The sequence below is a fragment of the Rhodococcus sp. 06-156-4 genome (assembly GCF_002259345.1).
Taxonomy (GTDB): domain Bacteria; phylum Actinomycetota; class Actinomycetes; order Mycobacteriales; family Mycobacteriaceae; genus Rhodococcoides; species Rhodococcoides fascians_E.
Genome location: NZ_NPGB01000031.1, coordinates 173015 through 287042, shown reverse-complemented (window position 1 = coordinate 287042; position 114028 = coordinate 173015). Strand labels below are relative to the sequence as shown.

At 64.8% G+C, this 114028-nt stretch carries 116 protein-coding genes and 1 pseudogene (2 of these 117 cut by a window edge); 70 read left to right on the top strand and 47 right to left on the bottom strand.

Features of this window, described 5'->3' with window-relative positions:
- The 4 genes from CH290_RS23890 to CH290_RS23870 all read right to left on the bottom strand — a co-directional run.
- On the bottom strand, positions 1–50 hold the beginning of the coding sequence (locus CH290_RS23890; RefSeq protein WP_033189363.1) for a DUF5926 family protein. 856 nt of this gene lie to the left of the window's left edge; the window shows 50 of its 906 coding nt (coding positions 1–50); the start codon lies at positions 48–50; its stop codon lies off the left edge, out of view.
- A gap of 188 nt (positions 51–238) precedes the next feature.
- Positions 239–1018 carry a glycerophosphodiester phosphodiesterase gene (locus CH290_RS23880; RefSeq protein ID WP_019667078.1) on the bottom strand — a complete coding sequence of 260 codons (780 nt, stop codon included), beginning with the start codon at positions 1016–1018 and terminating at the stop codon, positions 239–241.
- Positions 1015–2052 (bottom strand): DUF4328 domain-containing protein, encoded by a 1038-nt coding sequence (locus CH290_RS23875; protein ID WP_196250054.1) that lies wholly within the window; start codon positions 2050–2052, stop codon positions 1015–1017. The genes CH290_RS23880 and CH290_RS23875 overlap by 4 nt, the downstream gene beginning before the upstream one ends.
- A complete protein-coding gene (locus CH290_RS23870; protein WP_020111775.1) occupies positions 2052–2372 on the bottom strand; it encodes a rhodanese-like domain-containing protein in 321 nt (106 codons plus the stop codon). The genes CH290_RS23875 and CH290_RS23870 overlap by 1 nt, the downstream gene beginning before the upstream one ends.
- Positions 2373–2570: 198 nt before the next feature.
- Between CH290_RS23870 and CH290_RS23865 the strand changes: the two genes are divergently transcribed.
- Positions 2571–3488, top strand: a complete 918-nt coding sequence (locus CH290_RS23865) for an LLM class F420-dependent oxidoreductase (RefSeq protein WP_026348126.1) — start codon at positions 2571–2573, stop codon at positions 3486–3488.
- 31 nt (positions 3489–3519) lie between these two features.
- Here the strand turns inward: CH290_RS23865 and CH290_RS23860 are convergent, their stop codons facing one another.
- Entirely contained in the window at positions 3520–4650 is a 1131-nt protein-coding gene (locus tag CH290_RS23860) for an acyltransferase family protein (protein ID WP_033189365.1), read from the bottom strand.
- Between the two features lie 236 nt (positions 4651–4886).
- On the opposite strand from CH290_RS23860, the gene CH290_RS23855 reads away from it, so the two are divergent.
- The 6 genes from CH290_RS23855 to CH290_RS23830 all read left to right on the top strand — a co-directional run bounded on the left by CH290_RS23855 (position 4887) and on the right by CH290_RS23830 (position 10341).
- A complete protein-coding gene (locus CH290_RS23855; RefSeq protein ID WP_019667073.1) occupies positions 4887–5510 on the top strand; it encodes a superoxide dismutase in 624 nt (207 codons plus the stop codon).
- A gap of 163 nt (positions 5511–5673) precedes the next feature.
- Positions 5674–6201 carry a hypothetical protein gene (locus tag CH290_RS23850; protein WP_019667072.1) on the top strand — a complete coding sequence of 176 codons (528 nt, stop codon included), beginning with the start codon at positions 5674–5676 and terminating at the stop codon, positions 6199–6201.
- A gap of 236 nt (positions 6202–6437) precedes the next feature.
- Positions 6438–7130 (top strand): TMEM165/GDT1 family protein, encoded by a 693-nt coding sequence (locus CH290_RS23845; RefSeq protein ID WP_033189366.1) that lies wholly within the window; start codon positions 6438–6440, stop codon positions 7128–7130.
- Positions 7131–7170: 40 nt separating this feature from the next.
- Entirely contained in the window at positions 7171–8376 is a 1206-nt protein-coding gene (locus CH290_RS23840; RefSeq protein WP_033189367.1) for a sensor histidine kinase, read from the top strand.
- Complete coding sequence (locus CH290_RS23835; protein ID WP_019667069.1) at positions 8373–9431, top strand: DUF8320 family protein; 1059 nt, start codon at positions 8373–8375, stop codon at positions 9429–9431. Before CH290_RS23840 ends, CH290_RS23835 begins: the two co-directional genes overlap by 4 nt.
- Positions 9432–9573: 142 nt before the next feature.
- Entirely contained in the window at positions 9574–10341 is a 768-nt protein-coding gene (locus tag CH290_RS23830) for an SDR family NAD(P)-dependent oxidoreductase (protein WP_033189368.1), read from the top strand.
- A 28-nt stretch (positions 10342–10369) separates the two neighbouring features.
- Here CH290_RS23830 and CH290_RS23825 read toward each other — a convergent pair whose 3' ends face one another.
- Complete coding sequence (locus tag CH290_RS23825) at positions 10370–11953, bottom strand: TM0106 family RecB-like putative nuclease (protein ID WP_033189567.1); 1584 nt, start codon at positions 11951–11953, stop codon at positions 10370–10372.
- A 170-nt stretch (positions 11954–12123) separates the two neighbouring features.
- Between CH290_RS23825 and CH290_RS23820 the strand changes: the two genes are divergently transcribed.
- From CH290_RS23820 to CH290_RS23775, 10 genes are all read left to right on the top strand, one after another.
- Positions 12124–12774, top strand: a complete 651-nt coding sequence (locus CH290_RS23820; protein WP_033189369.1) for a DUF6474 family protein — start codon at positions 12124–12126, stop codon at positions 12772–12774.
- A gap of 13 nt (positions 12775–12787) precedes the next feature.
- Positions 12788–13309: a hypothetical protein gene (locus CH290_RS23815; RefSeq protein WP_033189370.1), complete on the top strand. Its 522-nt coding sequence runs from the start codon at positions 12788–12790 to the stop codon at positions 13307–13309.
- A 48-nt stretch (positions 13310–13357) separates the two neighbouring features.
- Complete coding sequence (locus tag CH290_RS23810) at positions 13358–14029, top strand: YcnI family copper-binding membrane protein (RefSeq protein WP_033189371.1); 672 nt, start codon at positions 13358–13360, stop codon at positions 14027–14029.
- Positions 14026–14544 carry a copper resistance CopC family protein gene (locus tag CH290_RS23805; RefSeq protein ID WP_033189372.1) on the top strand — a complete coding sequence of 173 codons (519 nt, stop codon included), beginning with the start codon at positions 14026–14028 and terminating at the stop codon, positions 14542–14544. Before CH290_RS23810 ends, CH290_RS23805 begins: the two co-directional genes overlap by 4 nt.
- 24 nt (positions 14545–14568) lie before the next feature.
- Entirely contained in the window at positions 14569–15501 is a 933-nt protein-coding gene (locus CH290_RS23800) for a CopD family protein (protein WP_033189373.1), read from the top strand.
- Positions 15502–15625: 124 nt separating this feature from the next.
- On the top strand, positions 15626–16627 hold the full coding sequence (locus tag CH290_RS23795; protein ID WP_033189374.1) for an ABC transporter substrate-binding protein: 1002 nt from the start codon (positions 15626–15628) through the stop codon (positions 16625–16627).
- Between the two features lie 7 nt (positions 16628–16634).
- Positions 16635–18251: an ABC transporter permease gene (locus CH290_RS23790; protein ID WP_033189375.1), complete on the top strand. Its 1617-nt coding sequence runs from the start codon at positions 16635–16637 to the stop codon at positions 18249–18251.
- Positions 18251–19303, top strand: coding sequence for an ABC transporter ATP-binding protein (locus CH290_RS23785; protein ID WP_020112319.1), 1053 nt, complete (start codon positions 18251–18253; stop codon positions 19301–19303). Before CH290_RS23790 ends, CH290_RS23785 begins: the two co-directional genes overlap by 1 nt.
- 146 nt (positions 19304–19449) lie before the next feature.
- The gene (locus CH290_RS23780) at positions 19450–19923 is read left to right on the top strand and encodes a MarR family winged helix-turn-helix transcriptional regulator (RefSeq protein ID WP_019667059.1); all 474 of its coding nucleotides are present in this window, start codon (positions 19450–19452) and stop codon (positions 19921–19923) included.
- A gap of 4 nt (positions 19924–19927) precedes the next feature.
- Complete coding sequence (locus CH290_RS23775) at positions 19928–21886, top strand: MDR family MFS transporter (RefSeq protein WP_019667058.1); 1959 nt, start codon at positions 19928–19930, stop codon at positions 21884–21886.
- Between the two features lie 143 nt (positions 21887–22029).
- Here CH290_RS23775 and CH290_RS23770 read toward each other — a convergent pair whose 3' ends face one another.
- Positions 22030–23583 (bottom strand): succinic semialdehyde dehydrogenase, encoded by a 1554-nt coding sequence (locus CH290_RS23770; RefSeq protein WP_019667057.1) that lies wholly within the window; start codon positions 23581–23583, stop codon positions 22030–22032.
- A 179-nt stretch (positions 23584–23762) separates the two neighbouring features.
- Between CH290_RS23770 and CH290_RS23765 the strand changes: the two genes are divergently transcribed.
- A complete protein-coding gene (locus CH290_RS23765) occupies positions 23763–24980 on the top strand; it encodes a lipase family protein (RefSeq protein WP_033189376.1) in 1218 nt (405 codons plus the stop codon).
- Between the two features lie 59 nt (positions 24981–25039).
- Positions 25040–25789, top strand: a complete 750-nt coding sequence (locus CH290_RS23760) for a MerR family transcriptional regulator (RefSeq protein WP_019667055.1) — start codon at positions 25040–25042, stop codon at positions 25787–25789.
- 66 nt (positions 25790–25855) lie between these two features.
- On the opposite strand, the gene CH290_RS23755 is transcribed toward CH290_RS23760, so the two are convergent.
- The 4 genes from CH290_RS23755 to CH290_RS30800 form a co-directional block, all read right to left on the bottom strand.
- Complete coding sequence (locus CH290_RS23755; protein ID WP_019667054.1) at positions 25856–26221, bottom strand: hypothetical protein; 366 nt, start codon at positions 26219–26221, stop codon at positions 25856–25858.
- The gene (locus CH290_RS23750; protein WP_230620994.1) at positions 26218–27015 is read right to left on the bottom strand and encodes a hypothetical protein; all 798 of its coding nucleotides are present in this window, start codon (positions 27013–27015) and stop codon (positions 26218–26220) included. The genes CH290_RS23755 and CH290_RS23750 overlap by 4 nt, the downstream gene beginning before the upstream one ends.
- 70 nt (positions 27016–27085) lie before the next feature.
- On the bottom strand, positions 27086–27427 hold the full coding sequence (locus tag CH290_RS30805) for a hypothetical protein (RefSeq protein ID WP_230620995.1): 342 nt from the start codon (positions 27425–27427) through the stop codon (positions 27086–27088).
- A gap of 15 nt (positions 27428–27442) precedes the next feature.
- Positions 27443–28210, bottom strand: coding sequence for a DUF8017 domain-containing protein (locus CH290_RS30800; RefSeq protein ID WP_230620996.1), 768 nt, complete (start codon positions 28208–28210; stop codon positions 27443–27445).
- Between the two features lie 69 nt (positions 28211–28279).
- On the opposite strand from CH290_RS30800, the gene CH290_RS23735 reads away from it, so the two are divergent.
- From CH290_RS23735 to rraA, 3 genes are all read left to right on the top strand, one after another.
- The gene (locus tag CH290_RS23735; RefSeq protein WP_230620997.1) at positions 28280–28729 is read left to right on the top strand and encodes a hypothetical protein; all 450 of its coding nucleotides are present in this window, start codon (positions 28280–28282) and stop codon (positions 28727–28729) included.
- A 10-nt stretch (positions 28730–28739) separates the two neighbouring features.
- Positions 28740–29111, top strand: coding sequence for a DUF5313 family protein (locus CH290_RS23730; protein ID WP_033189378.1), 372 nt, complete (start codon positions 28740–28742; stop codon positions 29109–29111).
- Between the two features lie 146 nt (positions 29112–29257).
- Positions 29258–29734, top strand: a complete 477-nt coding sequence (gene rraA, locus CH290_RS23725) for a ribonuclease E activity regulator RraA (RefSeq protein ID WP_230620998.1) — start codon at positions 29258–29260, stop codon at positions 29732–29734.
- An 82-nt stretch (positions 29735–29816) separates the two neighbouring features.
- Here the strand turns inward: rraA and CH290_RS23720 are convergent, their stop codons facing one another.
- The 4 genes from CH290_RS23720 to CH290_RS23705 form a co-directional block, all read right to left on the bottom strand.
- Positions 29817–30164, bottom strand: a complete 348-nt coding sequence (locus CH290_RS23720) for a DoxX family protein (RefSeq protein WP_033189380.1) — start codon at positions 30162–30164, stop codon at positions 29817–29819.
- Entirely contained in the window at positions 30161–30757 is a 597-nt protein-coding gene (locus tag CH290_RS23715) for a TetR/AcrR family transcriptional regulator (RefSeq protein WP_020112317.1), read from the bottom strand. Before CH290_RS23715 ends, CH290_RS23720 begins: the two co-directional genes overlap by 4 nt.
- Before the next feature lie 36 nt (positions 30758–30793).
- On the bottom strand, positions 30794–31492 hold the full coding sequence (locus CH290_RS23710; RefSeq protein ID WP_033189381.1) for a YoaK family protein: 699 nt from the start codon (positions 31490–31492) through the stop codon (positions 30794–30796).
- A 65-nt stretch (positions 31493–31557) separates the two neighbouring features.
- Positions 31558–32397: an alpha/beta fold hydrolase gene (locus tag CH290_RS23705; RefSeq protein WP_026348123.1), complete on the bottom strand. Its 840-nt coding sequence runs from the start codon at positions 32395–32397 to the stop codon at positions 31558–31560.
- Between the two features lie 93 nt (positions 32398–32490).
- Here CH290_RS23705 and CH290_RS23700 point away from each other — a divergent pair, with 93 nt between their 5' ends.
- From CH290_RS23700 to CH290_RS23690, 3 genes are read left to right on the top strand one after another with little or no spacing between them, the layout of a single operon-like run.
- A complete protein-coding gene (locus tag CH290_RS23700; protein WP_033189382.1) occupies positions 32491–33057 on the top strand; it encodes a TetR/AcrR family transcriptional regulator in 567 nt (188 codons plus the stop codon).
- A gap of 32 nt (positions 33058–33089) precedes the next feature.
- Positions 33090–33788, top strand: coding sequence for a 3-keto-5-aminohexanoate cleavage protein (locus tag CH290_RS23695; protein ID WP_033189383.1), 699 nt, complete (start codon positions 33090–33092; stop codon positions 33786–33788).
- A 26-nt stretch (positions 33789–33814) separates the two neighbouring features.
- The gene (locus CH290_RS23690) at positions 33815–34945 is read left to right on the top strand and encodes a serine hydrolase domain-containing protein (protein ID WP_230620999.1); all 1131 of its coding nucleotides are present in this window, start codon (positions 33815–33817) and stop codon (positions 34943–34945) included.
- Between the two features lie 3 nt (positions 34946–34948).
- Here the strand turns inward: CH290_RS23690 and CH290_RS23685 are convergent, their stop codons facing one another.
- Complete coding sequence (locus tag CH290_RS23685; protein WP_170947523.1) at positions 34949–35863, bottom strand: aminotransferase class IV; 915 nt, start codon at positions 35861–35863, stop codon at positions 34949–34951.
- A 64-nt stretch (positions 35864–35927) separates the two neighbouring features.
- Between CH290_RS23685 and CH290_RS23680 the strand changes: the two genes are divergently transcribed.
- From CH290_RS23680 to CH290_RS23670, 3 genes are all read left to right on the top strand, one after another.
- The gene (locus CH290_RS23680; protein ID WP_033189385.1) at positions 35928–36890 is read left to right on the top strand and encodes an aldo/keto reductase; all 963 of its coding nucleotides are present in this window, start codon (positions 35928–35930) and stop codon (positions 36888–36890) included.
- 101 nt (positions 36891–36991) lie between these two features.
- Positions 36992–37174, top strand: a complete 183-nt coding sequence (locus CH290_RS23675; RefSeq protein ID WP_051104983.1) for a hypothetical protein — start codon at positions 36992–36994, stop codon at positions 37172–37174.
- Positions 37175–37248: 74 nt separating this feature from the next.
- Positions 37249–38625, top strand: coding sequence for a serine hydrolase domain-containing protein (locus tag CH290_RS23670; protein WP_033189386.1), 1377 nt, complete (start codon positions 37249–37251; stop codon positions 38623–38625).
- 19 nt (positions 38626–38644) lie between these two features.
- On the opposite strand, the gene CH290_RS23665 is transcribed toward CH290_RS23670, so the two are convergent.
- From CH290_RS23665 to CH290_RS23640, 6 genes are all read right to left on the bottom strand, one after another.
- Complete coding sequence (locus tag CH290_RS23665; RefSeq protein ID WP_033189569.1) at positions 38645–39868, bottom strand: reverse transcriptase family protein; 1224 nt, start codon at positions 39866–39868, stop codon at positions 38645–38647.
- A 228-nt stretch (positions 39869–40096) separates the two neighbouring features.
- Positions 40097–41458, bottom strand: coding sequence for an FAD-binding oxidoreductase (locus CH290_RS23660; RefSeq protein WP_212555962.1), 1362 nt, complete (start codon positions 41456–41458; stop codon positions 40097–40099).
- A gap of 2 nt (positions 41459–41460) precedes the next feature.
- Positions 41461–42243, bottom strand: coding sequence for an SDR family NAD(P)-dependent oxidoreductase (locus tag CH290_RS23655; RefSeq protein ID WP_020112308.1), 783 nt, complete (start codon positions 42241–42243; stop codon positions 41461–41463).
- The gene (locus tag CH290_RS23650) at positions 42240–43121 is read right to left on the bottom strand and encodes a PCC domain-containing protein (protein WP_019667033.1); all 882 of its coding nucleotides are present in this window, start codon (positions 43119–43121) and stop codon (positions 42240–42242) included. Before CH290_RS23650 ends, CH290_RS23655 begins: the two co-directional genes overlap by 4 nt.
- Complete coding sequence (locus CH290_RS23645) at positions 43118–44707, bottom strand: acyl-CoA synthetase (protein WP_080748721.1); 1590 nt, start codon at positions 44705–44707, stop codon at positions 43118–43120. The genes CH290_RS23650 and CH290_RS23645 overlap by 4 nt, the downstream gene beginning before the upstream one ends.
- Positions 44704–45873: a thiolase domain-containing protein gene (locus CH290_RS23640; RefSeq protein ID WP_033189388.1), complete on the bottom strand. Its 1170-nt coding sequence runs from the start codon at positions 45871–45873 to the stop codon at positions 44704–44706. Before CH290_RS23640 ends, CH290_RS23645 begins: the two co-directional genes overlap by 4 nt.
- A 257-nt stretch (positions 45874–46130) precedes the next feature.
- Between CH290_RS23640 and CH290_RS23630 the strand changes: the two genes are divergently transcribed.
- Positions 46131–47213 carry a zinc-dependent alcohol dehydrogenase gene (locus CH290_RS23630; RefSeq protein WP_033189390.1) on the top strand — a complete coding sequence of 361 codons (1083 nt, stop codon included), beginning with the start codon at positions 46131–46133 and terminating at the stop codon, positions 47211–47213.
- Here CH290_RS23630 and CH290_RS23625 read toward each other — a convergent pair.
- On the bottom strand, positions 47200–48411 hold the full coding sequence (locus CH290_RS23625) for a PucR family transcriptional regulator (protein WP_019667029.1): 1212 nt from the start codon (positions 48409–48411) through the stop codon (positions 47200–47202). The two genes, CH290_RS23630 and CH290_RS23625, sit on opposite strands and share 14 nt — an antisense overlap.
- A 178-nt stretch (positions 48412–48589) precedes the next feature.
- On the opposite strand from CH290_RS23625, the gene CH290_RS23620 reads away from it, so the two are divergent.
- On the top strand, positions 48590–49960 hold the full coding sequence (locus tag CH290_RS23620) for an MFS transporter (RefSeq protein ID WP_019667028.1): 1371 nt from the start codon (positions 48590–48592) through the stop codon (positions 49958–49960).
- A 54-nt stretch (positions 49961–50014) separates the two neighbouring features.
- Here the strand turns inward: CH290_RS23620 and CH290_RS23615 are convergent, their stop codons facing one another.
- Positions 50015–50563 (bottom strand): helix-turn-helix domain-containing protein, encoded by a 549-nt coding sequence (locus CH290_RS23615; RefSeq protein WP_019667027.1) that lies wholly within the window; start codon positions 50561–50563, stop codon positions 50015–50017.
- A 69-nt stretch (positions 50564–50632) separates the two neighbouring features.
- Here CH290_RS23615 and CH290_RS23610 point away from each other — a divergent pair, with 69 nt between their 5' ends.
- The 3 genes from CH290_RS23610 to CH290_RS23600 are packed head-to-tail and all read left to right on the top strand — an operon-like array spanning position 50633 to position 52103.
- The gene (locus CH290_RS23610) at positions 50633–51301 is read left to right on the top strand and encodes an AzlC family ABC transporter permease (RefSeq protein WP_033189391.1); all 669 of its coding nucleotides are present in this window, start codon (positions 50633–50635) and stop codon (positions 51299–51301) included.
- Positions 51298–51609, top strand: coding sequence for an AzlD domain-containing protein (locus CH290_RS23605; protein WP_019667025.1), 312 nt, complete (start codon positions 51298–51300; stop codon positions 51607–51609). The genes CH290_RS23610 and CH290_RS23605 overlap by 4 nt, the downstream gene beginning before the upstream one ends.
- A gap of 11 nt (positions 51610–51620) precedes the next feature.
- Positions 51621–52103: an SRPBCC domain-containing protein gene (locus tag CH290_RS23600; protein ID WP_329955236.1), complete on the top strand. Its 483-nt coding sequence runs from the start codon at positions 51621–51623 to the stop codon at positions 52101–52103.
- Here the strand turns inward: CH290_RS23600 and CH290_RS23595 are convergent.
- Together CH290_RS23595 and CH290_RS23590 are read right to left on the bottom strand one after the other, a co-directional pair.
- Positions 52079–52543, bottom strand: a complete 465-nt coding sequence (locus CH290_RS23595) for a MarR family winged helix-turn-helix transcriptional regulator (protein ID WP_033189393.1) — start codon at positions 52541–52543, stop codon at positions 52079–52081. The genes CH290_RS23600 and CH290_RS23595 overlap by 25 nt on opposite strands.
- Positions 52540–53148: a DJ-1/PfpI family protein gene (locus tag CH290_RS23590; RefSeq protein WP_033189394.1), complete on the bottom strand. Its 609-nt coding sequence runs from the start codon at positions 53146–53148 to the stop codon at positions 52540–52542. Before CH290_RS23590 ends, CH290_RS23595 begins: the two co-directional genes overlap by 4 nt.
- A gap of 118 nt (positions 53149–53266) precedes the next feature.
- Here CH290_RS23590 and CH290_RS23585 point away from each other — a divergent pair, with 118 nt between their 5' ends.
- Both CH290_RS23585 and CH290_RS23580 read left to right on the top strand, forming a co-directional pair.
- Positions 53267–54271, top strand: a complete 1005-nt coding sequence (locus CH290_RS23585) for a Rieske (2Fe-2S) protein (protein ID WP_019667021.1) — start codon at positions 53267–53269, stop codon at positions 54269–54271.
- A gap of 7 nt (positions 54272–54278) precedes the next feature.
- A complete protein-coding gene (locus CH290_RS23580) occupies positions 54279–54740 on the top strand; it encodes a DUF1990 domain-containing protein (protein WP_080748730.1) in 462 nt (153 codons plus the stop codon).
- 7 nt (positions 54741–54747) lie between these two features.
- Here the strand turns inward: CH290_RS23580 and CH290_RS23575 are convergent, their stop codons facing one another.
- Genes CH290_RS23575 through CH290_RS30360 form a run of 5 tightly spaced genes read right to left on the bottom strand, consistent with a single transcriptional unit; the run spans position 54748 to position 59508 of the window.
- The gene (locus tag CH290_RS23575; protein WP_033189395.1) at positions 54748–56229 is read right to left on the bottom strand and encodes an FAD-dependent oxidoreductase; all 1482 of its coding nucleotides are present in this window, start codon (positions 56227–56229) and stop codon (positions 54748–54750) included.
- On the bottom strand, positions 56222–56950 hold the full coding sequence (locus CH290_RS23570; RefSeq protein WP_019667018.1) for a class I SAM-dependent methyltransferase: 729 nt from the start codon (positions 56948–56950) through the stop codon (positions 56222–56224). Before CH290_RS23570 ends, CH290_RS23575 begins: the two co-directional genes overlap by 8 nt.
- On the bottom strand, positions 56947–57180 hold the full coding sequence (locus CH290_RS23565) for an RNA-binding S4 domain-containing protein (protein ID WP_019667017.1): 234 nt from the start codon (positions 57178–57180) through the stop codon (positions 56947–56949). The genes CH290_RS23570 and CH290_RS23565 overlap by 4 nt, the downstream gene beginning before the upstream one ends.
- Before the next feature lie 14 nt (positions 57181–57194).
- On the bottom strand, positions 57195–59375 hold the full coding sequence (locus tag CH290_RS23560; protein ID WP_019667016.1) for a heavy metal translocating P-type ATPase: 2181 nt from the start codon (positions 59373–59375) through the stop codon (positions 57195–57197).
- On the bottom strand, positions 59368–59508 hold the full coding sequence (locus tag CH290_RS30360) for a hypothetical protein (protein ID WP_167336905.1): 141 nt from the start codon (positions 59506–59508) through the stop codon (positions 59368–59370). The genes CH290_RS23560 and CH290_RS30360 overlap by 8 nt, the downstream gene beginning before the upstream one ends.
- A gap of 168 nt (positions 59509–59676) precedes the next feature.
- Between CH290_RS30360 and CH290_RS23555 the strand changes: the two genes are divergently transcribed.
- The 9 genes from CH290_RS23555 (at position 59677) to CH290_RS23510 (ending at position 70062) form a co-directional block, all read left to right on the top strand.
- Positions 59677–61365, top strand: coding sequence for a cutinase family protein (locus CH290_RS23555; RefSeq protein WP_033189396.1), 1689 nt, complete (start codon positions 59677–59679; stop codon positions 61363–61365).
- A gap of 155 nt (positions 61366–61520) precedes the next feature.
- The gene (locus tag CH290_RS23550; protein ID WP_019667013.1) at positions 61521–61934 is read left to right on the top strand and encodes a VOC family protein; all 414 of its coding nucleotides are present in this window, start codon (positions 61521–61523) and stop codon (positions 61932–61934) included.
- A gap of 60 nt (positions 61935–61994) precedes the next feature.
- Positions 61995–64373, top strand: a complete 2379-nt coding sequence (locus CH290_RS23545) for an ATP-binding cassette domain-containing protein (protein WP_033189397.1) — start codon at positions 61995–61997, stop codon at positions 64371–64373.
- Positions 64374–64406: 33 nt separating this feature from the next.
- Positions 64407–64898, top strand: a complete 492-nt coding sequence (locus tag CH290_RS23540) for an alpha/beta fold hydrolase (protein WP_033189398.1) — start codon at positions 64407–64409, stop codon at positions 64896–64898.
- 47 nt (positions 64899–64945) lie between these two features.
- A complete protein-coding gene (locus CH290_RS23535; RefSeq protein WP_052083167.1) occupies positions 64946–66787 on the top strand; it encodes an HNH endonuclease signature motif containing protein in 1842 nt (613 codons plus the stop codon).
- Positions 66672–68114 (top strand): recombinase family protein, encoded by a 1443-nt coding sequence (locus CH290_RS23530; protein ID WP_033189399.1) that lies wholly within the window; start codon positions 66672–66674, stop codon positions 68112–68114. The genes CH290_RS23535 and CH290_RS23530 overlap by 116 nt, the downstream gene beginning before the upstream one ends.
- A gap of 496 nt (positions 68115–68610) precedes the next feature.
- Positions 68611–68823 carry a hypothetical protein gene (locus CH290_RS23520; RefSeq protein ID WP_033189401.1) on the top strand — a complete coding sequence of 71 codons (213 nt, stop codon included), beginning with the start codon at positions 68611–68613 and terminating at the stop codon, positions 68821–68823.
- Between the two features lie 157 nt (positions 68824–68980).
- Positions 68981–69691 (top strand): hypothetical protein, encoded by a 711-nt coding sequence (locus CH290_RS23515; protein ID WP_033189402.1) that lies wholly within the window; start codon positions 68981–68983, stop codon positions 69689–69691.
- Positions 69688–70062 (top strand): hypothetical protein, encoded by a 375-nt coding sequence (locus CH290_RS23510; protein WP_033189403.1) that lies wholly within the window; start codon positions 69688–69690, stop codon positions 70060–70062. The genes CH290_RS23515 and CH290_RS23510 overlap by 4 nt, the downstream gene beginning before the upstream one ends.
- A 141-nt stretch (positions 70063–70203) precedes the next feature.
- On the opposite strand, the gene CH290_RS30965 is transcribed toward CH290_RS23510, so the two are convergent.
- Entirely contained in the window at positions 70204–70332 is a 129-nt protein-coding gene (locus tag CH290_RS30965; protein ID WP_254924980.1) for a hypothetical protein, read from the bottom strand.
- A 148-nt stretch (positions 70333–70480) separates the two neighbouring features.
- Here CH290_RS30965 and CH290_RS23505 point away from each other — a divergent pair, with 148 nt between their 5' ends.
- The 5 genes from CH290_RS23505 to CH290_RS23485 all read left to right on the top strand — a co-directional run bounded on the left by CH290_RS23505 (position 70481) and on the right by CH290_RS23485 (position 73754).
- Positions 70481–70687: a hypothetical protein gene (locus CH290_RS23505; protein ID WP_033189404.1), complete on the top strand. Its 207-nt coding sequence runs from the start codon at positions 70481–70483 to the stop codon at positions 70685–70687.
- Positions 70688–70880: 193 nt separating this feature from the next.
- The gene (locus CH290_RS23500) at positions 70881–71123 is read left to right on the top strand and encodes a hypothetical protein (protein WP_033189405.1); all 243 of its coding nucleotides are present in this window, start codon (positions 70881–70883) and stop codon (positions 71121–71123) included.
- Between the two features lie 404 nt (positions 71124–71527).
- On the top strand, positions 71528–72091 hold the full coding sequence (locus tag CH290_RS23495) for an HK97 family phage prohead protease (RefSeq protein ID WP_141216151.1): 564 nt from the start codon (positions 71528–71530) through the stop codon (positions 72089–72091).
- A 14-nt stretch (positions 72092–72105) separates the two neighbouring features.
- Positions 72106–73398 carry a phage major capsid protein gene (locus tag CH290_RS23490; protein ID WP_033189406.1) on the top strand — a complete coding sequence of 431 codons (1293 nt, stop codon included), beginning with the start codon at positions 72106–72108 and terminating at the stop codon, positions 73396–73398.
- Between the two features lie 14 nt (positions 73399–73412).
- Positions 73413–73754, top strand: coding sequence for a hypothetical protein (locus tag CH290_RS23485; RefSeq protein ID WP_141216152.1), 342 nt, complete (start codon positions 73413–73415; stop codon positions 73752–73754).
- Between the two features lie 459 nt (positions 73755–74213).
- Here CH290_RS23485 and CH290_RS23480 read toward each other — a convergent pair whose 3' ends face one another.
- The 3 genes from CH290_RS23480 to CH290_RS30355 all read right to left on the bottom strand — a co-directional run bounded on the left by CH290_RS23480 (position 74214) and on the right by CH290_RS30355 (position 75962).
- Positions 74214–74762 carry a hypothetical protein gene (locus CH290_RS23480; RefSeq protein ID WP_141216153.1) on the bottom strand — a complete coding sequence of 183 codons (549 nt, stop codon included), beginning with the start codon at positions 74760–74762 and terminating at the stop codon, positions 74214–74216.
- 511 nt (positions 74763–75273) lie between these two features.
- Positions 75274–75663 carry a hypothetical protein gene (locus CH290_RS23475; RefSeq protein ID WP_033189409.1) on the bottom strand — a complete coding sequence of 130 codons (390 nt, stop codon included), beginning with the start codon at positions 75661–75663 and terminating at the stop codon, positions 75274–75276.
- A 125-nt stretch (positions 75664–75788) separates the two neighbouring features.
- Complete coding sequence (locus CH290_RS30355) at positions 75789–75962, bottom strand: hypothetical protein (protein ID WP_155295540.1); 174 nt, start codon at positions 75960–75962, stop codon at positions 75789–75791.
- Positions 75963–76464: 502 nt separating this feature from the next.
- On the opposite strand from CH290_RS30355, the gene CH290_RS23470 reads away from it, so the two are divergent.
- Positions 76465–77622, top strand: a complete 1158-nt coding sequence (locus tag CH290_RS23470; protein ID WP_033189410.1) for a DUF1444 domain-containing protein — start codon at positions 76465–76467, stop codon at positions 77620–77622.
- A gap of 1 nt (position 77623) precedes the next feature.
- Here the strand turns inward: CH290_RS23470 and CH290_RS23465 are convergent, their stop codons facing one another.
- A complete protein-coding gene (locus CH290_RS23465) occupies positions 77624–78208 on the bottom strand; it encodes a dihydrofolate reductase family protein (RefSeq protein ID WP_026347770.1) in 585 nt (194 codons plus the stop codon).
- Between the two features lie 79 nt (positions 78209–78287).
- On the opposite strand from CH290_RS23465, the gene CH290_RS23460 reads away from it, so the two are divergent.
- Positions 78288–78854: a TetR/AcrR family transcriptional regulator gene (locus CH290_RS23460; protein ID WP_019664988.1), complete on the top strand. Its 567-nt coding sequence runs from the start codon at positions 78288–78290 to the stop codon at positions 78852–78854.
- Here CH290_RS23460 and amaB read toward each other — a convergent pair.
- Complete coding sequence (gene amaB, locus CH290_RS23455) at positions 78847–80382, bottom strand: L-piperidine-6-carboxylate dehydrogenase (protein ID WP_020112292.1); 1536 nt, start codon at positions 80380–80382, stop codon at positions 78847–78849. The genes CH290_RS23460 and amaB overlap by 8 nt on opposite strands.
- Before the next feature lie 121 nt (positions 80383–80503).
- Here amaB and lat point away from each other — a divergent pair, with 121 nt between their 5' ends.
- Entirely contained in the window at positions 80504–81892 is a 1389-nt protein-coding gene (lat, locus tag CH290_RS23450) for an L-lysine 6-transaminase (RefSeq protein ID WP_052083178.1), read from the top strand.
- Here the strand turns inward: lat and CH290_RS23445 are convergent.
- Positions 81889–82539 carry a class I SAM-dependent methyltransferase gene (locus CH290_RS23445; RefSeq protein ID WP_019664991.1) on the bottom strand — a complete coding sequence of 217 codons (651 nt, stop codon included), beginning with the start codon at positions 82537–82539 and terminating at the stop codon, positions 81889–81891. The genes lat and CH290_RS23445 overlap by 4 nt on opposite strands.
- A gap of 166 nt (positions 82540–82705) precedes the next feature.
- Here CH290_RS23445 and CH290_RS23440 point away from each other — a divergent pair, with 166 nt between their 5' ends.
- The 4 genes and pseudogenes from CH290_RS23440 (at position 82706) to CH290_RS23425 (ending at position 87205) form a co-directional block, all read left to right on the top strand.
- Positions 82706–84070 carry an MFS transporter gene (locus CH290_RS23440; RefSeq protein ID WP_033189411.1) on the top strand — a complete coding sequence of 455 codons (1365 nt, stop codon included), beginning with the start codon at positions 82706–82708 and terminating at the stop codon, positions 84068–84070.
- Positions 84067–85524 (top strand): pyridoxal phosphate-dependent decarboxylase family protein, encoded by a 1458-nt coding sequence (locus CH290_RS23435; protein WP_033189412.1) that lies wholly within the window; start codon positions 84067–84069, stop codon positions 85522–85524. The genes CH290_RS23440 and CH290_RS23435 overlap by 4 nt, the downstream gene beginning before the upstream one ends.
- Before the next feature lie 8 nt (positions 85525–85532).
- A pseudogene (locus tag CH290_RS23430) lies at positions 85533–86786 on the top strand (lipase family protein).
- 59 nt (positions 86787–86845) lie between these two features.
- Positions 86846–87205, top strand: a complete 360-nt coding sequence (locus tag CH290_RS23425) for a PLD nuclease N-terminal domain-containing protein (RefSeq protein ID WP_019664995.1) — start codon at positions 86846–86848, stop codon at positions 87203–87205.
- A 9-nt stretch (positions 87206–87214) separates the two neighbouring features.
- Here CH290_RS23425 and CH290_RS23420 read toward each other — a convergent pair whose 3' ends face one another.
- The 4 genes from CH290_RS23420 to CH290_RS23405 form a co-directional block, all read right to left on the bottom strand.
- Positions 87215–87997, bottom strand: coding sequence for an ABC transporter ATP-binding protein (locus tag CH290_RS23420; RefSeq protein WP_020112286.1), 783 nt, complete (start codon positions 87995–87997; stop codon positions 87215–87217).
- A complete protein-coding gene (locus CH290_RS23415) occupies positions 87994–89031 on the bottom strand; it encodes a FecCD family ABC transporter permease (RefSeq protein ID WP_019664997.1) in 1038 nt (345 codons plus the stop codon). Before CH290_RS23415 ends, CH290_RS23420 begins: the two co-directional genes overlap by 4 nt.
- A gap of 23 nt (positions 89032–89054) precedes the next feature.
- Positions 89055–90086, bottom strand: coding sequence for an ABC transporter substrate-binding protein (locus CH290_RS23410; protein ID WP_033189413.1), 1032 nt, complete (start codon positions 90084–90086; stop codon positions 89055–89057).
- Positions 90087–90363: 277 nt separating this feature from the next.
- The gene (locus CH290_RS23405) at positions 90364–91575 is read right to left on the bottom strand and encodes an MFS transporter (protein ID WP_033189414.1); all 1212 of its coding nucleotides are present in this window, start codon (positions 91573–91575) and stop codon (positions 90364–90366) included.
- Between the two features lie 46 nt (positions 91576–91621).
- Between CH290_RS23405 and CH290_RS23400 the strand changes: the two genes are divergently transcribed.
- From CH290_RS23400 to CH290_RS23385, 4 genes are all read left to right on the top strand, one after another.
- Complete coding sequence (locus tag CH290_RS23400) at positions 91622–92671, top strand: LacI family DNA-binding transcriptional regulator (protein WP_033189415.1); 1050 nt, start codon at positions 91622–91624, stop codon at positions 92669–92671.
- A 112-nt stretch (positions 92672–92783) separates the two neighbouring features.
- Positions 92784–94835 (top strand): putative bifunctional diguanylate cyclase/phosphodiesterase, encoded by a 2052-nt coding sequence (locus tag CH290_RS23395; RefSeq protein WP_033189416.1) that lies wholly within the window; start codon positions 92784–92786, stop codon positions 94833–94835.
- Between the two features lie 19 nt (positions 94836–94854).
- A complete protein-coding gene (locus tag CH290_RS23390) occupies positions 94855–95268 on the top strand; it encodes a TIGR03668 family PPOX class F420-dependent oxidoreductase (RefSeq protein WP_033189417.1) in 414 nt (137 codons plus the stop codon).
- 186 nt (positions 95269–95454) lie between these two features.
- A complete protein-coding gene (locus CH290_RS23385; RefSeq protein WP_033189418.1) occupies positions 95455–95991 on the top strand; it encodes a GNAT family N-acetyltransferase in 537 nt (178 codons plus the stop codon).
- On the opposite strand, the gene CH290_RS23380 is transcribed toward CH290_RS23385, so the two are convergent.
- The 3 genes from CH290_RS23380 to CH290_RS23370 all read right to left on the bottom strand — a co-directional run bounded on the left by CH290_RS23380 (position 95976) and on the right by CH290_RS23370 (position 99862).
- On the bottom strand, positions 95976–96953 hold the full coding sequence (locus CH290_RS23380; RefSeq protein WP_033189419.1) for a hypothetical protein: 978 nt from the start codon (positions 96951–96953) through the stop codon (positions 95976–95978). The two genes, CH290_RS23385 and CH290_RS23380, sit on opposite strands and share 16 nt — an antisense overlap.
- Before the next feature lie 211 nt (positions 96954–97164).
- The gene (locus tag CH290_RS23375) at positions 97165–99171 is read right to left on the bottom strand and encodes a YhgE/Pip domain-containing protein (RefSeq protein WP_033189420.1); all 2007 of its coding nucleotides are present in this window, start codon (positions 99169–99171) and stop codon (positions 97165–97167) included.
- 4 nt (positions 99172–99175) lie between these two features.
- Positions 99176–99862: an ATP-binding cassette domain-containing protein gene (locus CH290_RS23370; protein ID WP_019665007.1), complete on the bottom strand. Its 687-nt coding sequence runs from the start codon at positions 99860–99862 to the stop codon at positions 99176–99178.
- Between the two features lie 308 nt (positions 99863–100170).
- Here CH290_RS23370 and CH290_RS23365 point away from each other — a divergent pair, with 308 nt between their 5' ends.
- The 6 genes from CH290_RS23365 (at position 100171) to CH290_RS23340 (ending at position 107741) form a co-directional block, all read left to right on the top strand.
- A complete protein-coding gene (locus CH290_RS23365; RefSeq protein ID WP_033189574.1) occupies positions 100171–101412 on the top strand; it encodes a fatty acid desaturase family protein in 1242 nt (413 codons plus the stop codon).
- Positions 101413–101633: 221 nt separating this feature from the next.
- Positions 101634–104873 (top strand): bifunctional lysylphosphatidylglycerol synthetase/lysine--tRNA ligase LysX, encoded by a 3240-nt coding sequence (lysX, locus tag CH290_RS23360; protein ID WP_371828333.1) that lies wholly within the window; start codon positions 101634–101636, stop codon positions 104871–104873.
- Positions 104874–105788, top strand: a complete 915-nt coding sequence (locus CH290_RS23355; protein WP_033189421.1) for an alpha/beta fold hydrolase — start codon at positions 104874–104876, stop codon at positions 105786–105788. It abuts the gene before it with no gap.
- 78 nt (positions 105789–105866) lie between these two features.
- Positions 105867–106871, top strand: coding sequence for a beta-ketoacyl-ACP synthase III (locus CH290_RS23350; protein ID WP_026347775.1), 1005 nt, complete (start codon positions 105867–105869; stop codon positions 106869–106871).
- Positions 106872–106992: 121 nt separating this feature from the next.
- Positions 106993–107394 (top strand): PPOX class F420-dependent oxidoreductase, encoded by a 402-nt coding sequence (locus CH290_RS23345; protein ID WP_019665012.1) that lies wholly within the window; start codon positions 106993–106995, stop codon positions 107392–107394.
- A 47-nt stretch (positions 107395–107441) separates the two neighbouring features.
- Positions 107442–107741 carry a DUF4190 domain-containing protein gene (locus CH290_RS23340; protein ID WP_033189422.1) on the top strand — a complete coding sequence of 100 codons (300 nt, stop codon included), beginning with the start codon at positions 107442–107444 and terminating at the stop codon, positions 107739–107741.
- On the opposite strand, the gene CH290_RS23335 is transcribed toward CH290_RS23340, so the two are convergent.
- Positions 107666–108934, bottom strand: a complete 1269-nt coding sequence (locus CH290_RS23335; protein WP_033189423.1) for an MFS transporter — start codon at positions 108932–108934, stop codon at positions 107666–107668. The two genes, CH290_RS23340 and CH290_RS23335, sit on opposite strands and share 76 nt — an antisense overlap.
- 40 nt (positions 108935–108974) lie before the next feature.
- On the opposite strand from CH290_RS23335, the gene CH290_RS23330 reads away from it, so the two are divergent.
- The 3 genes from CH290_RS23330 to CH290_RS23320 all read left to right on the top strand — a co-directional run bounded on the left by CH290_RS23330 (position 108975) and on the right by CH290_RS23320 (position 112150).
- The gene (locus tag CH290_RS23330) at positions 108975–109919 is read left to right on the top strand and encodes a LysR family transcriptional regulator (protein ID WP_033189424.1); all 945 of its coding nucleotides are present in this window, start codon (positions 108975–108977) and stop codon (positions 109917–109919) included.
- 4 nt (positions 109920–109923) lie between these two features.
- On the top strand, positions 109924–110520 hold the full coding sequence (locus CH290_RS23325) for a histidine phosphatase family protein (protein WP_033189425.1): 597 nt from the start codon (positions 109924–109926) through the stop codon (positions 110518–110520).
- Positions 110521–110635: 115 nt separating this feature from the next.
- Complete coding sequence (locus CH290_RS23320) at positions 110636–112150, top strand: phage infection protein (protein ID WP_033189426.1); 1515 nt, start codon at positions 110636–110638, stop codon at positions 112148–112150.
- On the opposite strand, the gene CH290_RS23315 is transcribed toward CH290_RS23320, so the two are convergent.
- Positions 112133–112429: a putative quinol monooxygenase gene (locus CH290_RS23315; protein ID WP_019665018.1), complete on the bottom strand. Its 297-nt coding sequence runs from the start codon at positions 112427–112429 to the stop codon at positions 112133–112135. The two genes, CH290_RS23320 and CH290_RS23315, sit on opposite strands and share 18 nt — an antisense overlap.
- A 101-nt stretch (positions 112430–112530) precedes the next feature.
- On the opposite strand from CH290_RS23315, the gene CH290_RS23310 reads away from it, so the two are divergent.
- Positions 112531–114028 carry the 5' portion of an MFS transporter gene (locus tag CH290_RS23310; RefSeq protein WP_033189427.1) on the top strand. It continues 8 nt past the right edge of the window, so the window shows 1498 of its 1506 coding nt (coding positions 1–1498); its start codon is at positions 112531–112533; the stop codon falls past the right edge of the window.

Below are 114028 nucleotides of genomic sequence, written 5' to 3'. Positions count from 1 at the left end.
GCGCGGTTACTGTCCTGCTTCGGACCACTGTTTCTTTTACTCTTACCCACGCCCGAAACCTACAGGGTCACCCCACCTGCACGTCCAGCAAGCCCAAAGCTCCAGCTCACTCCGCAGGCTCCGCTCCTGCCTTACCCGGTCACTCCGCAGGCTCCGCTCCTGCCCCACCGAGTCACTCCGCAGGCTCCGCTCCTGCCCCACCGAGTCACTCCGCAGGCTCCGCTCCTGCCCCACCGAGTCACTCCGCAGGCTCCGCTCCTGCCAACCAAGCACGGGTGCGCGCTGGGTTGTTGGTGGCAATCCACCCGACGCCCAGTTCACGGCACAGGTCGACGTCGGCCTTGTCGTCGACGGTCCATACGTACGTCGCGCGTCCCGACGCCGCCGCGCGGTCGACGATCGACGGGTGCTCGCGCAGGCTTTTGATCGACGGTCCGACTGCCGTGGCTCCGACGGTGGTCGCGGCACCTCCCCCGAGGTAGTGCGACGAGTCGCCGAGAAGAACTGTCGGCAGCATCGGCGCGGCTCGTCTGATTCGCCAGACAGCGGTGGCCGCGAAGGACATGATCACTGCGCGCGAATGGTCGGCGGACGCAGGTTGGCCGATGCCGAAGCGGTGCAGCTCCGCCAGCACCTTGCTCTCGATGAGCGACCCGTAGCGCACCGGATGCTTGGTTTCGATGAACAGCTTCGTCGGTTTGGACGTCCAGTCCAGCACCAGCTGAATCAGGTCGCTGAGTGTCAGCAGATCGGCGGGCTCGGCGCCGTCGCCGTAGTCGTAGCCCTTGAGGGTGTCGTAGTCCAGCTCGCTGACGATTCCGGTACCGGAGGACGTGCGGTCGATTCTCCGGTCGTGCACGCACACGATGTGGCCGTCGCGGGTCAGCCGAACATCGCACTCGAGGCCGTCGGCTCCGTCGCGTAGCGCAAGGTCGTAGGCAGCCAGCGTGTGCTCTTTCTTCTCCGCCGACGCTCCGCGATGCGCAACGACGAACGGTCCGCGACGATCTCCGCTCACGACGCCGCCGCCTTCTCCGTTTCGGTTACCGAACGTGACGTTCGGTCACTCTGAGTGACCGAACGGTTCATTCGGTCCGGGAGGGGGGCGTCGGCGACGGTTTCACGTGGAACCGACATGACCCATCGCGTCGGCGAGGGTTTGTGGGTGCCGCGCCAGCCGAGGCCGTCGATGCTGTGGAGGAGGTGGACGGTCCAGAGGGCGGTGAGGACGCCCACCAGGGCGACGATGGCGGAGAGCAGTACGCCGTCGGCCTGAGCTTGGAGGGAGTCGCGCAGCCGCCAGAGGGATGCGGCGACGACGAGTGCCCAGTTCAGGACCCACAGTCCCCACCAGATGCGGATGTCACGGACCAGGCGTGGCTTGTCGACGCCGGCTTTGGCGTCGGCCAGCTCGGTGAGAAAGACTCCGGGGAGTGCGAGAGACAGCACCGGAACGAGTGTTCCGACGAAGAGGGTGCGCGACGAGCGTGGGTCACGTGTTCCGGCTCTCTCGAAGAAGATTCGTCGTCGATCCACCAACCAGCATGCGGAGCCGACGGCGGCGGCGATTCCGATGACGATCGACGCGGTCTCGGCGAACAGCACCACCGCGTCGGACGTCACGAGCGTCGTCTGCCCGACGAGGCGTGTGCGGTTGTACAGCAGGATTCCGTACCGAAACAGCTCCGCTGCTGCGGCGAGGCCGAGTAGCGATGCGGCGAGCACCAGCAGACCGGGTGCGGCGCCTGCCCAGCGTCGAAGTCGCGGTTCCCGTTCCTGGACGTTCGATACGGGCTGGTCGATGAGACCCCAGCGCGGGATCTCGTCGTACTTCGGTGTCGCGGTGCGGCGTGGATGCGACGAGCCGGCCGGCCGCGAGGTCTTGTTCCGCGGCTTCTTGGCGACCCAGCGGAAGTTGCGGGTTCCGGTTGCGGGCGCTTGCGCCGACACCGGGGACAGCAGCACGCCGTGGCAGCGCGGACACCACACCGCCGGTCGCGTTCCGACGGGCCACCGCGTCGCGCAGCGGGCACAGACCTGAAATGCGGACACTAGACGATTCTCGCCTCGGCGCCGTCGTCGCGCACGAGTGGACGGCCTGCGTGCTGCCACGCCGACATGCCGCCGTCGACGTTGGTGGCTTCGTATCCGATCTGCGCGAGGTATTCGACGACGCGGAGCGAGCGCCCCCCGGCCTTGCAGACGACGTACAAGTCGGCGTCGGCGTCGATCTCGCCGATGCGGGACGGCACTTCGGCCATCGGAATGTGCACGGCGCCGGGAGCGTGTCCCTGCTGCCATTCCTCGTTCTCGCGGACGTCGAGCAGAATCACCGACTCGCTCAGCTCGGTGGGCAGCTGGGCGACGGTCACTGAGGGCAGATCCGGGGCAGACACAAAACGATCTTGTCACGCAATCCACCGGCCCTGCCACCCGTTCCCTGTGGATAGAGCAAGGAAGTTATCCACACTATCCACAGACCGATCCACAGAAACCGGGCATCTGCCGGTTTCATCCACAGGCGCGGAGCGCTCCCGGCTCGATTCCCTAGACTCGAATCCATGGCCGCAATCGAACTTCGAATCTTCACCGAACCTCAGCAAGGCGCCACCTACGACGATCTTCTTCGCGTCGCCCAGACCGCTGAAAGTCTGGGCTACGGCGCGTTTTTCCGCTCCGATCACTATCTGGCGATGAACTCCGACGGCCTACCCGGTCCGACGGACGCGTGGATCACGCTCGCCGGAATTGCTCGCGAGACGAAGACGATCCGCCTCGGCACTCTCGTCACGTCGGCCACCTTCCGTTATCCCGGCCCACTGGCCATCAGCGTCGCGCAGGTCGACGCGATGAGCGGGGGCCGCGTCGATTTCGGTCTCGGCGCAGGCTGGTTCGAGGAGGAGCACACGGCGTACGGCATTCCGTTCCCACCGCTGGGAGAGCGTTTCGACAAGCTCGAGGAGTCCCTGGCCGTGATCACCGGACTGTGGGAGACCCCCGTCGGCGAGACGTTCTCGTACGACGGTAAGCACTACCCCATCGTCGACTCACCTGCGCTTCCCAAGCCGGCGCAGTCCCCGCGGCCCCCGATCCTGATCGGCGGTGGCGGCAAGAAGCGCACCCCGGCACTGGCTGCGAAGTACGCCGACGAGTTCAACATTCCGTTCGCCTCGCTCGAGGCCACCGGAACGCAGTTCGATCGAGTGCGGGCCGCGGCGTCCGAGACCGGACGCGAGTTGGCGTATTCGAGCGCGCTCGTGCTGTGCTGCGGCAAGTCCGAGGAGGAGATCGCCCGCCGCGCTGCCGCGATCGGTCGTGACGTGTCCGAGCTGCGGGAGAACGGTGCGGCCGGTTCCCCCGCAGAACTGGTGGACAAGATCGGACGCTACGGCGAGCTCGGAGCATCCCGGGTGTACCTGCAGGTCCTCGACCTGGCCGACCTGGACCATCTGGAACTGGTGGCGTCGGAGGTCATGCCTCAGCTCTGATTCGTCGGCCCCGGCTCGCGCACGCCTGCCCTCAGGCGTGCGCGGGTCGACGCAACCGGGCGCCCAGCCAGCGTGCAGCGGGAGTCTCGACCCAGCGGTAGACGATTTCCGACACGGCGGCCGTGGCGACGAGAAACGCGACGACCGCGCCCGTCGGTCCGGTGTACGGAACGACGTTCTCGTACACCCGGTAGAGAACCAGCGTATGGACCAGGTAGATCGCGTAGCTGCGGGTGCCCGTCCAGCGAACGATCGCCCAGTGCGCGATCCTGCCGTCGTACCGCGCGAGGAGCAGGACCAGACCGGTGACGACGACGATGGTCCACATGTACTGGTCGCCCGCCCAGTAAGCGTGGACGTCGGTTGCCAGTCGCACCACCTCGGCCTGCGCGACGACCGAGACGACGACCCATCTCCAGCTGATGATCCGGGCCCAGCCGAGGTAGATGATCTGCCCGAGGAACAGCGTCGGGAGCGTCGCGGCGATCTTCGACAGCATCGGCACCGACCACGGCTGCGGGATGTAGAGGTTGTAGATCAGCACGGCCGCGCAGAGGAAGGCCCCGACGAGGGGAACGACGACGGGCCACTTCCGCAGGATGTCGCGGGCCGCGATGCAGTACAGGTAGAACATCAGCTGGACCGTCAACGTCCAGGTGACGCCCAGTACGGCGACTTCGGGCTTCAGGAAGAACCCGCCGAGCACGAAGCTGAGCGCGGCTTCGGAGTTGCTGATCCCGTTCTGACCGCTGAACATGCCGTTGATTCCCAGACGTACCAGCAGAATGGCCAGCGCGACGGACACCCACAGCGCCGGGACCAGGCGAGAAAGCCTGCTGACTGCGAAATCGCGTCGCGACTGCCGCATCGCCGAGCGGGTCACCAGCAGGCCGGTCAGGAGCATGAAGATCGCGACGCCGACGAACGAGAGATGGTTGTTGAGGCCGGCTTCCTGGACGAACACCCGGTAGACGACGTCGATCATCCACCAGCCTTCGCCGCGGTCGTCGATCAGGTAGAACGAGATGTGCGAGTAGAGAACGGCGAGTACCGCGATCAACCGCAGCAGGTTCGCGCCGTCGAGTTGGACCCTCGGCGCATGGACGTCCGTGACCGCCTGTCGGGCGTCGACCGCATCGGTCGACCTGCGATGGGGGCTCACGGCGGCCAGTCTAGATTCCTGTTCACCTGCCGGACCAATCGTGACGCCGAGCCGTGACCTCGCCGTGACCTCCCGAGGCTGCCGCGGCAGCGCGGTTTTATTCCGAGAAATGAGTCTCGAGTACAACAGTTGCACTGGGGGTAGTAATGAGATTGGGTTGAACCCGAGAGAAGATCCGCAGCACTACGCGCCGCGCTTCGATCGATGAAGCCGGCGTCGACAAAGAAGGGAACCACGTGTCCGAGTACACCTTGCCCGACCTTGATTTCGATTACTCCGCCCTCGAGCCACACATCTCGGGCGAGATCAACGAACTGCACCACTCCAAGCACCACGCAACGTACGTCGCCGGCGCCAACACTGCGCTCGAGAAGCTCGCTGCAGCCCGCGAAGCCGAGGATCACGGCTCGATCTTCCTGCTCGAGAAGAACCTCGCGTTCCACCTCGGCGGCCACGTCAACCACTCCATCTGGTGGAAGAACCTCTCCCCCAACGGTGGCGACAAGCCCGAGGGTGAACTCGGCGCAGCCATCGACGATCAGTTCGGTTCGTTCGACAAGTTCCGCGCACAGTTCACCGCGGCGGCCAACGGTCTGCAGGGCTCCGGCTGGGCCGTTCTCGGCTACGACTCGCTCGGCAAGAAGCTGCTGACGTTCCAGCTCTACGATCAGCAGGCCAACGTGCCGCTGGGCATCATCCCGCTGCTCCAGGTCGACATGTGGGAGCACGCCTTCTACCTGCAGTACAAGAACGTCAAGGCCGACTACGTCAAGGCGTTCTGGAACGTCGTGAACTGGGCCGACGTTCAGGCCCGCTTCGAGGCAGCCACGTCGAAGACCCCCGGTCTGATCTTCCCGTAAGTCTTCCGCACCGCAGAGGGCCATCACGCATCGTCGTGATGGCCCTTTTCGTGTTTCCCTTCGTTAGCACTCGACACGTCTTGTGTGCCAGCACGTTTCTGGTTCATATTGGGGTGTACCCAGCGTGGCGTACCGGATATTTCTGGGCGAACGAGGAGTGCACATGAGCGATCGCGATCTGATCGGCGTTTCCCCTTTCCATGCCGCTGGGCTTCTGCGCGGGTTCGTGATCTCCGGGCGGTGGCCGGACACGACGAAGGAATGGGCGCAGTTTCTCGTGCTGGCCGTCCAGGTCGCATCGATGCCGGGCCTGCTCACAACGTCGACGGTCTTCGGGGCTCGCGAGGAGCTTCCCGACGATCCGGCCCCGGGAACGATAGGGCTGGTCCTCGCCGAGGGGCCCATCGTGGGTGAGACTGCTGTCACACCCGAGCGGTTCGCGCACCACCAGCCGGCGGCGATTCTGATGCTGCATCCGCCGTCGGAGACCACCCCGTCACTCCCCGAATGCGCCGGCGCGGCGTCCGGGTGTGTCCTCCTTCCCGGCCTGCCGCATCTCGGTCTCGATCATCGCGCTGCCTGGGTGGAAGCGGAATCCGACGGCACCGTGACCTCGATGGTGAGCCGCATCGGCCTCGACCCGATCAGCGATCCCGACACTGCAGTTTTGGCCATGCTCCTCGCGTCCTGAACGTGGCCCGTACAAGAGTTTTCGGGTTCCCAAACTTGCTGCGGCATTGGACTTTTCGACTACCTCCTCCTACTGTGGAGTGCAGCGAAGGGGAGTAGCCCCCAATCATCGTGTCGACATACTGGTCCGCAATCGGGCCCGGCACCGTGAACCGATACCGCTCACGCACAGGCTGCGTGCTCGGCGCCGGTGGGCGAGACCTTCGGTCATTCAGACGACCGAAGGAGTGCCTCCACATGCTGTCCGCGCTGCTGTTGAGTTTCGCAGTCATCTTCGTCGCCGAACTCGGCGACAAATCGCAGCTCATGGCCATGACGTTCGCCTTGCGCTACAAGTGGTACGTCGTCATCGGCGGCATCACGATCGCCACCACCGTCACCCACCTCGTGTCGGTCGCCGTCGGGCACTTCCTCGGACTCTCGATTCCCACCCACCTGATCTCGATCGTCGCCGGAGTCGCTTTCGTCGTCTTCGGACTGTGGACCCTCAAGGGAGACAAGCTTTCCGACGACGAAGGCGACAAAGCCTCCAAGGTCACCCGCTCGGCGTTCATCGCAATCGCGTCGGCATTCTTCCTGGCCGAGCTCGGCGACAAGACCATGCTCGCCACCGTCACCCTCGCCGCGGACAACAACTGGGTCGGCGTCTGGATCGGCTCTACCGTCGGCATGGTCGCAGCCGATGCCCTCGCCATCGTCGTGGGCGCGGTCCTGGGCAAGCATCTTCCCGAACGCATCATCCAGTTCGGTGCCGCAATCCTCTTCTTCGTGTTCGGCGTCTCGCTGTTCTTCGAGGGCGTCATGCCCGGAACGTCCGCGCCCGTGATCTCCGGCGGCGTCGTTCTCGTCCTGTCGGCAGCGGTGTGGGGAGCAATCGCAACCGTCCGGCGCCGTCGCCCGACGCCGGTCGAGGTATTGAACGACAAGTAAGAATCGACGTATCATCTGCCCCGATCAGAACCAGGGGCACATGACAACCATCGACCACGATCCCAGCAGGACGCGCCGCGCCACCCACGACGACAACACGTCGTCGGATCGGCTTCTCCGGACGGTAGCGCGCTTCGTCGCCGCCGGTTACCTCATCTATTTCGCGATTCTGCTGCCGGATTTCCTCCGCACCGCCTACGTGACGGAATCCTGGTGGACGCCCGCAGCGATGGTCGCCGTGTTCGGAACAGGTCTGTCCATGGGAGTGGCTTCCCTGGCCACGGACACCAGGTGGATCCGCGTCACCGGTGCCGTAGCGACCTTCACCTTCCTGGCCGCCGCGCTGAGCTGGTGGCTGGCGTGGGACAGCTCCGTCGTCGACACCAACGGAATGCCCCTGGCGTCGTTCCCCGGCCTGGCGGGACTGGCCGCGGCCGCGTCGCTGCCGTCATGGTTGGCTTTCGCACAGCTGACCGTCACTGTCGTCTCGGTTCAGCTCAGCATCAACATTCTCCGTGGTCCACTGCTGGACGGCCCGTTGCTGGCGGACATCACGTTCGCGCTGATGTTCTGCTCCATCTTCGTGGCCGCCACCTTGGGCGTCATCCGCACCGCACGCATTCTCGACAGCACGCGCGAAACCACCCACCGACAGGCGGCGACGGAGGCTGCCGTCAGCGCCCGCGCCGTCGAGCGTGAGCGTTTCGACGCCCTCATCCACGACGGCGTGTTGTCCTCCCTTCTCGCGGTGGCTCGCCTCGGACGCACCGAGGGCGTGATCCGACAGACCGAGCACACTCTCGCTCAGCTGGACTCGCTGCGAAACCACTCGTCCGCCACGACGTTCGATGTCGACGAGGCGCTCGCCCGGTTACGTTCGGCCGCAACGAATGTCGACGAGGAGATCGAAATCGCCGTCGAATCACGCACCGACGCTCTGTATCCCGCCGAGGTCATCCGCACGGCCAGTGCCGCCTTGGCCGAGGCAGTTCGCAACAGCGTCACGCACGCAGGTTCCGACGCGACGCGGGTCGCAACGTTGTCGCTGACGAGGGACGACATCTCCATCGTGCTGTCCGACGACGGGTCCGGGTTCGACCCCACCTCGGTCGCGCCGCATCGCATGGGGATCGCGGTGAGCATCGTCGGACGCATGCGCAGCCTGCCCGGTGGCTCCGCGCGCGTCGAGTCGGACAAGAACGACGGTGGCACGACGGTGGCACTGCACTGGTCGGCACCGTCGTGAACGGCACCCGGAGCACGCACGACGCGTGTCAGGACGGCTCGGGTCAGGATATTCGCGACCTCATCGGACTGCGGTCGCGATTCGCGACGGGACTGGTCGCCCTCTACATCTTCACGTGTTTTCTCTGCGCCGCAGCGACGTTGGAGGGAGTGAGCTCCCCGTGGCCGATCTTCGTCTCCGCTGGGTTGTGCTCGATCGGTGCAGTCACGATGATCACCGCACCAGGAGATCCACTGCCGTGGCGGTACACCGTATTCATCGCTGCCCTCGGCCCCGTCAGCTGCGCGTTGACCTACAGCGTGATTCCCGTTCCGGTCAGCAGCCCACTGCAGACCTGGCCGCTGGGCACGAGCGTCGCATTGTTCACGGCCCTGTGCGTGCGAGGACGAACGTCGGCAGCGTGGGCCGGACTGGGGACGACGGTTGCCGTGACGATCTTCTGGTCCGTCCAGACCGGGCAGGGCGCCGCCTACGGCATCGCCTTCGGCGTCATCAACGCTGCCCCGCTGCTGATGTCGACGTTCTTCGCGTTCACCCTCCGGCCCCTCGCTCGCTCCGTTTTCGCGCTGCGTGACCAGTCGACGTCGCGAGTCGCATCCGAGGCGGCCGCCGCAGCCGTGCTCGAAGAGCGTGACTCGCAACTGCGTCGGCTCGACGAACTCGCTCGCCCACTCCTCGAACGGACCGTCCACGGCCCCGACCTGGCTCCCGAGGAGATCGCGTCGTACACCCTGCTCGAAGCCGAGTTGCGGGATTCGTTGCGAGCGCGCGCTCTTGTCACCGATCGACTACGTACGTCGGTGCGGACGGCACGCGACCGCGGAGTCAGCGTCGTACTCCTCGACGACCGCGCCGACGTCGAACTCGACCCCGCGGTGCGCGACCTCGTCGTCGACTCCGCAGCGGAGCACATCGACGGGATGGCGAGCGGATCGGCCACTGTGCGACTGCTCCCGGCAGGGCGTCCCGCCCTCGCCACGATGCTGGTCGATTCCGAACGGACCTACCGAATCGAGTACGAGCACGACGGTCGGGCTCGCGAAATCAGCCACTGACACCGAGTGTGATCCACTGCACTTCTGTCACTCCGCCGGCTGCGACTCACTGCTGTCCGGTTATGGTGCAGAACGAGACAATCACGGTCAGCGCTGATCGTTTGCGCCGATCGTCCACCGCTCTAGTCGAGGAGATGTGCACGTGGAGATTTCGGGAACAGCAGCGTTGGTCACAGGCGGGGCGTCCGGCCTCGGTGCGGCAACGGCCAAGCGCCTCGCCGACGCCGGGGTGACGGTGTTCGGCCTCGACCTGGCGCAGTCGATCGAGCGGGCGGGCGACAACGTGCCCGACGGTGTCACGCTCATCGCCGCCGACGTCACCAGCGAAGCCGACGTCGAGGCAGCCCTCGACACCATCACCGCGTCCGGGGTGCCCCTGCGCATCGTCGTCAACTGCGCCGGTGTCGGCTGGGCGGGACGCATCCTGTCGAAGAAGGGCCCGCACGAGCTCGAGCTCTTCCGCACCGTCATCACCATCAACCTGCTGGGCACGTTCAACGTGATGCGCCTCGCCGCCAACCGAATTCAGTCACTCCCGACGGTCGACGACGCAGGGCAGCGCGGCATCATCGTCAACACCGCCTCCGTCGCCGCCTTCGAAGGCCAGATCGGCCAGATCGCGTACACGGCATCGAAGGGCGGCGTGCACGCGATGACCATCACCGCGGCCCGCGACCTCGCCCAGGTCGGCATCCGCGTCAACACCATCGCCCCCGGAATCGTCGACACCCCGATGCTCGCCGGCGTTACCGAGGAATACCGCAAGGGCCTCGAAGCCAGCGTCCCGTTCCCCTCGCGTCTCGCACAGCCGGCGGAGTACGCACAGCTCGTGCAGATGCTCGCCGAGCACGACTACCTCAACGGCGAAACCATCCGCATGGACGGCGCAATCCGCATGGCGCCGCGGTAAGGGCATCCGGGTTCCGGCAGCCCCGATTTCAGGCTCCGGCGCGCAAGGATTCGAGGGTGGGGATTTCGAGGTCCGCGCGGTCGGTCATCCACTCGCGCAGGACTTTCGTGGCTTGGACGTCGTCTTCGTTGTAGACGAGTAACCGTTCGCGCTGACTGAGGTCGGGTTCCCCGTCGTAGCCGACGGCGTCGCGGTACCAGCCCATGGACGCCTCGCCGCCGGCTTCGTCGTCACGCCAGGTGAAGCCGGCGACGGGGGCAATTTTCTTCAGCCCTTTGCCGCCGGGGCAGATGAATTGGTCGCTGACTGCCTGGTAGATGTCCACCCATTGTTCGCTGTCGATGAATTCGCGGATCTCGGCCTCGGTGGGAACGCCGGGAACGGCGCCGAAGCGTCGGGCAGAATCAAGAAGCCACTTGTCCTCGGCCTGGCGCGAATAGCAGTACGCAGCAAAGGTTTTACCGCGTTCGGCGGCGTCACGGCGCTTGCCCATCAGCCAGCCCCAGAATTCCGCGAACGATCGCCCCTCGTCGACGGTCGGCAGCGGATCCCACGTGACGAATCCTCGGTAGACCGGGGGCTGCCCTCCCTGCTCGGTGAGCAGCGTGCCCCACAGGTAGGCGCCGTGCTCCTGGTAGCTCTCCATGTCCACGTCGACCTCGACGTCAGCGCGGTGGACCGTCGTTCTCTCGGTCCGGCGCAGAAGCGGAACATCCGCGCGCCACGCCGTCGCTGCGGCAACGGCGTCGTCGAAGCTGCCGAACGGCCAGTCCTCCGGTTCCGGTCCGGTCCAGTCGGCGAGGTCGTCGATGGTGAAGACGCCGTGCTCGCGCAACACCTCCGCACGCATCCCCGACGCCACCAGCGACACGTCGCGGTTGGCGGTGAGCTGCGGTTTGCAGTCCGACCACCATGAGCACGACCGACACTCGCTCACCTGGGAGGGCACGGTGAAGCTCTCACCCCGCGCGACGGCGAGACGGTCCGCGAATCGTGAATCGTATTCTGCGAACACGGTCTCGAGGTCGTGAACGAGGATGCACTCGGCGCGATATCCGATTGCACCGCCGAGTGCAGTGGGAGAGGCGAGGCCCTCACGTTCGAGCATTCGGTAGAGATGCGCGAGGCGCAGTTGGTCCCGCAGCTGACTGCGAACCTTGCGGGTCTCGTCGACGCTCGGTGTCCATCGGTCGAACGGAGTGGTGGTCGCTCCCCGGCCGGGGTCGGTGACCTTGTGGTTGACGACGATGACCGGGATGTATCCGGCACCGGACGGATCGAGCATCAGCATCTCGCTGCGGCCGCGGCGACCGTGCTCGTGATCGAGGGGAAGCACGGCGTTCCAGATCCAACGGGCCTTGCGCCTGCACGCCGCCATCGTCATCTCCGACGCCGACCTGGCGTCGGGGGCGTCGATCTCCGTCCACCCGGATTCGGTGGCTGCGAAGGCGGCACGGGTGGCCTCCCGGTGGGCCGCCGCGGCCTCACGCCGTTGCCGGACGCCGGGATTCTCCGGTTCGTCGCGCTGCAGCGCGGAGTAGGCCGTGTCCAGGTACAGCCGGTGACGGCACCGCGTCAGGGACCCGGCGTCGATGAGTACCGACGACCGCATTCCGGCTGACCGTGTCGCCGCGACAGGCTGGCTGTTCACAGTTGATGAGCCTATGTCCCCCCACCGACACGCCCCATGCGACCCACCGCTGCGTCAGCGATAGGCTGTGTGTCAGCCAGCGCGAATACCGCGCCCGAACCGTACCGAAGCTGACGTTAGGGGCCTTGTCGATGGGGTTGTTCCGCAAGCGCAAGGGTCGTGCCACTCGTAAGGCCGAGGCCAAGGCGCTCAAGCACAAGGCAACACTCGAGGCCAAGCTCGGAGCGAAGAACGAGCGCAAGCAACTGAAGTCCATCGCGAAGGCACAGAACAAGCTGAGCGCGGTCGAGGCCAAGTCGCAGAAGAACGTCGAGAAGGCGCAGATCAGGACTCTTCAGGCGCAGCAGAAGGCGGCGCTGCAGGGGTCGTTCAACGCGGCTCAGGTGCGCAAGTACATCTCGATTGCACGGGTGTTGATCCCCGTTCTGACCCCCATCGTCTACCGCAGTGCTGCGGTTCTGCGGAACCGTCTGGACGAGCGCAAGGCAGGCAAGCTGGGCGTCAACCCCGCCGAGCTGAGCGAGTACAGCGGCTACGGCGCGAAGCTGAGCGCACGTATCGCCGGCTCGGAGAAGTCGCTTGCCCAGGTCACGGCCAACAGCTCCGACGCCGAGACCCGCAAGTTCTCCGACGCGATCTCCCAGCGCCTCACGGATCTGGGTACCGCGGTGCGGACGTCGGAACAGATGCCTCCCGCACGTCGCAAGGCTGCGCACAACGCCATCTCGGCCGAGCTGGACGGCATCGAAGCCGACCTTCTGGCTCGTCTCGGCGTTCGGTAGTACCTCCGGTTCCATGAGGTCGCCCGCTGCTTCGCTTCGCGGCGGAGCTGTCGGCGCGACGACGGTGTCGCTGTCCGTGGCAGCGCACGGGTGGGCCGACGGCGGGTATCCGTCGGGCTCCGCGGCTGTGCTGGTACTGATCGTGGGCCTCGGGATCGGCGCCGTGTCCGCTGTGCCGCGGTCCGGCCGCGCGACCGTGCCCCTGCTTCTCGCGGGGATGGTGCTCGGCCAGTTCGCGTCGCACGTCGCCCTGGTCGTCGGAGACCCGCACGCGATGATGCACGGCCATACCATTCTGCCGAGCCCGGCCATGACTGCATTCCACGTTGCCGCATCGGCGCTGGCTGCGGTGTTGGTGTGCGCAGCCGAGCGGCTGTACGGGCCCATCACCGCCGTCGTCCGATCGGTACTGGACCCGCCGCAACGCCTCGCCGTTCCACCCGGGCTCGCCGTCGAGATCGCGAGCCCACTTCCCCGTGCACCATTCGAGTTCACGACATCCATCTCGAGACGTGGCCCGCCGACGCCGGCGTGACTCTCCGATCATCTCTGCCACATCGTCTTTCGAGAAAGTACCCATGCCATGAACAGCTTCGTTCGTCGTGCCTCGATCATCGCAGGCACCGCGTCACTCGCCCTCGTCGTCGGAGCGGGTGCAGCCTCCGCACACGTGACGGTCGCCGCGCCCGACGCCGCGCAGGGCGGCTACGCCGTCCTGACCTTCCGCGTCCCCACCGAATCCGACACCGCCGCGACGTCGTCGGTCCGGGTCGAACTACCGGGCCTCAATTCCGCACGCACTCAGCCCATTCCGGGGTGGACCTCGGTAGTGGACAAGAACGCCGAGGGCCGCGCCACCGCGGTCACGTGGACCGCGGGCCCGGGCGCCGAGGTGCTTCCCGGCCAATTCCAGCAGTTCCTGCTGTCCGCGGGTCCTCTGCCCGAGGAAGACACCGTCAGCTTCCCGGCCGTTCAGACCTACAACGACGGCGAGGTCGTCGAGTGGACCGAGGAACCGGCCGCCGACGGTAGCGAGCCCGAGTACCCGGCGCCGTCGCTGACACTCGCAGCCGCCGGTTCCGACGGACACGGCGGTCACTCCGTCGATTCCGCCGCGGCGTCGGATTCGACGGAGACAGCACAGAGTTCCGATTCCGACACGACCGCCCGGTGGCTCGCCGGCGGAGCCTTGGTACTCGGAGCTCTCGGTGCCGCACTCGGCATCGGCGCGACTGTGCGAGGACGCCGGTCATGAGGAAACTGATCGTCGCGGTGCTCGCGATCTCGGCACTGCTGATCGGCGCACCCACGGCATCCGCCCACTCGGTGGTCACCGGATCGAACCCGGCCGACGGATCCGAGATCGCGTCCGGCCCGGCGCAGGTGTCGATCTCGTTCAACGAGGTTCCGCAGTCGCAGTTCGCGACCTTGAACGTCGTCGGACCCGACGGCAACCTGTGGTCCAAGGGCGACCCGCGCATCGAAGGACAGAGCATCGTCGTCGACGTCGGCGAACTCGGACCGGTCGGCGAGTACACGATCGCCTATCGCGTGACGTCGGCCGACGGTCACCCCATCAGTGGGACACTGGGATTCACGTTGACCGCGGAAGGATCCGGCACGCCGGGCGCGGCCGCATCCGCCGCCGCGGAGGGTGAGTCCGACGACGGCAGCGGCGGGGGAATTCCCGTCTGGATCTTCCTCGTCGCGGGTGTCCTCGTCTTCGCAGGCGGACTCGCCTACGCGTTGCGCAAGCCGAAGGACAAGTAGCTGAACGCGTTCCGCCGGTGGTGGGTGCTCGCCGCGGGGGCGGCGGGCATCGTCGGGGTGGGGCTGGCATGGTTGCTCGCCCACCCCGACGGCCCCGACCCGTCGTCGGTGCTCCGCGTCGTCGCGGACTGCCTCGGCGCGACGATGCTCGGACTCGCGCTGCTGCGTACGGACCTGTTTCCGGATCGATCGAAGCCTTCGGTGTGGCGTACCGCCGTCGTCGTCGGCGGGACGTGGACCGCGGTGGAAACGGCACTGCTGGCGACGGCAGCAACCGAGTCGTTCGGGGGCGGTATCGCAAGATTGTCGGTGTCGAACTTCGCGACGTTCCTGACCGACATCACCGTCGGGCAGTTGGGTGTGGTGACGATCCTCTGTACCGCCGCGGCAGTGGCGTATTCGCTGTTCGCGTATCGGACGGCGCCACCTTCGGCGCCGACGCAGCGGCGTCGGCGCGATCTGTCCCCGGTACCCGTCGTCGTCCTCGCCGTCGTCGCGCTCGTGGCGCGTCCCGTCACCGGGCACATGTCGCAGCAGGTCCTCGGCGCGTTGTTCGTGTCCGTGCACACCGTGGCGGCGTCGGTGTGGATCGGCGTTCTGGCCGCGATGGCCCTGACCTTGCGTGCCCGGGGCGCCTGGGCCGCAGTGTTGCCCGTGTATTCGCGCCTGGCGTGGTGGTCGGTGTGGACTCTCGCCGTGAGCGGAACCGTCAACGCTGCTGTGAAACTCGGTGGTCTGCCTGCCCTGTTCGACACCGGATACGGCCGTATCGTCCTCGGCAAGACCGTTCTTCTCGTCGTCCTCGTGGTGCTTGCCCGACGGTTGCGCGCGACCTGGCTGGTGTCGGTGGCCGCGCATCGCACGAAAGCCGACGAGTCGACCGTGCGTGCTGCTCTCCACGTCTGCGTGCTTGCTGTGGCGTTCGGTTTGGCTGCGGCTCTGGCAACGACGGCGTAGTCCTTCACGCCCCGTCCACTTCGCGTTTCCCGCGGCGACCGACTCGCGTCGTTCGGGACGGTCACGATGTCAGCTTCGTCGTTCGTCAGGAGCTTGTCACGTGATACCTTTTCGCCGCCCGGTCGTGGGCGTCCTCGTTTCGATTGCCTCGATAGCTGCGCTGTCCGCGTGCTCCGAGCCAGCCGACCCGACTGTCGACAGCACGGAGTCCAGCGGCGGGACCCTCACGGTGTACACCTCCGAACCGCAGGCGAAGATCGACGCACTCAACGCGGAGTTCACTGCCACGAATCCGGACATCGAGGTGCAGGTCTACCGCGCCGGCACCGGAGATCTCAATGCGCGTATCGCTTCCGAGCGTGAGACGGGTTCGATCGGCGCGGATGTGCTCCTGGCTGCGGACGCACCGACGTTCGAGGGGTACAAGGACGAGAACCTGCTGCTCCAGTACACCCCCGCGGACGTGTCCGCGTTGAACCAGGAAATCGTCGATCCGGACGGATATTACGTCGGAACCCGCATCATCCCCACGGTGATCGCCTACAACACGGGTGCCGTGTCGGAGCCACCGACGTCGTGGCAGCAACTCGCCGACCCGAAGTACAAGGGGCAGATCACTCTTCCCAATCCGGATGTCTCCGGTGCGGCGGCATTCAACACGGCGGTGTGGTTGAACGAGGAGTCGCTCGGTCAGCCGTGGCTCGAAGGCCTGGCCGCGAACGAACCGATCGTCGCCGAGAGCAACGGTCCCGTCGGGCAGTCCGTTGCGGCCGGCACTCAGCCGATCGGGATCGTCGTCGACTATCTGGTTCGCGAACTGGCGGAGAAGGGTTCGCCCATCGCGCTCGAGTACCCGACGGACGGTGTTCCGTACATCTCCCAGCCTGCGGGCATCTTCGCCGATTCGAAGAATCAGGACGCGGCGAAGAAGTACGTCGACTTCCTCGTCAGCAAGCAAGGCCAGGAACTCGCGGTCGAGCAACAGTACCTTCCCGTGCGCGGTGACGTCGGAACCCCCGACGGCGCACCGGCTCTCGACGATCTGAACCTGCTGAACCCCGATCTCGCCGAGATCACGGCATCTCAGCCCGAGGCGGTCGAGAGGTTCAACGAACTTGTCGGGTAACCCCTATGTGAGTGGTCTGGTGTCCCTCAGACTGCTCCTGTGGGTCGTGGTGTCGGTGTCGATCCTGGCGCCCATTGCTGCCGTGGTATCGATCGGGCTGGGCGGCAACCATGTTCGTGAACTGATCGACGGCGGGATCGTCGACGCCGCCGTGAACAGCGTCGTGTCGGCGGGACTGTCGGCATTGTTCGCCGTGGTGATCGCCGTCGCGATGGCCCTGCTGCTCGACCGGACGGATCTTCCCGGTCGCTCGGTGCTGCGGCTCGTCCTGCTGTCGCCGTTGCTGATTCCGCCGTTCGTCGGGGCGATCGCGTGGACCGGCCTGCTCGGGCCGAGCGGGATGATCAACAAGTTCTGGGCCGAACGGTTCGGCGGACCACTGTGGAACGTCTACGGCGGAGACGGCGTGGTCTTCCTCCTGACCATCCACTCCTATCCCATTGCGTACTTGATCGTCGCAGCAGCACTGCGCCGCATTCCCGGTGACCTCGAAGAGGCTGCGCGGATGTCCGGGGCACGCCCGCTGCGCGCACTGACGTACGTGACATTGCCGTTGCTTCGGCCGGCCGCGGTCGCGTCGTTCACGTTGGTTGCGGTCTCGAATCTGGCGGATTTCGGGATTCCCGCCCTCGTCGGACTGCCGGACCGATACGTGACGTTGTCGACGATGGTGTATCGGTTCATCCAATCGGGAACCGTCGCACAGCCGTTGGAGGTGGTCTCGGCCATCGGCATCGTCCTGTTGCTGCTGGCAGTGGTCGCGGTTGCGGTGGACCGAGGACTCAGCCGCGGCAGTGCAGCTCTCGACGGACCGGTCACTCCCCCGACTCGGCTCGCGCTGGGGCGCAGCCGGTCGGCGGTGGGCGTCGCCACCTGGCTTCTCGCACTAAGTATCACGGCCCTGCCGATCTTCGCGCTCGCCACCCAGGCATTGCTGCCCGCGCCCGGCGTTCCCCTGACGTGGGCCAACCTCACTCTCGATTCCATCGTCGCAGCCGTCACTGCCCCTGGAACGGTTGTCGGTATCCAGAATTCGCTGATGCTGGCGATCGGCGCCGCGGTGATCTGCGGAGTGGTCGGCCTGACTCTGGGTGTCGTCACGACGCGCACCCGCTCACGGGACAATACCGGCCTCGACCTCGTCGCGATGCTCCCGCAGGCCATACCGGGCCTGGTCATCGCAGTCGGATGGCTGATCGTCGGACGTTGGACCGGCCTGTTCGACACCCGCTGGGTGATCCTGTGCGCTTACGTCATGGCGTTCCTCGCGATCGTCGTGCAGGCCGTCCGAGCGCCGCTGCTCTCGACGCCGCTCCAACTCGAAGAGGTCGCCCGCTCCTCCGGCGCCTCACCCGCACGAGCCTTGTACGACGTCTCGTGGAAGATGACGATTCCCGCTGCCACCTCCGGTGCCGTTCTGGTGGGCTTGACGGCGGTGCGCGAGCTCACCATGTCGGTTCTCCTCGTCGCCCCCGGCACGCAGACCCTCGGAGTGTCGATCTTCAACCTGCAGCAGGCGGGCGACTACAACGCGGCATCGGCCCTGTCCCTTCTCGTCGCCCTGGTCGGGATCGCCGGACTCGGCCTCGTCGCGGGTGTCTCCGACCGAAAGAAGAATGCCTGATGTCCGCCATCTCCCTCGATGCCGTCGACCTCGAATATCCCGGTGGCGCCGTCGGTCTGCGCGGCATCGACCTCCGCATCGCCGACGGCGAATTCCTCGCCTTGGTCGGTCCGTCCGGCTCCGGTAAGACGACCCTGCTGCGCACGGTCGCGGGATTTCTGACGCCGACGTCGGGCACCATCACCATCGGCGGCGACGTCGTCGCAGGTGGGCGTCGCCCGATCGCACCCGAGCATCGCGGACTGGGCATGGTGTTCCAGCAGCACGCTCTGTGGCCGCACCGCACCGTCGGGAAGAACGTCTCCTACCCGTTGGAGCTCGCCGGGATGTCGCGCTCGGATCGCAAGCGGCGTGTGAGCGAAGTCCTCGAACTCGTCGGCCTACCCGGTCTCGAATCGAGGGATCCTTCGACGTTGTCCGGAGGTCAACGGCAGCGAGTTGCCTTGGCGCGGGCTCTGGCGAGGACGCCGCGGGCACTGTTGCTGGACGAGGCGCTCTCCGCGCTCGACGAGCCTCTGCGCGACCGACTCAGACTGGAACTTCGCTCGCTGACGCGCGCCGCCGGACTGACCGTCATCCATGTCACGCACGACCGGAACGAAGCCTTGGCGCTGGCCGACCGTGTCGCGGTGCTCGACGGTGGTTCGATCGCGCAGATCGGCACCCCGGAGGAACTGGTGCAGCAGCCATCCTCGGCGTTCGTCGCACGGTTCCTGTCCGACGCCAACATCATCACCGGCGTCGTCGACGGCGGCAGATTCCACGCCGACGATCACCCGCTGGAAATAGTGCTCGACGTCGTCGAAGGCGCTAGGCAGGGCCGTGGGACGTTGACCGTCATGCCGTCGGACATCGCCCTCGGTCCAGGTTCACCTCACGACTGTGGCGCAGGCGTGATCACGTCGTCTCTGTTCGGCCGAGAGGCAAGCGACGTCGTCGTCGACTCGCACGGGGTCGACTTCCGCTGCTCGGTGCGCGGTCCGCGCCCCGCAGTGGGCGACGGCGTCATCATGACCATCGAGCGCGGAATGTTCACGCCAACTTCGGGGTAGTCCCTACCGTCGCACGCGGTGTCGATCGGATTGTCCGTTCTCGCCGTCGGTGTGACCCACGAGATAGGTAAAATAGTTGTTTACCTCATCTATTTATCTATATGGTTGCGGACAGCAAGTAATTGACTCGAACCGTTGGAGCCCTCATGGCAGTAAGAACTACCACCGCGGAAGCGTTGGTCGAAGAGGTATTTCTCTTCGGTCGTGCGCTGAAGCGGGCCGTGACCACCGGAGATGAGGAGTCACCCCTGCCGCAGGCACTGACCGGAGTTCTGGCCATCCTCGCGACGGAGGGTGAATGCAGACAGACCGACCTCGCCAACAGGCTCTGCGTCAGCCAGTCCGCCCTCAGCCGGCAGATCGCAGACCTGGTGGATCTCGGATACATCGACCGAACGCCCGATCCCGACGACAAACGCGCATCACGCGTGCGTGTCTCGTCCGACGGCGGCGAGAAGCTCAAGGTCATCTGGGACCGTCGCGCGAATCGACTGCGCGAGATGTTGAGCGACTGGAGCGAAACGGAGGCGCTGGCCGCCCTCGATTCGATTCAGAAACTCAACAACACATTCAACGAAGACGCGCAGGACACAGCGCACTTGAAACTGATTGCGAGATAGAACAATGTCAACCACCGAAGCTCCGCCCAATATTCAACAGGCCGATCCCGACGCCATGTCCCACCGGCAGATCCTCGAGGCCCTCACCGGACTGCTCGCCGCGCTGTTCACCGCGCTGCTGAGCACCACCATCGTCTCGACGGCACTGCCCACCATCATCGGTGACCTACAGGGTTCGCAGACCGCATATTCCTGGGTCATCACCACCGCTCTGCTCGCCAACGCAGCATCGACGCCCATCTGGGGCAAGCTCGCCGACCTGTTCAACAAGAAGGTCCTGGTCCAGAGCGCGATCGTCATCTTCGTCGCTGGTTCGCTCATCGCAGGCTTTGCACACAACGTGCCACTGCTGCTCGTCGCCCGTGTCATCCAGGGCATCGGCATGGGTGGTCTGACGGCACTCGTCATCGCCATCATCGGCACCATCGTCTCCCCGCGTGACCGCGGCCGTTACTCCGGTTACACCGGCGCTGTCATGGCTGTGTCCATGTCCGGCGGACCGATCCTCGGCGGCGTGATCGTCGACAGCCCCCTCGGCTGGCGCTGGTGCTTCTTCGTCTGCGTTCCGCTGGCCGTCATCGCCCTCGGACTGCTCCAGAAGACGCTCCACATCAAGACCGAACGCAAGGAGAACGTCTCCATCGACTGGCTCGGCGCGCTCCTGCTCACCGCGGGCGTCTCGGTCCTGCTGGTCTGGGTTTCGTTCGCAGGCAAGGCGGACTACTACGCATGGATCTCCCGTGAGACCGCCTACCTCGTCGGCGGCGGAGTTCTGCTGCTCGTCCTGACCGTCATCGTCGAAGCCAAGGCCAAGTCGCCGATCATCCCGCTGAAGATCGTCACCGAGCGCACCACCGGCCTCGCCATCATCGCCTCCATCGCAGTCGGTGTCGGCCTGTTCGGCGCCACCACCTTCCTCGGCCAGTACTTCCAGACCGCACGCGGCTACACCCCCACCGAAGCCGGACTGCTTTCCATCCCACTGGTGTTCGGCATGCTCGTCGCCTCCGTCGGATCCGGCCAGCTCATCACCAAGTTCGGAAAGTGGAAGCCGTTCATCGTCACCGGATCGGTACTGCTGGTCATCGGATTCCTGCTTCTCGGAACCATCGACCACGCAACCAGCCTGTGGACCGTCGGCGTCTTCATCACCATCGTCGGACTCGGAACCGGCATGCTGATGCAGAACCTCGTTCTGGCAGTCCAGAACACGGTCAGCGTCCACAACATCGGCGCAGCGTCGTCGACCGTCGCGTTCTTCCGCACCTTCGGTGGCGCGATCGGCGTCTCGGTTCTCGGATCGCTCCTCGCGACCCGCGTCGCCGAGAAGTCCGCAGCCGGCCTCGCCCAGCTGGGCGTGGACAGCTCCGGAAGCGCAGGCGGAGGATCACTCGACCTGAGCTCGCTGCCCGCACCGATCCTCGCCGTCGTCCGCACCGCCTACGGCGATGCCACCGGACGGATCTTCATGATCGCCGGATTCGTCGCCATCGTCACGCTGCTCGCGGTCATCATGATCCCGAACCGCCCGCTGCGTAAGACGATCGACTTCGCCCAGGCACCTGTCGAAGGCGAAGAGACCATCGAGGTCCCGTCCTTCGGTGACACCCGCGAGTACGTCGCAGCAGAGCTCGACGGAACCGGGCGCCACGAAGCACCAGCAGGTTCGGCACCGTTCGAGGGCCTCAGCACCGATGCACGTGATCGACTGCTGAACCTCCTGCTCCCCGAACCCAAGGACACCCTCGAAGCACTCGACGAAGCCGAGGCCATCCGCGCCGAAGTCGTCGCACTGCAGCAGGAACTCGACGCGAAAATGCTCGACTTCGACGCCGTCTGCGAGCGACTCCGTCGCCTCGGACTCAGCGAAGATCAAATCGCCCGAGTACTCGGCGACGCACACGTCCCTGATCCTCATCAGCACTACGTCAACTCCGGACTGAACGGCCACAGCGTCAACTAGTTCGACAACACGAAAGAGCCCGCACACCCCCCGGTGTGCGGGCTCTTTCGGTGTCGGAGCACTCCCCGCCTTTCCGGACCGAACGTGACGTTCGGTCACTTGGAGTGACCGAACGGTACGTTCGGTGCGCGAAGAGGGCCGGGCTACCGCCCCGGAAGGTACTTCAGTGCCTTCACGAAGGGAGGCATGATCTTCGCCCACAACTTCGGAGGCAATCCGCGGGGGCCGCCGAGGTTGAGCAGACGCGTCGTGGCGATGGTCTGCGATTCGGTGTACTTGAGCAGGCCGTCGGGTCCGTGGCGTCGGCCCATTCCCGAGACGCCCATTCCGCCCATCGGTGCGCCGGTGGTGCCCCAAGCGGGTGCGTACCCTTCGTCGACGTTGACCGTTCCCGAATGCAGCTGAGCTGCAATGGCTTCGCCCTGAGCCTTCGTCTTCGCCCAGACGCTGGCGTTGAGTCCGTATTCGGTGTCGTTGGCCTTCGCGATGGCTTCGTCGACGTCGGCCACCGGGTAGATCGACACGAGCGGCCCGAAGGTCTCGCTCGCGGCGCACTCGGCGTCGGCGGGCACGTTCGTCAGGACTGTCGGCTCGTAGAAGAGCGGGCCGATGTCGGGGCGTGCGTTTCCTCCCGCGATGACCTTGGCGCCCTTGACCTTTGCGTCGTCTACGTGCGCGGAGACGGTCTTGACTTGGTCCTCGGAGATGAGGCTGCCCATTTCGATGCCGAACTCGTAGTCCGCACCGAGGGTCATGTCCCGCACCCGCTGACCGAATTTCGCGGTGAACTCGTCGGCGATGGACTGTTCGACGTAGATGCGCTCGATGGAAATGCACAGCTGGCCCGAGTTGGAGAAGCACGCGCGCACGGCGGCGTCGGACACTTCCCTGAGGTTCGCCCCGCGCGCGACGATCATCGCGTTCTTGCCGCCGAGCTCGGCCGAGAAACCGATGAGCCGACGCCCGGCCTGCTCGGCGAGGAGCTGGCCCGTTGCGGTGGAACCGGTGAACATGAGGTATTCGGTGTTCTCGACGATGGCGGTGCCGACGACCGAGCCGGGGCCGGGCACCACGGCGAACAGATCACGCGGCAGACCTGCTTTGTAGAGGAGTTCTACGACGGCCAGCGCACAGTACGGAGTCTGCGAATCCGGCTTGAGCACCACTCCGTTGCCGGCGAGCAGCGCGGCGATGGCGTCGGACACCGCGAGAGTCATCGGGTAGTTCCACGGCGAGATGACCCCGACGACGCCCTTGGGCTGGTACCGCACCGTCGTCTTCGTCAGCACGGGGAGCATGCCGGCCACCCGCTTGGGTGACAGCAGCTTGGCTGCGGTGCGAGCGTAGTGACGCGACGTCATCGCGATGTCGAGCACTTCTTCCTGCGCGGCGGCGCGGGACTTGCCGGTCTCCGCCTGCGCCATGTCCATCAGTTCCTCGCGATGAGCGAGCACCAGGTCGCGGTACCGGTGGAAGATCTCGGCGCGCTCGGACACCGGGCGCTTGGCCCATGCCTTCTGCGCGACCCGAGCACGAGCGATGGCACCGACGACGTCCTCGGCGGTCCCGACGGGAATGGTCGCGAGCTCCTTGCCGGTGAACACCTCCGTGATGGATTTCGTCGGCCGCGCGTCGGCGTCGGGAATGGCGATCAAGTCGGCGAGCCGCGAGAAGGTCGCAGCGCTCGGAGCTGGCATTTCGGTACCCCTACTGGTGAGTAGTTCTTGGAGTTACACATAACCTACATCGTCGGTGGCTGGGATCACAGTGCCGATTCCGCTGCCCTGGTCGGCACCCGTCGACGTGTGGCACCATGGGCGGTGGTCTTTCCTAGGCGTCGGGGCGCACTGGAGACGAAGCAGGGTGGGGCAATCTCATGAGAACGACCACACGCAGGGGACTCGTCGTCGCCTGCGCAGCAGCTGTAGCGCTCGCGATGGCACCGTCGGCGCAGGCAGATCCAGTGGGTGACCTCGTCGCCCCTCCCGCCAATCCCGACGCCTACCTACCCACTCCGTTGGGTGACCCCTGGTTCACCCCTCCGGCGGGTTTCGAGAGCAGTGAACCCGGGACCGTTCTGAACACGAGAAGTGTTGCGGTACAACCCGGCGCTACCTCGACGCAGTTGCTGTTCCGTTCGACGGACTCGAAGAACAATCCCATTGCGGCCGCGACGACGATCCTGGTTCCCGACGCGCCGTGGACCGGCGGAGGCCCCAGGCCCGTCGTCGCCTACAACGAGGCAACGGATTCCCTGGGCAACGCGTGTGCGCCGTCGTCGACGCTGCCGCGCGGCACCAACAAGGAACTCGACCGGATGCAGGAGTTGCTGGCTCGCGGGTATGCCGTCGTCGTCACCGACTATCAAGGTCCCCGCCAGGCCTACTCCGCCGGTCTGGTCTCCGGTCACACCGTGCTCGACGGGCTGCGAGCGTCCCGGGCAGTCGGCATCGCACCGGACGCCCCCGTCGCAATCACCGGATACTCGGGCGGTGCGATCGCGTCGGGATGGGCGGCGCAGTTGGCGCCGTCGTATGCGCCCGAGTTGAACATCGTCGGAGTGGCCTTCGGCGGGCCTCCTACCGACTACAAGATCCTGCAGCGTTCGCTGAACGGCGGTATCGGCTCCGGGCTGTTCACCGCCGCGACAATCGGTCTGAGCCGCGAGTACCCGGAGATGCGGTCGCTGGCCAACGACAACGGTAAGCGGCTCGCTCTGGTGCAGAAGGATCAGTGTGTGGACGTCTTGTCCTACAGCGGACTCGCACTGTTCGACCAGCAGAACCTGTCCAACGTGCCCGACGTGTTCAACCATCCGATCACCCGCGCGGTGGTCGAGGAGAACCGGATGGGTCAGATCGCGCCCGAGGCACCGATCTACATCTACCAGGGCCTGCAGGACTTCCTGATCCCGAAGGAAGGCGCCGAGGCCGTCCAGGATCAGTGGTGTGCGGCCGGTGCGTCGGTCCATCTGGAAGAGATCCCCGGAGACCACACGGTGGCCGAGGGCGGCGGTAGGCCGGGCGCGTTCGAGTGGCTTTCTCAGCGTCTGGCCGGCGTTCCCACCGGAGGATGCGAGAGAGTGGTCCGGTAACTCTTGACCCTCACGCCACGGGAGGCTGCACAGTGTCCTCTGTGAGCGATTCGGAAACGATGTTGGTGGGCGAAGTGGCCCGCCTCGTCGGAATCAGCGTGCGGACGTTGCACCACTACGACGAGATTTCGCTGGTGGTGCCGTCCGGACGCACGGCGAAGGGCTACCGCAGTTATTCGGCAGTAGACGTCGAACGGTTGCATCAGGTGTTGACCTACCGCGAACTCGGTTTCGCGCTGGACGACATCGCCGCCCTGCTGGACGACCCGTCGGTCGACGCGATGGCGCATCTGCAGCGTCAGCGGGAGCTACTCGACGCACGGATCGATCGCTTGCATCAGATGGCTGCGGCCGTGGACAAGATGATGGAGGCAAAGAAGATGGGAATTCAGTTGAGTCCCGAAGAGCAACGCGAAGTGTTCGGGGAGAACTGGACCGGCGAACAGTACGCCGATGAGGCAGAACAGCGTTGGGGCCAGACCGACGAGTGGAAGCAGTCCCAGGCGCGTACGGCGTCGTTCACGAAGGACGACTGGAAGCGCATCAAGTCCGAAACCGATGCGCTGGAAGCAGATTTCGCTACGGCGTTGGCCTCGGGAGTGGCTACCGACTCACCACAGGCGGCGGCTTTGGCCGAACGTCACCGCGCCGGCATCGAGAATTTCTACGACTGCGGATACGACATGCAGGTCTGTATCGGCGAGATGTACATCGCCGACGAGCGCTTCACCAAGCACTACGACGACATCACGCCCGGGCTTGCGCAGTACATTCGCGACGCCATCGTCGCGAATGCTGCGGGCAAGTAGGCAATTTACCCCCCAGTTGTGCGTTCTCGAGCCTCGGAAACGCACAATCGGGGGGTAGATCGCCGGTCATTGCCACGGAATCCTGTAGGGCTCTTCGTCGTCCGGTGGTGGAGTCTGCTTGGCCGGGAACCAAATCAGCGCTGGGTCTCGTTTCAGCTCGCCGATTTCGGGCGGTACAGGCCTGGACAGGGTTTCGATCTCGTCCCATGAGCACTCTCCAGCCGCTACGCGCCCGGCGTACGCCCTCAGTTCGGGTGACGCACTCGCCAGCGACGCGATGGCGAACATCAGAGCACTGTCGACGTTTCGCGGTTCGTCGATGGACGAGAGCGGGGTCCGTTCGACCACGGCCCGCGTCTGTGCCATACGGTCGAAGGCATCGGTCATCTTCTGTACCGCGCGGCGCAGGATCGGGTCGTCCGGTGCGTTCATGCGTCTTCCCATGGTTGTCTACCTGTTCCGACCGAGAAAGAATCCTTCGGAACGTTGTAGACGGGCTCGGCGGACGCGGTGTCGTACACGTCCTTCACCAGTCGAGCGTTGTGGATTCCCTTGGTGATCGGTTCGAGTTTCTGCTGGAACTGCTCGTTCAAGTAGCCGCTGGGACTGGCAACGAGCGAAAGGAATTCGTTGAACGCGTCGGTGACCATCCGAATGTCATCGAGCAGCTTCTCGGCGAGGGTGTATCCCGAGTACAAGATGTCGGCGATCTTGTATATCTGGTAAAGGCTCCCCAGCGGCGATACCTTTTTCGACAAGAACTCGGCAACCTTGGCGGGGCTGGACACATCGACTTGCGCTTCGAGACGTTCTCTCATCGTAGTCACGAGTGTGAACACCGACTTGCGAATTTCGTCGGCGGCTCTGTCCGCGACAGCTTCGATGACGCGACCGCACGAACCCTCCCAGCGCATCGCTGCGATCTGCCGTGCGGCGTAGTCTTTGTACGCGACGGCAGCCAACCCGTCCCAGAACTCGTCGACGCGCGAAGTCCCTTCGGCGAGAGAATCACCGCCGGCGGACATAGCCTCCCCTGCAATCCGGTATGCCGCACCGAGACGTCTCAGATCGTTCCAGTTTCCGCCTATCGGATCGATGAGTTCGCGAAGCGGACTGTGCCCGATCAGCTCCTCGATCGCGTAATCGAGGTCCCCCAGCCACCCTGCTGCATCGGCGATGACGTCGGCTACGTCGTCGGGGAAGTGTGCGGGAGCCGGATAATCCATACCCTCCGGAGACCCGTAATGTGCACAGTCGCTGTAAGGTTCGGCATTCCCCCGCGCCGGTCGATCTGCGTCACCCGGGGTCCGGGTACGGCACCGGTACCAGGTCCGTGTGTGCGTTGAGCGCCTCGTAGTTCTCCTTTTCCTGATCCGCGTAAAGCCAGGCCGCGGTATTGAGTTTGTCACCCAATCCGGCGCAGTTCGTTGCCAAATGGACATGCCGATCACGCCACACATCGCGGAGAGCATCGAATGTGACGGCCAACGAACCGAACAATTCCCCGTTGTCGACCCCTGTCAATTGTCCGTGGTCATTGAAATACCGATAGGACGTCAGCGTCTGCTGTCCGATCTCGGCCGTAAGCCGGCCGAGCCCGGCGACCTGCCTTGGGTCCGCGAAAAATGTTTCGCTCATGTCCAGGCACCTGTCTTATTCGGTTCGGCGGAGCGTCGACACAATCCGGTCTACGACATCCGGCGGCAAGGACTCGTCGATCTGCTGGTCGGTTTGAATCATGAATACAGCGACGGTCGCATTCGAATAACCCTCCGTCGCAACCACGTCGAATGTTGCTTCCGTTGGATCGCAATCGAAATCCTGGGCGAGATTCGATGCTTTCACCGAGTATCTGACGGCGGGAGCTCCACCAATGTCGAATTGGATCGGCTCCGAGTAGTCGAATGTCACGGCGTCATCGGGAGCATCCCGAAAGATGATCTCGGCCTGGCGGCTTGCCTCGAAGGCTGCTGTGGGAACGTCGACACCGTTGCGGCCCGTCATTCCTGAAACAGCTTTCCGCGCCCCGTCTCGATGTTCCGGACAGTAGTCGTACCCGTACATTGCGATCGCGCCGTATGTAACCGACCCTCGTGTTCCCTCCCAGCCCGCTACTCCACCTGAGGCATTCCTCCAATCCCCCGGCACTGTGTAGCTGAGTCCGTATTTGGTGTCGATGGGGATCGGGTCACCCTCGGGCACCTCGATTTCCGGCGGCGCGAATTCCATCGACGGGAAGCCCGGTGGCAGGGTCGCGGTAGGTGCCGGTGCCGCCGTCGACGAAGGACGGGAGGTAGGCGGTGCCGCGACGCCTTCGAACCTGCCCGGTGCCTGCGGCCCCAATCTGGGCAGCAGCGCGACAGCGGCATACAGCAACGCCAGAACCAGCGCCGTGCGCAGCAGCTGCTTCTTCAGCCCCATGTTCACTCCCCCCGAAGTCGGCACACGCTAACACGCCGGAGCGACAACCCTGGGTGGATACTCGTGGACATGAACCTGACGATTCGCTCGGCCGTTCTGTCCGCCGCTGTCGGTAAGGCAAGTGGGTTTCGCAGTTCCGTGGGAATCAGCGTCGGGCTGCTGACCTGGTTCCGAGGGTCGAAGTACGAGCGTTGGGCGATCGGTGGATCAGCCGTTGCCACGGCGGGAGAGCTCGTCGGGGACAAGTTGCCGTCGACGCCGTCACGTCTCGATCCGGCGCCCCTGGGTGGCCGTATCGTGGCCGGCGCCGGGGCGGCCTACGCGATCGCCCGACGCTCGGGCGACGATCCGATCCCGGCGGCCGTAGTCGGGGGCGTGTCGGCCGTCGCCGGTTCCTACGCCGGCCACGCATACCGCGCATGGGCGTCGAAGCGGGTTCCGCCTGTCGCCGCCGCGCTGGTGGAGGACGTCGTCGCGCTGTCGATCGGTGCGGTCGTTCTGAAGGAAATCGGAGCGTAAGGTCCGTGACGTGAAACCGAACTTCTGGCAGTACCTGGGCTACCAGTTCGGCCGAGTGCTGCCGCCGTCGATGCAGGATTGGGTTCGCGAGGATCTGGTCGGTCACGGTGCCCAGGCTCGCTACCTGATCCGCTTCACGCTGCCGGTGATCCCATTCCTGTGCCTGTTCCTGTTGGTTCCCGGACCGTTGTGGATCGGGTTGGCGATGATGGCGCTGCTGTTCATTCCGCTGGTCTACTTCGCGATCGCGCTCATGAACGTGTACCGACGCCACCGGCTGCTGGTGCACGACCTGGATCCGCAGCTGCTGGGTGCCAGCACCCAGGCGAAGTTGGATCGCACCCGGGACGACTACGAGAGGCGTCACGGAAGGCTGGACTAGGCAGGAGTGGAGCCCGCAGGAACGACTCCGATGGGCAGGAGTGGAGCCCGCAGGAACGACTCCGATGGGCAGGAGTGGAGCCCGCAGGAACGACTCCGATGGGCAGGAGTGGAGCCTGCAGGAACGACGCACTTATGCTGTCCGGTATGACTTCCGTCGAATTCAAGGCAACTGCTGACCTGGCCGACGAGATCGGGCCTGAAATCCGCAGCTGCGATGCACAATTCATTCAGTTCGGCAAGAACACCGAGTTCGCCGGACCGATCACGACGATCAAGTGCTTCCAGGACAACCTGCTCGTCAAGCAGACTCTCGGTGAGCCGGGTAACGGTGGAGTCCTGGTGGTGGATGGCGATGCGAGCGTTCACACCGCGCTCGTCGGCGACATCATCGCAGGCAAGGGAGTCTCCAACGGCTGGGCCGGGGTCATCGTCAACGGTGCCATCCGGGACTCGGCGATTCTGCGGACTCTCGACATCGGTGTGAAGGCACTCGGCACCAATCCCCGCAAGAGCACCCAGACGGGCTCCGGGGAGAAGAACGTTCCGATCGAAATCGGCGGTGTCACGTTCAATCCGGGCGAGATCGTCTACAGCGACTCCGACGGCGTGGTCGTCGTGTAATTTGCCGAACATTCACCCTCCTGTTGTGCGTCCGTCAGCCCTCGGAACGCACAACAGGTGGGTGGATTCCGCTTCGGATCGGTCATACGTTGGACAGAACCAGAACGACGATCGAGAACCCCAGCATGCCAAGGCAATTGATCCAGAACTCTTGTTTCATGAACCGTGCGCGGTAGTGTGCGTAGGCTGCACAGAGGAAATAGACGATCACTCCGGCGTTCGCGGCCGACGCGACACCGGGGTGTGCGAGTCCGACGGCGAGGCCGGCGGCTGCGGCGAGCTTGACTACTATCAGCGTCCACCACCAGTCACGCGGAAACCCGACCCCGTCGAGGCATTTCACGATGAACATCGGCGGTCGTATGGACATCAGCGCGTCGATCAGCAGTACCATCGCGAGAAGCGCTGTGAGCCACCAGTAGTCGATCATCTTTCTCCCCCATCGGATTGGTTGGTCACGAAGTCGATGACTCCCTTGAGTCGATTCAGGTCGTCGCCTACTCCGACGGACATAAGCATTCCGAGGTACGCGAAATAGATGACCTGGGCGCCCTGGACTGCACGGGTGGAATCGTGACCCGCACGCCGAAGCGTCTGCTCGATTTCGTCGGTCAGAGCGAGGCCCAACGATCTGAAGATTTCTGAGTCGACGCGCCCTCCGACGATGATCGACGCGTACACCCGAGAGAGGGCGGTGTCGCGCGCGAAGTGTTCCAGGAACGGCAGGAACAGCCCCAGCACCTCGGCGGGAGCATTGTCCTGAGCAGAGACATCGGCCCGTCCGGCGACGCTGCGTTGTCGGTGGACGTCGGCAATCCATTCGTCGTAGACAGCGACCAGAATGGCGTTCTTGTCGCCGACGGCCATCACGGTGCCGACACTGACCTGCGCGGATGCGGCGATGGACCGGATGGTGGTTGCGTCGAAACCGATCTCCCGAAACAGCGCGTCCGCCGCGGTCAGAACCCTCTGACGTGTCGCTTCCTTCTGATGATTCCGTGACTGAACACGTTCAGTGAACATGTTCAGTAGAGTAGACCGACGTGTGGACGGCGTCAATCAGCGGCGCACCCGCGGAACCCCACGCCATTCGTCGAACAGGAACAGGGCGAGCGCGACGACGAGCATTCCCGACGCGACCCAGGCCGCGCCCACGCCGAGGACTCGTACCGCGAAGGCGCCGAGCACGGCACCGGCGAGGAACCCCGCGATGACCGATCCGAAGTTGACGGCACGCAGTCCGGCGGCGGTGTCACCGTCGGACAGTCGGTGGTAGATCGCCTGAGAGAAGCTACGAAGGTTGCCGGTGGTCATCGTCGTGCTGAAGGCCTGGTCGACGAGCACCCTGAATGTCGTCACCTGCAGAGCGGCAACGAAGGAAATGGACACCGTGACAACGGCATTCGGTGCCGACTCCGGGACGAAGCCCACGACGAACAGCACCAGGATCTCGATCACGAGGACGGCACGGATCGGCCGACGAACGACCCGCGTCAAGCCGGGGCTGGACAGGGACTCGGCGACGAAGACACCGAAAACGAATGCCACCAAGGGCGGGAGGTATCCCGCCGCGGACCGCCAATGGCCCCCTGCGGCATCGATACCGAAGAGGACCACGTTGGCGGTCTGAGCGTTCGCGAACACGCCGTCGCGCGTCATGAAGGTGTAGACGTCGACGAACCCGCCGACTGCCGCCAGAAGGACGCCGAGTCGCACGGACTCCGACGTCACGACCGGCTGTGGAGTGTCTTCCGGCACGGCCGGATGCTACCCCGCTTCGAGAGTGGAATGTAGGCTCTGGCCTACATTTCCACTCATATTGGTTACTTGACGAAGTTCAGCAGAGCCTCGTTGACTTCCTGGTAGTGGGTCCACAGAAGTCCGTGCGGGGCACCGTCGACCTCGACGTACCGAGCTTCGGGGAATGCCTTGGTGAATTCGCGTCCCGTCGAGTCGATGGGAAGAATGTTGTCCTTGGTGCCGTGCAGGATCAGAGTGGGCTTGCCGGATTCGCGCACCTTCTGCACGTCTGCGCGGAAGTCCTCGAGCCACGTCGGGACCACGGCGTAGGCGGCTACCGGTGCGCTTCCTGCCGCGGTGGCGAAGTTGGCGCGCACGGTTGCTTCGCTGATGCGGCTGCCCAGGTTCTCGTCGAGGTTGTAGAAGTCCTTGTAGAAGTTGTCGAACCACGCGAAGCGGTCTTCGCGAGCGGCTGCGTCGATTCCGTCGAACACTGACTGCGGGACGCCTGCCGGGTTGTCGTCGGTCTGCAGCAGGAACGGCTCGAGCGATGCGAGGAACGCGAACTTCGCGACGCGGTCCGTGCCGTACTTGGCGGCGTAGCGTGCCAGTTCCCCGGTGCCCATCGAGAAGCCGACGAGGATGACGTCGGTCAGGTCGAGTTCGGTGAGGACCGCGTTCAGGTCGGCGGCGAAGGTGTCGTAGTCGTAGCCGGTCACGGGCTTGCTGGACTTGCCGAATCCGCGACGGTCGTACGTGATGACCCGGTAGCCGGCTTTCAGAAGCTCCCGGCTCTGGCGCTCCCAGGAGTTGCCGTCGAGCGGGTAGCCGTGAATGAGCACCACTGCCTGCCCGCTGCCGTGATCCTCGTAGTAGACGTCCACAGGTGTGCTGTTTTCCGTGCCCACATTGACGAAAGCCATGTTGTTGCCTTTCCCTCGGGATCTTCCGGTGGGAGAACGGTCGTTCTCCCGTCATGGACTACGGTAGAGAACGATGGTTCTCTGCGCAAGGAGGTGGTGGCAGTGGAAACGAGCGACGCACGATCGGCCGTCTTGGTAGCCGCTGACGAGCTCTTCTACACACGTGGCGTTCAAGCAGTGGGCATGGACGAACTGCGGACCGCCGCCGGGATCTCGCTCAAACGCATGTACTCGCTGTTCCCGTCCAAGTCGGACATCGTCGCCGCGGTACTTGCCGGCCGGACCGCGGTGTGGAACGAGCGCATCCTGATGGAGGCCTCCAAGCACAATTCGCCGCGAAACAAGGTCCTCTCCATCTTCGACTTCCTGGACGCCTGGTTTCGTGAAGACAACTTCCGCGGCTGCGCTTTCATCAACTCGTTCGGCGAGCTCGGTGCAACCATGCCGGCTGTCGCCGACGCTGCACACCAGCACAAACGCGAATTCGTCGAGTACGTGACCGATCTGGCCGTCGAGGCAGGATGCCCGCAGGATCTCGGCCTTCAGATCGCATTACTTGCCGAGGGCGCGCAGACCACCGCAGCCATCTCGGAATCTCCCGAGTCCGCCGTCGCGGCAAAGCGAGCCGCGACGGTCCTCCTCGACGCGGCCAGCCGATGAGCGCGTCTGGGCCGATGAGCGCGTCTGGGCCGATGAGACTGAAGGCGTGCATCAACGGCCCTCGAACACCAGCGGAGCACAGCGCAATTCCGATCACCCCGGACCAGATCAGGGCAGAATCCATCGCCGCAGTGAACGCAGGCGCCGAGGCAATTCACGTACATCCGAAGACTCCGGACGGCACCGATTCGCTTGCCGCAGAACACGTGGCCGCCGCAGTTCGCGCTGCCCGCGCAGCCGGAGTTCCGGTCGGCGTGACTACCGGAGCGTGGAGCACACCCGACGCCGTATCCCGGCTGGCCGCAGTCGAATCCTGGACCACCCTGCCCGATTTCGCGTCGGTCAACTGGCACGAGGAGGGCGCAGCGGATCTGGCAAGACTGCTGATGCGCCGAGGCGTCGGCGTCGAGGCGGGTCTGTGGACCGCCGCATCCGCACGCGCATGGCTGGCCTCCGGCCTCACCGGAGACTGCATACGGGCCTTACTGGAAGTCCAGCCGGGAGATAGCCAGGACGTCGCCGACGAACTGATCGCACTCACCGACACGAGCGGAGTCCCGCTGCTGCTGCACGGTCAGGACGACACATGTTGGGCCACACTACGATCGGCCGTCGCACAGGGATTGGCCACTCGCATCGGCTTGGAAGACACCCTGACCATGCCCGACGGCTCTCCTGCCACCGGAAACTCCGACCTGGTGACCTCTGCGCTCGCATTTTTCCGTGTCTGACGAAGTCCGCCGGTAATGTCCGAAGTGTGAACCTTCGCTCGGCAGTACTCCCCCTTGCAGCTGCCCTTGTGCTTGTCTCGTGTTCTGCTGAGCAGAGCTCGCCTGCACCCACCGATCCAGGAACCATTCGCACTGCCGACGCCCAGGCCGTCGTCGACCAGTTGGTGAGCGCCGGAGCGCCGGCCGCGGTCATCGCCCTTCGGGACGGCGACAGTGAGTGGGAAGGCGCGGCGGGCGTCGTCGAACGCGGGTCCGACGAGGCCGCGTCCGCCGAGGATCCTCTGAGAATCGCCAGTATCACCAAATCCATGGTGGCGGCCGTTGTTCTGCAGTTGGTCGACGAGGGGAAATTGACCCTGGAGACAACCGTCGACGACGTGCTTCCCGGTCTTCTGCCCAAGCCGGTGACCGTCCGTCAGCTGCTCGATCACACCAGCGGTCTGCCGAACTATCTCGAGACTCTCGTGCCGTCCGACGTGGCGGGGCTCGTCGCGGCCGCCGACGACACCTATTCCGACGACGAACTGATCGCGCTCGCGCTGGCACAGCCGTGGCCCGCGGCTCCCGGTGCCCAATTCTCCTACTCCAACACCAACTACGTCGTACTCGGCAAGATCGTTGCTCAGCTCGACGGCAGGAGCATCGCAGATTCGTTGCACGAGCGGGTGTTCGAACCCCTACAGATGACGTCGACGTCCTATCCGAGCGTCGCCGCCATTCCGGAGGACGGACTGCACGGGTACATCCTCGAAGGTGACACCCTCGTCGACATCAGCGATGTCGATCCGTCGATCTGGTCGGCAAGCGCAGCTGTCGTCTCCACCGTCGGCGACGTCAACACGTTCTTTCGCGCTCTCTTCGACGAGACCCTGCTACCGCGAACGCTCGTCGACCAGATGCAGCAGGTGACCCCGTCGGGGTACGGCCTGGGGTTGCTCGTCGGCGGTGACGCGTGCAATCCGGGGGCGGCCGAGGTGGTGTTCGGTCAGCGCGGTAACGGTTTCGGGTACCGCACACTGTCGTTCTCGAGTCCCGACGGCAGCAGGCAGGTCACTCTCGGATGGACGGCGTCGGCCATCGACCCGGCGACGGATCCGTTGGAGCAACCCGCCCTGAACGGTCTCGTGGCCGGGCTCGCCGCCACCTGCCCGTCGTGAACGTCAGAGGACGGTGACCCAGCCGTGCGCCTGGTCTCCGGTCAACGCGTCCTGATGTCGCTTGCGCAGTGTCGCCGAGACCGGGCCGAGCACTGGAGCGGATCCGACGGCTCGGCCGTCGATCTGGAAGACGGGCGCCACTCCTGCTGACGTGCCGCACACGAACACCTCGTCGGCGATGTACAGCTCGGTGAGGTCGACGACGCGTTCATGCACTTCGAGTCCTTCCTCGCGGGCCAGCGTGAGGATGGTCCGGCGGTTGATGCCGTCGAGGATGTCGCTCGTGACGTCGGGAGTGATCAGGACACCGTTTCTGACCAGGAAGATGTTCGCGGCGCTGAGCTCGCAGACGTGGCCGTTGATATCGAGGAAGATGCAGTCGTCGAAGCCGCTGTCGATCGCGTCCTGCTTGGCGAGCACGGAGTTGACGTACGCGCCGTTGACCTTGGCTCTCGATGGGATGGCGTTGTCCGGGATTCGGCGCCACACACTGGTTTTGAGGCGCATTCCGTCTTGCGGGACGATGGGCACCGCGTCGTACAGGAAGATGGACACCGTGGTGCTCAAACCACGGACTCGTGTCCCCGGAATGGACTCGTCCACGTGGACGGTCGCTCTGACGTACACCTCGCGCTGAGGGTCGTTGGCCTGAACGACCTCACGCACGACCTGGGTGAACCGCTCGTACGTCCACTGCTGCGCGAACGTGTCGATCCCGATTATTCTGCAGGACTCCAGAAGTCGCTGAAAGTGGTCCTGAAGTCTGAACGCCGTGCGCGTCTGCGCCGATACGTGCACCGGGAACACCGTGTACACGCTGAGCCCGTACAGGACTGCGGAAGTGGCGACCCCCAGCTTCGCGTCGTGGGCATCGACGATGCCGTTTCCGAAGAACACTTTGCCGTGAGGAGTAGCCATGCGGCGATGGTATCGGCAGCCGCAGCACGGGCGACAGCGAATATCGGGCGTAGGGTCTGTAGTCATGGTTCCCACCCGAACACTGTGGAAGAACGGCCCGAGCGTCGGCGCAATCGGCCTCGGCTGCATGGGCATGACCTGGGCATACAAAGCGGACGAGCACTCCGAGAGTCCCGATCGCGTCATCGGCCACGCACTCGATGTCGGGGTGAACTTCATCGACACCGCCGACGTCTACGGACCGTTCACCAACGAGGAAGTAGTGGGTGCAGCCATCGGCTCCCGTCGCGACGAGGTGACCCTGGCAACCAAAGGCGGGCTCGAATCACACGTCGGCGACGCTGGGGAACCGGTCATTTCGGGCCCCAACGGTCACCCGGACCACCTCCGTTCGGCCATCGACGACTCGCTCAGGCGACTCGGGGTTGACCACGTGGACCTCTATTACCTGCATCGCCCCGATCCGGCGGTGCCCGTCGAGGACAGCATCGGCGCGATGTCGGAGATGGTGCAGGCCGGCAAGGTTCGCGCACTGGGCGTTTCGGAGTTCACCGTCGAACAGCTGGATCGCGCGCAGTCGGTCCATCCCATTTCAGCCGTGCAGTCGGAACTGTCGTTGTGGACGCGGGATCATCTCGCGACGTCGCTGGCGTGGACCGAACGCAACGGCGCCGCCTTCGTCCCGTTCTCACCCCTCGGTCGCGGTTTTCTCACCGGAAATTTCCGTGGAACGGCTCCTGCCGCAGACGACTTCCGTGCGCAACTACCCAGGTTCAAGCAGGAGAACCTGGATGCGAACCTCGTCATCGTCGACGCCGTCGCAGCCGTCGGTCACGAGGTGGGAGCCACCCCTGCGCAGGTTGCTCTGGCGTGGGTACTGGCGCAGGGTGAGCACGTCGTCCCCATTCCCGGTACGCGGCGCTCGTCACGCCTGGACGAGAACGCAGGCGCCGCGTCGGTACGCCTGACCCCCTCTCAGCTGCAGACTCTCGACGACCTCCCGGACCCGGCGGGGGCGCGTTACTGATCGCTCCGGGCGTCGAACACGCCTTCCTTCTCCCGAACTTGTCGGACTCCGGTGATACCAATGGAGCTACAGGCCAAGACGTGCAAGAGAAGGGAGTGTCGATGCGAACCGTCGAAGATCGTTGTGAAGGAACGCTCGTCATCCACGCAGTCGGCGACGCCGAGTGCACGGAGCCGGACTGCGTGGACATGGAGTACGTCCGTCATTTCCTGGTGCTGGACTGCGAGGAGATCACCGGCGGATGCCAGTGCGTCGGCGTGATCGAACTGGCCGAGGCGTCGTAAGCCGATCCTGCCCGTACGCGCGTGCGCTGTGTGCTAGACCTGATCGACAGTGATTCGGCTCACAGGGGGTTTCGGTGCGACGTGCCTTCCGACTTCTACTGGTCACGACGGTGTCGACGGCACTGCTGGCAATCGGCACGACCGTTCCGGGTCAGGCAGCGCCGCCGGATAAACGGTCGTGCTCTGCGCCCGAGGCCGCGGCCGATGGTTTCGAGCGTGCCTCGGCAGCGGAGGTCGGCATGGATGCGGCCGCGGTGCAGCGGGCGGTCGACTTCGCGTCGTCGAGGTTGCGAACGAACATCCAGATCTTCAGAAACAACTGCCTCGTCGGATCGGGTCCGCTCAACGACGTCACCGGCAACACCCCCTGGCATCTGTGGAGCTCGACCAAGAGCATCGTCTCGATGCTCGCCGGCGTCGCTGTCACTCAGGGGCGGCTGGACGTGGACTCACCCATCGGTCGCTACCTCCCCGCCGGCGAGGGCGACGACGCACACCGCGCGATCACCGTACGTGCGCTGCTCACCCAGAGTTCGGGTATGGATCAAGGGATAGTCGCCGAGGGCATCGTTCCTGGCCTCGGATTCGGCGTCGACGCACCAGCGCAGGCGCTGACACTGCCGATCTCGCAGCCGGGCCGGTTCCAGTACTCACAGCTAGGCCCTGACCTGCTCGCCTACGTGATCGAGAATGCCGTCGGTGAGGATCTTCAGGCGTTTGCGCAGCGAGAGCTGTTCGATCCCATCGGCATTGCTCCGCAGGATTACTACTGGGCTCGCGATCGCACGGGCCACACGTACGGTTTTGCACTGATGTTCCTGCCGCCCAACGATTTCGCACGGCTGGGCATGCTCATGGCGAACGACGGCGTTTGGAACGGACGTCGCATCATCGGCAGTGAGTACATCCGGCAGTTGCGGACTCCGTCCGAAGCCAACCAGTGTTACGGATACTTGTTCTGGCTGAACAACACTCCGTGCATCGGTCCGAGTTTCCCGTCGCAACAGACGCTGAACACACCGATGCTCGCGGGCATGCCCGACGACGCCTACGCCATGGTGGGCTTCCTGCAGCAGAACAACTTCATCATTCCGAGCCTGGGCATCCAGGTGACCTGGAACGGGGTCCTCGGTGACGTCTCTCCGGACCTGTCGACGATTCTGAGCGCCAGCACCAACAGCGAGCTCTACACCAACTTCTTTCGTGCACTCGGGGAAGCGCTGCCCGACGAGGACCTTCCGTCGATCCCATACCAGCCGACGTTCAACCCCGACATCGACGTCAGCAGCTTCTTCGACCCCGACATTCTCCTCGGCACTCTCGGGCTCGGCCCTGACGCCGCCGTTCCGACCGGGCCGGTAGCGCCGCCACTGTCCGACGCCCCACCTGGTTGCCTGGTGTTCGCATGCCTGCCCGTGTCGCCGGAGACGCCTCGACGCACCGGCGGTTGACGGGACGAGAGCGCAGCGGTCACTCCCAGTCGATTCGTTCCGCCAACTCGAGCAGTTTCCGACGCCTCACTGCGCTCGTCTCGCCGATTCGTGCGATCCGCCCGTAGAGGTGCGCACGGAAATCGGGGATCGCGGACAGGTTCTGCGGATCCGGCCCCGTGACGGCGCAGTTGTGCAGGATTGCGCGCAGTGCGTCGTACTCTTTCCGCAGCACCGACGGCCAGTCGTTCACCACCAGGCCGGTGAGCTGCTGGCGCTTGTGTGCACGACGCACGCGGGTCTTGTACGGATGGACCGCGAATCCTTCGTCGGCGATGATCTTGCTCGCGCTCCAGATGATCTTGTCCGCGTCGATGTCACCGGAGAATGCCAGGTCGTCGGCGTACCGGGTGTACCTCGCGCCCAGGGACTTCGCCAGCGCGGTCAGCCGAATGTCGAGCCGACGCGAGACGAGGTTGGCAAGCGCAGGGGACGTCGGCGCGCCTTGCGGCAGGTGGCGTGTGCGCAGCAACGATGCAGTGGCGTAGGGGAATCCGCCGAGCTGTTCCGCGGGCGTTGCCGTCGTACAGAGGTAGGCGAGGCTCCATGCCACGGATTTCGGGTAGCCGAGCGCATCGAACACCGCGACGACACGCTCGATTCCGATCGAGGGAAAGTAGTCCTTCAGATCCACCGAGACCACGACGGTGTGCCCGGCATGTGGAATTCCGAACGTGCGTGGGCTTCGACCTGTGACGAATCCGTGCGCTGCACTGTGAGCAGGAACGTTGTCGAGTATGCGCCGCAGTATCTTTCGCTGGATTTCACGCAACCGCGGTTTGGGTATTTCGAGAATTCGGAATCCGACTCGCTTGGGTACGGGCGTGACGCGGTAATGCCGAAGCGGCGTCGCGGCCGTCCGGAGCCGGGACTGTGCGTCGGTGAACCACTCGATTTCGCTGATCGTCAGATCGAGCGATTCCGCCAGGTCTCCGGTACTCGCGTACCGAGGGACGTCGAACAACCACGGCTTGAAACCATCTGTGCGACGCGATGGTTCGACGGTGGCAGGCTCGGGTAGCAGTGGGAGTCCGGTGATGAGTCCGCGGAGTGATTCCGGGTCGTACGGCGCGACCGGCGACAGGTCGATCAGACGATCCGCCAGACGCGTCGCCTTCTCACCCAGAATCGGCAGGAACGCCTCTTCCAGACCACCACGCGTCCACAGAGCATCCGCAGCGAGCGACGCGAGCCACGCCGCCATCTGCGGGCTGAACTGACGGCTCATCGCGGCACCCGGTGTACATGCAGCGGCGCCGGACGACCTGAATCTTGTGTACTCGGCGCCGCCGAGCACGCGGAGCGTGCGGACCGGCGTCGGACGCAGTGACCAGTTCTTCTGTCTCGCCCAGGGGTTACCCCTGAGATCGGCCCAGCGGACCGACTCTCGCCCGTGCACCGCTGCATGATCTCCACTGTGCCAGATGAAGAGCTATCGCAATACCGCTCCGGGATTGAGAATTCCGGAAGGATCCAGGGCGTCCTTCACCGACCGCTGCACCGCCATCGACGTCTCGTCGTGCTCGATTGTCAGCCACCCGGTCTTGAGCCTCCCGACACCGTGTTCACCGGTGATAGTGCCACCCAGCTCGAGCGCGCGTCGCGTGATCGCGTCGAACGCCGACATCGCCGCCGCGCGGCTGTCGGCGTCGGCATCGTCGTAAATGATCGTCGGATGCAGGTTGCCGTCACCTGCGTGGCCGAAAACACCGATCGTCAGACCGGCCTCCTCTGCGATCGTCTCGATGGAGGCAATCAGATCGGTGACACGTGAACGCGGAACTGCCACATCGTCGAGGAGCCAGTCGCCGAGGAGCTCGAGCGCTGGAAGCGCCAACCTGCGCGCCTCCAACAACAAGGCGGCCTCCCCCTGGTCCGCACTGACCACCACGTCCACCGCACCGTGCTGCGAGCACATCATCTCGATCGAGGCGAGCACAACCTCGGCGTCGACGTCGTCGCTTTGGACAAGCAACAATGCAGCCGTTCCCGGCTCGATACCCATCTTCGACATTCGGTCCACCGCGAGAACAGTGGTGCGATCCAGGATTTCGAGCATCGACGGCGTGCGATCCGACGACGTGATCTCCGCGACCGCACGACCTGCGCCGTCCAGCGTCGGGAACGATGCCACCAGAGTCTGCGCCGGGCGAGGTGCAGCAAGTAGTTCGACGGTGATCTCGGTGATGACACCGAGGGTGCCTTCCGACCCGACCAGGAGATGCGTGAGGTCGTACCCGGCAACACCTTTCACGGTCCTTCTTCCTGTGCGCAACACACGGCCGTCCGCCAGCACCACCTCGAGACCCAGTACGAAGTCACCCGTCACTCCGTATTTGACGCAGCACATTCCGCCGGCGTTCGTAGCGACGTTTCCCCCCACCGTGCTGAACTCCACGCTGCCGGGGTCGGGGGGATAGAACAATCCGGCTTCGGAGACGCGTGCACGGAGGTCTGCTGTGATCACTCCCGGTTCGACCACTGCCAGTCGATTGGCAACGTCGATCTCACGGATGGTGTTCATCCGATGCAGACTCAGCACTACCGATCCCGCAGTGGCGTTCGCTGCCCCGCTCAGGCCGCTTCCTGCTCCACGTGGGACCACTGCGACACGGTGTCGATGCGCGGCGGCCATGCACACCGAGACTTCGGCGGTGGTACGCGGAACCAGAACGGCGAAGGGCATTCCGCCGTCGGTGAACTTGGATTGATCACGGGCGTACGCCGCGACGATGTCCGGGTCGTCGACGACGATGTCCGCGGGCAACGTGTCGATCATCGACTGCACGAGCATGGTCACAGAACCCTCATCGCCAATCCACCGTCGACGGGCAAGCACACCCCGTTGATGTACGCCGCATCGTCCGATGCGAGGAACGCCGCAGCGTTCGCGACGTCCCACGGAGTTCCCATGCGTCCGGTGGGACTACTCGCGTGGCGCGCCGCCAACACCTCGGGATCGGTGACCAACTGACTCGACACGAGCGGGGTGTCGATCAGTCCCGGCACTACCGCGTTGACCCGGATTCCTTGCGCCGCGTACTGCAGCGCCAGCGCAACCGTCAACTGATTCACCGCGCCCTTCGACGCACTGTAGCTCGGGTAGTCGAAACCGGTGTACCGCATGCCCGCGGTGGACGAGACGTTCACGACAGATCCGCTCCTGCGCGCGAGCATCGCGGGAAGCGTGTGTTTGCAGGTGAGGAAAACACCCGTCGCGTTCACCGCCATCGCCGTGTCCCAGCTGCCTCGGTCCATCTCGGTGATATCGCCGACGGTGGCCGCTCCGACGTTGTTGTGCAGCACATCCGGCGGCCCGAATCTGTCGGTGGCCAGTGCGACTGCCTCTTGGACCTGCTCTTCGTCGGTGACGTCAGCGACCAAGGCGACCGCGATTCCGCCCTCTCCGACGATCTCCTCGGCTGTCAGCTCGGCCTCGTCGCCATTGCGATCGATCGCCGCCACCAGGGCCCCTTCGCGCGCGTAGGTCAGCGCGGCGGCGCGACCGTTGCTGACCGCGGCACCACTGGATCCTGCGCCGAACACCAGCGCGATCTTGCCTTCCAACCGCCCGCTCACAAGAGCTCTTCCAACAACAGCTCGAACGTCACGGCGACAAGATTTCCGTCCTCGACAAGCTCGCCCATGTGAACCTTCCCGTAGCGGTCGACGACGAAGGTGGGGAGGTGAACCTCCACGAGCCGGCCACCCTCGCAGACGACATGACCCGACATCGTCACCTCGGTGGCCGGGCCGGGCGCCACGGCGATGTCGTCATCGCGCCGCAGGGTCGCACCGACCAGACTTCCGAGGCTGCCGCGGACCGATGCACGGCGGAACCCGTTTCGAGACATCACTTCTCGTACAGCATCGTGAATCTCGACTCCCGGGCGGACGCGGGTCATCACCGCTCGCGCCGACCCGGTACTCGAACCGTCACCAGCTGACGGCGTGAACACCGGCATGAGTGTTTCGTCGTCTTGCTTGCTGCGTAGCTCGCAGGAGGCGAATCCGCGTATCACCACCTCGACAGGAGTCGCACCTACAACCGTGTCCGGCCACAAGTGGCCACCTCGCAGCGAACCGTGAGCGTCGTACCAGGCGGCGTGGCAGTGCATGAAACGCTCGCCCTCGCGGCGACCGACGGTTGCGCTTCCTGCGACGATGGTGGCAGGCGCAGTCGCCTCGATCGTGTCGCTGTACCACGCCGCGCGAGAGCCGTCGGTACACAGAGCAGGGACGCAGTAGGACACCCGTGCGAGCGGTCCACCGAGTATCTCCACCTGCGCAGAATCGACACCGAGTTCGGCCAGTTCGCCGTCGATGGCGTCGACGAGCCTGCTTCCCGGCGGAAGCGATGCCCGCTTCACGAGTACTGCGCTGGACACGGATTCGAGCCGGTGGTCGGCAACGGGACCTGGGTGGACCAGGGGTGCAAGGACAGTCGAGGTGGTCACGACGCGCTCACCAACGTCTGCGAGTACGGCCCCCACCCCTGCGCGGCGAGCTCGTCTCGAATGGTGCGCTTGACGATCTTGCCGTAACCCGACTTCGGGAGAGAATCACGGAACAAGATGTGACGTGGGAGTTTGTACCGGGCCATACGCTCGCCGAGCCAGTCGGAGAGCTGGTCGGCGGTGAGATCTGCACCCTCTCGCAGCACGCAGATCGCGACGCCGACTTCACCCCATTTGGGGTCCGGCACACCGAGGACTGCAACTTCGTCGACCGCGTCGTGCGTCAGGATCTTCTCCTCGATATCCCGCGGGTGGATATTGGAACCGCCCGAGATGTACATGTCGGAGGATCGGCCGGTGACGTACACGAAACCGTCTTCGTCGACGACACCCAGATCGCCCGTGCGGAACCATCCGTCGCGGAACGCCTCTGCGTTCGCGTTGTCGTTGTCGAGGTAGCCGGCGAACACTGCGGGCCCGGCGACGCACAGCTCGCCGATTTCTCCTGGTCCAAGTTCTGAGCCCGTCTCGTCCTGCACACTCACCAGCATCCCCGTCCGTGGATAGCCGCACGTTCCTGCCGAAAGCCCCTCCGGCACTGGGCGACCGTGTTCGGCACTGGGCAGTACGGTGATGTTCCCCGTCACCTCGGCGAGCCCGTAGTACTGCACGAGAACCTCTCCCAGGGTCTCCCGAGCTTTCTTCTGATCGGGTGCGTACATCGGCGCGCCCGCGTAGATGACGTGTCGCAACGACGAGTGGTCGTGCTGGTGCACCGACGGATGATCGACGAGCACCTTCAGGATCGTCGGCACGGTGAACATGTTGGTCACTCGTTCGGACTCGACGAGGCCCCACACCTCCGCGGGCACGAGACTCCCCGACGGAGGTAGCACCGTCGCCGCACCGCGGGCCACCTGCGGCAGCATGTGTACACCCGCACCGTGGGAGAGCGGTGCCACGACCAGGGAGACGCAGTGACGATCTGTGGTGGGCATCAAGTCGGCCAGATGATTGTTGACGACGAAGCCCAGCTGATCATGCGTGAGGATCGCGGCCTTCGGTGTCCCGCTGGTACCCGAAGTGAAGAAGTACCAAGCCGGTTCGCCCTCGTAGGTTGCCACTGGCGCGGCTGGCGTCGATTCGTCGACGGCTGCAACCGCATCGGCGTCGCTACCCTCGATCCACAACACACCCGCGCTCAGCTCACCACACGCACGCACGGCGTCGACATGTGATGCTGTCGAGCTGTGGGCGACGATTGCACTGGGACGACAGACCCCGGCGATGACCGCGACATCGTCGTCGTGTAGGCGCGAATTGACCGGCGCGAGAACAGCTCCGATTCGCCACGTCGCATACATCGCTTGGACGAACTCGGGATGGTTCGGGCTGTCGAGCATGACGACGTCGCCCTTGCCGACGCCTCGGCGCTCCAGTTCAGCGGCCAATGAGTCGACACGCCGGTCCAGGTCGTGCCACGTCCAGCGGACGTCTCCGTGGACAAGGGCGATGCCGTCCGGCAACCGTCGCGCGGTCTGACGGAGGACTTCGGCCAGGTTCGCTGCTCTACGTAGGGATCTCATCCGACCGTCTCCAATACTGTTGCGTAGTTGGCGACGGCTGCGCCGCCCATGTTGAAGATCGCTGCGCGCTGCGGTGACGGCAACTGCATGTCGCCTGCTTCTCCGACCAATTGCATCGCTGCCATGACGTGCTGCGACACGCCGGTGGCGCCGAGCGGGTGGCCTTTCGCCTTCAGCCCGCCGGATCGATTGACCGGCAGTATCCCGTCGCGTTCGGTACGGCCCTCGGCCAACACCTCGGCGCCCTTGCCCGGTGCAGCTAACCCGAACGCCTCGTATTGGAGAAGCTCGGCGATGGTGAAGCAGTCGTGCGTCTCCAACAGATCCAGGTCGTCGAGAGTGACACCCGCGTCGAGCAGTGCACCGCGAAACGCCCGCGCCGCGCCGTCGAATGCCAGCGCATCCGCTCGCCGTGCGATGGCCAGATGATCGTTGGCATGCGCACGGCCGATGATGCGCACCGACCGCCGGGCAGCGGAAGCCACCTCTGGCAGTGCCACGATCATTGCCGCTGCGCCGTCGCTGACGAGCGAGCAGTCGGTGCGTCGTAGTCGTCCGACCACGGCTGGGTTCTTGGACGACTCGGTGGAGCAGAACTCGTATCCCAGGTCGCGTCGCAGGTGCGCATACGGGTTGTCGACGCCGTTGCGGTGGTTCTTGGCCGCGATCCGCGCCATTGCATCACGCGGATCGTCGTAGCGGTCGGCGTACTGGTCGGCCAGGCCCGCGAACACTCCGGCGAAGCTGCCCGCTTGCTCCTCGGTGGCCCGGTGCGAACCGGACAGCAGGATGTCGTTGACGGTGTCGTTCGCGGTGGCGGTCATCTTCTCCGCGCCGACGACGAGTGCCACCCGTCCGCGACCGGCCTGGAGGCTGTCGAGTGCCGTGTACAGGGCCGAAGACCCCGTTGCACAAGCATTTTCGACATGGGTGGACGGCACGAGAGCGAGACGGGGTTGGCCTGCCCCGACCAGTGCGCCTTCGAATCCCTGACGCGAGAAGCCGTTGTTGAAGACTCCGACCGTGACGATGTCCACATCCGCGTCGTCGAGACCGGCGTCCTGGATGGCGGCTAGGGACACCTCGGCGATCAGCGATTCGACGTCCGGACTTTCACTCTTTCCGAAGCGCGTATGCGCCCAACCGATGATGTGCGGTGCAGTCACGGTGGAACCTCTCGTTGCGGTGCGTACGGAGCGTGAGGCAGGTCACGTCCTCGATGCCTGTCATGTTCGTCGCGAATCGGAGCCAGGTGCACCGCCGCCGGACGAGAGGCCGAGCACCGAATTCCTCCCGTTGTCGAATTTCGCCGTTTCTACAGCGGGAGGAAACGGCGCCCCGATTCCTCACTCCACGCTCGATGCCCCGTGATCGGCGTCACGCCCACACTGAGCCCACACCGATTCACGACGAGGGGTATGACGTGCGCGCAGTGCTCAAGACCGAACCTGCACCAGGCTTCGACCTGGTGACCGACCACCCCGAGCCCGAACTCGGCCGAGGGCAGGTACGGATCGAGGTGGGGGCGGTATCGGTATGCGGTACCGACCGAGAAACATTCGACTACGGTCCAGCCGTCAGAGATCTCGGTCTTCGTCTACCCGTCGTCACCGGCCACGAATGCGCAGGCACCGTCGTCGAGGTTGCTCCCGATGTCCAACGTTTCAGGGTCGGCGACCGAGTGGCCGTCGAAACTCACGTCGCGTGTTTGGAGTGCTTCCAGTGTGTTCGCGGAAACGCGCACAACTGCCTCCGCATGGACCTTCTGGGTCTGACGATCGACGGTGCGTTCGCTGAACAGGTCGTGCTGCCCGCGTCGACCTGCTTTCGTCTACCGGACGAGCTGAGCCTCGAAGCGGCGGCACTTCTCGAGCCCGCGGGCAGTGCCATGCATGCCGTCCAACGCAGTGGGATGAGCCTCGACGGCGCGCACGTACTGGTCAGCGGAGCCGGGCCGATCGGGCTCGCCGCACTTCAGATCGCGCGAGCGAAGGGCGCCGAGGTGTTGGTGGTCGAGCCCAATCCTCACCGCGGTGCGATGGCCGAGTCCTTGGGCGCAACACTCGTGAACTCGGGCGAAGGTCTCGTCGATCGGGTGCGGGATCTGACCGGGGCGGCAGGGGGCGTCGACCTCGTCCTCGAGTGCTCAGGAGCAATGCCTGCCTTGGAGACCGCACTGGAGGTGACTCGTCGAGAAGGCACCGTGATGAGCATCGGGTTGACGAACCGGGCGCTGGAGGTCAGCGCCACTCGCCATCTCATCAGCCGCGGCCTCACTCTCAAAGGCAGTTTCGGGCGCCGTATCTGGGATTCCTGGACCGAGCTGACCGCTTTGGTCGCCTCTGGCGGAGTCGATCTGGACTCGCTGATCTCGCACCGTCTGGAACTCGAAGAGGTGGACACCGCAATCGAATTGCTCACTGGCAACGCGTGCAAGGTGGTTCTCTATCCGCAAGGTGTACCGGCACACCGCCACTTGTCAGAAGGAGCACTCAGCGCGCGGTGAGCGCCGGGAACGGGTCGATTCCCTCGGCTCGCATCAAGTCCGCCACCCGCAACCCGAGGTGTAGGTGCAACCTGACCGTGCCGTCGTCCAAGTCGACACCGACTGCCTCGCGGATCCGGTCGAGACGGTAGTACAACGTCGTGCGGTGGATGAACAGCGCCTCCGCAGCACCCGGACCGGACCCCGCATGATCGAGAAACGCGCGCAGCGTCTCGATCAGCCGGCCCGAGCGATCGACTTCTGCGAGACGGCGCAGCTCGTCCGGTACAGCTGTGATGTCGAGTTCGGGGAACGGAATCCTCGCGAGCACTCCCAGGACCCCTGCACGTTCCCATGCAACGACGTGATCGTCACCGATGCGGCGCGCGACCGTCGCCGCCAGTCCGGCCTGACGCGCCGAAATCCAGGCTTCGGACAGTCCTGAAGCGGGAGCCCCGACCCCAGCGTGGACCGTCGCCCCCTTGCCCGCCACGTCCCCGGCGTCGCGCGCCATCGTCCTGGTCTCGGCGAGAACGGTCTCCAGATCTCGCGCGGCCGTCGAGAGGTACACCAAGTAACCGACCTCACCGACAACGCTGTGCAGCGCGTCACCACGGCTTCGAGAACGCGCGGCTACCAGGGCGTGACGAAGGGCGATCGCCGTCAGCTCGGCATCTTTGACGTTGCGTAGCGAAATTGCGACGACCCGCACAGACCCGGCCGCGACGGTCGATTCGGCGAGTGCCACATCCCTGGCTGCCTCGTCCGTTCCGAGCAGATCAGCAACGAGAGCTTCCGAGCGCGCCGAGTCCTCGGGCGTGCGATCACCGACCATCAGCGGTGCGATTTCAGCAGCCACCTCAGCAATGCGCCCGAGGTCCTCGTCGGTGATGGTGCTGCCGGCGTCCATCACCAGAATCATTCCGAGCATCTCACCCCGCCAGCGAATCGGAACTCCCACACGGGCGTGCAGACCGAGCGCCTCCGACCCTGGGACGTGGCCTGGCCGAGTCCACTGGGCAATCCCGCTGGACAGTAGAAACCCGATGGCCTCGCTCCCGGCGTCCCGATTGAGCATCGCGCGGATTCGGACCGGGTCCTCGTCGCCGAAGTGGCGGCTCGCGAACAGCATCCGGACTTCCGGGTCGTTCACCACGACCGACCTGCCGAGCTCGTCGGCGAACCGGTCGACGACTGCTTGAACGGCGTCTCGCGACATGGGCAAAGCGTAGCCCTCACGACTTCGTCGAACCCCGAGTGCCAGGGTTCGACAAATAGAGGAAACTGATCCCTCGAGCTTCGTCACGCAACGGTCGTGACACAGGTCACTATGGGAGCAAGGTGTGTGAGCCCGCCACAATTCGACGGGCTTCGTAGAACGAGACTGGAGCGATGCAATGGCGTCACGCACCCACCTACCCGACGAGTCGGTGCCGGAGAATCAGATGGCCAACCGCGTCATGCGCAAGGTTGCGCTGCGGCTGATCCCGTTCCTCGGACTCGCGTACTTCCTCAACTACATCGACCGTACGAACATCTCGTTCGCGAAGCTGACGATGAGCGAGGACCTCGGCCTTACCGAGACGATGTACGGCTTGGCCAGCGGTCTATTCTTCGTCGGCTACATACTCCTCGAGGTTCCGAGCAACTTGGCACTGCACAAGTTCGGCGCCAGGCGTTGGATCGCTCGCATCCTCGTCTCGTGGGGTCTGATCGCGGCCCTCATGGCGTTCGTTCCCAATGCGACCTGGCTCAACATCGCTCGCGTCGCCCTCGGTATCGCCGAGGCCGGCTTCTTCCCCGGCATCATGCTCTACCTGACGTTCTGGTTCCCGCGTGCAGTTCGAGTTCGACTGGTCGGTGTGTTCATGGTCGCCCTGCCGCTGTCGAGCGCGCTGGGCGCTCCGATTTCCGGCGCGATCATCCAGTACTGGCACGGTCTGTTCGGACTGGAGGGTTGGCGGGTGATGTTCCTCGTCGAGGGAATCCCGACGGTGCTGCTCGGCATCGCCGCGTGGTTCTACCTCACCGATCGCCCGCGGGACGCCAAATGGTTGACCGCGGACGAGCGCAACTGGCTGGACCGCCGTATCGAGACGGAACAGTCGCAGACCGCAACCACCGGCCACGTCTCGGTACGCGAATCTCTGCGCAACTCGACAGTCTGGCTTCTCGGACTGACGTACTTCGGCATCGGCTACGGTCTGTTCGCCATCAGCTTCTTCCTGCCCACGATCGTGGCTGGATTCGCGCAGCAGTTCGACACGACGTTCTCCATCGCCGAGAACGGCTTGATCGTCGCCGTGCCGTTCCTGATTGCCTCGGTATCGATGATTCTGTGGACTCGTCGCTCCGACCGTCTGCGCGAACGTATGTGGCACCTCATCGCACCGACCGCGCTTGCGACAGTCAGCGTTCCGGTAGCCATGTACATGAATTCGCCGTTCCTGACGATGGTCGTCATCACGATCACCGCTGTCGGTATCTTCTCTGCCCTCCCGATCTTCTGGTACCTGCCGACCACCTTCCTGACCGGCGCCGGAGCTGCCGCGGGCATCGCTCTGGTGAACACCATCGGCGCTTCCGCAGGGTTGGCCGCCCCGTACATGACCGGTTGGCTCCTCGACACGACCGGAAGTTCGAAGGCGGGACTGTGGGTCGTCGGCGGCTTCATGGCGATGTCCGTCGCCCTGCTGTTCGTCGTACGTAGGCGTCTGGTGGACAGCACGATGCAGAAGCACGACGAATCGGAGACGGCCGTCGTCTGATCCCGCGCCCCCATGAGCCGGCCGTCGCAGACGCTGTGACGGCCGGCTCTTTGTTCACACGTGCTCGGACACCAGAACTGCTGTGGTGTCGGCGTTCATGGCTTCGAAGATGTGGGGCGCGTCGCCGGGGTAGCTGATGTAGTCGCCCGGGTGGAGCTCGACGGGCTCGTCGGTGGGCCCCACGAGTGCTCGGCCGGCGGACAGGATCACGTGCTCGACGACGCCGGGTGAATGTGGGTCGGACCTTCGAGGCTCGCCGATCTGTGCGCTGACGAAATAGATGTCGCGGCGTGCGTTCGGTGGGCAGGAGGCGAGCAGCGTCGCTACGTAGTCGGCTGTGTCGGAGGAGAACTTCGGCCCGTCACCTGCTCGGATCAGCTGCACGCGTGGCTTCACCGGCTCGACCAGCCGAGCGAACGGGACGTTCAGTGCCACGCTCAGCGCCCACAGCGTTTCCACGCTGGGGTTGCCTGTTCCTGATTCGAGCTGGGACAAGGTCGACTTGGCTACTCCTGCGCGTCGGGCGAGCTCGGCCAGCGACAGTCCCATCCTCGTTCGTTCGCGGTGCAGGGACGCGGCGATGGCGGCGATCGGGGCGGACACAGTTGTTCACTCTATCGGTACAAGCGTCCATCTTGACGAACACCACACCTAGGGTTCATTATTCTGTCCATGCGTTCGATCTGGCGAACCCGCCGCGACATCGGTCTCGTCTGCCTCGCCGACGGCCTCGTCGGTGCGTCGTTCGGAGCCATCGCCGTCGGCGCAGGCCTTCCGATGTGGGTTCCCCTGGCGATGTCGGTACTGGTCTTCGCCGGTGCGGCCCAGTTCATCGTCGTCGGAGTGCTCGCAGCAGGGGGAAATCCGCTCGCCGCGATGGCCGGCGCACTACTGGTGAACGCGCGGCTGATCCCGCTCGGGTACTCCGTCGGAGATTCGTTGGGCGAAGTGTCCTGGCCTCGCAAGATCCTGGGGGCGCACCTCGTGACCGACGAAAGCGTGGCGTTCGCGGCCGCCGAGCCCGACCCCCAGCGTCGACGATCCACGTTCTGGTTGTGCGGCGTCGGCCTGTTCGTCGCGTGGAACATCGGCGTGCTGGGTGGGGCATTTCTCGGTGGCAGGATCACCGACACCGCTGCTCTCGGACTGGACGCAGCGTTTCCGGCGGTGCTCATCGCGCTCGTTGCTCCAGCACTCCGCGATCCACTCACGAGGAACACCGCTCTGCTCGGCGCGGTGATCTCCGTAGCCGCGGCGTTGATTCTGCCGCCGGGCCTGCCGGTGTTGCTCGCGCTGGCAGCGGTGGTGCCCGCGTTCGTCGCAAGGAAGGCAACGGCATGAACTACGTGCTTCCCATGGTCGGGCTCGCGGCGGGAACCCTGGCGTTTCGGCTCGTCGGACCGTACCTCCGCAGCCGAACGACGATCTCGCCCCGCGTCGAGCGACTGGTGTCCATCGCGGTGGCCGTCATCTTCGTGGCGTTGATCGCGACGTCCGCACTGATCGTGGACTACGGGTTCGCCGGGTTCGCCTGCCCGGCCGGAGTGCTTGTCGCCGCGGTCCTTGCTTGGCGCACAGCATCGTTCGTGACGATCGTCGTGGCTGCTGCCGCGACGACAGCAACGCTCCGATGGTTCGGAGTTGCGTGATAATGGGCGCCATGAATCCCACCCCCACCGGCCTCCTCCGCGCCACCGCATCGGGCGTCGACGTGGAGATCATCCGCGAGATCACGTCCAGCCGCGACGACGTGTGGAGCAGCGCCACCGTTTCCGATCGGACGGCCCTGTGGTTCGGACCGTGGGAGCGGCTCGCGGACAATCGAATCCGCGTCCAGATGGTGTTCGAAGGCGGCGAGCCGTGGATGGAGATGAACATCGACGCCTGCGAGCCACCGCGGCGACTTGCGGTCTCCACCACCGACGGATGGACGCTCGAACTCGTGCTGACCGGGGATGGTCCGATCACCACCGTCACCCTGATTCACCATCGCGAGAGCACCGACGGAGTCGGTGAGATCGGGCCCGGCTGGGAGTACTACCTCGACCTGCTGATCGCATCACGGACAGGCGCCGAGCTACCGACATTCGAGGAGTACTACCCCGCCCAGAAGGGGTACTACGAGTCGCTCACTCCCCGGTAGCGCCGCGAGGCAGCGATGATCCTGGCGATGCCGTCGGCGACGCGTGCGATCTCGTCGGCGCCGACCTCCTCGCCGACGGCGTCCGCCCAGGCATGCTGATCGTCTCGCAACGTGGCCACCGTCTCGCGCCCGCGCTCGGTCGGCTGCAGCAGCTTCGCCCGTCGATGCCGGGGATTGTCGACGTATTCCGCCCATCCCTTGTCGACGAGGATGTCCGCGGTGCGTTGCACACTCTGGCGTGCCAACCCCAGGCCGACGCGACGGGCGATCTCGGCTACGGCGAGAGGTTCGTCGAGGGTCGCGCCCAATACCTGCCACCAGGCAGGCGTCAGACCTGCGGGTGCTGCGATGTCCTGTGCAGCAGCGAGGAATTCACCGTTCAGCTCGAAGGCGGGAAGCACGATGGACGTCAACGCATCACCGGCGGGAGTTCTGGTCATGCCCCGGCCAACTGCTCGTAGTACCTCTTCTCGCCGGTCGTGTAGAGCCCGTACCAGGCGTCGATGATGCTCTGCGGGAACAGTTCCAACGCTTCGAACACAGCCTTGGCGAACTCGAGCGGCGCCGTTCCCGGAGCAGTGATCAGAGTGCCGTCGGCGACGGTGCGCTCGTCGCGGTACCGATCGGTGCCGGTGTACTGCTGTGCTGCCGTGAGGAATTCCGGAGCATTGCTCGTGTGCGGCCGGGAGTTCAACACGCCGAACCGTGCGAGCCCCAGCGTCGCACCGCAGATGCCGCCGACGGTGACGCCGCGGTCCAGCAAGTCCACGGCCAGGCCCAGAACCTTGTCGTGTCCTTCACCCCACGTGGCACCGCCGGGAAGAATCAACGCCGCGACATCCGCCGCGTCGAGATCCGCGAGGTCGCCGTCGGGCAGGATCCTGATTCCGCCGAGGCTGGTGACCTGTCCGCCACCGTCGGACAGGACCCGCAGGCGGTAGCGCTCGTCGCCCTGCTCGTTGGCCATGGCAATGCCGGCGACGAGATACGAATACTCCCAGTCCGCCATCGTGTCGGTCGCGTAGAGAACGATGTTCTTCGGCATGACTACCTCCGTGATTGACAGTGTCCTGTCAATCTACGGCCATGACAGGACACTGTCAACGGCGCCCGCGGGACGCCGTCTCCAGGTAGACGCAACTACACACGGGCATACTGGAGTCATGGTCGTTCGCGCTCGCTGGCCCAAGAGCCTCCCGCTGCAGCCGCTTCCCTCCGAATCATGGGCAAAACAAGAGCCCACGTGGAAGGGTGCCAATCCCCAAGTCATCGAATCGGCGTTGAAGCGAGCCAAGACCCGGCCGTCGGGTAACTGGTTCGTCTTCGCCGCGAGCCGCGATGTCGGGACCAAGGAACCTTTCGGCAGGACAGTCGGCGGAATGGAGCTGGTGGCCTGGCGCGACGAGAACCGCGGCATCCACATCGCACCCGGATCCTGCCCGCACCTCGGTGCGCCGCTCGACAAGGCGAAGATCGAGTGCGACACCCTCATCTGCCTCTGGCACGGCATGCCACTCGGACCGAAAGGACGCCCCGGCTGGCGCCCCTTCCCTGCCTTCGACGACGGCATCCTCGTCTGGGTTCGCCTCGACGACCTCGGCGGTGAAGAACCCACGGATGCGCCCCTCGTACCCGTCCGGCCGCCCGCCGCCACGAGCGTCGACGCCGTGATCACCCTGACCGGCATCTGCGAGCCCGACGACGTCGTCGCCAACCGACTCGACCCGTGGCACGGTGCGTGGTTCCACCCGTACTCGTTCGCCCGGCTCCGCGTACTCGACGCCCCCACCGACATCGACGTCCCCGACGAGGACGACCGCTTCCTCGTCGACGTCACCTTCCGCGTCAGCCGCGGCGTCGGCGTCCCGGTGACAGCCGAATTCGTCTGCCCGGGCCCACGCACCATCGTCATGCGCATCGTCGACGGCGAGGGCGCCGGCAGCGTCGTCGAAACCCACGCGACCCCGATTGGCCCCGGCCCCGACGGCAAGCCCCGCACCGCCGTCATCGAAGCCACCGTCGCCAGTTCCGACCGCAAGGGCTTCCGGATTGCCCGACGCGTGGCGCCGTTGTTGCGTCCGCCGATGGGCTGGACAGCCGCCAGGCTGTGGAAAGACGACCTCGATTACGCAGAGCGTCGCTACATGCTCCGGTCGAAGGGGCTCTGACGAAAGACTGAACTACGACGAGGTCGGCGCCACGCGTTCCGGGATCTTGCCCGACGGCTATCACCACGTCCGTCGACGTGAACTGATCGGCTCGGGACGCACCGCCTTCGACGCTGCAGCTGACACGCTGATGACCTGGGAGATGCACCGGCAATCGTTGCCTCGGGTGCAGCCGTCTCGTGGTCGGGTGGAAGTCGGGTCGACGGTGTCGATGGTCACGGGGTTCAGGTGTGAGGTCGTCTACGTTGTGGACGAGCCCGACCGCATCGGCTTCGCCTACGGAACCTTGGGCGGCCACCCCGAATGCGGCGAAGAGTCTTTCCTGGTCGAGTTCGACGCCGGCGATGTCTACGTCGTGATCACAGCCTTCTCCCGGCCCGGGACCTGGTACGCGCGGCTGGCCGGTCCGGTGGGTCGTTGGGCGCAGCAGCGGATCACCGATCGCTACGTCGCGGCGCTTCGCCGTTGAGCGTCGCTCAGACGACGCGCGCGATTTTGTCGAAAACTCGGTATCGCCCGCGGGTCGGGACGGTCCAGATGTCGTGCCCGGCGAGGCCCCAGCTCTGCAGCAGGGTGTTGGCGGCGTGCAGACCGGTGGTTGCGGCGCGTTCCATGAGGGCGACCGGCAGGTCGATGCGGATTCCGTCACCGGCCAGCACGAGTCCAGGTTCGGGCGTACGCACCGTCGGCCTCCGGGCGAAATCACCCAGGCCGAACAACGGACAGTCGTTGCGCCATTCCGACCGAGCCGCGATCACGGTGGCATCCCGGGTTTCCGGATAGATCTCGCGCATCCGCGCCATCAACTGTTCGCGCGTGACGTCTTCGGATTCGGTTGCTGCGTAGGCGTGCAACTCGACGACGGATCCGCCGGTGCGGGAGGCCCACTCCGCTGCTTCGTCCTCGAATCGTTCGAGGACGCTGATGTTGTCGATGGGCGGCATTCCACCGGTGCCGATGAACGGTGGACGGTCTGCGTCGACCGGCTTGTCGAGCCAGACTCGGTGTACGAGGAAGGGCGGAGTGTTCTGCAACGCTGCGACATCCTCGCGCCATTCGTCGGTGCCGAGTGAGCCGACGAGACTCTGCAGCCCCTTGATGTCGGCAGCCAGGACGACACCGTCGAACTTCTCGCCGTCGACGGAGAATCCGCGTTCGATCGACGACACCGACGTGCCCATCCGGAAACCGACTCCGAGCCCACGCAGGTACTCGCCCAACGGTTCCCACAGAGTCTGCGGGTACGGGCCGGTAGGCACGTCGAACACGAGCCCCTCGGACGAGCCGAGGAAGTACAGGTGGAACATCATCGCCAGCTCGGCGGCCGACATCTCCTCGGGATCGGCGAAGAAGCTCCGCGAGAACACTCCGAAGGCCAGGTGCCGTGCAGCCTCGGGGAAGTTGATGCGTCGCAGGAATTCTGCTGCCGGGACCTCGTCGAGCTGCTCGTACGTCCCGGGAACGCTCACGGTCATGAGCGGCAGCGCGGCAATACCGTTCAGCGCCTTGAGGTCCCGCCACCGGAACGTCGGACTCTTCCCGACGAAGGCGACGGCGTTCAGCCCCGGCGTCGACGGCAGGCCTTTGAATCCGTCGATTCGGCCGTCCGCGTCGATCAGCGGGTAGTCCTCGACGGCATGCAGGCGCTGCAGACCCGGATCGGTGCGCTTCAACACATTGCGGAGGTTGTAGTACTGCCGGAAGAACGCGTGGAAGCCTCTGCTCATGGTGGCCGTCGAACCGTCGTCCAACGTGGTGGACCATCCGCCGACGCGGCCGCCGAGGAAGTTCTCCTTCTCGAAGACCTCCACGGACACACCACGTTCCGCCAGAGCAGCTGCCGCCGACAGTCCGGCGATACCGCCGCCGACTACCGCGACGCGCGGAACCGACGCCAATGACGACGCCGACGCGTACCCCGGCGCCGCTGGATGCAGAACGCTCTTCTTGTCAATCACGTGGCCGCGCCCCCAGGAAGGTGTGCACGATGCCGTTCTGCCACCCCGTCATCGTTTCGGTGTCGAGCGAGGTGAACCCTGCGTGCTGCATGCGTCGAGCGAATTCCGAGACACCGTCGAAACTGGTGACACTGCGCCACAGGTGGCGGTAGAGCGTGAAGTCGCGGGTCGCGGCGTACCCGAGCGGGATGATGATGGCCCAGCAGACCAGCGTCCAGACGATCTTCGCGCGCAGCGACTCCTTGACCGAGTACTCGTGGAACGCAATGGACGATCCTGGCTTCAGCAGGGACAGCAACGACCCGAGAACGGCGTCCGGATCACCCACGTTCCGAACCAGATACGCCGCCAGAATCCCGTCGAAGGGCCCTTCGACGCCGTGGGAGGCAAGGTCCTCGACCCGCGAGTGAACAAATGTGACGTTCGATGGCCACTGCTTGCTCCGCGCCACCTCGAGCATCTCCGACGACGCATCGGCCGCGATGATCTCCGCATGAGGCGCGGCCTTCAGCAGCGCAGCTGTGGAAGCACCAGTGCCGCAGCCTATGTCGAGCAGACGCAGACCGGCGCCGAGCCCGGGAAGCCGCAGCCGCTCGGCCGACTTCGCGAGATGCGCGTGGTAACCGGGGTTGGCTCCGACGAGCCGGTCGTACGATTTCGCGTCCTGATCGAACGCGCTGGGTACCTGGTCACGGGGCAGACCCCGTCGGCCTACGCTCACCAGCCACCACCGTTGACGACCCGAGCAGACGGGCCTCCCTCGATCGAGACGATGTCGCCCTGATGCAGCTGCCGGCCGCGACGAAGATCCACCTCACCGTTGACGCTGACCACCCCGTCGGCGATGAAGCTCTTCGCTTCGGCGCCGGATTCGATCAGGTTCGCGAGCTTCAGGAATTGCCCGAGCCGAATCGACTCGTCTCTGATCGGTACGTCCACTGCATCAGCCATGCCCCCATCTTGACTCATGCGGGAGCGAAGCGCCGCAATCGCAGACTGTTGGTCACCACGAACACCGAAGAGAAGGCCATTGCCGCACCCGCAAGCATGGGGTTGAGCAGGCCCGCAGCCGCCAGCGGAATGGCCGCGACGTTGTACGCGAACGCCCAGAACAGGTTGCCCTTGATCGTCGCGAGAGTCTTTCGCGACAACCTGATGGCGTCGCCGACGGCTCGGAGGTCCCCGCGCACCAGCGTCAGGTCGCTTGCCTCGATGGCGACGTCGGTGCCGGTACCCAAGGACAGCCCCAGGTCGGCGGTGGCCAACGCGGCGGCGTCGTTGATGCCGTCACCGACCATCGCCACGACCCGGCCCTCGGACTGCAGCTGCGCGACGACGTCGACCTTTCCCTGCGGGAGCACTCCGGCGAAGACTTCCTCGATCCCGACGTCGGCCGCGATCTTCCTCGCGGCCGCCTCGTTGTCACCGGTCAGCATCACCGGGGTCAGTCCGAGTTCACGCAGTTCCGCGACCGCCTGCTTCGACGTGGGCTTCACCGAGTCGGCGACGACGAGCACTCCGCGCGCCTGTCCGTCCCACCCGACCGCGACAGCGGTGCGGCCGTCGCGTTCGGCGTCGGCGAAGGCCGCGGCAAGGTCCGCGGGAAGGGTCATGGACCACTCCGCCAGCAACGAGGCACGCCCCAGAACCACGGCCCGACCGTCGACGATTCCCGTCACGCCGAGGCCGGGCACGGCCGCGAAGTTCTCGACGTCCGGCACCGAGCCGCTGCGGCGGGCGGCGTCGGCGATGGCTTTGCCGATGGGATGCTCCGAGCCTGCTTCCAGAGCCCCGGCCACGAGAAGCAGCTCGTCGTTCTCGGGAGTCACCGAGAGCAAGGACATCTGGCCGGTGGTGACGGTGCCGGTCTTGTCGAGTACGACGGTGTCGATGCGTTTGGTGGACTCCAGGATTTCCGGTCCCTTGATCAAGATGCCCAGCTGTGCGGCGCGGCCGGTCCCGACCATCAGTGCCGTCGGCGTCGCGAGGCCGAGCGCGCACGGGCACGCGATGATCAGAACGGCGACGGTAGCCGTGAAGGCCGCGGCGACGGATCCGCCGGTGCCGAGCCAGAATCCGAGTGTGCCGGCGGCGATCGCGATGACGATCGGAACGAAGATTCCCGAGATCCGGTCGGCGAGCTTCTGCGCCTGCGCTTTCCCGGTCTGCGCGTCTTCGACGAGCTTGGCCATCTGGGCCAGCTGGGTGTCCGAGCCGACGCGGGTGGCCGTCACGACCAACCGGCCGCCGACGTTCACCGTCGCACCGACGACCGTGTCGCCCGGCGACACCTCCACCGGAACCGACTCACCGGTCACCATCGATGCGTCGACGGCGGAGGATCCGGATTCGACGGTTCCGTCCGTCGCGATCTTCTCGCCCGGCCGGACCACGAACGTGTCGCCCACCGCGAGATCGTCGATGGGAAACTGCTTCTCGACGCCGTCGCGCAGCACCGTCACGTCCTTGGCACCGAGATCGAGCAGGGCGCGCAACGCTGCACCTGCCCGGCGCTTGGACCGAGACTCGAAGTACCGGCCGGCCAGAATGAACGTGGTGACGCCTGCTGCGACCTCGAGATAGATGTTGGCCGAGCCGTCCATCCGGTCGATGGTGAGCTCGAACGGGTGCTTCATGCCGGGAACGCCCGCGGCGCCGAAGAACAGTGCGTACAGCGACCATCCCAGCGCAGCCAGCGTTCCCATGGACACGAGGGTGTCCATGGTCGATGTGCCGTGCCGCAGGTTCGTCCACGCGGACTTGTGGAAGGGATAGGCACCCCACACGACGACCGGTGCCGCCAGCGTCAGCGACAACCATTGCCAGTTGGTGAACTGCAGAGCCGGAATCATCGCCATCGCGATCACCGGCACCGACAGAACCGCCGAGACGATCAGACGCTGCTTCAGCGGATCCGTCTCGGGCGTGGAGTCCGGGTCGGCAGCGGGGAGTGTCGCGGTGTACCCCGCGGCCTCGACAGCGCCGATCAGATCCTCGACGGGCACGCCGTCGGACCGAACACGCGCTTTCTCGGTCGCGTAGTTCACCGTCGCGGTCACGCCGTCGAGCTTGTTGAGTTTTCGCTCGATTCTGTTGGCGCACGACGCGCACGTCATGCCGCCCAGAATCAACTCCGTCTCACTCATGGTCCACCTGCGCGTGTTCGTGACTCGTAGGTGCCTCACCGACAGGGCCGACCGCTCCGCCGATCAGGAATGCGGCAAAGAACACCAGTGTGATTCCGAGTACGAAGCCTGCCAGTTTGATCGTCGTGTTCACGCGAAGCACCTCTTTCGTCTCACCCGTTCTACCATACCCCCCTAGGGTATCGGGAGGTCTCGATCCGGTCACGGTGTAACGCGGGGTACCTCCGCGGCGACTTCCGTGTAGCCACCGCGTAGTGCAGCGGCGGTGTAATCGGTTCGGGGAACAACTGATTGGGAAGCCATGTCTCTACGCGTTTCGAATCGCAGACCTGCGAATCGTCGACGGCTCGTCACCAGCGCCGTTGCGTTCGTATCTCTGGGCGCCCTGGCCGTCGGTGCCGCCGTCCTCACCACCGACAAGCTGACGTCGTCGGACGCCGATGTCGAGCTCGCATCGACCGCCACCTGCTACGACATGGTCAGCATCGCCGTCGGTGGCCGAGGCGACTCGCCCGAGGCCGGCAAGACCAAGATGCTCGAAACCCCCACCGGAACGCGACTGCCCGCAGCGCTCGCCGGTGACTTCGAGAGCGACTGGATCGACCAGATGGTCGGCGCTCCCAACGGCCAGGTGAAGGACGGCTCCTACGCAGCCGTCTACATCGAGTACCCGGCCAACATGGCCACCTACGAATCCTCGGTCGAGACCGGCGTCGCGAACACCAAGACGGTCATGAACGCCATCGCCGCGTCGTGCCCCAAGACCCGCTTCGCCATCGTCGGCTACAGCGAAGGCGCCGACGTCACGCGTCGCGCAGCGATGGAGATCGGCAACCAGCAGGCCGACACCAACGGCAAGTTCGGCATTGTCGACCCGGGCAACGTGGTCGGTGTCGTCATTCTCGCCGATGCAGGCCGCAAGGACGGCGAGACCGCATTCCCCGGTTCCGCGTCGGGCACCAACCCCGACGGCTTCGACACCAAGTACCAGAACGGCTCCGGCCCCGCCGGCGCCGGCGCTCTACCGTCCACGCAGGGCAGCTTCGGTGTACTCGAGGGCCGCGTCGCCTCGTTCTGCTCGCAGGGCGACCTGACGTGCGCGATGCCCAAGAACACCTCGCTGCTGCACCTGGCCGCCAACGTCGGACGCCAACTCGACGTCGATGCCATCCAGCGCGACAACACCCTGACCCCCGCCACCGGCGCCGACCTCGCCATGGTCCTCGGCAAGATCGCCGTCGCCGCCTTCGCCGACATCACCAGCCAGGACAACTGGCTCGCCGGCGACGAGACATTCCTCGACGTGCTCATCAAGGTCTCCGAGCCCGGCTACAAGCCGGCCGACCCGACCACCAAGGTCGCCGCGAAGCCCGAAACGGACGAGAACGGCGAACCGCTGCCCGCCGAGAGCGCAGTCAACCTCGCCTACCTGCCGTCGAAGATCGCCAAGGAAATCATCGGCTTCATCGGATCCAACACCGACACCATCCCCGTGGCGATGAACGATCCGTACGGTCAGACCCTCGGACCGGGCTCGGGACACCACTTCGACTACTGGCGTGACGCCGACAACGCCAACGGCAAGCCGCTGACCTCGGCCGAATACGCAGCCGCATGGCTGACCCAGCTCGCCAAGGACGCCCAGGCCGGCAAGCCCATCAAGTCCAAGGAAGTTCAGGAGCAGGCCCGCCTGACCGTTCTGTCCGCCACCGCGACCCCCACCACGACCGCGCCGACGAGCACCTCCACAGCTGCTCCCGTCGTCGCCCCCTACGTCGCACCTGTGGTCCCGGAGGTTGGCGTTCCCGCCCCGATCGTCGACCCGGCCGCTCCCGTCGATCCGAACCTGACCGCAGTACCTCTCGTACCCGCTCCCGACGCCGCAGGCGCAGTCGTCGACGGCTCGGTCGTCACCACCCCACCCGCTGCCACCTCAGCAGCCCCGACCACCACAGCCGTCCCCACGACCACCGTCGTACCGGCTGGGTAGTCGTACTCCCTTTCCCATTCGGAGCGAAAGCGCCGTTCGGTCAGTCTGACTGACCGAACGGCGCTTTCGGTCTTCCAAGGGAACTGTCCGGAAAGGTCCGGACCGATCAGGAATCGAGAAGTGTCCGACGCCGAGGCCTACTAGCGTCTTTCCACATGAACATCACCATTCATTCCTCGTTCCTTCCCCATGACGATGCCGATGCGGCGCTGGGGTTCTATCGCGATCTCCTCGGTTTCGAGGTGCGCCTGGATGTCGGGTACGACGGCATGCGCTGGCTCACCGTCGGGCCTGTCGGACAGCCGGACACGGCGATTGTCCTGACGCCACCTGCGGTCGATCCCGGTATCACCGACGACGAGAAGAAAACCATCCTGGAGATGATGGCGAAGGGCACGTACGCGGGCCTGCAGTTGGCGACGCCCGACCTGGATGCCACGTTCGACGCGTTGCAGGCCGGGGGCGCCGACATCGTGCAGGAGCCCATCGATCAGCCGTACGGTCTTCGCGATTGCGCCGTCCGCGACCCTGCAGGGAATCTGCTGCGTATCCAACAGGCCCGCAGCTGACGAACATGCTTGAATTCGCATGATTGGATGCCAGTCCCCCCGAGAAACGGAGATGTCCTGATGGCCCGACGCGCCAGTTCGACGACCGAGGTCCACAAGGCCGACAGCCACGATCTGATCCGTGTGCAGGGCGCGAGGGTGAACAACCTCCGTGACATCAGCGTCGAGATCCCCAAGCGCCGGTTGACGGTGTTCACCGGCGTTTCGGGGTCCGGCAAGTCGTCGTTGGTGTTCTCCACGATCGCCGCGGAATCCCAGCGCATGATCAACGAGACGTACAGCGCGTTCGTGCAGGGGTTCATGCCGTCGCTCGCGCGGCCGGACGTGGACCTGCTCGACGGGTTGACCACGGCCATCATCGTCGACCAGCAGCGAATGGGTGCCAATCCGCACTCGACCGTCGGCACCGCCACCGATGCGAATGCGATGCTGCGAATCCTGTTCAGCCGCGTCGGAAAGCCCTACATCGGTTCGGCTCAGGCATTTTCGTTCAACGTCGCATCGGCGTCCGGGGCGGGCGCGGTGAAGGTCGAGAAGGGCGGGCGTCAGACCACCGAGAAACGGACCTTCTCGATCACCGGCGGCATGTGCCTGCGCTGCGAGGGGCGCGGATCGGTCAGCGACATCGACCTGACCGCTCTGTACGACGACAGCAAGTCTCTCAACGAGTCCGCCATCACCATCCCCGGCTACAGCATGGACGGCTGGTACGGCCGGATCTTTCGTGGCAGTGGATACTTCGACCCGGACAAGCCGATTGCCCAGTACAACAAGAAGGAACTGAACGACCTTCTGTACCGCGAGCCGACGAAGATCAAGGTCGAGGGCATCAACATCACCTACCTCGGGCTGGTCCCGCAAATGCAGAAATCCATGCTGTCCAAGGACGTCGACGCGATGCAGCCGCACATTCGTGCCTTCGTCGAACGCGCCGTGACATTCCAGACGTGTCCCGAATGCGACGGCACCCGCCTCAACGAGGGCGCTCGCTCCTCGAAGATCAAGGGAATCTCCATCGCCGACGCCTGTTCCATGCAGATCAGCGACCTCGCCGCCTGGGTCAGCAGTCTGAAGGAGCCGTCGGTGGCGCCGCTACTCGAATCTCTGCGGGAAACGTTGGAGTCGTTCGTGCAGATCGGGCTGGGCTACCTGTCCCTGGAACGGCCCGCCGGAACCCTGTCCGGCGGCGAGGCCCAGCGCACCAAGATGATTCGCCATCTCGGATCGTCGCTCACCGACGTCACCTACGTGTTCGACGAACCGACGACAGGCCTACACCCCCACGACATCGAGAACATGAACCAACTCCTTCTGCAGTTGCGAGACAAGGGGAACACGGTTCTGGTCGTCGAGCACAAGCCGGAAACCATCGTCATCGCGGACCACATCGTCGACATCGGCCCCGGCGCCGGGACCAACGGCGGTCAGATCTGCTTCGAGGGGTCCGTCGACGACCTCCGCACGAGCGACACCGTCACCGGCCACCACTTCGACGACCGTGCGGCGGTCAAGGATTCGGTACGCGAGTACTCCGAGGTCATCGAGATCCGCGGTGCGGACTCGCACAATTTGCAGAGCGTCGACGTCGACGTGCCCCTGGGCATCCTGGTCGTCGTGACCGGCGTAGCCGGCTCCGGCAAGAGTTCACTGATACACGGCTCGCTCGGCGAACTCGACGACGTCGTCGCGGTCGACCAAGGTGCCATCCGCGGGTCCCGTCGCAGCAATCCTGCGACGTACACCGGCCTGCTCGAGCCGATCCGCAAAGCGTTCGCGAAGGAGAACGGCGTCAAACCTGCTCTGTTCTCGGCCAATTCGGAGGGTGCGTGCCAGGTCTGCAACGGCAACGGCGTCATCTACTCGGATCTCGCGATGATGGCGGGCGTCGCCACGATGTGCGAGGAGTGCGAAGGAAAGCGGTTCCAAGCTTCGGTGCTCGAATATCACCTCGGCGGTAAGAACATCAGCGAAGTGCTCGCCATGTCCGTGGCGCAGGCCGAGGACTTCTTCGGCAACGAGGTGAAACTGCTTGCTGCTCACAAGATTCTGGTCCGGCTCGCCGACGTCGGCCTGGGCTACATCAAGCTCGGCCAGCCCCTGACGACCCTGTCCGGCGGTGAACGCCAACGCCTCAAGCTGGCCGTCCACATGGCCGACAAGGGCGGAATCTACGTCCTCGACGAGCCGACAACAGGACTACACCTCGCCGACGTCGAGCAATTGCTCGGACTGCTCGATCGCCTGGTCGAGTCCGGTAAATCCGTCATCGTCATCGAACATCACCAGGCCGTGATGGCCCACGCCGACTGGATCATCGACCTCGGCCCCGGTGCAGGCCACGACGGCGGCCGCGTCGTGTTCGAGGGAACGCCTGCTGATCTCGTCGCCGACGGTTCGACGCTCACCGGTCAGCACCTGGCTGCCTACGTGGGGAGCTGACGGCACGCCCGGTTTCGGGGCAGAATCGAGCGCATGACGACACTGTTGTTCGTACACGGCGCCGGTGGTTTCCTGGAGGACAGATCGATGGCCGACGCCCTTGCGGGGGCGTCGAGTGTCGACGTGGACATGCCCGAGTTCTCCGACGAGGACATGTCTTTCGAAGCATGGGCGCGTCCACTGCGAGCTCGATTGGAATCGCTGGACCCGTCCGACATCCTCGTGGCGCACTCGTTCGGTGCGTCCGTATTACTACGCGTCCTCGCGGAGCGGCAGTGGGGCTTCCATGAGCCGGCCACCCTTCTGGCCATGCCGGATTGGGGGGTCGGCGGGTGGGACGTTCCCGAATACGCGTTCGACGGACCCGAGCCCACTACCTCTCTGGCGCTTCATCATTGCCGCGACGACGAGGTGGTCCCGTTCGAGCACCTGGCGTCGAACGCGGCGTTGTTGCCGTCCGCTCGCATCGTGGAGCACCCGTCGGGCGGTCACCAGTTCCACGGAGCGAATTGGCAGACGATGTAGTTCGAACATATGTTCGACATCGGCGGTTTTCGGGTTATGGTGGAGTCATGCTTTTGGGGGAGAGCGTCGACGATGTAGCCGGGGACCTTCGGGTCGACACTGCGCGTGGTGTGTTGCCGATCGAGGACCCTGCGTTGCGTGCTGCGGTGGAGGAGATGGAGTCCGCGTGGGGTGCGGTTGCGGAGGCGTCGTTGGATGGTCGGGTTGTCGGTGATGCGGATCGGCGTGCGGTGTTGGTGCGGATGGAGTCGGTGTCGCGGGCGATGTACGGGACGTCGCACACATGGTTGACGGAGTTGGTGGACGGTGACGGGTTGGCGGTGCTGCCGGAGCGGTCGAATCCGTCGCGGTTGGCGTGTTTGTTGCGGATCGATTCCGCAGTCGCGGGTAGACGCATCAAGATCGCGGGGAAATTGGCGCGGCGGCGGTCGTTGACCGGGGAGCAGCTCGATGCGTTGTTGCCGGTGACTGCGCGAGCGCAGTGCGAGGGTCATCTCGATGCTGCGCACGTGCGGGTGATCGAGAAGTTCTTGGACACCCTGCCCGCCGGGATCGATCACGAGTCGTTGGTGCAGTCGGAGATCTTGTTGGTGGACTTGGCGAAACAGGTCTCGCCGGAGCAGTTGACGGTCGCGGCGCACCGGTTGACGGCGTTGTTGGATCCGGATGGGGAACTGCGGGACAAGAAGGACATCGCGAGGAAATGCTTTGTTCGGCTCGGGCCGCAGGAGGTCGACGGGACCTCGAAGATGGCCGGTGTCATCGACGCTGAGTTCCGTGCCTATCTGGAGCCGGTTCTCGCCAAACTCGCCCGCAAGGGAGTGCTGAACCCCGACGAACCCAAACCCGTCCACGACACCGACCTGAGCACCGCCTACCCCGGCACCACCCCCGACAGCACCGACAGCGCCGACAGCGCCGACGGTGATGGTCGGAACGAACCGAACCCGGACGGTGACGGCGCGGACGAGCAGGATTGCGACGCCATGAGTTTCGGTACGGCGGGATCAGGTGATCCTGGGGCGGGTACTGCTGCTGCCGGGTCGGGTACGGCTTCTGCTGGGTCGGGTACTGCTTCTACGGGGTCGCCGGGTCCACTGACGCTGTTCGGTCCCGAGGAGACTGCTGCTGGCGCGGAGTTGGAGGCACGCGCCGGCCGGGACCTACGCACCCAGGGCCAACGCAACCACGATGCCGTCAAAGCGGTGTTCCGTCAGACCCTCGCAGCCGGCACCCTCGGAACCCATCGCGGACTACCGGTCACCGCGGTGGTTTCGATGTCCGCCTCCGATCTGGCCACCGCGTCCGGGCATGCCGTCACCGGCACCGGATCGCTGGTCTCGATTCGCGATGCCATCCGCATGGCCGCCCACGCCCACCATTACCTCGCTGTCTTCGACGACGACGGACGCGCCCTCTACCTCGGGCGCGGGAAACGGCTCGCCTCGGCCGATCAACGCATCGTCCTCATCGCACGCGACCGCGGCTGCAGTTTCCCCAATTGCACGCGCCCCGCCACCTGGAGCCAGGTCCACCACATCGACGAATGGGCCGATGGCGGCAACACCGACATCGACGACCTGACCTTCGGGTGCGACTGCCACCACCCCCTCGTCGGCGACGGACCGAATCAGTGGGCGACCACCACCACCGGACCCGATCATCCCCAACCCGGCCGCACCGCCTGGCATCCACCAGAATCCGTCGACCCCCGACGCAACGGGCTCGTCAACCACTTAAACCATAACCTCATGCGCACGCTAGACTCCCCCAATGACCAGCCAGAATGCCCCGCAGCGCGCCGCTGTCTACGTGCGCATCTCCTCCGACCCGACCGGCAAGAGTCTCGGTGTCCAGCGTCAAGAGGACGACTGCAGGGCGCTCGCTGAACGGCTCGGGTGGACCGTGGCAGGCGTCTACACCGACAACGATATTTCGGCCGCGTCCGGAAAGCTCAGGCCCGCGTTCGAGCGCTTGCTGGCCGACGTCGCTGCCGGAGTGATCGACGGGGTGCTCGTCTGGCATGCGGACCGGCTCTATCGCCGCGCTCCCGACCTGGTGCGGATCGTAGACGAGCTGAAGGTACCGATCCAGACAGTGACCTCGGGAGACCTGGACCTGGTGACCTCCTCGGGGCGCATGAACGCACGTATCCTCGGTGCAGTAGCCGAGCATGAGATCGAACATGCCACCGAGCGCATGAGAGCCGCGCACCGACAATCCGCCGAGTCGGGAGTCTGGCGTATCCGACGCCGGGTGTTCGGCTACAAACCAGGCGGACAAGAACTCGAACCACAAGAGGCGCAGGCAATTAGGGCCGCAGCGCACGACATACTCGGTGGCGTCTCGACCGGAGAGATAGCGCGCAGGTGGAACCGGGGAGGGTTGCGCACCACTGGACTTACCGTCAAAACCTCCGCTGGCGAGAAGATCGAGCGCGGTAAGGGCAGCACCTCCGAGTGGACATCCCGGCGCGTCTCCGCTCAACTCAGGCACCCTCTCTATGCGCGGCGTGTGGTCTACCAGGGCAAGGTGCTGCCGGGCATCGAAGGACAATGGCTCCGCATTCTGGACGACGACGTTCACGACGCGCTGACTGCATTCCTGGACAACCGTAGGCAACCGAGGACGAAACCCCGAGTCTGGCAGGGCACCTCGGTGTATCGGTGTGGTCGGTGCGATCCAGACGAGCACGGCATGCGTCCGAAGATGGAGATAGCCTATCGTGGCTCGGTGGCGCATTATCGTTGCCGCACAACAGGACACAACAACCGCAACCAAGCGCGGGTGGACTCGTTCGTGGACTCGGTGGTGCTCGCGAGACTGGCGCGACCGGATGCGGTGGACCTGCTCGACAAGGGCGAGGTGGACGTGCCAGCGCTCACCGCACAACGCGACGGACTACAGGCGAGGCTGGACGAGCTGGCGCTGCTGTTCTCCGACGGCGATATCGACGGCTCACAGCTCAAAACAGGCTCCCGGCCACTGAGAGACCAGATCGAGGGAATCGACCGCCAGCTTGCCGCTCAGGTCCAGCGTGACCCCGTAGCCGAGCTGCTGCTGGCCGAGGGTGAGCTGGAGTCGACGTGGGAGCACATGGGACCGGACCGGCGCTCGAAGATCATCGACGTCCTCATGACGGTCACTATCCTGCCTATAGCCAAACGCGGCAACACATTCGATGAGTCTCGGATCAAGATCGAGTGGAAACGGTGACGGAGGGTGACGTGCCCTCAGTTTACGGGGTGTTACAGGGTTTCAGGAACAAGCTCAGCCCCAGCGACCGAAAAGCGATGGCGCGCAAGGCGGAAGAGCTGGGGTTCACCACCCGGCAGATCGCCTCCATGCAGGGCGTGGACCAGAAAACTGCGTCAAACGACACTCGCGGTGTTACGTCTGAGGAAAATTCCTCAAGTAACACGCCCCCCTCGACCTTCACCTGCTCCTCGTGCGAGAAGCGCACCAGGTGGTCCAGCCGCGTCGAACACGAAACCCGTTAGCAAATGTGCTAAACGCGACAGTCCCAGAACCACGCGGCCATTGTCGGTTTATGTGGTTATAGTCCTCAGTAGTTAGACACGGCGGTGACCGACCCGTCGTCAGATCAACACCCAGCACTGTGCAGGCAGCAGAACGGATCACGTGAGCACGCGGAGTCGGCGCAACTCTCACGGAGCCCCGTAGGAATCTCGAAACCCTATGGAGCACCCCCATGTCTGTATCCGTATCGCGCCGCACCCAGTCGCTCGGTGGCAAGCTCGGCACCCTCCGACGTCACCACCCCGAGGCCGACACCACCGAGGTCGAAACCGAGCTGGCCACCTCGAAGATCGAGGACCGCGTTCGGGAAATCGTCGCCAGCGCGCCGCCACTGACAGCAGAGCAACGCGAACGAATCTCGGCGCTACTCTGCGGAGGTCGATAGTGCGCGCCGCTGGCCAACTCGCGACGACCGGCACCCGGCACCCGAACGAGTTCAAGTATCGACCCGCGCTGTCCGAAAACGGAAAGCCGTTCTGTAGCCAAAAGGATTGCGAGAAAGAGTCTCGGACACGCGGAATGTGCCAAAACCACTATATGAAATGGCGACGGCAACAGAAGAAAGCGGGAACGTAATGAGCTACGGCACGATTATCGAAGGTGAATTCTTCGACGATGCAAATGTGCTCAAGTTGCTCATGGCCGAGAAAGGGTCACGCGCCATACTGTGCCTGTTGGAATTGCGAGTCTGGTCGACCAACGCTAAAACGGACGGCGTTGTTCCACTGCACGCTCTACGAAAAGCGACTACTCATCCCGAGCCCTTAAATGCGCTTTCTTTGTTGGTCGACAATGGTCTTGCTGTCCAATTGTCCGAGGATGAATGGCAAATCGACTGGACCGCACAAACCACGGCAGAAGAGCGCGCCGATCAAAGAGAAGGGTGGAGGATAAAGAAGCGCCACCAGCGGGGCAAGCACGACGAATGTCCGGAAAGTTGGTGGTGCCGGAAGAAACGCAAGGATTCCATGTCCCCTGGGGACGTCCCCTCGAAGAAGTCCCCTGAGTCCCGAGGAGAGTCCCCGGGTAAACCTAACCTGACCCAACCTGACGTAGTCATTGGGAAGGGTCATGGTTCGGAACAGGAAGTCGCTCCTACGGTCGCTCACTCCGGCGCTGGCGCGCCGCTCGCTCCCTCCGTCGCTCAGCCGCGAGAAAAGCGCACCGACGAAACCGAGGATGAGAAATATCTCCGAATGTACGGATTGACAAAGGCGCAGGCGCTGGGTGACGACAACGAGGACGAACAATGATCGATTTCGAAATAGAGCCGACCGAGAATGTCGATGCTCGCGGAAAGGCGCTGATTGTTGTTTCGATGTTCATGGACGACCCGACCGAGGATCATAGGATCTTCGCCAGAACGGCAGGCGAGAAACTCCTCGAAGAATTGAACCAGCCCGACACTACTGTTCTTTTTCCGACAACTGTCGACGGAAACGGAGAAGAAACGAAAAACAGAATTTCGAGAGTTTATATCGAGAGGTTGCCGATTCCCCGAATTGGGTTGGTGTATTTGTCTCTCGACGGTATCGAGCCCGGAAGTGGAATACCGGCGCTATCTGAATTGAAGCGGGTGCGCCGAGCAACCACGCGACTGAGCGCCGAGGCGAGCGGATGGTGACACCGATTGCGACCCGCTCAGCGCCACGCTGCCGCACGAACACGGCGACTGGGTACCCGAGTGGCTGAAGGCACGAAAATGGCCCCAGATTTCAACTCAGCGGTAAGAGCTGAAATCTGGGGCCACGGGGTCGAGAAGTTCCTACTTCACCAACGTCACCGGGAAGAGCTGGCCGGATCGGGCGGACATGAACCACCGGCCGTCAATCTCGACCAGGGGGCGCTGGTGAGCGGGCAGGGCGAGTGGGCGTTCCAGAACAGGTGCGGACATTTGCATACCTCCGTTGTGCGAAATTTCCGAACCTCTCGATCGTACCGCGAAACCGTTATCAACACACAACCAAGAATGGACGAAAAGACATGAGCAACAACACATTAAGCACGATGCACCTTCGGCTCACGCCCGATTGGGGACGAGCATGAACCAGCAGGACCGTCTTGCGCTGCACGTACGCACTCACATTTCGGGTATCACGATCGCAGCGTTGCTCGACGCCGGATTCACCACCACCGATATTGCAACGGCGTTGCAGAACAGGCGCGTTCGTCTGGTCGGCGGCAACCGTGTGCACCATATCGCTCACGACCTCGACCACAACCCCGATGATGGGATCGAAACACGATGACAACTGCACCTAAGCCCTTCCCCGCGAAGTATGGCACCGGCAAGTGCGCGGTGTGCTCGCGTCCGATCGAAAAGGGAATGCTTGTCCTGTTCAAACAGTTCGGTAATCGACGTCGTTTGATCTGCGGATCGGGTGAGTGTGTGAAGACTGCGCCCGAGAGGTATTGCAGCGCATGCGGCCAAGGGTTACCGACGTGACCGCGCCCGAGTCCCTGATCGACGAGGAGGTGATCGCGCTGAAGGTTGCCGCTGTGCTCGATCACGTGCTCGCGAAACTGCCCGACGCGCTCCGGTCGATTCTTCCGATGATCGTGCCCGTGTTCGACTCCGATCATCTCCACCTCTGGTGCGGTTCGGCTCCGCTCGTTTCGATCCCGATCTGGTGGTTGCGCGACGGCGACGACTGGCTCCTGCCGAGCCTGAACAAGGGGGCATGATGGGCGCGAGATACATCGAAGACCGCTGGCGACAGGAAATTCGACGCGAGACGCCGCTGACGCCGAGGCCACCCAAGACACCCGTGGTGCGGTGCGAGAGCTGCAGTAGGCGCGTCAGGCAGGCGCAACAGACCCTCTGCAAACGCTGCCGAAACTGACCAAGATCGACACCCCGGATGAAGGGTCCGGGGCCTAGGAAAAAACAAGCGTGCGTTACATCTCGACCGTATTCTGGTGCATAGCAGGTCGCCCCGACTTCGCCACACGCGGAACGGGAATCGCCAGCGCTACGCTATCGCCTCCAAGCGAAATGCACGGGCCGCAGAAGGAAATGCACCCGTCGCGCACTACAAGGGCCGATTCGATGTCGTGTGTTCAAACCACGTTTCCGAAACGGAATTCCCATGTCTCACAAACTCATCACTCGCGACACGTCCACGCTCCTCGAGATTCGTGAATCCGATACGTCGGAACGGATCATCTCGGGCATCTCTGTGCCGTTCTCGACCTTCACCCGGATCGACTCATGGGAAGGGCATTTCGAGGAACAGGTGCTACGCGGCGCATTCAAGAAGACCATCGCCGAACGCGGTGACAAGGTGAAGCTCCTCGCCCACCACGACTCTCGTTCGATGCCGCTGGGGCGTGCCGTGCTGCTCGAAGAGCGCTCCGACGGACTCTATTCGGAGTTCAAGCTCTCGCGTACTCAGGCAGCCGATGAGGCGCTCGAACTCGTTCGCGACGGGGCTATCACTGGCCTGAGTGTGGGCATGCGAGTGCTCGGTGAGCGGTGGTCGGTCAAACAGGATCGGCGCACTATCACCGAGATAGCTCTCATGGAAGTGAGTTTGTGCAACTTCCCCGCATACGAAACCGCCGGTATCACGGGCACACGATCTATCACAGACATTTCAGCAACTTCCGAGTCACTGCAGCGCCGCTTGCGCGTGCTCAAACTCGGTAACTAAAACCAAGGATCACAATGAATCTGAAGACAGCCAACAAGGCAGAGCTGCTCGCGTTCATCGCCGACAGCGAAAAGGAAATGACCGAGATCTCCCAGCGCGGAGCGGATCTCAACTCCGAGCACGTCGAACGCTTCGACACTCTGGAGTCGGAATACAAAGAAGCCCGCGAACGGATCGCCGCTATCGACAAGCGCGCTGCCGCAGTCACCAACGGTTTCGAGGCCCGATCTCTTGCCACCGAGGGCGGAGCCGGGACTTATGACGCCGACCAGGACTCGACCCGCAGCAAGAGCGCGCCGACGTCTCTCCGGGGCCGAACCACACTCGCCAAGGGTGAATCGTTCCGTACGTGGGCCGCTGACAACGGGCAGATCGCCGACAAGGCTGAGCCTCTCAGCTTCGACCGACTCGTGCGGGGTCTGGCGTCCGATCGATGGGACGGTGCCGAGGCCGAGCGCGCTCTCGTTACAACGAACTCGACGGCCATCGTTCCGACACCTCTTGCCACCGACATAATCGACCTCGCTCGCGCCAAGGCCGTCGTACTGCAAGCGGGCGCAACGATTGTGCCAATGACCTCCTCGACGCTCCGAATTCCTCGCCTCACAGGTGAAGGGTCGCCGCAGTTCTACTCCGAGGGTGCACAGCGTGTGGCACAGGATATTTCGTTCGATGCCGTGACACTTACCGCCCACACGATGGACCGTCTGATCCTGATTTCGAAGGAACTGTTCGAGGACTCCGACCCCGCTGCAGGCACTTTGATCTCCGACGCGTTCGCCGCGCAGTATGCCCTCGGGCTCGATCGGTTTGCTCTGTTCGGTGACGGGGTCACTCCCAATCCGCTCGGACTGGTGAACACTCCGGGAGTGCCCAAGGTGGCCAACGGCGGTGCAAACGGCGCTGCTCTGTCCTCGCATGATTTTCTGATCAAGGCGCTCGGAAACGTTGCTGCTCAGAACTTCACGCCGACAGCACAGATCGCCAGCCCGCGCACCGCAACCCAGCTCGCGCTGCTGAAGAACTCGCAAGGGGACTACATCACTCCTCCGGCCAACCTGCCGCCCGCGTTTGTCACTGCAGGGGTACCGGTGAACCTGACGACCGGAACGTCCTCGGACACCTCGGTTGTCATCACCGGACAGTTCGACCAGCTCTATATCGGGTTGCGCTCCGAGTTCACTCTTAAGGTGCTACCCGAGCGCTGGGCAGACACCGGGCAGATCGGTTTCCTCGCCAGCCAGCGTTGGGACGTCGCAGTAGCTCAGCCGCTCGCATTCCAGGTCGACACCGGACTCCGGGCGTAACAATGGATCTGGGCATGTTTCTTCGCCGCGACGAGTTCGACGTGCCCGACGTGAAGGTGACTCGGGAAGGGATCGACGTCAACCACTGGCGCACCCTTCCCGACTCACCGAGCGCCGATCCTGACGTTCTCGCCGGGAACTACGAACTGGTCAAGGTATTGCGTAACCCAGTGCCAGACGACGGTTCTCCGGCTCGACTGGTGTGGGAGCGACATTCCACGGTGAACCGGGTGCACATCGACTCAGCACGGGCGCTCGAAACGTTCGTGACCGCGCAAGGGACAACGATTCCGAGGGGCGCGATAGTCGAACGCACCAGCTCGATCTACTTGCAGAACGTCGAAAAATTCGACTGAGATTTACCCCGGATCACCTGCGGCACGTGGGTAGCGACATTTTGACCGAATGCCGTCCGTATGGCTCGCGATGTGGTCGCTGTGATCCGGGGTCTAGTATCCGAAACCGCCAGCCCGCGTTGGTAGGTCGGTAACACAGAACACGACACGTCCGAGTGGCGCAGCGATTTACACCTCTTTCACGCTGCTGGAAATCAAGCCACGCTCGCGAGAGCCGCCGTTGTGTTCGAGACCCCTGCACCGTGTTTCGGCTTTCGCGGGCCACTCTTGGCGCGGTGCAGGGTCTAGGCGCTCGACCACGGTACTTGCCTCCTTGTTCTGCCGTGACCGAGCACACCACCCCGGCCGTTCGGTTGCAGCCGTGCAGGATCGACCCACCTCACGATCCCGCACAGGCTCCCGAGCGGCCGAGGCCCACCACACCTACCCATCGACCGAGTTCGTTCGTCTCCGTCGATCTCAGGCCCGCAATGCCGCCGTCCGGTGCAGCGCCGAGGTCATGAGTTCGCCCGCGTACTTCTCGACGTCAGCCATAGCCGTAGGCCCGACGTTCATCTGTGCCCACTCTGGCATCCGTCGCGCTCTGCCCTTGCGATCCATCACTGCCTCAGTGCCTGACGACAGCATCGCCACGATGCCACACACCACCAGTGCAACTGCACCTGCTGCAGCCAGTGTTACTGCTGTCCAACCAACTGCACGCTTGACTGACTGTCGCACAACGATGTTCGCGTGTGAACGCTCAAAGATGTTGTGCTGTCTCAGTGCTGCAGTGTGTGCTGCCTCCACCTCCTGCTCCCACGTGCCCAGCGACCGCACGCCCTCGACCGTGAGCAGTGCTGCCTGTCGTCGTCGTGATCCGTTGCGTTGCAACCACAATGTCTTCTTCTCATTAAACTTTGTTCTCAAAGTTGTTGTCTGTTTGTGGTTCTCGCCAACGGTCATAACGTCGTCGGTGCGCAGTGGTGGTGTGAGTGTCGGTGCCGAGAGTGGCGCTGTTGCGTACATCGTGTGTCCTTCGCTGGTGCGTGAGGCAAGGGTTGGTAAGTCCCTGCAGTCGACCAGTGTGCACCTGGCTAGTACGCCGCGCAACCTATGTGTTCGATAGCTAGGTGGCCGAGTCCTGTTGGCGTGGTGGAGGACTGGAGAGGTGGCGAGAGGGTAGGGGGGGGCTTAAGTTAACCGGGATTCACACCCTTGGCTGACCCCGCGCTCAGCCGGATATCTCTCTCTGAACGAGAAATGCCCTGCAAAATGCCTGGTCAGGGGCTTGTGAGCGCCGAAAAACACTGTACGAAATGGAAATTTGAGATTTTTGTCAAAATCGGACCCAGTTTACCCCTGCTCGGTGAGCAGTACAAGCGTACTGTTTGGGTCAATTTCACCCCCGTAGCGGACGCCGCCGAGCACGCCTAGAATCGGTAGCGTTCCTCATGGTGCGAGTGAGCACAAGAAAGCCCCGACCGCTGGACTGGTAATCCGGCATTCATGGTCGGGGCTTTCGTCGTGCGCGGGGTCTCTACTCGACTTCGACAATCGGCTCAGGCCGCACGGGCGACTTTGTCCATGCTCCCAGCGGCTCGGGTTCGTCGGCACCAAAGCGCGTGAGCACGATAGACCCGCTGTCAGCAACGCTACGAACCACGGAATCGCCGTACACCGGGGTCGAGACGCCGTTCACCTCAACTAGGGTGCCGCCGTCTCGAGTGGCCACGTGCGCTTCTCTACGCAACTCCCAGGATTCGTGTTCTTCGAGCAGACGGATCTCGGTCTCGACCTTGTGTGCGTGAGGCGTGATTATGACGACGTGATGCCCGTCGATTGCCTGCAGGTGGTAGCGGCCGAGATGAGCGCCGCTCGGTTCTGTGAACGTGACCGTATAGCCGAGCGGCCGAGCGCGCTCATCCAAAGTAGTAGTCTCGGTTGTCAAAGGTGTGTGCCCTCCGGGGTGGTGATTCTTTCGTAACCGACCTGATGGTTCGGCCATAGCCCAGCCTATGCGGGACGGCCTACAAGACGACCGTCGTTGTTCGCCTACTCCTCCTCGCGTCTACGCAACCAGCGCGTGACGTAGTAGTCCCAGAACGGCGTGAGCGCCAGTAAAACGAGCGGATAGAGGACCGGCTCGGAGAGCTGCTCGGAGATCATGGCGGCAACGGTAGAAGAGATCCCGTGTTGGTCGGATACGCAGACATTTCGGATAGGCATTGGGTGGACTCCTGGCAAGCAGTGAAGCTCGGAAGCGACCCGGCCCGCAGCCAGCAGTCAGAACGCATCGACGTCGACCGAGGGTGAATCGCAAAGCGACCCGGCCCACGGCCAGCAGTCAATGACAGGATCGACGCTAGCAGGCCCGAGCCGCTCATCCTGCCACCGACACGCTCCTGATTCCTGCAGGTCAACCGGCTCAGGGCAGAGCGCGCACCTTGTTAGGTGTCAACCACTACCACCACCCGCAGGAATACCTCTACCCATCAGACGATCCCGACCCCGAGACCCGGACCGGATAGCCCCGGACCCCCGGCACCATCGAATCGAACACCCACCCGTGAGCAGCACAACCACCACCTGTGCCGCTCACACCCATGCCTGCAACAACCCGTGCCTGAGCGTCGAGAGCGCCGCGCCACGACCATCGGGCCCCCGGGCGAATCCCCCCGCAGACAGATGGGTGTCCCCAATACGACGATGCCGCGTTACCATTCCGGGGATGGGGGAGATCGAGGATCCGAGGCAGCGTTTGGCGCGTCTGGTGATCGAACGTGTCACGGTCGAGGGTGGAGCTGGGGCTCGGCTGGATTCGTCGGCGTTCGCGGTGAGGTACGACGAGTCGTCGGTCCTTCCGCTCGATCACCTGTTCCACGACACGGCGGGAGCGTCGGATCTGGCGCTGGAGTCGCATGTCGCGCATTTCGTATCGACGAAGATGTCGTCGAACTTCTGGCCCGGTGACTGGCACGAGGCGCTGCCGAGGCTGCGTCCGGTGTTGAAACCGTCGACGTACACGTTGGGCGCACCGTCGGGTTTGCTGTTGTCGCGGCGCGTGTTCCCGTTGGTCGACGAGCTCGTGGCGGTGGACATGCCCTTCCACAGCTCGATCGTGTCGTGGGAGTCGATCGAGACATGGGGTGTGGATCCGTCGACGGTGTTCGCCGCGGCCCGGTCGAATCTGGCCACCGTCACCCGGTATGCCGACCCCACGAAGGGCCGCGCCACTCAAAGGTTGGTCGACCGCGGCGGGCAGTACTACACGTCGTGGCTGTTGGATTCGGGGTGGCTCGAGTCGCACAGGTCGCGGTTCGGTTGTGCACCAGTGGCGTTCGTCCCCACGGTGGACACGCTCTACGTCGTGCCCAGCGACGACGATGACCTGCTGGCCAAGCATTTCCGTCTGGCCGAGGAGCAGTATCTGCACACGTCGCGGTTCCTGTCTCCGCAGGCGTACACCGTCGACGACTCGGGTGCTGTGGTGACGCTCGACGTCACGGCGCCGGACAATCCCGGCAGCGCACGGGCCCGTTGCGTGCACATCTCGAAAGAATATGCAGCACAGTCGGACTGGCTACAGCGTCAGTACGAGCTGGATCGTGTGCACTCCGAGATCGGCACGGTCACCGTCAAGTCGACTCCGTTCGGTCCCCGTACGGTCACCATCTGGGCCGACGAGGTGGACTGCACGTTGCCGGAGACCGACCTCGTGGCGTTCTGCCGCGAGGGCGTCGAGCCGTTCTTCGTCCAGTTCGCCGACGTGGCGTCCATCAGTGGTGTCCAACCGATGGCAGGCCTGGACCCGACTCGCTATCGCGTTCCCGCCTGGCCACCGCCGGACATCGTCGAACGGCTGCGCGCGCACAGCATCCTGGTGTGACCTACGAGGATCGGTCGAGCGTGTACTCGTTGATGACCACCCCGGATCGATACGGCGTGCTGGCGACGAGATTCAAGTCCGCAACCGAATAGTCGCGGTCGGCGAAGAGCCGCTTGCCCGATCCCAGCAGAATCGGGTTGATCTTGAGGATGATCCGGTCGATCTCGTCGACGAGTGCGGACGCGAAGACCCCTCCACCGGCCAACCAGATGTCCGATCCGCTCTGCTGCTTCAGCTCCCGCGCAAGGGCAACCGGATCCTCGTCCGTCACGGTCACCTCCGGCACCGCATCGTCGGCGGTGTGGTTGCGAGAGAACACGTACTGCTTCAGATGCTCGTACGGTCCGCCGCGCCGGTGTTCACCCTCGGCCGCATAGGTTCCCCATCCCATCATCACCGTGTCGAACCTCGTCAGAGGCGGCGTCAGTCCGGTGGCGCGAAGGCCGAGCGTCGGGATCGTGTCGGTGTACTCGCGCAGGATCATGTCGATGTGATCGCCCGTCTGGGGGAAAGCATCGAACGTGTCGTCCGGGGCGGCGATGAAGCCGTCGAGGCTGGCGGCTACGTAATAGACCAGTTCACGCATGAGAATCTCCAATCACGACGGATGTAGTGGTTCGAATCAGAGAGTACGACACCTGTCGTGGTTGCGCTAGTCTTTTTCCATGGCTCGCAATTCGCAACGCAGATCCGATCTCGCCGACGCCGGCATTTCGATCCTGGCCGCCGAAGGCGCACGCGGACTCACCCACCGTGCCATCGATGTGCAGGCAGGAGTACCGAAAGGCACCACGTCGAACTATTTCAAGACGCGCGAAGATGTCATCGCCGGATTGATCGAGCGCATCGGCGAACGGCTCGCCCCGGATCCCGACGTGCATGCCCCGCTCGCCGCCAAAGCTCCGAGCGCGGAACTGTTCGCTGAGTACACCCGCGACATCGTCGCGCGGCTCCTGACCAACCGAGAAGTGACGCTGGCGTTGTTCGAACTGCGACTCGAGGCGTCGAGACGGCCGGAGATCGGCGCCGTTCTCGGCACGTGGCAACGGTCGAACTTCCGCGGCGACGTCGAATTCAACCTTGCCGCGGGACTTCCCGGCGGCGCCAAGGAGATCGCGTTGTTCCACTACGCGATAGACGGTCTCCTGTTCGACCGACTGACCTACCCGATCGACCCGGAGACCTCGACCGACGACATCGTCGACGATTTGGTGAACGGCCTGCTCAGGTGAACTCGACTCCCTGCGCGAGAGGCAGCTCGTTGGAGTAGTTCACGGTGTTGGTTGCCCGTCGCATGTAGGACTTCCAGGCGTCCGAACCGGATTCGCGTCCGCCACCGGTTTCCTTCTCGCCGCCGAACGCGCCGCCGATCTCCGCTCCCGACGGTCCGATGTTGACGTTGGCGATGCCGCAGTCGGATCCGGCGGCGGACAGGAACCGCTCGGCCTCACGCAGATCCGTCGTGAAGATCGACGACGAAAGACCCTGTGGCACATCGTTGTGCAGCGCGATGGCCTCGTCGAGCGTCTCGTAGGTGAGAACGTACAGAATCGGCGCGAACGTCTCGTGACGCACGATATCCGTCTGCGCAGGCATCGTCACCACCGTCGGCTGGACGTAGTAGGCGTACTCGCCGAAGATGTCGACGCGCGAACCGCCTGCCTTCACGACACCACCAGCGCCGACGGCAGCGTCGAGCGCTTTCTGGAAGCCGGCGAAGGCCGGCGCGTCGATCAGCGGCCCGACGAGCGTGTCGGCGTCCAGGGGCGACCCGATGGCCAGCGATTCGTACGCCTTCGCGATCCGCCCGACCAACTCGTCGGCGATGGAGGAATGCACGATCAGTCGTCGCAGAGACGTACACCGTTGCCCTGCGGTACCCGCCGCGGAGAACACGATCCCGCGGGTCGTCAGGTCCAGATCGGCGGACGGGGTCACGATTGCGGCGTTGTTGCCACCGAGTTCGAGCAGTACGCGTCCGAACCTCTCCGCGACGCGGGGCGCCACGGCTCGGCCCATGCGCGTGGACCCGGTCGCGGACAGGAGAGCCACGCGGGAATCGTCGACGAGCGCCTCACCGGCCACTCGGTCGCCGATGACCAACTGCGCAACGAGGGGATCGACGTCCGCGTTGGCGGCGGCACGCTCGAACAGCGCTTGAACAGCGAGCGCGGTCAGGGGCGTCTTCTCCGACGGCTTCCACACGACGGTGTCGCCGGCGACCAAGGCGAGGACGGTGTTCCACGACCAGACTGCGACAGGAAAGTTGAAGGCAGTGACGACTCCGACGACGCCGAGCGGATGCCACTGCTCCATCATGCGATGGCCCGGGCGCTCGGTTGCGATGGTGTTGCCGTAGAGCTGACGGGACAGCCCGACGCCGAAGTCGCAGATGTCGATCATCTCCTGGACCTCGCCCAGGCCCTCGGACAGAATCTTGCCCGCTTCGATGGAGACCAACTCGCCCAGATCGGCCTTGTACTCACGCAGTAATTCGCCGAGTTCGCGGATCAGTCCACCTCGAACCGGAGCGGGAACGGCGGACCACTCGGCGAACGAAGATTTCGCCACGGTGACGACGGCGTCGACATCCGCAGCGGTGGCCGCGGCGAGGGACGCGAGATTGCCCCCGGTGATCGGTGAACGTGCGACGACCGGCAGTTCCGACCTGGGCACGTCGAGGTCGGCGGTCACCCCCAGGCGTCCCAGGATTGCGCGGGTACGGACGCTCAGCTCGTCGTGCTTGACCGGGGAAGTCATCGCGAAAATCACCTTTCGTCGCCGTGGCAGCAACATTCAATCTAGCCGACGGGTCACAACACCGTAAAATTTACGGTCGTGGCCGTTTCCTTACGGAATATTGTCGGGTACGTTGGCGATCATGACGCAGGTATTGCACACCCCACATGCCTCCGGTTCCTTCGACGCATCGGACGTTCACGACACGATCGGCCGCCACATGCTCGCCGACGGCTTCGCGATGGTGCTGGACCTGACGGCTTCCCGCGGATCCACCCTCGTCGACGCGCGGGACGGCACCGAGTACCTGGATCTGTTCACCTTCTTCGCATCCAATGCTCTCGGCATGAATCACGCCAGGCTGACAGGCGATGCGCAGTTCCGAGCCGATTTGCTCGAGGCCGCGATGAACAAGCCGAGCAACTCCGACATTTACTCGATCCCGATGGCTCGGTTCGTCGACACGTTCGCACGGGTGCTCGGCGATCCGCGGCTACCTCATCTGTTCTTCGTCGAAGGTGGTGCACTCGCCGTCGAGAACGCGCTGAAGATCGCGTTCGACTGGAAGAGCCGCTGGAACGAAGCGCACGGGTTGGACGCCGGCCTCAACCCCAACAGTCGCTCCGCAGGCTCCGCTCCCGCGCTGGGTACGCAGGTACTGCACCTCGAGCACGCATTCCACGGACGATCCGGCTACACGATGTCGCTGACGAACACCGACCCCAACAAGGTGTCCCGCTTCCCCAAGTTCGACTGGCCCCGCATCCCGTCGCCGTACATTCGGACCGGCGCGGACATGGACGCACTGGAGGACGACGCCCTGGCCGCGGCACGCCTCGCGTTCGAAGCCAACCCGCACGATATTGCCTGTGCCATCGTCGAACCCATTCAAGGCGAGGGCGGCGACAACCACTTCCGGCCACGGTTCCTGCAGAAGCTGCGGCAGCTGTGCCACGAACACGACGCGCTGTTCGTCGTCGACGAAGTGCAAACGGGCGCTGGAATGACGGGAACCGCCTGGGCTTTCCAGCAGCTCGACGTCGTACCCGACGTGGTGGCCTTCGGGAAGAAGGTCCAGGTGTGCGGAGTCATGGCAGGCGGCCGCGTCGACGACGTCCCGAACAACGTCTTCGAGGTCTCGTCGCGTATCAACTCCACGTGGGGTGGCAATCTCACCGACATGGTGCGGGCTCGTCGCATTCTCGAGGTGATCGAGTCCGAGAACCTGATCGAGCGCGCCGGCACGCTCGGTGACCGCGTGCTGGGACGGATGCGGGACATCGCGTCGCGGCATGCCGTGGTGACCGAGGTACGCGGCCGCGGTCTGATGTGCGCCTTCACCCTTCCCGACGCCACCACCCGGGATCGTCTGATCGACGACCTCCGCGAGACCGAGCACGTCCTTGCTCTCGGATGTGGCGGAAGCTCGGTTCGGTTCCGGCCGGCGCTGACGATCAGCGAAGCGGACCTGGACCGAGGACTCGACGCGGTGGAGCGGTGTGTGGCACGGCTTCAGGAACGCGGAAACTAGATGGGAGCGGTACTTTCAGCCGAGGTTCCGGTGGTCACGTAGCGGCCGACGGCCCAGGCTCGGTCGGCCGGGGGTACGACGGCGTCCACGATCCTGCCGTCCTGGTAGTAGCTCCGGTGGTCGATCAAGCCGGAGTCGACGGCATCCTGCCATGCAGCGGTCGGGCCTTCACCGAACCAGAGCCACGGGGTGATGTCGTCCATGACGACGACGGTGTCCGTGGTGCTGAACGCGCGCGCGTCCGCCAGGTCCGCACGCGCTCCGTCCAGCGAATGGTCACCGTCGACGAACACGACGTCGAAGCGCACGTCGGGATTCGTGCGGGCGTACTCGGTGACGGTGGAGTGCGAATCTCCCCGGATCAAGGTGTGTCGGCCCGGGAACAGTTCGTCGATGTGAGCTTTGGCGGCATCGCTGTACTCGTATTCGGCCAGATCGAACGACACGACCGTGACCGTCGGCGACGCGGACAGAAAGGCCCACGTCGAAAAGCCTGCGTTGAAGCCGATCTCGCAGATCAACTCCACGCCGTCGTCGGCCGCCAATGAACTCAGATAGGCAAGCTCCGCCTCATCGGCGCCGTACTCGAACGGCTGGCCTGCAGTGACGGTGCGTCTCACCATCGCCTCGAGCTCACTCAACCCCACGTGGACCTCCGTCTCGATTCGTTTCTCGCCACTTCACTACCCCCATCACCGCCAACCGAACCCCCGCTCCACTCCTGAACACCTGGGTCATTCCGCCGGCTCCACTCCTGACGTCAGGGTGATCGAAACCGTTCGCATTCATCGGATCTACCTCTAGTCTGACCGGGTGACCGATCGTGCGGTACCTGCAGGCAGCGCTGCTGCGGGTGTTGTTGCAGGGTACGGCGCAGGCAGTATCGGCACCGGTGGGTTCGCTGCTCTTCCGGGCCTCGTGTTGGCGTACTACCTGACGGACACCCTCGGCGTGGCTGCCGGGCTCGCGTCGCTCGTCATCCTGATTCCGAAGATCTGGGATGTGCTGCTCGGCCCGCTCGTCGGAGCGCTCAGCGATACACGCTCGGCGCGCACCGGATCTCGAACGCCGGAAATGGTTGTCGGCGCGCTGGCCATGCCCGTGCTGTTCGTGCTGACGTTCGCGCCTCCGATCGGCCCTGCTGCGCTGTGGGTGTTCGTGTTCTTCCTGCTCGCCGCAACGGCATACAGCTTCTTCCAAGTGCCGTACATTGCGCTGCCCACCGAGCTGTACACCGACGCGAAAGATCGGACCCGCCTCGTCACCGTGCGCATCGCGGTGCTCGCCGCCGCGATCCTTCTGGTCGGCGGAGGAGGACCCGCGGTTCGCGATGCTGCGGGCGGTGGCCCCACCGGATACCTCGTCATGGCGATCGCGGCGGCGACGGTCATGGGCGTCGGCATGCTGCTGACGGTGTGGGGCACGAGAGGGAAATCGGTGAGTCGGGCCGATCCGTCGGACGGGACGGTGTGGGCGCAGTACCGCGAAGGCCTCGGCGCAGTGCGTTCCACACGGTCGTTTCGGATCTTGCTGATCACCTTCGTCGTTCAGGCACTTGCGGTCGCAATCCTGCTCGCAGGTGTGCAGTATCTCGCCACCTACGTCCTGGGCGACGAAGCCGCGCTGACGCTGCTGTTCGCTGCCGTCGTCGGACCCGCTCTTCTGGTGATGCCGGTGTGGTATCGCTTCGGTTTGAAGTACAGCAGGACGGTCGGATTCGTTGCGGCGTCGATGGTCTTCGCGCTCGGCAGCGTGTCGTTCGTCATCGCGTTGTGGACGCCCGGCCCGTGGGTGTTCGCGTCGGCAGCCGCCTGCGGCATCGGATACGCAGGGATGCAGGCCTTTCCACTTTCCCTGCTGCCGGACACCATCGAGGACGACGCCGCCCGCTTCGGCCGATCACGAGCAGGCGCACTCAGCGGCGTGTGGACTGCCTGCGAGACAGGGGCGGGAGCCGTCGGTCCTGCGGTGTTCCTGCTGATCCTCGCCTCGGTCGGGTTCCGGTCCAGCACAACGGACGACGTCGTGTCCCAACCGGATTCGGTGGTTCCCGGCATCGTCGTGGGATGCTCGATGGTTCCTGCCACGTTGGTGATACTGAGTGTCTTTCTGCTGAAGCAGTTTCGAATATCCGAGCCGAGCCGGCGTCGTGGCGGAATCGACGAAAGGACCACATGAGAGCGTCGAACATGAAGGCCGTGCTGGCGCGCCTGCGGGAGCTGCGCACCGCCGACGCACCGACCCACGGCGGCCGTGTCCTGTCCTACGTCTACGACAGCGGTGTCGCCGAACTCGACGAGCTCGCCGCTGCGGCCATGCGTGAGGTCCAATCCGTCAACGGCCTCGATCCGACGGTGTTTCCCTCGGTTGCCACGATCGAGCGGGAACTCGTCGATTTCGGGCGTTCGATCTTCCACGGAGGCGAGGACGTCGTCGGCAACGTCACGACCGGCGGCACCGAAAGCTGCATCCTGGCGGTCCTCGGAGCACGTGATGCGGCAGGTAAGCACGGCGGCTCCATCGTCCACCCGACGACGGCACATGCCGCCTTCCGCAAGGCCGCGCACCTACTCGGTGTGGAATCCATTGTCGTACCGGTCGATCCGGTCTCGGGCGTGCCGGATCCAGGACGCATCGCCGACGCCATCCGCGACGACACGATTCTCGTCGTCGCATCGGCTCCCAGTTACCCGTTCGCGACGATGGACCCCGTCGCGGACATCGCTGCCGTCGCGGCAACGCGCGGGGTGGCCGTTCACGTCGACGCCTGTATCGGCGGTCTGGCACTGCCCTGGTGGGGCGACGTGCCTGCCTGGGACTTCGGAGTGCCCGGCGTCACGAGCATCTCGGCGGACCTGCACAAGTACGGCTACTCCCCCAAAGGCGCATCGCTGTTGCTGGTGCGCGGCCGAGATCGCCACCGCCACCAGTACTTCGGACTCACGGACTGGCCAGGATATCCCGTCGTCAACCCGACGTTGCTCGGTTCCAGATCGGTCGGGGCGATGACGGCGGCATGGGCGATAGTCACCGCACTCGGCGTCGACGGATTCGCCGACCTCACCGACCGAATGCACGATTCCACAACGGCACTCGTCGCCGCGATCCGCGCCATCGACGGCCTACGCGTCGTCGGCGACCCCGTCGGGCCGCTGTTCGCAGTGGCCAAGGATTCCGCAGACGGGCCGCAGGCTGCCGTCGATCCGCATGTGTGGCTCGGCGCCGTCGGCAAGCGTGGTTTCTCGCTGCAGGCACAGCCGTCGTTGACGCAATCCGACGGAACGGTGCTGCCGCGCACCACTCATCTGACCGTCACACCCGCGACAGTGTCCGTGCAGGGCGAGTTGGTCGCAGCTCTCGTAGGTGCCGCCGACGACGTGCGTGGACAGGCCGCAGCGGAGCCGCCGCCCGCACTGGCCGAGCTCGCCCGACTGTTCCGCGACGGCGTGCTCACCTCCGAACAGGCATCGGCACTGTCGTCCGACGAGGTGTACGGCGCACTCCAAGCGGCAGGCGTGACCGGGAGCGGGGACCTGGACATGGCGTCGGTACTTGCAGGCGTCGAACAGTTGCCCCGCGACGTGAGCGCCGCGATGCTGATCGAATTTCTGGCACGAGTGATCGAAAAGTAGGGGTGGACATGCGTATTCGGCTTGCACTGGCAGCGCGGTTGATAGTGGCAGCGGGACTTGTACTGGCAGCCGGTGCTGTACCGGCCCAGGCTGCACCGGACTTCTACGCCGAACCGGCGGAGATCCCCTCGGAACCGGGGACCGTTGTCGCTACCGAGCCGATCCCGTTCGTCGGGCAGACAGGTGCGCCCGCCCAGCGCGTGAAGTACACCTCCACCCTCGCCGACGGCACGCCCGTCGCGGTGACGGGCACGTACCTCGAACCGTCGGCCCCCTACCCGGCCGGCCCGACGCCGACCGTCGTCATCGGGCCGGGCACGCAGGGCCAAGGTGACCAGTGTGCGCCGTCGCGGCAGTTCCCGACCGGCGGCCAATACGACCCGAAGACCGGGAGCACCTCCATCAACTACGAAGGCGCCTTCGCCGTCGCATTCCTGACGCAGGGCATCCGCGTGTTCGTCACCGACTACATCGGCCTCGGCACACCGGGCATCCACACCTACGTCAACCGCGTCGAGCAAGGGCACGCCATGATCGACGCCGCCCGCGCCGCCACGACACTGGGCGACGATGACCATGCAGGACCGGTCGCATTCTGGGGGCACTCCCAGGGCGGCGGTGCCGCGGCATCGGCGGCCGAACTGGTAGGTGACTACGCGCCGGAACTGAACGTGGCCGGCACCTACGCGAGTGCGCCTCCCGCCGACCTCGACGCCGTACTGCGGCACATCGACGGGACGGGTCTGACTGCGGCAATCGGCTTTGCGATCAACGGTTTCGTCGCCCGCTATCCGGAACTGCAGTCCGTCGTCGACGAGGCGTCGAACGATTGAGGCAAGGAAGTACTGAGGCGCGTGTCGACGCAATGCCTCATCGAAGCTCGGCGCGAGTTCGGTGGCACCTCCACGGCGCAATGGACCAAGGACGGAAAGACACTGGCGGACTCGATCGGCGGCAACCCCGTCGTGCAGCGGGTCTTCGACGACCAGCGCATCGGAAACGGAACCCCGAGCGCTCCGGTTCTGGTCAACACCGCGCAGGCCGACGACTTCATCCCGACGGACCAAGCACGCCGACTCGTCGCCGAATGGTGCTCTCGCGGCGCCGACGCATCGCTGTACGTCAACGAGCTCCCGCCCGTCCCAGGAGGCCTCGGGGTCAACCACCTCGCACCCGCGGCGACGGACTTCGGCGTCGGGCTCGGCTGGATCAAGGATCGGTTCGCAGGAGTACCGACCACTTCCCGCTGTGCAGAAATCTGAGCCGATAGTAAAGTTCCCTTCGCGAAAGACCGACCGGTCTCTACTTGGAGGGAAGTTCGATGCCGTACCTCGGCCTGATCATCATGATCCTGTGGGTGTTCTGCCTGATCGACGTCATCACCGCCGACGAAGGCGGTGTACGGCACCTTCCCAAGATGATGTGGCTGCTGTTGGTCATCTTCATCCCGCTCGCCGGATCGATCGTGTGGCTCCTCGTGGGACGGCCCGTCGACGGCGGAATCTGGGGCGGAGCGGGCGGCGGAAGTTCAGCCCGCCGCAGCAACTCGGCGTATCCGGAATACGACACGCGGCCCGGCCGGGCAACCGGAACCACGGCCGAGGCCGACGAGGAATTTCTGCGTCAGTGCCGTGCCCGCGCCGAGGAACAGCGTCGTAAAGCTCGCGGCGACGGCGCCTGACGGCGGGGATCAGCGAACAGCTCTCGAGACCAACGGTTTGTAGGTGACCTGCGGATACGTGCCCGTCTCGTCCAATTCCACCGACGCTCGCACGTGGTAGACCTCCTGCACCAAATCCTGGGTGATGACGTCCGACGGCCTGCCCACGGCCACGACTTTTCCCGCTTGCAACACCACGATGCGATCGCAGAACATCGACGCCAGATTCAAATCGTGCAATGCGATGAAACTGGTCAACGGCAGGCCCGAAATCAACGCCAGAATGTCGAGTTGGTGCTGGATGTCGAGGTGGTTGGTGGGCTCGTCGAGGAGCAATTCCGTCGGTTCCTGCGCCAACGCACGGGCGATCTGCGTGCGCTGACGCTCACCGCCGGACAGGGTGTGCCACAGCCGATTCGCCTTCGACGTCATTCCCGTGTCCGTCAGGGCCTTGTCCACGGCGACGTCGTCGGCCGCCGAATCTCCGCCCAGCAAACCGTGGTGCGGGATCCGACCGAGTCGAACCACGTCGCGCACCGCGATGTCCACCTCGGTGTCCGAATGCTGATCCACCATCGCCACGCGTCGAGCGATCTGCTTGCGCCGCATCGACGCCATCGGCGCGCCGTCGAGCGTGACGTCACCGGAATCGGGTGAGACGATTCCCGCCAGAATCCGCAGCAGCGACGACTTACCGGACCCATTCGGTCCGATCAGCCCGACGGTCTCCCCCGGATGCGGATCGAAATCCACTCCGTCGAGGATCTGGTTGTGGCCGCGAGACCACCGCACGGATGCGGCCTCGATAGTCATCTCGTCCTCCGCATTCTGAAGAGAATCACCGCGAACGCAGGCACGCCGATCAGCGCGGTCACCACGCCCACCGGAATTTCCTGTGGCTGGAACACCGTGCGGGCGATCGCGTCGACCCACACCATGAAGATCGCGCCGACGAGCACCGTCGTCGGCAACAGGCGACGATGCCGGGCGCCGACCAGGAACCGCGCCGCGTGCGGCAGAACCAACCCTACGAATCCGATCGCTCCGGCAGCACTGACCAACGTCGCGGTGATCAACGCGGTGATGACCAACAGCACGATCCGAATCCACTTGACGGACACTCCCAGCGATGCCGCGGCGTCGTTACCGAAGGTGAACGCGTCGAGCGCCGACGAATACAGCAGACACACGACGATGCCGACGGCACAGACGATTCCGCACATCATCACATCGCCCCAGTCGGCGCCACCGAGAGATCCGAGCAGCCAGAACAGAACCCCTCGTGTCTGTTCTGCGTCGGCCGACGAGATGACGATGAACGACGTCAACGCCGAGAACAACTGCGTCCCAGCCACTCCGGCGAGCACTACCCGATCGGTGCCTCCCCCGGCACCGGCGGCGAGCAACATCACCAGCAGAAACGAGAACACCGCTCCGACGAACGCGCCCGTCGACAGCGAATACATACCGCTGCCGATCCCGAGGACCGCGACCAGCACCGCGCCCGTCGACGCACCGGACGAGATGCCGAGCACGAACGGATCGGCCAACGGGTTACGCAGCAGGGACTGCATGATCGCGCCGCACAGAGCCAGACCGGCGCCGCACACCGCTGCCAGCAGCGTTCGCGGAAGCCGAAGCTCCCACACGATCCCATCCTTGATCCGGCTCACGCCGGAGCTTCCGAACCCCATGTGCTCGAACGTGATTCGGTAGACATCGGCCACCGACAGATCCGCCGGCCCGATCGTGATCGCCACTGCGATCGACAGCACCAGGACGACGGAGCCGATCAGCAGCAGCGGAAGCAGAACACTCCGCCGCACCGACGGCTCCGCCTTCCGCACCGATGGCTCCGCCTGGGGCACGGTCAATTCGCCAGGCCCCAGCCCTGCAGTGCAGCAGCGACCTTCTCGACGCCGTCGACGGTCCGGATCGACGGATTCAGATCCGCCCCGTTCACGACGATGTAGCGCTTGTCGGTCACCGCAGGAAGGCGCTGGGTCACCGGATTGGTCTCCAGGAACTCGATCTTGGAATCCAACGCGTCACCGGCCAGCGACCGGCGGCTCAGATCGGCCAGCACGAACGCCGTCGGGTTGCGGTCCGCTACCGACTCCCAGCTGACCTGCGGCCATTCGTCGGTGGTGTCCGAGTAGATGTTCTCCGCGCCCACCGAATTGGTGATGATGCCCGACGACCCGCAGCACCCCGCCATGTACGGCGTCGCAGTATCGGCGAACCAGTAGACCAACGAGGTGCCCGACGCATTCACCGTGCCCGACGCCTTCTCGAACCGCTCCTGCAGTTCGGCGACGAACTCCTCACCGCGCTCGGACACGTCGAAGATGGCCGCGAGATCACGAACCTCCTGGTAGACGGACTCGATCTCCAACGGCTGAGTACGAGCACCATCCGAATTGACGCTCTCGTCGGTCTTGCCGTTGCAGTCAGTCGGCGACAGGTAATTGGGCACACCGAGCTGCTCGAGCTGACCACGCTCCGCCACCCCGCCAGGCCCGAGCGTCCCGCCGAACGACGCCGACACGAAATCCGGCTCGGCGTCGAGCACCACCTCCAACGACGGCTTGTTGTCCGCCAAACGCGGAACACGCTCGTTGTCCGCCGCCAAGTTCTCCCGCACCGGATCCGTCCACGTCGCCGACCCGACCATCCGATCCGCCAAACCGAGACTCAACAGAATCTCCGTCGACCCCTGATTCAGCGACACCGCTCGCTGCGGAGGCGCATCGATCACCACCTCCTGACCACAGTTGAAGATAGTCAACGGAAAATTGCCGGACGATTCCTGCACCGCCTCCGACTCGGAACCGGAAGAACAAGCAGACAGAACAAGAGCTGCTGACAGCACAGCAACACCAAAGGGGACACGAATAGCCATGAGGTGGCGCAAACTTCCTACTAGGGGCCCTGTTCGCGGAGCCGCGGGACATACGCTGCAACAGGCAAGCGATCGGACTCCCACACTCGTGGTCACCGTTGCGCGTCAGTCCCGGATTCACACCGGATTCCCTCGCCCATCACACAGACCACCACACCGGTAATCCTGGGCTTACTTTAACCCCTCTTGACGCTTCCCCTCGACCCGGTCGTTCAGCTCTCGCCCCTGTTCACGGACCGAACGTGGCCCCTGTTCGTGGACCGAACGTGGCGTTCGGTCACTTGGAGTGACTGAACGTCACGTTCGGTTCGGTGGGACGCGCGCCCGGGAAGGTGTTGCGCCCGGCGGTGACGGTGACGAGGGCTCCAATGACGAGTAGGCCGGCGAGGGCGATGACGTCGGCGATGGATGCCCTGTCGACGACGATTCCGCCCACGAGGGCGCCCGAGGCGATGGCGAGCTGGAATGCGACGACGTAGACGGCCGAGGCGCGGTCGGGGTCGGCGCGCGCGGTGTTCAGGACGGTCGACTGCAGGCATACCGGGACGGTGGTGAAGGCCAGACCCCACAGTCCGATGCCCAGGACGCTCAGTGCTGCAAGGGAACCCGGGGCGGAGAGCATGGTCGTCCACAGCAGGGTGAGTGCGGCGACAACGACGGACAGTGCACCGATGGTGGATCGCCTCGGCCAGCGATCGAAGGTCCTGCCGACGATCCAGATACCGACGACTCCGCACAGCCCGTACAGCAGCAGCATCGCGGTCAGGGTCGTTCCGACGGACCCGAGGCCGCGGTCCACGATCAACGAGAAGTACGTGTACGCGACGAAGTGGCCGAGCACTGCGAGAAACGTTGCAACACAGATCATCACCAGCGATCGGTCGAGGACGCGTGCCCGTGATCCGGGGCCCGGGCCGGCGTCGGCGACCTTCATCGTCGGCAGCACCGCGAACAGCGTCACCGCGATGATCCCCGCGACGGCACCGATGCACACGGCCGCTGTGCGCCAGCCGAGCCACTGGCCGAGGGCAGCGGTCACCGGATTGCCTGCCACCAGCGCCAACGACGTTCCGGCGTAGACCGTCGCGATGGCCTTGCCTTTGCGTTCCGGGGCGACGAGCGATGCTGCGACCGGTGCGACCACTGCCCAGAACACGCCGTGCGTTGCAGCACAGATCATTCGAGCGACGACCAGCATCGGATATCCGATGGCTACCGCGGACAGCAATTGCGACACCGCGAGTGCGCCCACGGTCACCACGACCACTGTTCGACGCGGCCACCTGCGCACGAACGTCATGAGCGGCATCGTCATCACCGCGACTCCGTAGGCATAGAACGTCAACAGCAGGCCGACGCTCGATTCACTGACCCCCATGTCCGACGAGATCTCCGGCAGCAGCCCGACGGGCAGCGTCTCGGCGGTCACGTAGACGAAGGCCGCGGCCGCAAGAACGAGAAGCTTGGCGAGAGATCTACCGTCACCCATGTTGTGTATCGTTACACATGTCGACGAGGAACGCTAGTGTGAACGCATGCACCCCCGCCCGACCATGGCCGACGTCGCCGCCGCCGCGGGCGTGTCCACGATGAGCGTCTCCTACACCTACAACCAACCGACACGCGTCTCCGACGCCACCAGGACGCGAGTCCTCGCTGCAGCGGAGCGCCTCGGATACACCGGCCCGCACACGGGCGCACGATCGCTGCGCAGCGGCAAGACCAACAACGTGGGCGTCGTCCTCAGCGAGAAACTGACGTATTCGTTCGAGAACCCCCAGGCCCGCGCGTTCCTGACCGGAATCGCCGAGGCCTGCCTCGACACCGACTCCGGACTCGTCCTGCTGCCCAATGGAGGCCGGTCTCAGCCGAATTCGCCGGCGAAGGCCGATCTGGAGCGCATACGCGGCGCTCAGGTCGACGGGTACGTGTTGTGGACCACGGTGTCCGACGACCCGATGCTGGACGTCGTGATCGGCACCGGCAAGCCGGTCTGCATCCAGGGCGGACCCGTCGTCCCGGGCGCAGCAATGATCGGGATCGACGATTCGGCAGCAGCACTCGCAGTCGGGCAAGTAGGACTGCGACAGTCGACAAAGCCTGCAGTGATCAGCTTTCCGCGCAATCGCGACCGCGTCGTCGAAATCGTGCACGGCCCCGACCCGGCCGACGCCACCTTCCCGGTCACCGCCGCACGCCTCGCCGGCTTCCGCCGAGCCGTCGTCGACGCGGGTTTCAAGTGGGAGTCCACTCCCGTCGCCTTCGCCGGATCGAACGCGTCCCCCGAAGGCGCCGACGCGGCACGGCGACTAGTCGGCGCCGACGCACTTCTGTGTTGCAGTGACGACCTCGCGCTCGGGGCACTCGATGTCGTCGGCCCGCTCGACGGCTGCGACGGCGTTGCGATCACCGGCTGGGACGATTCCGATGCGGCCCGAGCCGCCGGTCTGACCACCGTCGCGCAATCACTGTTCGATCAGGGCTGCGACGCAGCGCGCTGGGTGCTCGGCTCCCTCGACCGCATCCCCGAGAGCCCATGGTCGGTGCAGGTCCGGAATTCGACGAGACCCGCGCGCCCCCACTAACCGGGTAATTCACACTCGTAGTCGCCTCAAAACGGGGAATACGACCTGTTTGTAGCGCATAAGCAAACTTCGGGTTATGGTGAACGCGGCCGACCGGCCACGGGGGGGAAGTATGAACCGAGAGACACCCATGCCCCGCCCTGCCGTCGAGAATCCATTTGCCGTTCCTCAGGCCGAGCTGGACCTGCTGTCCGACCCCCTCGTGCTGGTCGATCGAGATTTCGTCGTCACCTACGCAAATCCCGCTGCCGCGGCGCTGCTCACGGCGCCGATCGACACCCTTGTCGGACGATGCATCGACGCCTGGTTCACCGATCCCGCCTGGACCGCGTTCGTCTCCTCCTGCAACGGCCCAGGAGTGTACGAAGACTTCTCGTACACCCTGCAGAAATGGCTGTCCTACCGCACCGTCAAGGGCAGTTCCGGGCACGCGATCTGGGCAACGGACATCACCAGCGAGCGGCTCGGAGACACCCGCGTCGAATGGACCGACGACCTCGCGCGCACCATGCTCGACGCCGTTCCGTCCGGCGTCGTCGTCCTGGACGTCGACGGGGTGGTCGTCCTGGTCAACAGCGTGTGGTCCACGTTCTGGGCGGATCGACCACAGACCGACGGGTGCCTCCCCGGAACCAATTACTTCGACCTGTGGGCACCGGCGATCGCCCGAGGGAACGACACCGCAATCTCACTGGTCGACGGCCTGCGCGCCCTGATCTCCGGATCCGGGCAGGTCTTCTCCTCCAACCACAGATTCGGGTCCGTGGTCTACCGAATCCGAGCCACCCGCCTCGCCGACGGCGGCATCTACCTCACCCACACCGACATCACCGCGCAGGCCGCGGAGGCGCCCGTCCGCCAGGATCCCCTGACCGGTCTGCCGAACCGCGACGAGATCGAAGCGCTCCTCGCCACCGAACTCGCGGTGCGCACCGACGAGAACGAAGTGAGCATCCTGCTCGTCGACATCGACGGCTTCCGTGAATTCAACGACGCACTCGGCCCCGTACACGGCGACGAACTTCTCCAGCAGGTCGCGGAAAGGATCGCCGCCTCCACCCGGCCCAACGACACCCTCGGCAGGCTCACCGGCGACGAGTTCGTCGTCATCGCCCGAGGCTGCCAGTCGATCGCTGCTCGAGCCCTCGCCGCCGGCTTCTCCAGTGTCCTCGAACCGTCCTTCACCGTCGACGACCGTCAGCTGACGGTGACCGCGAGCGTCGGCGTCGCCACCTCGGGACCGGAGTCCGACGACCCGGTCCAGCTCATCCACGACGCCACCACCGCCATGCACGCAGCCAAGAACCTCGGCCGCAGCAGCCACCAGGTGTTCTCGGCGGATCTGCGCGACAGCAACCGCACACGCCTCGAACTCGTCGAACGCCTCCGCGGAGTCGCGATGGCCGAACACGAGCTGCAGATGGTCTACCAACCCATCGTCGAACTCGCGTCCGGCGCAGTCATCGGCGCCGAAGCACTGATCCGGTGGAACCATCCGGAACTGGGCCTGCTGATGCCGGACAGCTTCATCGGTCTCGCCGAAGACGCAGACCTGATCATTCCGCTCAGCAACTGGATCCTCTCGCAGGTCTGCCGCACCCTCGCCGCCTGGCAGTGCAAAGACCTGAACATTCAGGTCGGCGTCAACGTCAGCCCACTCCACTTCGCCGCAGGCACACTCGCCACCGACGTCAACAGCATCATCGACTCCCTCGGAATCGAACCGGGCCGGCTGGTCCTCGAACTCGCCGAGTCGAAATCGCTGCACGACATCGACGCAGTGCACTACCAACTCATGGATGTCCGACGCCACGGATCCCTCATCGCCATCGACGATTTCGGCTCCGGCTTCTCCTCCCTCGAACGCCTCGCCACCCTGCCCGTCGACATCCTCAAAATCGACAAATCACTCACCCAGCACCTCGACAGTCGCGACCTACAGCGCAGACGAGCCATGACCTCGCTCTGCAAAGCCGTCGTCGACGTCACACACGATCTCGGACGCGACACCGTCGTCGAAGGCATCGAAACCAAAGACCAACTCGCCAGCTGCGTCGACATGGGCGTCACATTCGGGCAAGGTCATCTACTGGGCAAGCCCATGACCGCACCACAGCTCGAAACGATCCTGCTGCCGAACGACGCACACAGCGCGTCGGCCTGACACGAGGACACGACGCACCGTGAAGATCGACGACGAAATAGGACGCTTCAGCGAAGCCCGACGCGCCATCCTCTCCAGCGTCAACGCCGACGGCACCCCGCACCTCGTGCCGATCGTCTTCGCCCGCGTGGACGACACCCTCGTCACCGCCATCGACTGGAAACCCAAAAGCACCCAGAAACTCAAGCGACTCGAGAACATCCGCGCCGACCCGGCCGTCAGCCTCATCGTCGACAACTACTCCGAGAACTGGAAAGACCTCTGGTGGATCCGCGCCGGCGGCGCGGCCGAAGTCATCGACGCCGACACCGACCGCGGCCGCACCGCCATCGCCGCGCTGGTGAAGAAATACGAGCACTACACCCCCACACCCCCCGACGGCCCCGTGATCGTCATCAGCAAGCTCACCTGGCGATCCTGGCAAGCGTCCTAGAATTCAGCGGCTCGTTTCTCGCTACTCCACCGTCAGCCCCCGCTTCAGTTCCCCACTTTCAGTTCCCCACTTCGGGACCGAACGTGACGTTCGGTCACTCCAAGTGACTGAACGCCACGTTCGCTCCACGTGGGTGCGACGAAAATCGCTCGCATTGCGAACCATGATCGATGCACACTGCACTGCATGCCCCCACTTCGGATCGACCTGGACGAAATTGTTCTTCGCCGGGAGAACTTGGCCGATGCACCCGTCGTCGCCGACGCGATAGCGTCGAACATCCCGCGGCTTGCGCCGTGGATGGAGTGGGCCGTCGAGGACGCCACACCCGTCGCAACCCAGGAAGGTCGAATTGCCGACTCTCTTGCACAATGGGATTCGGGTTCGATGTTCGACTACATGATCGCCGACGGTTCGGGCGATGAATTCCTCGGCAAAGCGGGGATTCGATTAGCGGGACCGGATCACGCGACGATCGGTTATTGGGTCACCGAAGATGCGGAGGGACGAGGAATCGTCACTCGTGTCGCGCGAGCTCTGACGGCCCTCGCCGCGGAGCTCGACGGCATCGTGCGCGTCGAAATCCATTGCGATGCCGCGAACGACCGCAGTCGGGCGGTACCGGAACGCCTCGGATACCGCCTCGACCGCGTGATCGATCACCCGATCACGACGTCGCATCAGACCGGCCGCCAGATGATCTGGGTCTACGACGCAGCCTGACGCCACTCCGACACCGGTATCGCCCGTACGTTCGGTCGCGGGCGGGCACTTGCTTCATCGTAGGCACGACGTAGATCCGCGATGACCGAATTCGGTTGCGTTCTGATGGCTTTCGGAGTGTGCGCGGTCAGGACGATGCCGTGACTCTGAATACCCGTGCGTCGTTCGTACGTCTTCTCGAACGCTGCAGGCGACGCATGGTGCTGGAAGGATTCGATTTCTTCGCCCATGGCGACGTCGTCCCACCAGTTGTCCATGATCGCGATCAACTCACCGGCTTCACTCAGAATGACGCAGTTGGCCATCGATGGGGGCAGGCCGCTCCTTGCGCACAACGCCCGCGCATCCGCCTCGGCGACCGAGTGGGCGCCGTCGCCGAGGTCGTGCAGCGCACGCCGCGGTACCGCACTTCCGCGCGAGGAACCCTCGTCGAGTTCCCTCATCAATGCCCTGATCTCGGCGCCGCCTCGCTGCACCACTTCGGCAATCAACGCCGTGCACTGTCGCAGATCGGATATCCGACGGGACGCGTCGAGCAGGCATCGATCGATTGGCGCGACAGGCAACCCCCGCTTCGTCGTCGCCTCCGGCAACCTTGTCGTACGCTCGACCACCACGAATTTCGAATCCTTCCGATTTCGTTCGTCCGGAATCAGAAGCAACGTGTCCGTTGTCTGCGTCGACGCTCCGAAGCCGTGCAGTGCCAGGCCCGCGCGACCCGACAACATCACATCGGTTCCGCCGTACATCACCGCCGCGGTGTTGCGTTCGTGCCTGGTCGGCTGGCCATTGTGCAGCAGAACCAGCCCAGGCAGGATTCGCTGCCACGGTCCACCGGCAGTTCTGTCGACGATCGTCTTGGCCCCCACCCCCAACCTGCGCAGCTTCGCGGATCCGATCACACCGTTTCTCGCATGCCTCATCAGCAGTTCTCGGTCTTGTGCCCAGTCGCCCCGTTTCATGCTGCGCATCGAATACCACCGGACCGACAATTTCGGCCCTCGGCTCGACCCGCCTGTGGATAACTTTCACCCTGTGGACAACGTCCGTTTCGGTCGAGACCGAACGGCACATCGGCTTCCGGACCCCATTCCGTCGGACCGAACGTGGCGTTCGGTCACTTGAAGTGACCGAACGTCACGTTCGGTCCGGAAAAAGGGGGCAGACGACCGCTCAGACTTCGATGGGCGGGTACAGGCGTTGCATGGTGTATTGCCGGTTTCGTCGTGCTGCCAGGGAGCTTGCGGCCAGGGAGGCGACGAGTACGCCGGAGAGCACGGCGATGGCGGTCCACAATCGTGAGTCGATGCCGCCGACGGTCAGCTGTCTCAGTCCGTTGACGGCGTAGGTCATCGGGTCGAAGGGATGCAGGATCTGGAACGGCTTGGCGGTGGTCTCGACGGGGTAGATGCCACCGGCCGAGACCAGTTGCAACATCAGGAATGCCAAGGTCACAACGCGGCCGACGGCCACGCCGAACACCGAGTTGAATGCTTGGATCAGTGCGAGGAACGCCGCGGACGCAAGCACGAGGAACGCGATCGTTCCTGCAACGTACCGCGCGTGCAGCCCGACCCCGAAGTGAACCACCGTGTACATCACCAGGACCTGGCACACTGCGACCACCAAGGCGGGCCAGTACGATGCGAGAACTACTCGGATCGAACCGAGACCGGCTGCGACGGCGCGGGACTGCAACGGCGTCAACAACATCCAGATGATGAGAGCACCGATGAACAGCGCGAGCGGGAGGAAGAACGGTGCGAATCCGGTGCCGAATGTCGCCGCACGATTCTCGTACTCGAGGGACAACGCAACCGGCGCCGACAATGTCTGTGCCACCGACGTTCTCTGGTTCTCGGTCCAACTCGGCACCTGGGACACGCCATCGCGCAGGGCTGTGGACAGTTCCTTCGCGCCTGCGTCGAGCCTCGTGGTCCCGTCGGCCAGCTCACCTGCGCCCGAGGCGAGTTGGTTGCTTCCGTCGGTCAGCTGCACCAGCCCGTCGGCGAGGGTTGCCGATCCCGTCGCGAGCTGCTGGGCACCGTCTCGAAGCCGCAGGACGTCGGATTGCAGCCCACCGTCCTGGAGCAGTGTGAAACCGGTGCGCAGCGGACTGCTCGGGTCGTCGAGTTGGTAGGACAGTTGCTGCGCGTCGGAGGACAACCTGTTCAATTCCGCGGTGGTACCGGGGTCGATCCCCTGCGTGCGCAGTGTGTCCAGCACTGGTGTCAACGCCGACGCGACCTGCCCGGACAACGGATCCGGATTCGCCCGCAACATCGTCACCGCCTGCTCGACGGCCACCGCCGCCCGGGACTGCACTGCACCGACCTCGCCCAGCCGGGACACGACGGCGTCGATTCCGGTGCTCAGTTGTGTGGCGCCCGCTCCGAGCTGGGCGGGGTCGACGCCGATCCGACCGACGTCACCGATGATCGCGAGCAACGGATCGGTGGCCGTGGTGATGCCCGTCGACAGCTCGCTTGCTCCTGCCGCCAGCTGCGCCGAGCCGTCCTGCGCGGTGACCATGTTGTCCGCCAGAGTCTTCGACCCTTCTGCCAGACGCGCAGCCCCCGCGTCGGCGGTCACGAGGCCGTCGGACAGCTGTTCGGCGCCGTCGGCGGCCTTCGACAGTCCGGCTCCTGCATCGGTGAGACCGACGAGAACCTTGTCGACCGCCTGCTCGCCGATGGTCGAGCCGACCTGATTCAGTACCTGCTGCGCAGCGTTCTGGCCGATGACCGTCGCGAGATAGTTGTTCGCGTCGTTGAACGCGAAGGCCAGCTCGGCCTTCTGCGGGTCCGAACCCGTCGGGGATCCGACTGCGGCACTGAAGTTCTCGGGAAGCGTGATCGAGAAGTAGTAGTCTCCGTCCGAGACACCCTGCGCGGCTTCTTCTTCCGATACCAGGGTCAGGTCCAGTTCACCCGAGTCCATCAGGGCCGACGCCACCTGCTGGCCTGCATCGAGCTCCTCGCCGGAGACAACAGCCCCTCGATCGGAGTTGACGAGCGCAGCAGGCACCTTGTCGACAGCGGCGAACGGATTCCAGAACGCCCACAGATACATCGCTCCGTACAACAGGGGAAGGACGACGATGGTCAGGAGCGCCACCCGTGGGAGGGTTCCGCGTCCGTAACGCTTGATATCGGTCCCGAAGGACAGTCCAGCGAGCATCGTCTCACCCCACGTCTTTCTGCTCGTGACGGCCTGATGGCACTACGGAGATCTGCGCGACGATGCCCGACGACGGGTCGACGGCGTCCGAACTGGCCGTGATCACCGTGCGTTGCTCGCCGAGCGCGACGAGTCTGTCGAGGAGCACGTCCCGGTCGTAGGCGCTCCCCAATCGATCGAGATCGCCCACGACGAGCACACGCGGCGCCGAGGAATCAGCCAGCGCGATGCGAAGCAGCAATCCGTCGAGTTCACCGAGTTCGCCGACGACATCCGTCGCCGACGGCGGGGTGCGCGGCCCGAACACCGGCGCACACACTCGATCCAACTCCGACGACCCGGCCTTGCGGACGAGTCGATACCAGGGCGCATCCCAGCGAATCCGTTCGGTGACCAGATCGCCCACCGTCACCCCGTCCGGCGGGGAATCGAGCTCGTCGATGCCGGCGACGGCCGCGTCGGCGAAGATGTCACGGGTGCGTCCTCGACCGAACACCGTCAGGGTTCCCTCCGACGGTGACATCCGTCCCGCCAGCGTCAGCAGCAACGCGGTACGGCCCTCCCCCGCAGGCCCGACGAGCACCGTCACCCCGCCGGCCTCCACCTCCAGGTCGAGTGGGCCGTAGGCCATCCCCGGCGAGCGCCGGACGGCGATACCTCGTGCACTGACCGCTACCGATTGCTCCGTCACCGGCACTCTCCATCGGACGAGCCGGCCTCACAGGTCGGCTGGCTGGTTCTTGCGGCCAGCTAACCATGTGAACCGTCGACCGGTCTTGGGTTCCGACGTGCCGTTGCACCCCCGATGTCGCCCGTTCCGCGCACGTCTATCGCCCCTACCTCGGACCGAACGTGGCGTTCGGTCACTTGGAGTGACCGAACGTCACGTTCGGTCCGCAAAAACTGGGGGGTAGCGGACACCGGTCGACGGCGGGGCCGGGGGTACGTAGGGTCGAGGTGGTGACCGGGGACACTCGGGTTCGCATGTGGAGGGGAATCATGGCGATATCGGATATTCAGGAATATGCCCATTTGACCGAGGCGGATATCGAGGCGCTCGGTGCGGAGTTGGATGCGATCCGGCGTGATGTCGAGGATTCTCGTGGTGAGCGGGATGCCAGGTATGTCCAGCGAACCATCACGTTTCAGCGGTCGTTGATGGTTGCGGGCCGGGCGGTGTTGTTCGCGAGCAAGAAGAGGCCTGCGTGGTTGCTCGGCACTGCGTTGCTCGGTGCGGGGAAGATCATCGAGAACATGGAGTTGGGGCACAACGTCATTCACGGTCAGTGGGATTGGATGAACGATCCCGAGATCCATTCCAGTAACTGGGAGTGGGACAACACGTGCCCGTCGTCGGGGTGGAAGCATTCGCACAACTTCACGCATCACAAGTACACCAACATCGTCGGTTTGGACAACGATGTCGGTTACGGCATTCTGCGCATCACGCGCGATCAGGAGTGGCATCCGAAGTATGTCGCGCAGCCGCTGGTGAACGCGTTGCTGGCGACGTTCTTCGAGTGGGGCGTGGCGCTGCATCACCTGGAGACCGACAAGCTTAGGACCGGCGAGGTGAAGTGGGAGGACAAGAAGGAGATGGCGGTCGACGTCGTCCGCAAGATCGGAAAGCAGGTGGGCAAGGATTACGTTCTTTTCCCGTTGCTGACCGGCCCTGCGTGGAAGTCGACGCTCACGGCGAATGTCGTCGCCAATCTCATTCGGAATTACTGGTCGTACGCGGTCATTTTCTGCGGTCACTTTCCCGATGGCGCGGAGAAGTTCACGCTGGAGGAATACGAGACCGAGACGCAGCCGGAATGGTATCTGCGACAGATGCTGGGTAGCGCCAATTTCGAGGCAGGCAACACGTTGGCGTTCATGAGCGGCAACCTCTGCTACCAGATCGAGCATCACCTCTTTCCGGATCTACCGAGCAATCGCTATGCGGAGATCGCTCCGAGAATTCGGCAGTTGTGCGACAAGTACGACCTTCCGTACACGACGGGTTCGCTTGCTCACCAGTACGGGCAGACGCTGCGCACCATTCTGAAACTGTCCTTGCCGAATCGACTGCTCTCCGCGACATCGGACAATGCGCCGGAAACGTCGTCCGAGCTGAAGTTCCGCATTCGCGGTGGAATCAAGGAAGTGTTCGGTGTGGATCCGGCGACGGGCCGGCGCCGCGGCCTGAAAACTGCATTGGGAATGCTGAAGCAGCACACACCGGTCCATCCCGCCTGATCCGCGGCGGGTGATTACCGCGCCGCGAGGCGCCGAATGATCACTCGAAGTCGGTCCTCGGCGCTACCGTTACCTCGGCTGTTTTCGAAGCAGCCGACGAAGGGAACGGCAAGCGCCGAGGGCAGGAGCGGATCGTGACGAGCACACCGGTGACATCGGAGTCGACGAAGAATCCAGAACACCGCACTCCGCGGGCATTCACGCCGCCGGAGCACGGGCGTCTGCGCGAGGTGCCGCACATCTCCGGGCTCGTCCTCGGGGTGTTCGCGGTACTGGTGTTTCTCTGGAGCCTGTCTCCGGCGCTGCGCGCCGTCATCCGTGTGCCACGCGAGTACATCGACAACTACTACATCGACGCACCGGACACTTCGCTCGCGTGGGCTCTGGTGCTCGGGCTCACCGCAGCCGCCCTCGCGAGCCGCAAACGCATCGCCTGGTGGTTTCTGACGCTGTATCTCGTGCTCGTCGCGGTCAGCAACCTGGCGGATGTGATCGACGGCAACAACATCAGTGCGTGGATCGCGCTGGGCGTGCACATCGTGATCGTCGGTGTGCTCATCGCCGCTCGCAAGGAGTTCTACACCCGTGTTCGACGCGGTGCGGCGTGGAAGGCTCTGGGTGTACTGATCCTCGGCGCGGTCGTCGGAACGCTGGTCGGCTGGGCGCTGGTCGCTCTGTTCCCCGGCACACTCCCGGAGAACCAGACGTTCCTGTGGGCATTCAACCGAGTCACCGCCCTCGCAACCGTCGACAACGAGCAGTTCGACGGCCGCACACACGTTTTCGTCAACACGCTCCTCGGCTTGTTCGGGGCGCTCGCACTGTTGGCGGCCGTCGTCACGTTGTTCCGGTCGCAGCGCTCGTCCAACGCACTGACCGGTAGCGACGAGTCCGCGCTTCGCGGCCTGCTGGACAAGTGGGGCGCCGACGACTCGCTCGGATACTTCGCGACCCGCCGCGACAAGGCCGTCGTGTTCGCACCGAGTGGCAAAGCCGCCGTCACCTACCGTGTCGAAATCGGGGTGTGTCTCGCCAGCGGCGATCCCATCGGCAATCCGGAGGCATGGCCGCACGCAATCGATGCCTGGCTGGACCTGGCGGAGAAGTACGGGTGGACGCCCGCGGTCATGGGCGCGAGCGAGACGGGCGCCACGGCGTTCAAGCGGGCGGGGTTGAACGTTCTCGAACTCGGCGACGAGGCCATCCTCGACACCAAGAAGTTCAACCTCGCCGGCCGGGAGATGAGGCCGGTCAGGCAGGCGGTCAACCGCGCCCGCAAGGCAGGCGTCACAGTGCAGATACGACGCCACCGCGACATTCCGGCTCAGGAGATGGCCGACATCATCCGGTGCGCCGACGAGTGGCGTGACACCGAGACCGAGCGTGGGTTCTCGATGGCGTTGGGCCGCCTCGGCGATCCTCTCGACGGTGACTGCCTACTGGTTCAGGCCCGCGAGGGCGAGAAGACCGTCGCGGTGCTCTCGCTCGCTCCGTGGGGCCGCACCGGAGTGTCGCTCGATCTGATGCGCCGCGACCCGCAGGCACCGAACGGTGTGATCGAGCTTCTGGTCACCGAATTGGCAACCGGCGGAGATCAATTCGGAATCAGTAGGATCTCGTTGAACTTCGCGGTGTTCCGTGCGGTCTTCGAGGAGGGCAGCCGCATCGGCGCAGGCCCTGTCCTGCGGATCTGGCGGTCGGTGCTGGTGTTCTTCTCCCGGTGGTGGCAGCTGGAGGCTCTGTATCGCTCCAACCTGAAGTACCTGCCGGACTGGGAGCCCCGGTACCTGTGCTTCGCGGACAACCGTGAGCTTCCCAAGGTCGGCATCGCGTCGGCCATCGCCGAAGGGTTCCTGACGCTTCCGAGCTTCCGGCGCGCCCACAAGCACACCGGTTCTCACACGGCGGTCCCGGCGGCCCTGGCGGACACCGCCGATATCCACGCCGACGGCAGCGGCCCCGATCAGATCGACGAGGACGACGAGCCCCAGCGGGGCCCCAAGCGTCCCGACCAGGTGCGGGTGCGGCTCGCGAAGCTCCAGCGGTTGAACGACGAGGGCACCGAGGGTTATCCCGTCGCCTATCCCCCGACGCATTCCGTCGCCGAAGCACTGGCCGCCCCGCAGGGAACGACGGTCCGCATCGCCGGCCGTATCCTGCGCAACCGCGATTACGGCGGCGTCGCGTTCGCGGTCGTGCGGGACTGGACGGACGACATCCAGGTGCTGTTCGACCGGGAACGCGTCGGCGACAGGTTGGACAGTTTCGACTCCGACTTCGACCTCGGCGACCTCATCGAGGTCAGTGGCACCATCGGACGCAGCAAGAAGGGTGAGCTCTCGCTGCTGGCCGCGGAGTGGCGGATGAACGCCAAGTGCCTGCACCCGCTGCCGGACAAGTGGAAAGGACTGCAGGACCCGGAGTCCCGCGTGCGTCAGCGCTACGTCGACCTCGCGATCAACCGCAGTGCCCGTGACCTGATGATCGCGCGCAGCAACGTCGTGAAGTCTCTGCGGGATTCACTGTCCGACCGCGGCTACATGGAAGTCGAGACGCCGATCCTGCAGCAGGTGCACGGAGGTGCCAACGCAGCGCCGTTCATCACTCACATCAACGCGTACAACCTCGACCTCTATCTCCGTATCGCTCCGGAGCTGTACCTGAAGCGTCTGTGCGTCGGCGGCATGGACAAGGTGTTCGAAATCGGTCGGGTCTTCCGCAACGAAGGCGCGGACTTCAAGCACAATCCGGAGTTCACGATCCTCGAGGCGTACGAGGCACACAGCGACTACGAGCGCGCAATGGTGCTGTGCCGCGAGCTGATTCAGAAAGCAGCCGTCGCGGCACACGGGCGCGAGATCATCCTGCGTCCCGACGGACCGAACGGCGAGATGATCGAGATCGACATCTCCGGGGAGTGGCCCGTCAAGACACTGCACGGAGCCGTCGCGGAGAAACTCGGCGTCGACGTCGCGCCCAGTACACCGCTCGCGGAATTGCAGCGACTCTGCGACGAGAACGACATTCCCTACGAGAAGGAATGGGACGCAGGGGCCGTCGCGCAGGGAATGTACGAGCACCTGGTCGAGGACTACACCGAGTTCCCGACGTTCTACAAGGACTTCCCGACGTCGATGTCGCCGCTGACTCGGCCGCACCGGTCCATACCGGGCGTCGCGGAGAAGTGGGACCTCGTCGCCTGGGGCGTGGAGTTGGGTACGGCGTACAGCGAACTGACCGACCCGGTCGATCAACGTCAGCGTCTGACCGAGCAGTCGTTGCTTGCAGCAGGCGGCGACGAGGAGGCGATGAGTCTCGACGAGGACTTCCTGCAGGCCCTCGAGTACGGCATGCCGCCCACCGGTGGACTCGGCATGGGCGTCGACCGTGTCGTCATGCTCATCACCGGTGGCTCCATCCGCGAGACCCTCGCGTTCCCGCTCGCCAAACCCCGGCAGTAATTGTTCAACGTGAAACAATTTGCGCCCGGGCAGTTCGTGACCGTCGACGACCTGACAACTCACGTCGTCCTGTCTCATGCGCAGGGTGAGGACGGATTCGGTGCCGCGCCGACGGTGGTGCTGTGCGGCGGCCTCGCGAGCAATTGGTTCGACTGGGACGACTGCGTCCGAATTCTGTCCCCGTTCCACACCGTCGTGGTGTTCGATCGGCCGGGCTTCGGGCTGAGCGAACCGCTTCCCGACGACCGGGTCCCGACGGTTGCCGACGAGGCCGCCCGCATTCTCGCCGTCCTCGACTCCTTGGAGCTGACGAGCCCGGCGGTGATCGTCGGGCACTCGATCGCCGGTTTCTACGCCGAGGCCTTCGCGAGGCTGTATCCGCAGCGGACCGCCGGTGTGCTGCTGCTCGACTCCAGTGCCGAACGCGACCCGTGGGTCGTCCTTCCGAAACCGTGGCGAGTTGCCGGGGCCCACCTGCTCGCGGCGGTGGCGTCGAGCAGCGGTCTTCAGTTCGTTCTGGGACCGACGGTCCGCAGAATTCTGAACCACTCCATCCCACCCGACGGCATTCCGCTCGAGACGCTGGACTGGACCCGGCGGATCTACCGGAGACGGTCGTATCTGAAAGCCGCCCTGATCGAGGACTTCGTCTACCCGGACATGGCCGCGGAGTTGAACGAGATCCGGCGGCGAACACGTTTCGATACCGCGGCGATCGTCGCGGCCGCGCACACCGGCAGGCAAACGCCGTGGGGTCGCTGGTGGCTGCGCAAGCAGGCGCGGCTCGCCGGATACCTGGGAGCCGAGTTCGCCGTGGTGGACCACGCACATCATCACGCGATGATCGATCAACCCGCGGACGTCTCCGCTCTCATCGTGAGGTTGGTGTCACATCACAGGAGCATCGACACGTAACGTGTTCTGTCGAGCCCGTTGCCCAAGACCCGAGCCGAAGCCCGGCGATGGCACGGTAGCCACCGAGAGGAACTGAAGATGGGTGCGATCAGCACAACGCAAGGCCGGCAGACCAAGCTCCTCGGCTTGGGAGTCCACCGACCCGAGCGGGTGGTGACCAACGACGAGATCTGCGAGTTCATCGACTCGAGCGACGAGTGGATCCAGACTCGATCGGGCATCAAGAACCGCCGGTTCGCAGAACCCGAAGAGAACGTCGTCCAGATGTCGATCTCCGCAGGCAAGAAGGCGCTCGAAGCCAGCGGCATCGCCGCCGAGCAGATCGACACCGTCATCGTCGCGACGTCGACGCACCTCGAGTTGACGCCCCAGGCTGCCGCGAAGGTCGCACACGGCCTCGGCACCAAGGGCCCCGCCGCGTTCGACATCTGCGCCGGCTGCGCCGGCTTCTGCTACGCGCTCGCTGTCGCATCGGACCTGGTGAAGGCCGGAACGGCACAGTACGTCCTCGTCATCGGTGCCGAGCAGCTCAGCCTGACCACCGACCCGTACGACCGCACCACTCGCTTCATCTTCGCCGACGGCGCAGGCGCAGTAGTCGTCGGACAGAGCGACGAGACCGAGATCGGCCCCGTCGTCTGGGGATCGGACGGATCGCAGTCCGACGCCATCGTCCAGACCATTGACTGGTACGACTACATCACCGGCGAGGACGCCGAACGTCCGTGGATCAAGATGAACGGCATCTCCGTGTTCCGTTGGGCCGCGTTCGAGATGGGCAAAGCAGCACAGAAGGTCCTCGACGTCGCCGGCATCAAAGCCGACGAACTGCATGCCTTCGTCCCGCACCAGGCCAACAGCCGCATCACCGAACTCCTCGCCAAGAGCCTGAACCTGAACGAGGAGACCCCGGTCGCCAACGACATCGCCGAGACCGGCAACACGTCGGCCGCGTCGATCCCACTGGCCATGGAGGAACTACTCCGCACCGGCAAGGCCAAGGAAGGCGACACCGCGCTGCTGCTCGCATTCGGTGCAGGCCTCTCCTACGCCGGGCAGGTCGTCAAACTCCCCAAGCTGTAACCGGCTCCACTCCCGCCCAACTGGGTCATACCGCAGGCTCAACTCCCGCCCGAGGTTGTGGACGACAATCCGATGATTTTCGTCCACAACCTCGGACTCGTCGGCGGTTAGGCTGGGCGTCATGCCGAAGCCACCGTTGCCTGCAGATGCCATCGAACTTCTGAAGAAGCCCAATCCCGCTGTCATGGCGGTTGTTCGTGCCGACGGAACGCCCATCACGGCGCCGACGTGGTACCTCTGGGAGGACGACAAGATCGTTCTGAACTTCCAGGCCGATCGCAAGCGTCTCGAGCACATTCGGGCGAACCCGAAGGTGTCGATCTCGGTGCTCGACGAGGCGAGTTGGTACACCCACGTCACCATTCACGGCACCATCACGCTGCAGGACGATCCGGGTCAGGTCGACATCGACCGGATCTCCACGCATTACACCGGTGAGCCGTACCCCGTGCGGGACAAGGAGCGCGTCACCGGGCTGCTCGAGGTCGACGCCTACGTCGGCTGGGGCAAGATCGGTTCCTAGCTTCCGGTGCCGATTGCCCGATTTGTCCGAGAGTGCAACACTCGGGCATGACCTATCCGCAGGGCACCCCGTACGGGCACTACGCAGGGCCTGTCCCCGGCCCGCCCCGGACCAACTCCACCGCTGTCGCGGCACTGATCTGCGGGGTGGTGGGGTTGTTCACCGGGCTCGTCGGCTTCGTCGCCATCGTTCTCGGCCACATCGCTCGGAGTCAGATCAAGCGGACGGGCGAGGACGGCGCCGGAATCGCGCTCACCGGGCTGATCCTCGGTTACGTCAGCGTGGTGCTTCTGTTCGTCGTGATCGCCGTCTTCTTCTGGATCGCGGTCCTGTTCGTCAACGCATGATGCGAGGCTGCCGCGATCAGGGCCAGTACCGCGAGGCCCATGACGAACAGTGCCATCGCGGTCCACCCGAACTGCTGGTACACCACGCCGCCGAGCCAACCGACGACGGACGAGCCGCCGTAGTAGAAGAGGTTGTACAACGACGTCGCCTGCGCACGCCCGACGGTCGCGCGTTGACCGGTCCAGCCCGACGCGATGGCGTGGGCCGCGAAGAACCCGACGGTCAGGATCACCAGGCCGACGAGGATGACGATCAGGTTGCTGCTGATCGTCAGGCCGACGCCCGCGATCATCAGCAGCGTGGACCCGGCCAGAACCCCGGCTCGACCGTGGCGAACGGCAAGCTGACCGGCGACACGTGAGGACACCGTGCCGCTGAGGTAGGCGAGAAAGATCAGGCTGATCAGCGACTGCGGCAGACCGAAACCGGATCCTTCCAGGCGGAATCCGAGGAAGTTGTAGATCGCGACGAATCCGCCCATCAACAGAAACGCCTGCGCGTACAGCACGAGCATTCCCGGTTCTTTCAGGTTGGCCCACAGGCGGGTGCCGAGCGACGGACCGGCCGAGTCACCGGCTCGAAAGCGTCGGGGCGCCGGTGCGAGGATCAGGAACAACGTCGCGGCGACGGCGGCGAGGATCGACACCGTGAGGGTGCCGATGCGCCAGTTGGTCACCTCCGCGACCGGTCCGGCGACGATGCGGCCGAGCAGACCCCCGAGTGTCGTGCCCGAGACGTAGGTGGCGGCGGCGAGTGCCGTGTGGTTGCGATGGACTTCCTCGCTCAAGTAGGCGATCGCGATGGCCGGGAGTCCACCGAGCGCTGCACCTTCGAAGAATCGTATGGACAGCAGCACCGGCAGCGACGACGACAACGGCACCACCAGGCCGAGGATCGTGGCGACGACGATCGAGATGCTCATGGCCTTGACGCGACCGATGCGGTCGGCCACGACGGACCACGGCAGCACCGACACCGCGACACCGACGGTGGCCAATCCCACAGCCAGGGAGGACTGGGACGGTGTGATCTCGAGGCCGGATGCGATCAGAGGCAGGATCCCCTGGACCGAGTAGAGCTGAGCGAACGTGGCGATACCCGCGAACAACAGGGCCGCCACCAGGCGCTTGTACTCGCGCGATCCACGAGGGTGGCCTTCCCACTCCAGTGTCACGTCGGTCGTCGCAGTCATGACGACAACGTTAGGCCGGGAAACTATCACGGTCCAATGCATGATCGGGTTCGAATTCATGCATCAGCGTTATGATTTGCTCATGCGCGACGAGGCCCGTCACCTACTTCCTCTGATACCGGCGATCCTCGCGGTCGCGGAGACCGAGCACATGACCGAAGCATCCGAGCTTCTCGGCGTCCCCCAACCGACTGTCAGCCGGCAGATCGCCCGGGCGTCGAGCATCCTCGGGGTACAGCTCGTCGAACGGAGCGGACGCGGTATCGCGCTCACCACCGCGGGCCGAATACTCGTCCCGTACCTGCAACGCGTCGCCGTCGACCTCGAAGCCGGCCTCGACGCCGCGGGGGAACACGATGCGAACGCTCGGGGCCGCATCGCCATCAGCTTCCAGAACACCCTCGGTGAGGACATCGTTCCGGCGTTGATCCGGCAATTTCGCGGGGACCACCCGGCGGTGACGTTCGACCTGGATCAAGGCGCGCGGGCACGGTGCCTGGACCGTCTCGACGACGGGCTGGCCGATCTCGCCTTCGTCTCGCTCAGCGCCGAACACACCGAGGCCAACTCGTTCCAGCTCTACGACGAGCGGCTCGTCCTCGTCGTACCCGCCGACCACCGTCTGGCGCGTGCGCGTTCGGTCCACGTCCGGGACACCGCAGGCGACAGCTACATCGCGATGGGTCACGGTTACGGGATGCGGTCGATCTGCGAAGACCTGTGGGCCGACGCCGGGATAGCACCGGACATCGAATTCGAAGGCCGAGACATTCACACCGTGCGGGGCCTGGTCGGCGCGGGCCTGGGCATCTCGATCCTGCCTCGATCCCGTGGCCTGGGTCCCGAGGTCGTCGAGGTGAAGATCTCCGATCCCGCGGCTCGACGAAGAATCGGCATGGTGTGGTCCGGCAGGACGGCAGCCGGGCAGGTGCACGCTTTCCGGACGATGGTGATCCGCAGCGGCAGATCGCTCGTGGTTAGGTGATCGTGTGCAGCTGATCCTGATTCGACATGCGCTCCCCCTGCGATCCGACGAATCCGCCGATCCGCCCCTCGCCGAACTCGGACACGAGCAGGCCGGTCGCCTCCCCGACGCACTGTCCCGCTTCCCCATCACCCGGACGATCGCGAGCACTCAGCTCCGGGCAGTGCAGACCGGCACCCCGGTGGCGGCCCAACTGAGACTCGACCTGGGCACCGACGACAGAATCACCGAATACGACCGCGACTTCGGCGGCTACATCCCCATCGAAGATGCACGCACCGAACTCCGCGACGCGTTCGACCGCATCAAGGCTGGCCATCTGCCCGAGCAGGTCGACGAGGCCGCCTTCCGCGCCCGAGTCCTCGGCGGTATCGCGGCCGCGGTCGACGGAATCGAACACACCGACACCGTCGCCCTGTTCGCGCACGGCGGGGTCATCAACATCTTCCTCCAGGACATCCTCGGCACTCCGAAAGCTCTCGGTTTCCCCATCGACTACTGCTCCATCACCCGAGTGCTGTTCTCGCGCAACGGCACCAGGTCCGTGTCGTCGGTCAACGAAACCCATCACGTCTGGGACCTGCTTCCACGCAACCGGTAGCGAGCTGGAATCCTCATAGACCTCTTAAACAGGCAGTTCAGAGACGGTTTCGACGCCGTTTCCGCTCGTCGGCTGGTCAACCGGCTCGCGAGAGGCAGTTAGCCTCAGGATCACTATGGGTAAATTCAGTCTCACTCGTCGGCCGTCCTTCGCACTTCTCGCCATCGCTTTTCCGCTGGTGGCTGCTGGTTCGTTCGCGCTCGGCGCCGGCGTCGACCTGACTGCGGACACCCAGCCGACCACGGTCGCGTCCACGGCCGAGGCTCCGACCGAAACCCCCACCGGTGATCCGCTGGCCACCTCGCGGAAGAACCTGCAGGAAGCCGGACTGCCCGTGAGCTTCCTGTCTGCAGGCGTCAGCCAACTCACCGACGGCGGCAACCAGCTCAACGACGGAGTCGTGCAGCTCACCGACGGCATCACCCAGGCACACGACGGCACCGTCCAACTCGCCGACGGGTTCGTGGAGTACCGCGCAGGCATCGGCCAACTCGGTGACGGCGCGTCGCAGATCAGCGGAGGCGTCGACGAGGTCGTGGACACCCTCGCCGGATTCGGTGCCCAGCAGGCTCAGTTCACCGCGTCGCTCGAAGCCGCGGCGCAGCAGGTCGACGCGTTCCCCCACCCCGGATCCGACGGTATCTCCGGCCAGATTCGCGGGGTCATCGACACTCTGAACACCCAGGGCTTCGGCCCCGACACTCTGGATCAGTTGCAGACACTCAAGGCGGGAGCCCGCCAGCTCTCCGGGGAACTCAACGACCCGTCGAGCCAATTCCTCTCGGCCACAAGCCAAATCGGCGACGCCACCGTTCAGCTCCGGGACGGGCTGGGACAGCTCGACGACGGCGGTGGCCAGCTGCGTGCCGGCACCGACCAACTCGTGACCGCGGTGGAACCGGTCTCCGGCATCGTCAGCGGCATCCAGACCAACGTCCAGGAAGCAACAGCCGGCCTCCCAACGGCCAAGGAACTGAACAGCGGGCAACTGAACAGCGGGGAACTGAACAGCGGGAACGCTGCCGCCTCCGACGATTCGACCGACGTGGCAGCAGCCTCCGGCACATCCGGTTCCACGACCTCGGTCGCCCCGTACCTCATCGCAGCACTCGTCGCCGTCGGCGCGGTCGGCGCCGTCAGCCTCGTACGAGTCCTGAGCCGCGACTCCCGTCTGCGGTGGGTTGCCGCCGCCGTCGCAGTGGCAGCCGTCGGAGCGTGCGCAGCTCTCGCGTTCGCCTTCACCGCACCCGACGCCTCGATCGGTGCCCTGATCGGAGCAGGAGCGTTCCTCGTCGTCTCGGCAGGCGCCTACCTCGCGGCCGCGGGTGCCATCCAACGGGTACTGGGATCGACCGTCGGACAGGCGGTGAACGTGGTGCTTCTCGTGGTCCAGGTCGTCGTCTGCGGCGCTGCCTCGGCCAGTAGCGCGGCGATCTGGGGACACCTGTCGGCCTTCATGCCGATGGCGTACACCGCGGCGGGTGCTCGCGAGATCGGTTACTCGTCGATGACGTCGACCGGTTGGCTGGCGTTGGTGCTGACCGCCGCGCTGCTCGTCGTCTCCGGAGTCGTGTACCGGACGTCCTCGCGAACCGAGGAAAGAGCCGCGGAGCTACCGAACCACGCGTAGCGGGTGAATGGCAGGCGGGGCTGCCAAGTGCTCGCCGAATTCGCTCAGCGCCTTCTGTAGGTGCGGGGTCTTCATGTGCGCATCCAGATCGTCCTCGGACCGCCACACCTCGATGGTCACGAACGTTCCCCGTTCGGCGGCGGATTCGAACAGTTCGTAGGACACGTTGCCGTCCTCGTGCAGTGACTCCGCCGCGAGTTCGGCCAAGCCTGCGCGAACGACGTCCACCGATTCGGGTTTCGCGGTGATCGTTGCGACGACCTTCAGATCACTGAGCACAATTCTCCCTTTCGCCAGTGGTGGGGTGTACGGCAACCACCGAGTCCGACGGTACCGTCATGAGCGCATCCGCATCGGCTGAAACAGATCAAAGGGGAATCGTGAGCGACGTGCACGAGAAGGCGACGCGGAAGGACTGGCTGGGTCTCGCTGTCCTCGTCGTACCCATTCTGCTCGTCTCGATGGACATCTCGGTGCTCTACCTCGCGTTGCCCGCGGTGACCGCCGACCTCGAGCCGAGCAGCAACCAGACCCTCTGGATTCTGGACCTCTACGGGTTCTTCCTCGCCGGACTTCTGATCACGATGGGGTCGGTAGGTGACCGGATCGGCCGACGGCGACTGCTGATGGTCGGCGCCCTCGTGTTCGGTGCCGCCTCGGTACTGGCCGCGTTCTCCACCTCGCCGGAGATGCTCCTGATCGCCCGCGCTCTTCTCGGTGTCGGCGGTGCCACCATCGCGCCGAGCACACTGTCCCTGATTCGCAACATGTTTCGCGACCCCGCGCAACGCAAGGAAGCAATCGGGTTGTGGACGGCAGGTTTCGCCGGCGGCGGGGCGATCGGACCCGTCATCGGCGGTTTCCTGCTGGAGCATTTCTGGTGGGGATCGGTCTTCCTCGTCAACATTCCGGTGATGATCGTGATCCTGGTCGCGGCGCCCCTTCTGGTTCCCGAGTTCAAGGACCCCGAGCCCGGCAAGTTCGACCCCATCAGCGTCGCCCTGTCCATCGTCGCGATGCTCGGCATCGTCTACGCGATCAAACACGGTGCACAGGAAGGTTTCGACGTCGCCACCGTCTCCACCGCGGCAGGCGGGCTGGTACTCGGATTCCTGTTCGTCCTCCGGCAACGCAAGGCCAAGGACCCGCTGATCGACGTGACACTCTTCGGCGAACGCGCATTCAGCGCAGCCGTCCTGGTCCAGTTCCTGGTGATCTTCGCACTGACCGGCTTCAGCCTGTTCGCCTCGCAGTACCTCCAACTCCTCGTCGGCCTCGGCCCGTTGGCTGCCGGACTGTGGTTGCTGATCCCCGCTGCGGCAGCGGCAGTCGGTGCCGTCTTCTCCCCGACGCTGAGCAAGATCATCCCGACGGGCACCATCATCGCCGGCGGACTGGTGCTCATCGCCGTGGGTTCGCTGGCGCTGCACTTCGTCGGCTCGAACTCCGGCATCCCGCTTCTGATCACCGGAATGTCCCTGATCACCCTAGGCGTCGGTGCCGCGTCCACCCTCAACTCCGACATCGTCCTGACCGCCGCCGCACCCGAAAAGGCCGGTGCCGCGTCGGCACTCTCCGAGACCGGCGCCGAGCTCGGCGGTGCCGTCGGCATCGCCATCCTCGGCACCATCGGATCCACCGTCTACCGCAACGGCGTCTCCGCCCAGGTACCGCCGAACACCCCCGCGGACATCGCCGGACCCGCCACCGAAACCGTCGGCGGCGGAATGGCAGTGGCCGAGCTACTGCCACCCCCACTGAACGACATGCTGCGCGAACTCGCCGCACAGAGCTTCGTCGACGGCTTGAACCTGGCTGCCGTGTGGAGCGCAGGGCTCATGGCCGTCTCCGCCGTCGTGGTCTACGGCCTCCTGCGTC

What these genes read in the sequence shown, in the direction of transcription:
- CH290_RS30355 (WP_155295540.1), bottom strand. Translation starts at nt 75,962, where the DNA reads ATGCCTATCCGAAATGTCTGCGTATCCGACCAACACGGGATCTCTTCT.
- CH290_RS23665 (WP_033189569.1), bottom strand. Translation starts at nt 39,868, where the DNA reads ATGGCGGCGTGGCTCGCGTCGCTCGCTGCGGATGCTCTGTGGACGCGT.
- CH290_RS23735 (WP_230620997.1), top strand. Translation starts at nt 28,280, where the DNA reads ATGAACCTGACGATTCGCTCGGCCGTTCTGTCCGCCGCTGTCGGTAAG.
- CH290_RS23400 (WP_033189415.1), top strand. Translation starts at nt 91,622, where the DNA reads ATGCACCCCCGCCCGACCATGGCCGACGTCGCCGCCGCCGCGGGCGTG.
- CH290_RS23395 (WP_033189416.1), top strand. Translation starts at nt 92,784, where the DNA reads ATGAACCGAGAGACACCCATGCCCCGCCCTGCCGTCGAGAATCCATTT.
- CH290_RS23605 (WP_019667025.1), top strand. Translation starts at nt 51,298, where the DNA reads ATGAACTACGTGCTTCCCATGGTCGGGCTCGCGGCGGGAACCCTGGCG.
- CH290_RS23755 (WP_019667054.1), bottom strand. Translation starts at nt 26,221, where the DNA reads ATGAACGCACCGGACGACCCGATCCTGCGCCGCGCGGTACAGAAGATG.
- CH290_RS23535 (WP_052083167.1), top strand. Translation starts at nt 64,946, where the DNA reads ATGCTTTTGGGGGAGAGCGTCGACGATGTAGCCGGGGACCTTCGGGTC.
- CH290_RS30800 (WP_230620996.1), bottom strand. Translation starts at nt 28,210, where the DNA reads ATGGGGCTGAAGAAGCAGCTGCTGCGCACGGCGCTGGTTCTGGCGTTG.
- CH290_RS23485 (WP_141216152.1), top strand. Translation starts at nt 73,413, where the DNA reads ATGTTTCTTCGCCGCGACGAGTTCGACGTGCCCGACGTGAAGGTGACT.
- CH290_RS23345 (WP_019665012.1), top strand. Translation starts at nt 106,993, where the DNA reads ATGCCGAAGCCACCGTTGCCTGCAGATGCCATCGAACTTCTGAAGAAG.
- CH290_RS23375 (WP_033189420.1), bottom strand. Translation starts at nt 99,171, where the DNA reads ATGCTCGCTGGACTGTCCTTCGGGACCGATATCAAGCGTTACGGACGC.
- CH290_RS23405 (WP_033189414.1), bottom strand. Translation starts at nt 91,575, where the DNA reads ATGGGTGACGGTAGATCTCTCGCCAAGCTTCTCGTTCTTGCGGCCGCG.
- CH290_RS23510 (WP_033189403.1), top strand. Translation starts at nt 69,688, where the DNA reads ATGATCGATTTCGAAATAGAGCCGACCGAGAATGTCGATGCTCGCGGA.
- CH290_RS23780 (WP_019667059.1), top strand. Translation starts at nt 19,450, where the DNA reads ATGGCAGTAAGAACTACCACCGCGGAAGCGTTGGTCGAAGAGGTATTT.
- CH290_RS23550 (WP_019667013.1), top strand. Translation starts at nt 61,521, where the DNA reads ATGAACATCACCATTCATTCCTCGTTCCTTCCCCATGACGATGCCGAT.
- CH290_RS23590 (WP_033189394.1), bottom strand. Translation starts at nt 53,148, where the DNA reads ATGCCGAAGAACATCGTTCTCTACGCGACCGACACGATGGCGGACTGG.
- CH290_RS23705 (WP_026348123.1), bottom strand. Translation starts at nt 32,397, where the DNA reads ATGGCTTTCGTCAATGTGGGCACGGAAAACAGCACACCTGTGGACGTC.
- CH290_RS23465 (WP_026347770.1), bottom strand. Translation starts at nt 78,208, where the DNA reads ATGCGTGAACTGGTCTATTACGTAGCCGCCAGCCTCGACGGCTTCATC.
- CH290_RS23505 (WP_033189404.1), top strand. Translation starts at nt 70,481, where the DNA reads ATGAACCAGCAGGACCGTCTTGCGCTGCACGTACGCACTCACATTTCG.
- CH290_RS23560 (WP_019667016.1), bottom strand. Translation starts at nt 59,375, where the DNA reads ATGAGTGAGACGGAGTTGATTCTGGGCGGCATGACGTGCGCGTCGTGC.
- CH290_RS23625 (WP_019667029.1), bottom strand. Translation starts at nt 48,411, where the DNA reads ATGTCGCGAGACGCCGTTCAAGCAGTCGTCGACCGGTTCGCCGACGAG.
- CH290_RS23585 (WP_019667021.1), top strand. Translation starts at nt 53,267, where the DNA reads ATGGTCGTTCGCGCTCGCTGGCCCAAGAGCCTCCCGCTGCAGCCGCTT.
- amaB (WP_020112292.1), bottom strand. Translation starts at nt 80,382, where the DNA reads ATGACTTCCCCGGTCAAGCACGACGAGCTGAGCGTCCGTACCCGCGCA.
- CH290_RS23715 (WP_020112317.1), bottom strand. Translation starts at nt 30,757, where the DNA reads ATGTTCACTGAACGTGTTCAGTCACGGAATCATCAGAAGGAAGCGACA.
- CH290_RS23320 (WP_033189426.1), top strand. Translation starts at nt 110,636, where the DNA reads ATGGGTAAATTCAGTCTCACTCGTCGGCCGTCCTTCGCACTTCTCGCC.
- CH290_RS23340 (WP_033189422.1), top strand. Translation starts at nt 107,442, where the DNA reads ATGACCTATCCGCAGGGCACCCCGTACGGGCACTACGCAGGGCCTGTC.
- CH290_RS30805 (WP_230620995.1), bottom strand. Translation starts at nt 27,427, where the DNA reads ATGAGCGAAACATTTTTCGCGGACCCAAGGCAGGTCGCCGGGCTCGGC.
- CH290_RS23490 (WP_033189406.1), top strand. Translation starts at nt 72,106, where the DNA reads ATGAATCTGAAGACAGCCAACAAGGCAGAGCTGCTCGCGTTCATCGCC.
- CH290_RS23845 (WP_033189366.1), top strand. Translation starts at nt 6,438, where the DNA reads ATGCTGTCCGCGCTGCTGTTGAGTTTCGCAGTCATCTTCGTCGCCGAA.
- CH290_RS30965 (WP_254924980.1), bottom strand. Translation starts at nt 70,332, where the DNA reads ATGTCCGCACCTGTTCTGGAACGCCCACTCGCCCTGCCCGCTCACCAG.
- CH290_RS23555 (WP_033189396.1), top strand. Translation starts at nt 59,677, where the DNA reads ATGTCTCTACGCGTTTCGAATCGCAGACCTGCGAATCGTCGACGGCTC.
- CH290_RS23565 (WP_019667017.1), bottom strand. Translation starts at nt 57,180, where the DNA reads ATGGCTGATGCAGTGGACGTACCGATCAGAGACGAGTCGATTCGGCTC.
- CH290_RS23545 (WP_033189397.1), top strand. Translation starts at nt 61,995, where the DNA reads ATGGCCCGACGCGCCAGTTCGACGACCGAGGTCCACAAGGCCGACAGC.
- CH290_RS23675 (WP_051104983.1), top strand. Translation starts at nt 36,992, where the DNA reads ATGCGAACCGTCGAAGATCGTTGTGAAGGAACGCTCGTCATCCACGCA.
- CH290_RS23825 (WP_033189567.1), bottom strand. Translation starts at nt 11,953, where the DNA reads ATGCGGTCGTCGGTACTCATCGACGCCGGGTCCCTGACGCGGTGCCGT.
- CH290_RS23435 (WP_033189412.1), top strand. Translation starts at nt 84,067, where the DNA reads ATGAGAGCGTCGAACATGAAGGCCGTGCTGGCGCGCCTGCGGGAGCTG.
- CH290_RS23365 (WP_033189574.1), top strand. Translation starts at nt 100,171, where the DNA reads ATGGCGATATCGGATATTCAGGAATATGCCCATTTGACCGAGGCGGAT.
- CH290_RS23350 (WP_026347775.1), top strand. Translation starts at nt 105,867, where the DNA reads ATGGGTGCGATCAGCACAACGCAAGGCCGGCAGACCAAGCTCCTCGGC.
- CH290_RS23595 (WP_033189393.1), bottom strand. Translation starts at nt 52,543, where the DNA reads ATGACCAGAACTCCCGCCGGTGATGCGTTGACGTCCATCGTGCTTCCC.
- CH290_RS23805 (WP_033189372.1), top strand. Translation starts at nt 14,026, where the DNA reads ATGAGGAAACTGATCGTCGCGGTGCTCGCGATCTCGGCACTGCTGATC.
- CH290_RS23685 (WP_170947523.1), bottom strand. Translation starts at nt 35,863, where the DNA reads ATGGCTACTCCTCACGGCAAAGTGTTCTTCGGAAACGGCATCGTCGAT.
- lat (WP_052083178.1), top strand. Translation starts at nt 80,504, where the DNA reads ATGACGCAGGTATTGCACACCCCACATGCCTCCGGTTCCTTCGACGCA.
- CH290_RS23785 (WP_020112319.1), top strand. Translation starts at nt 18,251, where the DNA reads ATGTCCGCCATCTCCCTCGATGCCGTCGACCTCGAATATCCCGGTGGC.
- CH290_RS23660 (WP_212555962.1), bottom strand. Translation starts at nt 41,458, where the DNA reads ATGCTCGTGCAGTCGATGATCGACACGTTGCCCGCGGACATCGTCGTC.
- CH290_RS23850 (WP_019667072.1), top strand. Translation starts at nt 5,674, where the DNA reads ATGAGCGATCGCGATCTGATCGGCGTTTCCCCTTTCCATGCCGCTGGG.
- CH290_RS23335 (WP_033189423.1), bottom strand. Translation starts at nt 108,934, where the DNA reads ATGACTGCGACGACCGACGTGACACTGGAGTGGGAAGGCCACCCTCGT.
- CH290_RS23385 (WP_033189418.1), top strand. Translation starts at nt 95,455, where the DNA reads ATGCCCCCACTTCGGATCGACCTGGACGAAATTGTTCTTCGCCGGGAG.
- CH290_RS23765 (WP_033189376.1), top strand. Translation starts at nt 23,763, where the DNA reads ATGAGAACGACCACACGCAGGGGACTCGTCGTCGCCTGCGCAGCAGCT.
- CH290_RS23470 (WP_033189410.1), top strand. Translation starts at nt 76,465, where the DNA reads ATGGGGGAGATCGAGGATCCGAGGCAGCGTTTGGCGCGTCTGGTGATC.
- CH290_RS23460 (WP_019664988.1), top strand. Translation starts at nt 78,288, where the DNA reads ATGGCTCGCAATTCGCAACGCAGATCCGATCTCGCCGACGCCGGCATT.
- CH290_RS23695 (WP_033189383.1), top strand. Translation starts at nt 33,090, where the DNA reads ATGAGACTGAAGGCGTGCATCAACGGCCCTCGAACACCAGCGGAGCAC.
- CH290_RS23840 (WP_033189367.1), top strand. Translation starts at nt 7,171, where the DNA reads ATGACAACCATCGACCACGATCCCAGCAGGACGCGCCGCGCCACCCAC.
- CH290_RS23480 (WP_141216153.1), bottom strand. Translation starts at nt 74,762, where the DNA reads ATGTACGCAACAGCGCCACTCTCGGCACCGACACTCACACCACCACTG.
- CH290_RS23410 (WP_033189413.1), bottom strand. Translation starts at nt 90,086, where the DNA reads ATGGCTATTCGTGTCCCCTTTGGTGTTGCTGTGCTGTCAGCAGCTCTT.
- CH290_RS23680 (WP_033189385.1), top strand. Translation starts at nt 35,928, where the DNA reads ATGGTTCCCACCCGAACACTGTGGAAGAACGGCCCGAGCGTCGGCGCA.
- CH290_RS23820 (WP_033189369.1), top strand. Translation starts at nt 12,124, where the DNA reads ATGGGGTTGTTCCGCAAGCGCAAGGGTCGTGCCACTCGTAAGGCCGAG.
- rraA (WP_230620998.1), top strand. Translation starts at nt 29,258, where the DNA reads ATGACTTCCGTCGAATTCAAGGCAACTGCTGACCTGGCCGACGAGATC.
- CH290_RS23520 (WP_033189401.1), top strand. Translation starts at nt 68,611, where the DNA reads ATGTCTGTATCCGTATCGCGCCGCACCCAGTCGCTCGGTGGCAAGCTC.
- CH290_RS23330 (WP_033189424.1), top strand. Translation starts at nt 108,975, where the DNA reads ATGATCGGGTTCGAATTCATGCATCAGCGTTATGATTTGCTCATGCGC.
- CH290_RS23600 (WP_329955236.1), top strand. Translation starts at nt 51,621, where the DNA reads ATGAATCCCACCCCCACCGGCCTCCTCCGCGCCACCGCATCGGGCGTC.
- CH290_RS23540 (WP_033189398.1), top strand. Translation starts at nt 64,407, where the DNA reads ATGACGACACTGTTGTTCGTACACGGCGCCGGTGGTTTCCTGGAGGAC.
- CH290_RS23425 (WP_019664995.1), top strand. Translation starts at nt 86,846, where the DNA reads ATGCCGTACCTCGGCCTGATCATCATGATCCTGTGGGTGTTCTGCCTG.
- CH290_RS23760 (WP_019667055.1), top strand. Translation starts at nt 25,040, where the DNA reads ATGTTGGTGGGCGAAGTGGCCCGCCTCGTCGGAATCAGCGTGCGGACG.
- CH290_RS23495 (WP_141216151.1), top strand. Translation starts at nt 71,528, where the DNA reads ATGTCTCACAAACTCATCACTCGCGACACGTCCACGCTCCTCGAGATT.
- CH290_RS23530 (WP_033189399.1), top strand. Translation starts at nt 66,672, where the DNA reads ATGACCAGCCAGAATGCCCCGCAGCGCGCCGCTGTCTACGTGCGCATC.
- CH290_RS23380 (WP_033189419.1), bottom strand. Translation starts at nt 96,953, where the DNA reads ATGAAACGGGGCGACTGGGCACAAGACCGAGAACTGCTGATGAGGCAT.
- CH290_RS23645 (WP_080748721.1), bottom strand. Translation starts at nt 44,707, where the DNA reads ATGAGATCCCTACGTAGAGCAGCGAACCTGGCCGAAGTCCTCCGTCAG.
- CH290_RS23620 (WP_019667028.1), top strand. Translation starts at nt 48,590, where the DNA reads ATGGCGTCACGCACCCACCTACCCGACGAGTCGGTGCCGGAGAATCAG.
- CH290_RS23775 (WP_019667058.1), top strand. Translation starts at nt 19,928, where the DNA reads ATGTCAACCACCGAAGCTCCGCCCAATATTCAACAGGCCGATCCCGAC.
- CH290_RS23420 (WP_020112286.1), bottom strand. Translation starts at nt 87,997, where the DNA reads ATGACTATCGAGGCCGCATCCGTGCGGTGGTCTCGCGGCCACAACCAG.
- CH290_RS23815 (WP_033189370.1), top strand. Translation starts at nt 12,788, where the DNA reads ATGAGGTCGCCCGCTGCTTCGCTTCGCGGCGGAGCTGTCGGCGCGACG.
- CH290_RS23720 (WP_033189380.1), bottom strand. Translation starts at nt 30,164, where the DNA reads ATGATCGACTACTGGTGGCTCACAGCGCTTCTCGCGATGGTACTGCTG.
- CH290_RS23750 (WP_230620994.1), bottom strand. Translation starts at nt 27,015, where the DNA reads ATGGATTATCCGGCTCCCGCACACTTCCCCGACGACGTAGCCGACGTC.
- CH290_RS23610 (WP_033189391.1), top strand. Translation starts at nt 50,633, where the DNA reads ATGCGTTCGATCTGGCGAACCCGCCGCGACATCGGTCTCGTCTGCCTC.
- CH290_RS23770 (WP_019667057.1), bottom strand. Translation starts at nt 23,583, where the DNA reads ATGCCAGCTCCGAGCGCTGCGACCTTCTCGCGGCTCGCCGACTTGATC.
- CH290_RS23515 (WP_033189402.1), top strand. Translation starts at nt 68,981, where the DNA reads ATGGCGACGGCAACAGAAGAAAGCGGGAACGTAATGAGCTACGGCACG.
- CH290_RS23810 (WP_033189371.1), top strand. Translation starts at nt 13,358, where the DNA reads ATGAACAGCTTCGTTCGTCGTGCCTCGATCATCGCAGGCACCGCGTCA.